Source organism: Carboxylicivirga longa (assembly GCF_050589825.1).
Taxonomy (GTDB): domain Bacteria; phylum Bacteroidota; class Bacteroidia; order Bacteroidales; family Marinilabiliaceae; genus Carboxylicivirga; species Carboxylicivirga longa.
Map to the genome: position 1 here is coordinate 115,343 of NZ_JBNGOZ010000002.1, position 115,343 is coordinate 230,685.

Annotated in this window: 92 protein-coding genes (1 of these 92 cut by a window edge); 34 read left to right on the forward strand and 58 right to left on the reverse strand. The window is 43.9% G+C overall.

Going from position 1 to position 115,343, the window contains the following annotated elements; all coding sequences use genetic code 11:
• On the forward strand, nt 1-215 hold the 3' end of the coding sequence (locus tag ACRD7A_RS02205; RefSeq protein WP_430809709.1) for a septation protein IspZ. It extends 358 nt beyond the left edge of the window; 215 of the gene's 573 nt are visible here — the last part of the coding sequence; the start codon falls outside the window, past its left edge; its stop codon occupies nt 213-215.
• Between the two features lie 109 nt (nt 216-324).
• Here ACRD7A_RS02205 and ACRD7A_RS02210 read toward each other — a convergent pair whose 3' ends face one another.
• Both ACRD7A_RS02210 and mazG read right to left on the reverse strand, forming a co-directional pair.
• Nucleotides 325-987 (reverse strand): Crp/Fnr family transcriptional regulator, encoded by a 663-nt coding sequence (locus ACRD7A_RS02210; protein ID WP_430809710.1) that lies wholly within the window; start codon nt 985-987, stop codon nt 325-327.
• 342 nt (nt 988-1,329) lie between these two features.
• Entirely contained in the window at nt 1,330-2,115 is a 786-nt protein-coding gene (mazG, locus tag ACRD7A_RS02215; protein WP_430809711.1) for a nucleoside triphosphate pyrophosphohydrolase, read from the reverse strand.
• A 147-nt stretch (nt 2,116-2,262) separates the two neighbouring features.
• Here mazG and ACRD7A_RS02220 point away from each other — a divergent pair, with 147 nt between their 5' ends.
• The 6 genes from ACRD7A_RS02220 to ACRD7A_RS02245 all read left to right on the forward strand — a co-directional run bounded on the left by ACRD7A_RS02220 (nt 2,263) and on the right by ACRD7A_RS02245 (nt 9,445).
• Nucleotides 2,263-3,195 (forward strand): PhoH family protein, encoded by a 933-nt coding sequence (locus tag ACRD7A_RS02220; RefSeq protein WP_430809712.1) that lies wholly within the window; start codon nt 2,263-2,265, stop codon nt 3,193-3,195.
• A gap of 161 nt (nt 3,196-3,356) precedes the next feature.
• A complete protein-coding gene (locus ACRD7A_RS02225) occupies nt 3,357-4,307 on the forward strand; it encodes a phosphoribosylaminoimidazolesuccinocarboxamide synthase (protein ID WP_430809713.1) in 951 nt (316 codons plus the stop codon).
• 899 nt (nt 4,308-5,206) lie between these two features.
• The gene (gene pflB, locus ACRD7A_RS02230; protein ID WP_430809714.1) at nt 5,207-7,438 is read left to right on the forward strand and encodes a formate C-acetyltransferase; all 2,232 of its coding nucleotides are present in this window, start codon (nt 5,207-5,209) and stop codon (nt 7,436-7,438) included.
• Between the two features lie 87 nt (nt 7,439-7,525).
• The gene (gene pflA, locus ACRD7A_RS02235; protein WP_430809715.1) at nt 7,526-8,251 is read left to right on the forward strand and encodes a pyruvate formate-lyase-activating protein; all 726 of its coding nucleotides are present in this window, start codon (nt 7,526-7,528) and stop codon (nt 8,249-8,251) included.
• A gap of 33 nt (nt 8,252-8,284) precedes the next feature.
• A complete protein-coding gene (locus tag ACRD7A_RS02240; protein WP_430809716.1) occupies nt 8,285-9,064 on the forward strand; it encodes a formate/nitrite transporter family protein in 780 nt (259 codons plus the stop codon).
• 111 nt (nt 9,065-9,175) lie between these two features.
• On the forward strand, nt 9,176-9,445 hold the full coding sequence (locus ACRD7A_RS02245) for a cysteine-rich small domain-containing protein (protein WP_430809717.1): 270 nt from the start codon (nt 9,176-9,178) through the stop codon (nt 9,443-9,445).
• Nucleotides 9,446-9,489: 44 nt separating this feature from the next.
• Here ACRD7A_RS02245 and mnmL read toward each other — a convergent pair whose 3' ends face one another.
• The 8 genes from mnmL to ACRD7A_RS02285 form a co-directional block, all read right to left on the reverse strand.
• Nucleotides 9,490-10,437 (reverse strand): tRNA modification radical SAM protein MnmL/YtqA, encoded by a 948-nt coding sequence (mnmL, locus tag ACRD7A_RS02250; RefSeq protein WP_430809718.1) that lies wholly within the window; start codon nt 10,435-10,437, stop codon nt 9,490-9,492.
• Nucleotides 10,438-10,504: 67 nt separating this feature from the next.
• Nucleotides 10,505-11,515: a hypothetical protein gene (locus tag ACRD7A_RS02255; protein WP_430809719.1), complete on the reverse strand. Its 1,011-nt coding sequence runs from the start codon at nt 11,513-11,515 to the stop codon at nt 10,505-10,507.
• A 93-nt stretch (nt 11,516-11,608) separates the two neighbouring features.
• Complete coding sequence (locus ACRD7A_RS02260; RefSeq protein ID WP_430809720.1) at nt 11,609-12,184, reverse strand: hypothetical protein; 576 nt, start codon at nt 12,182-12,184, stop codon at nt 11,609-11,611.
• Nucleotides 12,185-12,580: 396 nt separating this feature from the next.
• Complete coding sequence (locus ACRD7A_RS02265) at nt 12,581-12,910, reverse strand: nucleotidyltransferase domain-containing protein (RefSeq protein WP_430809722.1); 330 nt, start codon at nt 12,908-12,910, stop codon at nt 12,581-12,583.
• Complete coding sequence (locus ACRD7A_RS02270) at nt 12,910-13,401, reverse strand: nucleotidyltransferase substrate binding protein (protein WP_430809723.1); 492 nt, start codon at nt 13,399-13,401, stop codon at nt 12,910-12,912. Before ACRD7A_RS02270 ends, ACRD7A_RS02265 begins: the two co-directional genes overlap by 1 nt.
• Before the next feature lie 182 nt (nt 13,402-13,583).
• Nucleotides 13,584-14,708, reverse strand: a complete 1,125-nt coding sequence (locus ACRD7A_RS02275; RefSeq protein WP_430809724.1) for a redoxin domain-containing protein — start codon at nt 14,706-14,708, stop codon at nt 13,584-13,586.
• 155 nt (nt 14,709-14,863) lie between these two features.
• Nucleotides 14,864-15,943, reverse strand: a complete 1,080-nt coding sequence (locus ACRD7A_RS02280) for a lactonase family protein (protein WP_430809725.1) — start codon at nt 15,941-15,943, stop codon at nt 14,864-14,866.
• Between the two features lie 198 nt (nt 15,944-16,141).
• Nucleotides 16,142-17,284, reverse strand: a complete 1,143-nt coding sequence (locus ACRD7A_RS02285) for a hypothetical protein (protein WP_430809726.1) — start codon at nt 17,282-17,284, stop codon at nt 16,142-16,144.
• 169 nt (nt 17,285-17,453) lie between these two features.
• Here ACRD7A_RS02285 and ACRD7A_RS02290 point away from each other — a divergent pair, with 169 nt between their 5' ends.
• A complete protein-coding gene (locus ACRD7A_RS02290) occupies nt 17,454-19,067 on the forward strand; it encodes a dipeptidase (protein ID WP_430809727.1) in 1,614 nt (537 codons plus the stop codon).
• A 75-nt stretch (nt 19,068-19,142) separates the two neighbouring features.
• On the opposite strand, the gene ACRD7A_RS02295 is transcribed toward ACRD7A_RS02290, so the two are convergent.
• The 3 genes from ACRD7A_RS02295 to ACRD7A_RS02305 form a co-directional block, all read right to left on the reverse strand.
• Nucleotides 19,143-20,360, reverse strand: a complete 1,218-nt coding sequence (locus ACRD7A_RS02295; RefSeq protein ID WP_430809728.1) for a cation:proton antiporter — start codon at nt 20,358-20,360, stop codon at nt 19,143-19,145.
• A gap of 145 nt (nt 20,361-20,505) precedes the next feature.
• Entirely contained in the window at nt 20,506-21,063 is a 558-nt protein-coding gene (locus ACRD7A_RS02300) for a PhnA domain-containing protein (RefSeq protein ID WP_430809729.1), read from the reverse strand.
• A gap of 5 nt (nt 21,064-21,068) precedes the next feature.
• The gene (locus ACRD7A_RS02305) at nt 21,069-22,367 is read right to left on the reverse strand and encodes a cysteate synthase (protein ID WP_430809730.1); all 1,299 of its coding nucleotides are present in this window, start codon (nt 22,365-22,367) and stop codon (nt 21,069-21,071) included.
• A gap of 247 nt (nt 22,368-22,614) precedes the next feature.
• Here ACRD7A_RS02305 and ACRD7A_RS02310 point away from each other — a divergent pair, with 247 nt between their 5' ends.
• Complete coding sequence (locus tag ACRD7A_RS02310) at nt 22,615-24,108, forward strand: sulfatase family protein (RefSeq protein ID WP_430809731.1); 1,494 nt, start codon at nt 22,615-22,617, stop codon at nt 24,106-24,108.
• A 70-nt stretch (nt 24,109-24,178) separates the two neighbouring features.
• Here ACRD7A_RS02310 and ACRD7A_RS02315 read toward each other — a convergent pair whose 3' ends face one another.
• The 3 genes from ACRD7A_RS02315 to ACRD7A_RS02325 all read right to left on the reverse strand — a co-directional run bounded on the left by ACRD7A_RS02315 (nt 24,179) and on the right by ACRD7A_RS02325 (nt 27,952).
• Nucleotides 24,179-25,891 carry an acyl-CoA dehydrogenase family protein gene (locus tag ACRD7A_RS02315; RefSeq protein WP_430809732.1) on the reverse strand — a complete coding sequence of 571 codons (1,713 nt, stop codon included), beginning with the start codon at nt 25,889-25,891 and terminating at the stop codon, nt 24,179-24,181.
• Between the two features lie 93 nt (nt 25,892-25,984).
• Nucleotides 25,985-27,004, reverse strand: a complete 1,020-nt coding sequence (locus ACRD7A_RS02320; protein WP_430809733.1) for an electron transfer flavoprotein subunit alpha/FixB family protein — start codon at nt 27,002-27,004, stop codon at nt 25,985-25,987.
• Between the two features lie 75 nt (nt 27,005-27,079).
• The gene (locus ACRD7A_RS02325) at nt 27,080-27,952 is read right to left on the reverse strand and encodes an electron transfer flavoprotein subunit beta/FixA family protein (protein ID WP_430809734.1); all 873 of its coding nucleotides are present in this window, start codon (nt 27,950-27,952) and stop codon (nt 27,080-27,082) included.
• A gap of 299 nt (nt 27,953-28,251) precedes the next feature.
• On the opposite strand from ACRD7A_RS02325, the gene ACRD7A_RS02330 reads away from it, so the two are divergent.
• On the forward strand, nt 28,252-28,689 hold the full coding sequence (locus ACRD7A_RS02330; protein ID WP_430809735.1) for a methionine-R-sulfoxide reductase: 438 nt from the start codon (nt 28,252-28,254) through the stop codon (nt 28,687-28,689).
• Nucleotides 28,690-28,837: 148 nt separating this feature from the next.
• On the opposite strand, the gene ACRD7A_RS02335 is transcribed toward ACRD7A_RS02330, so the two are convergent.
• Nucleotides 28,838-29,299 (reverse strand): hypothetical protein, encoded by a 462-nt coding sequence (locus ACRD7A_RS02335; RefSeq protein ID WP_430809737.1) that lies wholly within the window; start codon nt 29,297-29,299, stop codon nt 28,838-28,840.
• Between the two features lie 146 nt (nt 29,300-29,445).
• Here ACRD7A_RS02335 and ACRD7A_RS02340 point away from each other — a divergent pair, with 146 nt between their 5' ends.
• Nucleotides 29,446-30,159, forward strand: a complete 714-nt coding sequence (locus ACRD7A_RS02340) for a (Fe-S)-binding protein (RefSeq protein WP_430809738.1) — start codon at nt 29,446-29,448, stop codon at nt 30,157-30,159.
• On the opposite strand, the gene ACRD7A_RS02345 is transcribed toward ACRD7A_RS02340, so the two are convergent.
• Nucleotides 30,152-30,913, reverse strand: a complete 762-nt coding sequence (locus tag ACRD7A_RS02345) for a Rossmann-like and DUF2520 domain-containing protein (protein WP_430809739.1) — start codon at nt 30,911-30,913, stop codon at nt 30,152-30,154. The two genes, ACRD7A_RS02340 and ACRD7A_RS02345, sit on opposite strands and share 8 nt — an antisense overlap.
• 62 nt (nt 30,914-30,975) lie before the next feature.
• Entirely contained in the window at nt 30,976-33,369 is a 2,394-nt protein-coding gene (locus ACRD7A_RS02350) for a TonB-dependent receptor (RefSeq protein WP_430809740.1), read from the reverse strand.
• 330 nt (nt 33,370-33,699) lie between these two features.
• Between ACRD7A_RS02350 and ACRD7A_RS02355 the strand changes: the two genes are divergently transcribed.
• A complete protein-coding gene (locus ACRD7A_RS02355) occupies nt 33,700-35,469 on the forward strand; it encodes a chloride channel protein (protein WP_430809741.1) in 1,770 nt (589 codons plus the stop codon).
• 34 nt (nt 35,470-35,503) lie between these two features.
• On the opposite strand, the gene ACRD7A_RS02360 is transcribed toward ACRD7A_RS02355, so the two are convergent.
• Nucleotides 35,504-36,553 (reverse strand): tRNA dihydrouridine synthase, encoded by a 1,050-nt coding sequence (locus ACRD7A_RS02360; RefSeq protein ID WP_430809742.1) that lies wholly within the window; start codon nt 36,551-36,553, stop codon nt 35,504-35,506.
• A gap of 374 nt (nt 36,554-36,927) precedes the next feature.
• Between ACRD7A_RS02360 and ACRD7A_RS02365 the strand changes: the two genes are divergently transcribed.
• From ACRD7A_RS02365 to glyA, 3 genes are all read left to right on the forward strand, one after another.
• Nucleotides 36,928-37,527, forward strand: coding sequence for an NUMOD4 domain-containing protein (locus ACRD7A_RS02365; RefSeq protein WP_430809743.1), 600 nt, complete (start codon nt 36,928-36,930; stop codon nt 37,525-37,527).
• A gap of 209 nt (nt 37,528-37,736) precedes the next feature.
• Nucleotides 37,737-39,437, forward strand: coding sequence for a chloride channel protein (locus ACRD7A_RS02370; RefSeq protein ID WP_430809744.1), 1,701 nt, complete (start codon nt 37,737-37,739; stop codon nt 39,435-39,437).
• Nucleotides 39,438-39,716: 279 nt separating this feature from the next.
• Entirely contained in the window at nt 39,717-40,997 is a 1,281-nt protein-coding gene (gene glyA, locus ACRD7A_RS02375; RefSeq protein WP_430809745.1) for a serine hydroxymethyltransferase, read from the forward strand.
• Between the two features lie 164 nt (nt 40,998-41,161).
• Here glyA and ACRD7A_RS02380 read toward each other — a convergent pair whose 3' ends face one another.
• The 5 genes from ACRD7A_RS02380 to ACRD7A_RS02400 form a co-directional block, all read right to left on the reverse strand.
• Nucleotides 41,162-42,139 (reverse strand): energy transducer TonB family protein, encoded by a 978-nt coding sequence (locus tag ACRD7A_RS02380; RefSeq protein WP_430809746.1) that lies wholly within the window; start codon nt 42,137-42,139, stop codon nt 41,162-41,164.
• Nucleotide 42,140: 1 nt separating this feature from the next.
• Nucleotides 42,141-42,536, reverse strand: a complete 396-nt coding sequence (locus ACRD7A_RS02385; protein WP_430809747.1) for an ExbD/TolR family protein — start codon at nt 42,534-42,536, stop codon at nt 42,141-42,143.
• Nucleotides 42,536-42,925: an ExbD/TolR family protein gene (locus tag ACRD7A_RS02390; protein WP_430809748.1), complete on the reverse strand. Its 390-nt coding sequence runs from the start codon at nt 42,923-42,925 to the stop codon at nt 42,536-42,538. Before ACRD7A_RS02390 ends, ACRD7A_RS02385 begins: the two co-directional genes overlap by 1 nt.
• Nucleotide 42,926: 1 nt before the next feature.
• Complete coding sequence (locus tag ACRD7A_RS02395; RefSeq protein WP_430809749.1) at nt 42,927-43,622, reverse strand: MotA/TolQ/ExbB proton channel family protein; 696 nt, start codon at nt 43,620-43,622, stop codon at nt 42,927-42,929.
• Nucleotides 43,623-43,727: 105 nt separating this feature from the next.
• On the reverse strand, nt 43,728-48,113 hold the full coding sequence (locus ACRD7A_RS02400; protein ID WP_489672202.1) for a translocation/assembly module TamB domain-containing protein: 4,386 nt from the start codon (nt 48,111-48,113) through the stop codon (nt 43,728-43,730).
• A 137-nt stretch (nt 48,114-48,250) separates the two neighbouring features.
• Between ACRD7A_RS02400 and tsaD the strand changes: the two genes are divergently transcribed.
• From tsaD to ACRD7A_RS02430, 6 genes are all read left to right on the forward strand, one after another.
• Entirely contained in the window at nt 48,251-49,270 is a 1,020-nt protein-coding gene (tsaD, locus tag ACRD7A_RS02405) for a tRNA (adenosine(37)-N6)-threonylcarbamoyltransferase complex transferase subunit TsaD (RefSeq protein WP_430809751.1), read from the forward strand.
• Between the two features lie 128 nt (nt 49,271-49,398).
• On the forward strand, nt 49,399-49,683 hold the full coding sequence (locus ACRD7A_RS02410; RefSeq protein WP_430809752.1) for a PqqD family protein: 285 nt from the start codon (nt 49,399-49,401) through the stop codon (nt 49,681-49,683).
• 20 nt (nt 49,684-49,703) lie between these two features.
• Nucleotides 49,704-49,937 (forward strand): hypothetical protein, encoded by a 234-nt coding sequence (locus tag ACRD7A_RS02415; RefSeq protein WP_430809753.1) that lies wholly within the window; start codon nt 49,704-49,706, stop codon nt 49,935-49,937.
• Between the two features lie 3 nt (nt 49,938-49,940).
• Nucleotides 49,941-50,843 (forward strand): hypothetical protein, encoded by a 903-nt coding sequence (locus ACRD7A_RS02420; protein ID WP_430809754.1) that lies wholly within the window; start codon nt 49,941-49,943, stop codon nt 50,841-50,843.
• Nucleotides 50,830-51,270, forward strand: coding sequence for a S24 family peptidase (locus tag ACRD7A_RS02425; protein WP_430809755.1), 441 nt, complete (start codon nt 50,830-50,832; stop codon nt 51,268-51,270). Before ACRD7A_RS02420 ends, ACRD7A_RS02425 begins: the two co-directional genes overlap by 14 nt.
• 80 nt (nt 51,271-51,350) lie before the next feature.
• Complete coding sequence (locus tag ACRD7A_RS02430) at nt 51,351-53,132, forward strand: ABC transporter ATP-binding protein (protein ID WP_430809756.1); 1,782 nt, start codon at nt 51,351-51,353, stop codon at nt 53,130-53,132.
• A gap of 25 nt (nt 53,133-53,157) precedes the next feature.
• Here ACRD7A_RS02430 and ACRD7A_RS02435 read toward each other — a convergent pair whose 3' ends face one another.
• From ACRD7A_RS02435 to ACRD7A_RS02450, 4 genes are all read right to left on the reverse strand, one after another.
• Nucleotides 53,158-54,501, reverse strand: a complete 1,344-nt coding sequence (locus ACRD7A_RS02435) for an outer membrane beta-barrel protein (RefSeq protein WP_430809757.1) — start codon at nt 54,499-54,501, stop codon at nt 53,158-53,160.
• Complete coding sequence (locus ACRD7A_RS02440; protein ID WP_430809758.1) at nt 54,495-55,046, reverse strand: RNA polymerase sigma factor; 552 nt, start codon at nt 55,044-55,046, stop codon at nt 54,495-54,497. Before ACRD7A_RS02440 ends, ACRD7A_RS02435 begins: the two co-directional genes overlap by 7 nt.
• A gap of 149 nt (nt 55,047-55,195) precedes the next feature.
• Complete coding sequence (gene smpB / locus ACRD7A_RS02445; protein ID WP_430809759.1) at nt 55,196-55,657, reverse strand: SsrA-binding protein SmpB; 462 nt, start codon at nt 55,655-55,657, stop codon at nt 55,196-55,198.
• The gene (locus ACRD7A_RS02450; RefSeq protein WP_430809760.1) at nt 55,654-56,247 is read right to left on the reverse strand and encodes a YIP1 family protein; all 594 of its coding nucleotides are present in this window, start codon (nt 56,245-56,247) and stop codon (nt 55,654-55,656) included. The genes smpB and ACRD7A_RS02450 overlap by 4 nt, the downstream gene beginning before the upstream one ends.
• 229 nt (nt 56,248-56,476) lie before the next feature.
• On the opposite strand from ACRD7A_RS02450, the gene ACRD7A_RS02455 reads away from it, so the two are divergent.
• The 6 genes from ACRD7A_RS02455 to ACRD7A_RS02480 all read left to right on the forward strand — a co-directional run bounded on the left by ACRD7A_RS02455 (nt 56,477) and on the right by ACRD7A_RS02480 (nt 63,248).
• Nucleotides 56,477-57,121 carry a DUF5063 domain-containing protein gene (locus ACRD7A_RS02455; RefSeq protein ID WP_430809761.1) on the forward strand — a complete coding sequence of 215 codons (645 nt, stop codon included), beginning with the start codon at nt 56,477-56,479 and terminating at the stop codon, nt 57,119-57,121.
• Nucleotides 57,122-57,136: 15 nt separating this feature from the next.
• A complete protein-coding gene (locus ACRD7A_RS02460; RefSeq protein ID WP_430809762.1) occupies nt 57,137-57,733 on the forward strand; it encodes a 3'-5' exonuclease in 597 nt (198 codons plus the stop codon).
• A 1-nt stretch (nt 57,734) separates the two neighbouring features.
• Nucleotides 57,735-58,937, forward strand: coding sequence for a class I SAM-dependent rRNA methyltransferase (locus tag ACRD7A_RS02465; protein WP_430809763.1), 1,203 nt, complete (start codon nt 57,735-57,737; stop codon nt 58,935-58,937).
• A 16-nt stretch (nt 58,938-58,953) separates the two neighbouring features.
• Nucleotides 58,954-60,204, forward strand: coding sequence for a DEAD/DEAH box helicase (locus ACRD7A_RS02470; RefSeq protein WP_430809764.1), 1,251 nt, complete (start codon nt 58,954-58,956; stop codon nt 60,202-60,204).
• A 100-nt stretch (nt 60,205-60,304) separates the two neighbouring features.
• A complete protein-coding gene (locus ACRD7A_RS02475; protein ID WP_430809765.1) occupies nt 60,305-62,428 on the forward strand; it encodes a Tex family protein in 2,124 nt (707 codons plus the stop codon).
• Nucleotides 62,429-62,603: 175 nt separating this feature from the next.
• A complete protein-coding gene (locus tag ACRD7A_RS02480) occupies nt 62,604-63,248 on the forward strand; it encodes a Crp/Fnr family transcriptional regulator (RefSeq protein WP_430809766.1) in 645 nt (214 codons plus the stop codon).
• A gap of 87 nt (nt 63,249-63,335) precedes the next feature.
• Here the strand turns inward: ACRD7A_RS02480 and ACRD7A_RS02485 are convergent, their stop codons facing one another.
• The 6 genes from ACRD7A_RS02485 to ACRD7A_RS02510 all read right to left on the reverse strand — a co-directional run bounded on the left by ACRD7A_RS02485 (nt 63,336) and on the right by ACRD7A_RS02510 (nt 69,529).
• Nucleotides 63,336-64,112 (reverse strand): SDR family NAD(P)-dependent oxidoreductase, encoded by a 777-nt coding sequence (locus ACRD7A_RS02485; protein WP_430809767.1) that lies wholly within the window; start codon nt 64,110-64,112, stop codon nt 63,336-63,338.
• Between the two features lie 90 nt (nt 64,113-64,202).
• Nucleotides 64,203-64,547, reverse strand: a complete 345-nt coding sequence (locus ACRD7A_RS02490; RefSeq protein ID WP_430809768.1) for a TM2 domain-containing protein — start codon at nt 64,545-64,547, stop codon at nt 64,203-64,205.
• A 7-nt stretch (nt 64,548-64,554) separates the two neighbouring features.
• Nucleotides 64,555-64,854, reverse strand: a complete 300-nt coding sequence (locus ACRD7A_RS02495) for a DUF2752 domain-containing protein (RefSeq protein ID WP_430809769.1) — start codon at nt 64,852-64,854, stop codon at nt 64,555-64,557.
• Between the two features lie 271 nt (nt 64,855-65,125).
• On the reverse strand, nt 65,126-66,484 hold the full coding sequence (locus tag ACRD7A_RS02500; RefSeq protein ID WP_430809770.1) for a peptidylprolyl isomerase: 1,359 nt from the start codon (nt 66,482-66,484) through the stop codon (nt 65,126-65,128).
• A gap of 228 nt (nt 66,485-66,712) precedes the next feature.
• Nucleotides 66,713-67,573 (reverse strand): hypothetical protein, encoded by an 861-nt coding sequence (locus ACRD7A_RS02505; RefSeq protein WP_430809771.1) that lies wholly within the window; start codon nt 67,571-67,573, stop codon nt 66,713-66,715.
• A gap of 45 nt (nt 67,574-67,618) precedes the next feature.
• Nucleotides 67,619-69,529, reverse strand: a complete 1,911-nt coding sequence (locus tag ACRD7A_RS02510; RefSeq protein ID WP_430809772.1) for a peptidylprolyl isomerase — start codon at nt 69,527-69,529, stop codon at nt 67,619-67,621.
• Between the two features lie 167 nt (nt 69,530-69,696).
• On the opposite strand from ACRD7A_RS02510, the gene ACRD7A_RS02515 reads away from it, so the two are divergent.
• The 3 genes from ACRD7A_RS02515 to ACRD7A_RS02525 all read left to right on the forward strand — a co-directional run bounded on the left by ACRD7A_RS02515 (nt 69,697) and on the right by ACRD7A_RS02525 (nt 74,047).
• Nucleotides 69,697-71,310, forward strand: a complete 1,614-nt coding sequence (locus tag ACRD7A_RS02515) for an ABC-F family ATP-binding cassette domain-containing protein (protein WP_430809773.1) — start codon at nt 69,697-69,699, stop codon at nt 71,308-71,310.
• Between the two features lie 109 nt (nt 71,311-71,419).
• On the forward strand, nt 71,420-72,151 hold the full coding sequence (locus ACRD7A_RS02520) for a lysophospholipid acyltransferase family protein (RefSeq protein ID WP_430809774.1): 732 nt from the start codon (nt 71,420-71,422) through the stop codon (nt 72,149-72,151).
• Nucleotides 72,152-72,274: 123 nt separating this feature from the next.
• Nucleotides 72,275-74,047: a hypothetical protein gene (locus ACRD7A_RS02525; RefSeq protein ID WP_430809775.1), complete on the forward strand. Its 1,773-nt coding sequence runs from the start codon at nt 72,275-72,277 to the stop codon at nt 74,045-74,047.
• An 84-nt stretch (nt 74,048-74,131) separates the two neighbouring features.
• On the opposite strand, the gene tilS is transcribed toward ACRD7A_RS02525, so the two are convergent.
• The 10 genes from tilS to ACRD7A_RS02575 form a co-directional block, all read right to left on the reverse strand.
• A complete protein-coding gene (gene tilS, locus ACRD7A_RS02530; protein WP_430809776.1) occupies nt 74,132-75,475 on the reverse strand; it encodes a tRNA lysidine(34) synthetase TilS in 1,344 nt (447 codons plus the stop codon).
• Between the two features lie 4 nt (nt 75,476-75,479).
• On the reverse strand, nt 75,480-76,781 hold the full coding sequence (locus ACRD7A_RS02535) for an anthranilate synthase component I family protein (protein ID WP_430809777.1): 1,302 nt from the start codon (nt 76,779-76,781) through the stop codon (nt 75,480-75,482).
• A gap of 205 nt (nt 76,782-76,986) precedes the next feature.
• Nucleotides 76,987-77,541, reverse strand: coding sequence for a 2-oxoacid:ferredoxin oxidoreductase subunit gamma family protein (locus ACRD7A_RS02540; RefSeq protein ID WP_430809778.1), 555 nt, complete (start codon nt 77,539-77,541; stop codon nt 76,987-76,989).
• 29 nt (nt 77,542-77,570) lie between these two features.
• Complete coding sequence (locus ACRD7A_RS02545; RefSeq protein WP_430809779.1) at nt 77,571-78,335, reverse strand: thiamine pyrophosphate-dependent enzyme; 765 nt, start codon at nt 78,333-78,335, stop codon at nt 77,571-77,573.
• Between the two features lie 3 nt (nt 78,336-78,338).
• Nucleotides 78,339-79,421 carry a 3-methyl-2-oxobutanoate dehydrogenase subunit VorB gene (locus ACRD7A_RS02550; RefSeq protein WP_430809780.1) on the reverse strand — a complete coding sequence of 361 codons (1,083 nt, stop codon included), beginning with the start codon at nt 79,419-79,421 and terminating at the stop codon, nt 78,339-78,341.
• A gap of 31 nt (nt 79,422-79,452) precedes the next feature.
• A complete protein-coding gene (locus tag ACRD7A_RS02555) occupies nt 79,453-79,689 on the reverse strand; it encodes a 4Fe-4S dicluster domain-containing protein (RefSeq protein WP_430809781.1) in 237 nt (78 codons plus the stop codon).
• 128 nt (nt 79,690-79,817) lie between these two features.
• The gene (locus ACRD7A_RS02560) at nt 79,818-81,137 is read right to left on the reverse strand and encodes an aminotransferase class I/II-fold pyridoxal phosphate-dependent enzyme (protein ID WP_430809782.1); all 1,320 of its coding nucleotides are present in this window, start codon (nt 81,135-81,137) and stop codon (nt 79,818-79,820) included.
• A gap of 92 nt (nt 81,138-81,229) precedes the next feature.
• Nucleotides 81,230-81,754: a flavodoxin gene (locus ACRD7A_RS02565; protein ID WP_430809783.1), complete on the reverse strand. Its 525-nt coding sequence runs from the start codon at nt 81,752-81,754 to the stop codon at nt 81,230-81,232.
• Between the two features lie 65 nt (nt 81,755-81,819).
• Nucleotides 81,820-82,530, reverse strand: coding sequence for a hypothetical protein (locus ACRD7A_RS02570; protein WP_430809784.1), 711 nt, complete (start codon nt 82,528-82,530; stop codon nt 81,820-81,822).
• Nucleotides 82,531-82,827: 297 nt separating this feature from the next.
• Nucleotides 82,828-84,885, reverse strand: coding sequence for an acetate--CoA ligase family protein (locus ACRD7A_RS02575; protein ID WP_430809785.1), 2,058 nt, complete (start codon nt 84,883-84,885; stop codon nt 82,828-82,830).
• Between the two features lie 248 nt (nt 84,886-85,133).
• Here ACRD7A_RS02575 and hydE point away from each other — a divergent pair, with 248 nt between their 5' ends.
• Nucleotides 85,134-86,228 (forward strand): [FeFe] hydrogenase H-cluster radical SAM maturase HydE, encoded by a 1,095-nt coding sequence (gene hydE / locus ACRD7A_RS02580; RefSeq protein ID WP_430809786.1) that lies wholly within the window; start codon nt 85,134-85,136, stop codon nt 86,226-86,228.
• 170 nt (nt 86,229-86,398) lie between these two features.
• Here hydE and ACRD7A_RS02585 read toward each other — a convergent pair whose 3' ends face one another.
• From ACRD7A_RS02585 to ACRD7A_RS02630, 10 genes are all read right to left on the reverse strand, one after another.
• Nucleotides 86,399-87,664, reverse strand: coding sequence for a DEAD/DEAH box helicase (locus ACRD7A_RS02585; protein ID WP_430809787.1), 1,266 nt, complete (start codon nt 87,662-87,664; stop codon nt 86,399-86,401).
• Between the two features lie 297 nt (nt 87,665-87,961).
• Nucleotides 87,962-89,083 carry an SGNH/GDSL hydrolase family protein gene (locus ACRD7A_RS02590; protein ID WP_430809788.1) on the reverse strand — a complete coding sequence of 374 codons (1,122 nt, stop codon included), beginning with the start codon at nt 89,081-89,083 and terminating at the stop codon, nt 87,962-87,964.
• A 194-nt stretch (nt 89,084-89,277) separates the two neighbouring features.
• Nucleotides 89,278-92,064 (reverse strand): glycoside hydrolase family 10-like protein, encoded by a 2,787-nt coding sequence (locus ACRD7A_RS02595; RefSeq protein ID WP_430809789.1) that lies wholly within the window; start codon nt 92,062-92,064, stop codon nt 89,278-89,280.
• A 223-nt stretch (nt 92,065-92,287) separates the two neighbouring features.
• Nucleotides 92,288-93,886: a PKD domain-containing protein gene (locus tag ACRD7A_RS02600; RefSeq protein ID WP_430809790.1), complete on the reverse strand. Its 1,599-nt coding sequence runs from the start codon at nt 93,884-93,886 to the stop codon at nt 92,288-92,290.
• 66 nt (nt 93,887-93,952) lie between these two features.
• Entirely contained in the window at nt 93,953-94,801 is an 849-nt protein-coding gene (locus ACRD7A_RS02605) for a hypothetical protein (RefSeq protein WP_430809791.1), read from the reverse strand.
• Nucleotides 94,802-94,836: 35 nt separating this feature from the next.
• Nucleotides 94,837-96,504 carry a SusD/RagB family nutrient-binding outer membrane lipoprotein gene (locus tag ACRD7A_RS02610; RefSeq protein ID WP_430809792.1) on the reverse strand — a complete coding sequence of 556 codons (1,668 nt, stop codon included), beginning with the start codon at nt 96,502-96,504 and terminating at the stop codon, nt 94,837-94,839.
• A gap of 10 nt (nt 96,505-96,514) precedes the next feature.
• Entirely contained in the window at nt 96,515-99,610 is a 3,096-nt protein-coding gene (locus ACRD7A_RS02615; protein WP_430809793.1) for a SusC/RagA family TonB-linked outer membrane protein, read from the reverse strand.
• Nucleotides 99,611-99,916: 306 nt separating this feature from the next.
• The gene (locus ACRD7A_RS02620; protein WP_430809794.1) at nt 99,917-101,767 is read right to left on the reverse strand and encodes an outer membrane protein assembly factor BamB family protein; all 1,851 of its coding nucleotides are present in this window, start codon (nt 101,765-101,767) and stop codon (nt 99,917-99,919) included.
• A 29-nt stretch (nt 101,768-101,796) separates the two neighbouring features.
• The gene (locus ACRD7A_RS02625; RefSeq protein WP_430809795.1) at nt 101,797-104,625 is read right to left on the reverse strand and encodes an FAD-binding and (Fe-S)-binding domain-containing protein; all 2,829 of its coding nucleotides are present in this window, start codon (nt 104,623-104,625) and stop codon (nt 101,797-101,799) included.
• A gap of 34 nt (nt 104,626-104,659) precedes the next feature.
• Nucleotides 104,660-106,360, reverse strand: coding sequence for a glycoside hydrolase family 10-like protein (locus tag ACRD7A_RS02630; protein ID WP_430809796.1), 1,701 nt, complete (start codon nt 106,358-106,360; stop codon nt 104,660-104,662).
• 456 nt (nt 106,361-106,816) lie between these two features.
• Here ACRD7A_RS02630 and ACRD7A_RS02635 point away from each other — a divergent pair, with 456 nt between their 5' ends.
• Nucleotides 106,817-108,049, forward strand: coding sequence for an exo-beta-N-acetylmuramidase NamZ family protein (locus ACRD7A_RS02635; protein WP_430809797.1), 1,233 nt, complete (start codon nt 106,817-106,819; stop codon nt 108,047-108,049).
• A 67-nt stretch (nt 108,050-108,116) separates the two neighbouring features.
• Here ACRD7A_RS02635 and pepT read toward each other — a convergent pair whose 3' ends face one another.
• The 3 genes from pepT to proS all read right to left on the reverse strand — a co-directional run bounded on the left by pepT (nt 108,117) and on the right by proS (nt 111,877).
• Nucleotides 108,117-109,343, reverse strand: coding sequence for a peptidase T (pepT, locus tag ACRD7A_RS02640; RefSeq protein ID WP_430809798.1), 1,227 nt, complete (start codon nt 109,341-109,343; stop codon nt 108,117-108,119).
• Nucleotides 109,344-109,559: 216 nt separating this feature from the next.
• Entirely contained in the window at nt 109,560-110,249 is a 690-nt protein-coding gene (locus ACRD7A_RS02645) for a hypothetical protein (RefSeq protein ID WP_430809799.1), read from the reverse strand.
• Nucleotides 110,250-110,404: 155 nt separating this feature from the next.
• Nucleotides 110,405-111,877: a proline--tRNA ligase gene (gene proS / locus ACRD7A_RS02650; protein WP_430809800.1), complete on the reverse strand. Its 1,473-nt coding sequence runs from the start codon at nt 111,875-111,877 to the stop codon at nt 110,405-110,407.
• A 239-nt stretch (nt 111,878-112,116) separates the two neighbouring features.
• Here proS and ACRD7A_RS02655 point away from each other — a divergent pair, with 239 nt between their 5' ends.
• On the forward strand, nt 112,117-113,589 hold the full coding sequence (locus ACRD7A_RS02655) for a hypothetical protein (protein ID WP_430809801.1): 1,473 nt from the start codon (nt 112,117-112,119) through the stop codon (nt 113,587-113,589).
• Between the two features lie 34 nt (nt 113,590-113,623).
• Nucleotides 113,624-115,231: an OmpP1/FadL family transporter gene (locus tag ACRD7A_RS02660; protein ID WP_430809802.1), complete on the forward strand. Its 1,608-nt coding sequence runs from the start codon at nt 113,624-113,626 to the stop codon at nt 115,229-115,231.
• Nucleotides 115,232-115,343 lie beyond the last annotated feature (112 nt).

A 115,343-nucleotide genomic window follows, 5' to 3' on the forward strand; every position in this document is an offset into this window, starting at 1 on the left:
TTCATCCCTTTCAAATAGAAATGATGCAACAAAGCATGAAGCGACTGTTTGGATTGCTCCTCGTTTATTCCCTGGCCACTATTGCAACGTCGTTCCTTAACGAGGACACCCTGTGGAAATTGCTCAACAGTGCGGGGCTGTTTGCTGTAATAGCTATTTTTATGGCAATGGAATGGGTCGTGAAGCACCGGCAAACATTAAGAACAAAACACTAAGGCTAAGGGAACCACAAAGGCAACAAACCTAATCAAAACCTCAGCAGCTGAAAAGCGGCTCATGTAATACGCCTTGGGTATTTAAATATCAGGGGCTTATTAAGCACACTTAGGACAGCATGATAATCCGCTCCAGCTTTTCTTTGTTCATAATGATCAATTCACGGCGGTCGAAACGAATAATTTCATCATTCTTAAATTCAGTAATTAAGCGACTCACCGACTCCTTGGAGGTGCCGATCCAACGCGCCATGTCCAGACGGGAGATTACCAGCGGTATAGGCTCATTGGCAGCGGTATGAAACAGGTCTTGCAGCTTGAGCAGCAAATTGGCAAGGCGTCCGCGTACTGTGCGTTGCGATAGTTCAACCAATGAGTTGTAGGAATGCTTCAGCTCATCACAGGTTTTCTTAATCAGTAAATCCGCCAGGTCCTTATTCATGCTGATGGACTTCTTAAAGGCCTCTCCTGGAATAAGACACACCTCACTATCGGTGAGGCTTTCACAGGCCGTTACCTCGGGCTCGTCTCCCAACAAAGAATGAAAACCAAATAAATCACCCGTTTTAATAAGACGCACAATCTGCTGTTCACCTCTAGATCCTACACGGTATATTTTTAATAGGCCTTTACTGACGAAATAAGCGTGCTTCATCTGTGTATCCTGCTCATAGACAACTTCTCCGCTTTTATAGAATGAACATTGACTGAGAGTGGCATCCCATAGCTGATCGTCTGCCTGAATCTGTTTAAGAATACTGCTTAGTGGCATAATTGTATTAATTATTTAAAACCCACGGCAACATACAAATTTCTTTTAAATAAGCACAGCACAAAGGGTAAAATTTAAGGGCTGAAACTTGCTATGAGGAAACGGAAGAGTTTAAGGCATAAAAAACCTCTGCAGAGTCTCCAGGGTTAGAGTTTGGCTGCAGAGGTAAAAGGATGTTGAATAGTGTTGGGTGTAAAAGAAACCGTCCGTTTCAGTTTCCTATTAAGTGCGCTTCTTAATTTCTGCACTCACTTTCGTTTACTACCCTACAGTACAATAAGTTATATTGCATTGATAAAATTACACTTTTTGGTGACGAACGAACGAATATATTCCATTAACTTACAGCTTCTTAGCTTCCTCCCATATCTCGTCCATCTCGGCAAGGCTCATAGCTTTCAAATCCTTACCTACTTTAATGGTCTTCTCTTCCAGGTAATTAAAGCGCTTAATAAACTTGCGATTGGTTCGTTCGAGCGCATTTTCCGGGTTCACACCATATAAACGTGCCGCGTTAATTACCGAGAACAGCAAATCGCCAAATTCGGCTTCCATCTTGTCCTCATCATGGGCATCAATCTCAGCCTTCAGCTCTTCCAGCTCCTCCTTCACCTTGTCCCATACTTGCTCTTTATGCTCCCAGTCGAAGCCTACACCCCGCACTTTATCCTGTATTCGATTGGCTTTTACCAATGCGGGCAAAGACATAGGCACACCATCCAGCACCGATTTATTACCATCTTTCTCTTTTAACTTCAGCTTCTCCCAGTTTTCCTCTACCGTGCGGGCATCATTGGCCTCCACATCGCTAAAAATATGCGGATGACGGTAAATCAACTTCTCATTCAAGGCTTTAATCACATCAGCCATTGTGAAACTACCCGTCTCAGTGCCAATCTTGGCATAAAAAACAATGTGTAGCAACAAATCACCCAGTTCCTTCTTTATCAATGCAGGATCATTCTTAATGATGGCATCGGCCAGCTCATAGGTCTCTTCAATGGTTAGGGTACGCAGGCTTTCGTTGGTTTGCTTTTTATCCCATGGACACTTAGTTCTTAATTCATCCATTATATTTAAAAGCTCCTTAAATACCTTAAGTGTCGATGCGTGTTGCTTCTCTTCCATATCTTGTGTTGCTTTAAAATTACCAAGGCATGCTAATTGCAAAACCTCTACCGTAAGAACCGCTAAGGAATACGGCTAATATAGATTTACAAATGCAAAAAATATTGTTACTTTGCAGCTTACAAATTTAAGCATTTATAGCACTCTATGATAGAAAAATTGATCTACCTCGAATCGGTTGATTTAGTGGAGTTTCTGGGCATTAAGAATGCCAAGCTGGAAGTGATCAAAAACCATTTTCCGAAATTAAACATTGTGGCCAGGGGTAATTGGCTGAAGGCCATGGGCGATGCCGAAGAGGTGGCCGATTTTGAAGAAAAAGTAAATCTCTTACTGGATCACTACAATAGATACAATGTACTGAGCGAAAAGTCATTAAATGAGTTACTATTGGGCGATCGACTTAGTGCAGCCAGCAGCGACAGCGATATTATCCTCTTTAGTACCAGTGGAAAACCGATCAAGGCGCGCAGCGAAAATCAGGAGAAACTGGTACAGGGCTTCAAAAAGAATGACCTGCTCTTTGCCGTAGGACCCGCCGGATCGGGTAAAACCTACGTGGCTATTGCGCTGGCAGTTGCTGCCCTTAAAAACCGACAGGTACGTCGCATTATCCTTAGCCGCCCTGCCGTGGAGGCCGGCGAGAAACTGGGTTTTCTGCCCGGTGATATGAAAGAAAAGATCGACCCCTACCTACAACCCCTCTACGATGCCTTGCAAGACATGATACCGGCTGTTAAGCTGAAGGAGTTTATGGAAAACGGCACCATACAAATTGCCCCCCTGGCCTTTATGCGGGGTCGCACACTCAATAACGCCTGCGTTATTTTAGATGAGGCACAAAACACTACCAATAACCAGATGAAAATGTTCCTGACGCGAATGGGTGAGTATGCCAAATTCATCATTACGGGCGACGTAACCCAGATCGATCTTCCCAACAAGCAGCAGTCGGGCCTGGTACAGGCCATGCGCATACTCAAGGGCATTGAGCGTATTCAGCGGGTGAACTTTACGGTAAAAGATATTGTTCGTCATAAGTTGGTGCAGGACATTGTGGAAGCCTACGACAAGGAGTAAAAAGACCAGTATTAAGTTTTGGAAGTTCTATATTAAATAACAAGTTAAGGAACGGTTCTTTAGAAACGCCTTATAATAGAGCACCGTTCCGTAAAACATCTTAAACGCTATTTTAGTTATAAATAAAACAAAGGGATAACTATTGATATAAACTAATTATTATGAGCAAAGCAATTGTAAAGACAGACTACAATTTTCCGGGACAGAAAAACGTGTACAAAGGAAAGGTACGCGACGTTTATAACATCAACGACGACTACCTTGTGATGGTAGTATCGGATCGTATCTCGGCCTTTGATGTAGTACTGCCCAAGGGCATACCTTATAAAGGGCAGGTACTTAACCAAATAGCAGCCAAATTCCTGGATGCCACAGCCGATATAGTTCCCAACTGGAAAATCGCCACCCCCGATCCCAACGTTACCGTAGGTCACCTGTGCGACCCTTATCCCGTTGAAATGATTGTGCGCGGATACCTTACCGGCAGCTCATGGCGTTTGTACAAAGATGGCGGACGCGATATCTGTGGTGTGGCCATCCCTGAGGGTATGCGCGAACACGAGGCCTTCCCTCAGCCCATCCTTACGCCCACCACTAAGGCCGAACAAGGCGCGCATGATGAAAACATTACCCGCGAGGAAATTATTAAACAAGGGCTTGTAAGCGAAGAAGAATATAAAGAGCTGGAGCGCATCTCATTGGCACTGTTCAAGCGGGGCAGCGAAATCGCCAAGGAGATGGGCTTAATCCTTGTGGATACAAAATATGAGTTTGGTAAAAAAGACGGTCAGATCTATCTGATTGATGAAATTCACACACCGGACTCATCACGCTACTTCTATGCCGATGGGTATCAGGAACGCTTTGAAAAAGGCGAAAACCAAAAGCAGTTATCGAAAGAATTTGTACGCGAATGGCTAATGGAAAATAATTTCCAGGGACGCGATGGTGATACTCTGCCCGACATGAACGATGACTTTGTGAATGAAGTATCTGAGCGCTACATTGAGCTCTACGAAAGCATTACAGGCGATAAATTTGTAAAGGCTGATGTATCAGAAGTAGTTGATCGCGTTGAGAAAAACGTAACAGACTACCTGAACTCCTTATAAAACCATCACAAGTGGTTAGCAAAAAGGTAAAACCACTTAAGCAATAAGAAAATAAATAAAACCCGTCAGATTCTTCAAACTGACGGGTTTCTTATTGATAAAGCATTTACGGAACGGTTCTTTATAAGCTCCTTGTGATAGAGAAATGTTCCCTAAGCCTATCGACACCTCTCCTTTTAAAGTAGGAGTGCCACGAAATAACGAGGAGTAAGAATAGTTGAGCACATTGGGTTTCGTATACCACTGTATTCATAAAGAAACCGCATGTTCAATCGTTGAAATTGCGTACTGATCACTCCTTCTCATTACTCATCGCTCACTACTTTTTATTATCTACCCCTCACCCCCTTCCAGCATCATCATAAAAGCCTTTTCAAGGGCGGCTTCACGATAGCGCTTAAAGCGGCCGGATGCACCACATGAAAGGCTATCTTATTAGTAGGCATGAATCTTATCATTGATTTTTATTGGGTTGATTTTGTAGGTTAAAGGCATTCAAATTAAAATAATTACGAATACTTAATTTACCATTCATTGCTAAAATTCGCAGAAGCCGGTCGGAAGTATCTGTCAAATATGTTAAAAAACTATAAAAGTGATACTCTCTTAAATGTGAAGTCAGCAATGCTATTTATGGCAGTGATGAAATACGGTTCGATTGTATTGTCGAATTTACACTCTTAAATGTCATTTGTAATCTGCACATTACACTTTTGCTTAGAATATTCAAAGTACAGATTCTAATATTCAAAGCTTAAAATCCTGCACAATTCAGACCCCTTACTCGTCTTTATCCCTAGTAATGAGGATTGCACAGCAAAATAAAAGCGCTTTACTTTGTACCATCAAATTGCATTAAGGTATAATTTTATAATACAATACAGGTTAACAGGCAAATTATGAGTAAAATTAATGAGACATTCGTAAAAGGCGCTTGGAACGAGCAGGTAAACGTAAGGGATTTTGTTCAGAAAAACATTACTCCTTATGATGGCGACAGCTCTTTTCTATGCGGTCCTACTGATCGAACTAAAAAGCTTTGGGACATCTGCTTAGAAGCTATCAAGGAGGAAACAGCTAATAACGGTGTTCGCTCCATAGACCCTGAAGTAGTATCATCAATCACCTCTCACGAAGCAGGTTACATCCAAAAAGACCTCGAATTAATTGTAGGTCTGCAAACGGATGAACTACTGAAGCGTGCCATGAAACCCTACGGAGGAATCGCCGTGGTGGAGAAAGCATGCCGCGAGCAAGGCCTGGAAGTATCTGACCGTGTAAAAGATATATTCCGTAATTACGCAAAAACCCACAACGATGGTGTTTTTGATGTTTACACCGAAGAAATTCGCAAATACCGTTCACTGGGTTTCCTAACCGGATTGCCTGATAACTATGCAAGGGGCCGTATTATTGGTGACTATCGTCGTTTAGCGCTATATGGTATCGATCGTTTGGTAGAAGCTAAAAAAGCAGACCTGGTAAACCTACTGGGCCCCATGAGCGACGATAAGATTCGTTTGCGCGAAGAAGTGGCTGAACAAATCAAAGCCCTGATTCAGATTAAAGAGCTGGGTAATAAATATGGTCTTGACCTGTCACGTCCAGCGGAGTCGGCACAAGAAGCCGTTCAGTGGGTTTACATGGCTTACCTGGCTGCCGTTAAGGAGCAGGATGGAGCTGCCATGTCGCTGGGTAACGTATCGTCTTTCCTTGACATCTACATGGAATATGACCTCGCGCAAGGCAACATTACCGAAGAGCTGGCACAGGAATTTATCGATCAGTTTGTAATGAAGCTACGCGTGGTGCGTCACTTACGCATGAACGCTTATAACGAGATTTTTGCCGGTGACCCAACCTGGGTAACCGAGGCTATTGGTGGTAAACTGATGGACGGTCGTCATAAGATTACCAAGACCTCATACCGCTTCCTGCAAACCTTATACAACCTGGGGCCATCACCCGAGCCCAACATGACTGTACTTTGGTCCAATTCATTGCCAGAGAACTTCAAAGCTTTCTGTGCCCAGGTATCCATCGACACATCATCTATTCAGTATGAGAATGATGACTTGATGACCCAAACACGCAACTCGGACGACTACGGTATTGCCTGCTGCGTTTCCTTCCAGGAAATTGGTAAGCACATCCAGTTCTTTGGTGCCCGTACCAACCTGGCCAAGGCCTTACTATTGGCTATCAACGGCGGACGCTGTGAGATGTCGGGTAAGCTAATTGTAGAAGGTATTCCTCCATTGAAAAGCGACAAGCTGGACTTTGACGAGGTAATGGCCAACTATAAGATTGCCATGAAAGAAGTAGCCCGCGTGTATAACGAGTCGATGAATATCATCCACTACATGCACGATAAATACTACTACGAGAAAGCTCAGATGGCTTTTGTGGATACGAACCCACGCGTTAACCTGGCCTATGGTATGGCGGGTCTTTCCATTGTAGCTGACTCACTATCGGCCATTAAACACGCCAATGTAACGGTAGTTCGCAACGAAGAAGGATTATCATCTGAATTCCTGATTGATGGCGAATTTCCTTGCTACGGTAACGATGATGACCGCGTGGATAACCTGGCAGTTGATGTTTCAACACATTTCAACCAACTGTTAAGCGGCCTTCAGGTATATAAAAACGCTGAGCCGACCATGTCGATTCTTACCATTACTTCTAACGTGGTGTATGGATTAAAAACAGGCGCTACACCGGACGGACGTGCCAAAGGAGTTCCTTTCGCTCCCGGTGCCAACCCCATGCACGGACGTGATAAAAACGGAGCTATCGCTTCACTGAACTCGGTAGCTAAGCTGGACTATAAAAATGCCCTGGATGGTATTTCCAACACTTTCAGCATTATCCCTAAATCATTAGGTGCCGATGCCGAAACACGCTCCGAGAATTTGGTGACCATGATGGATGCCTACTTCTCGAAAGATGCACACCACCTGAACGTGAACGTGCTAAACCGCGAGCTGCTGGAAGATGCCATGGAGAACCCCAATGAGTATCCACAGCTGACCATCCGTGTATCGGGTTATGCAGTTAACTTTGTTCGCCTAACACGTGAGCAGCAGTTAGAAGTTATCTCGCGTAGCTTCCATAGTAATATGTAATAATAGGCTTTTTAGTTATAAGGCAAAGGCAGAAGCTGGAAGGTTAATCTTCTGCTTCTGCCTACTTACTTTTTAAACCAAAAAAATATGCTAAGAGTACATTCCATTGAATCATTAGGCACCTACGACGGCCCCGGCATTCGTTTGGTCATCTTTTTACAGGGCTGTAACTTCAAATGCCTGTATTGTGCCAATGCCGACACCATTACGGCAAAGGGCGGCTCCGAAACAACGGTTGAAGAACTTGTTAGCATGGCCAACAACCAAAAAGCCTTCTTTGGGAAGAAAGGCGGCGTCACTTTTTCAGGCGGCGAGCCACTTCTGCAAGCCAAACAACTAGTGCCGGTAGTTAAAGCTTTAAAAGAGGCAGGTTTTCACATTTGCATCGACACTAATGGCAGCCTGCTGAACGACGATGTAAAAGCCGTACTTGAACATACCGATATTGTGCTGCTCGATGTAAAGCACATTAACAACGAGAAGCATCAACTTTTAACCGGCAAAAAAAATGACAACACCCTGGCCTTTATAGATTATCTTAGGTCCATTGACAAGCCGGTGTGGCTGCGCTATGTGCTTGTACCGGGCTACTCCGATGATCCTGAACACCTGCATCAACTGGGGCAGCACTTCCAAAATTTCCATAATATTGAAAAACTGGAGATACAACCCTACCACGAACTGGGTGCCCACAAATATGAACACATGGGCTGGGAATATAAACTGAAGCATGTAAAGGCCAACACACCCGAACAACTGGATGCGGCATATGCCATCCTGAAAAAATATTTTAAGGACGTGGTAATCAACTAATCCAACAAGCTACTCACCATTAAAATACTAACAATGAATTATTATTCAGCAAAAGAAATTGTTGAACAAGTAAATAAAGTGGCACAGGCCAAGGCCGACACAAATGCCAATAAAACCTTTGTACTGGCGCTGTTGGCCGGTGGATACATTGCCATGGGCGGACTCCTGGCCATCGTAGTGGGCGGCGGCCTGCCCGGTATCAGTGCTAGTAATCCGGGTATTCAGAAGCTGCTATTCGGTGCAGTCTTCCCCCTGGGTCTCATCCTCTGTGCCATTGCCGGTGCCGATCTGTTCACAGGCAATACAGCCTATTTTATACCGGGACTGCTGTCTGGCAAGCGCTCGGTGAAAACTATACTTAAAAACTGGGGCATCGTGTATGTTGGCAACTTTATTGGTTCTCTCATCGTGGCATTTCTATTCGCATACTACTGCGGACTTTTCAGCAAGGAGCCGTGGTTAAGCAGCACCATTAGCATTGGCGAGTACAAAACAGCATCACCCTTCTTAAAAACCATGGTAAAGGGCATTGCCTGTAACTGGATGGTAGCCCTGGCCATGTGGCTGGCTTATGCCGCCAAGGATGTGTCAGGTAAGATACTCGGCATCTGGTTTCCCATCACAGCCTTTGTGGCCATGGGATTTGAGCACAGTGTGGCCAATATGTTCTTTATCCCCACCGCCATTTTCTACGGTGCTGACGTAAGCTGGACTACCTTCCTGTTTAGCAACCTGCTGCCCGTTACGCTGGGTAATATCATTGGTGGGGCACTCTTTGTGGGAACGGCGTATTGGTTTGTTTACGAGAAGTAAATTAGATACTTTTGCACAAGTTTACAATAAACTCATCGTATGACCAAACTACTGATTATCAGTTTAGTCATACGATGAGTTGTATCTTTCAGACACACTAAAACAGGCCGCATGGAACTCAAAACAGAAAATTACAAGTTCATTCAGCACAATAAATGTGAGTTTTTTCCCTGTCACAAAGTAAAAAACGTGGCGGAGTTCAATTGCCTGTTCTGCTTCTGCCCTCTTTATATGCTTAAGGACAAATGCGGCGGGAATTTCACCTACCTCAATGAAGTAAAAGACTGCAGCGCATGCACCATACCCCATAGTAAAGGAGGCTACGACCACATTATGAGTAAAATGGCAGAGGTAATCAAAATAGGTAGCCAAAGAGATTAGAAAAGTGGCGCAAGAGTTACCTCTCCACCGCTCTATCTTCCTTTTTATTGATTCAGCGAGCTGTACAAACGGCCCTGCCAGGTATCTTTTTCTGCCAGGCGCTTCTCCACTTTTGTTACAAACTCAAAATTCTTAAGTCCCCAGCGTGGTGCAATGAGTAGGTTGTGCGGTGCCTGACTGATAAAACGCTCCATCACAATGCGAGGGTTCATCAGTTCGAGAAAATCAAGCACCAGATCCACAAACTCTTCTGCCTCATAAAGCTTAAAATAGTCCGGTTGATCATCATATAGCTTGGCAAAGGCACTGCCTTTAACGATTTGCAGCTGATGGAGTTTTAAGAAACTAATGGGTAACTGAGATACTTCACGGGCATGCTGCAGCAATTGCTGTCTGTCCTCCCCCGGTAAGCCCAGAATCAGATGAAGCCCCACAGGAATACCGGCCGCAGCGATACGCTTGGTAGCATCCACCGTTTCGGCATGACCATGGCCACGGTTAATCTGTCCAAGGGTATCATCATTGGTTGATTCCGCACCCAGCTCAATGGCGATATAATAATCTTTGCGCCACTCCTTCAAAACTGCCAACAGCTCATCGCTGATGCAGTCGGGTCGGGTACCCAAAACGATGCCCTTTACTTTAGGGTGACTCAATGCCTGTTGGTATTGGGCAATCAAATGCTCGGTTTCGCCATAGGTATTGCTGTAGGCCTGAAAATATGCCAGGTATTGTTGCGTTTGATACTTGGGTCGAAAAAATGAAATACCCTTGTCTATTTGCTCGGTAATCGTCAGCTCAGGACCACAATACGAAGGATTGAAAGTACTGTTATTACAAAAAGCACAGCCCCCGGTACCCTTTGAGCCATCGCGGTTAGGACAAGTAAAACCGGCATTGACCGATACCTTCTGTACCCGCTCGCCAAAAGTGCGTTTTATGTATGAACTATAATCGTTATATCGCTTCTCGTGCCCCCAGGGATATTGCATAACTGTTGTATTTTGGGCGGCAAAGGTATAAATTATACCGATCATTTAGTAGATTCGCTCATGCGAGCTATCCATTTAATTTATTTATCAATGCCACAAGCTCATGATTGGAAGCTCCATAGCTAACAATGTTAATTTTCAATGGCGTGTTTTTGAATTTTGATACAGACAGTTCAAGCGCATCCAGAATCCATTCTGCTTTGTTTCCAAAGGCATCACCGCCTACGAGTGTTAGAAATACTTTTGGACATCCTGTTCGTCCATGATTAATTAACGCTGCATAAAGGGTAGCTTCATAACTTGCCTCTAAAATTAGCCGCGCAAAACTTTCCCAATATACGAATGCAATATCTGAGTAGGCTACGGGCAAAGCCGAGCAGTAAGCCTGCGAAACCAAATGATTTGATTCTCCAATCGTGACCTCTGTATCCCACTGTATTCCAATTTTCAGCTTCTCTTTTAATTGTTCGCGTTGTGATTGGCATACATTATTGAGTTGGGCATTTATTTTGGCAATCCCTCCTCTGCTGGCTAAGGCATAACCATTACGCATACTCCACAATGCTTCCTTATCATTCCCCAATTCTTTTTCAATAAGCTCCAAGCAATTAATTTGATTGCTTGAAGACTGCCCTATTTGATTGTTTACAGAGGCAAAATAGTTCCTATAAATAGTACCGGCACCACAGGCAATGGCGCATGCCGGCCCCTGCGTATAATCATGCTCATAAATTCCAACTCCTCTTTCGGGTGAAATATGCGGCCCAACCATTTCCAATAAATTAAATTGGGAAGCCGCTTGAAAAAGGGCATTGCGATTGCTTGGCTTGCTGTGCAAATCCTGAACATCACTCACAATTTCATTGATACTCATAACTCCCTTGTTACCCACTTTTTGTGCTTGCTGTTTAAGCTCTTTCAAGGTAGGTATTTCAAGTCTTCCAAATTGGTATGACTCATTATTAACAAGTGAGAGGAGTTTATTTCCTATGATGGAAATTTTATTTCTTACATTATCCGGGCTTTGTTCTTCAAATCCCATTAAATCCTCAAACCACATCTCTATTTCAATTATCAATTAGCACTTGCTGCATCTTATAAACTGCAAATACAGTAATTGCAAATACCATAATATCCTGGATGTTTCATCTTCAATTACAACTTTACTGATTTAGTCTTCCATGATGCATCGCGCCATTTCTGCCGTCTTTATTACATTCCTCCTTTTAACTGAAAAAGCTTCATTTTTTCCTTCAAATTCTATTGCTAAAGCTGTAATTCCACCGATACTCGATATTTGCTGCATTTGTTCCCTTGAACAATCAAAGAAAATACTGTAAACGGAACTTACGTCAGTTGATTGGGCTCTTACTTTTTTAACCTCATCTCTTGTAGAATACAACTTTAACATCTCTCCAGAATTTAACCGCATTCCCAATTCTGTTCCCGCTGGGATTACATATTCATGCAATATTCCGTGAAAGTAAATGTATAGTTCAATTTGAAGTACCCCACCGATGTTGTGGAATTTCAAAATACCCAATGTAAATGGTAGATTATCACTAAGTACCTTAGGAGGCGGATTATTTATAGAAATAAGCTTTATTTCACTCATTTTAATCACCTCTCCTGTTACAGGATTGATTTTACGCTCCTTATATTTGCATTTTTTTTGTGCTTGTAAATTACTTGCAAAGCCCATTGAAAGGACAAGCAGAACCAGTGGCAAAAGCGACTTTCTCTTCATTGCTTTGATTTAAAGGGGTTGAACAAAGCTAACACTCAATATTTAACAGTATTCGTTATTAATACAAATATTTTGGCTTGCATTAATGAGTATAATTTTGAAAAAAAATCTGACCAAAACAAATATTATCCCCTAAAAATCAAATATTTATATCTCACTCGCGATTGTCAGTTTTTCAGCTAAATTCTGCTAGCCAATTTTAGGTAGCTTCAGACTTCAATAAACTCTATAAAGTATCGATTACCCTGATCTTAAATATACCCTGCAGGTTTATAGGGAGGGATGGCGCTAATAGTAAATTGTATGAGTAGTGACAGATTGCGTGGTTATTTCCTGTCAAACCGCTACAATGATTGAGCGTGCTACAGGCCTCTAAATTTACTACATCGCCTGCCATTACTTATACAATTGGCCACTGGGCTTTATTCCTTTCTCATATAATATGATCCCAACTCGTTTTATATGCTGTATTAACTCTTGATTATCAAGTTTATCAAATATTGAAATGTCTATATTATATGGTAATAACAAATCATCTAGTTCAGTCTCAATTCTCAGAAGCTTATTTAAATTTAATTTATCACCAACTAAGCTAATATCAATATCAGAACCTTCTCTATAATTACCTTTTGCTCTTGAACCGTAAAGAATAGCTTTGTAAATATCAGGATAATTAGCAAATACTGATATTATTTTATTTATATGTAATTCATTTAATCCGTACATTATTCCTTATCAAATAAACTTTGTTGTTCTCCAGTTCTTTTTCCTTCCATTACTTCTTGAAATTTCAGAAATGCAGAATGATATTCATTTATAATTTTTAAATATATTTCATTAGCTGTTTCTTCATTATAGGTATGTGATGTTTTAATTCGGCTTTTTATCATATCCATCCACATATCTCCATTTTCAATAAGTTTTGTAGAGAAAGCAAATCTTATAGCGTCTCTAGAACCTCCTATTTCAGAATTTCCTTGATAAAAAGCATAATCTTTCATTACGTTCCAAGCCATCTCATATGTATATTCAAAACGTTGAATTAATCCTTCCTTTATAATCTCTTCAAGAACACCTTCTGCATCTTCATTCTCAATTTCCAGTTCGTTCTTTTGGAGTTCCTTTTTTATATAATTTATAGCTTCAGATAACTTCTTTAATGCCTTGTTATAATTGGAAAATCTTTGTTCCCATCTTATATCTTTTTTGTCTGTCATGATGCTTCCTTTATTGCATTATAAAACTCTCTAAAGTTAAAAATTAATTATTAGTCATTGATGGGAGTACATACTAAGCAATTTCATTTCTTATTGGATTGTGCTTTTGCCTGTGGCCAACGGTCAGGCTATGAAGCCTAGCTTGTGTTGCGCCTGCGGCAAGCATGCTTTATGAGCCATTGTTACAAACCGTTATTGTTTTCGCTAAAAATTAGATCTAACTCATAATCCGCTGAACTTTCATTGCATAGCCTATACTTAATTATTTTACCATCTGGATTTATTAAATAATTCTGAGGTATAAACTTCACATCATAAATAAGAAATGCCTCATTTCTCCAACCTTTCAAATCTGATATATTTACCCATTCTATAGAGTCTTGTTTAATCGCATTTACCCACCTCCGTTTTTCAGTATCTCCGGATATGCCTATAATTTCGAAACCTTTTGAGTTGAATTTCTTGTATATCCGTCTTAACCACTTATGAGAGCCACGGCAAGGTGCACAACGTGAGTCCCAAAAATCGAGTAAAACATACTTTCCTCTATAATCAGAAAGACTGATTGTATCGCCCTTTGGAGTTACTTGCTGTATTTCAGGTGCAATGTCACCAACTTTCGGAGGATCTGGCAAATTAATATATTCTTTTATCTCAACACCTTGTTTTAATGATTTTAATTCTTCTGAAAGGTTTTGGTATATGTTTTTAATTTGTTTTTTATTCAAATGTCTATAAGCCATACAGCACTCTTCATACAAAGAAGTTAAAGTAACATATGAATTCGATTTATTTAGTAGAAAGCTAGTAATACTGTCGATTAAGTTTTCCTGTAACCATTCAATTTTTAGTGAATCCTTTTTTTTCTCTTCATTTGATTTGAAGTGAATTTGTTCTCTTAAAGTGTTGATTTGTTTATTAGCATTGTTTATGAGTAAAATATAGTCTTCGAATTCAGAATGCATTTCGGAACCTAAAACTTCTAAGTTCTTGAGGAATCTATAATCACCATTTATTGTAATTTCTGATGGTTCAAGCCAAATGATTTTTCGATCCCTAAATTCATATTTATTTCTTCTATTATGCAAATAAAATTTACGAGGGGTGCTTAATTGAACTTTGAAATCAATTTTCCCATTCAAAACCTTTATTGAATCAACTAACTTTTTGTTTTCGTAATTCGTCAAGAACAAGGTCGTTGAATCAGGTGCATTTTCTAATGTCCCTTTGAGTTGACAGTTTCTTTGTTGAGTATTACACGAAACAATGATGGCTAAGGTAATAATTAAGGTTAGTTGTGTTTTCATTTTTAATGGTTTGTAACTTCTCTATTGACTCACCTTTTCCTTCTATTGCCCTTTTAAGCAAATCAAAAGTTTGTAGTTATAATTTTCTTTTTTTCACTTAATATTATAATACTTTTAGGTCACTATTACCCCGCAGTATCATGTTGTAAGTAGGTCTAATGAAACAGCACACATGCAGGGCTATCTGCTTTTATTTCACTCATGTACTGTAATAAGCCACTTTGAGCATCACGCTGAAAGGCCGCAAGGTTGTGCGATCGTTGGTTGGCTACCACCAGCAAGGCGCCATCCGGAGTAAGCGCAAAGTTACGGGGCCAGTCGCCGCGCACAGGCTCATAAGCAATGGCTTGCAGCTCTTTTCCGGAATCAGATATGCTGAAGATGCCGATGGAGTTATGCCCGCGATTGGAAGCATAGAGAAAACGCGCATCGGGCGACAGATGGATATCTGCACAGTAACTCTTGCCTGTAAAATCATTGGGTAAGGTAGATAAGGTGGCCATCACCTGCCATCCTTGCCCTTCCCTGCTTACAACTGACACGGTGCTGTTGAGTTCATTGACCACATAAAGCAGCTTGCCATTGGGATGAATGGCTAAATGCCGTGGTCCGCTGCCACTAGCTAGCGATAAGCTATCCATCCGGTGCATAGCTTGATCTTTCAGTTCATAGAAAATAAGCTGATCAAGTCCTAGATCCAGTGCCACTACATTTTTAGCATCCAAAAACCAGGTCGAATGCGCATGGGAGCTAACATCTGAATCATCCGATCTATGTTGTGCCACATCCAGTAAGGGTGACAACTGCCCTGCGGCATCTACTGTAACATATCCTACATTGCCTCCGCTATAATTAGCCAGCAGCACATCACCAGCCGACCCAACCGCAATATGACAGGGATGCGCCCCGCCCGTGGCGGCCGTGTTAAGCACTTTTAGTCCATCATCTTGTCGTTGATAGGAGTGAATAATACCCGTTCCCTCATCGTCCACTTCACTAACGGCCAACAGCGTTTGACGCCCATTGGCCCAGGTCAGGTAAGAAGGATTAACCATGGAAGCTGCCAGGCGCAGGGTATCAAAGGTACCATCCGCACGCAGCGCACCTTGATAAATCCCTTCACTTTCGCCATCGGTGTAAGTGCCCAAATAGTATGTATAGCTTTTCCCATCAGGCTTATCACTACACGACCAGAGTAGGAATAGTATTGATATCAGCGAAAATAGGTTCTTCATGCGTTCTTCTTATTTTATTGTTCTTAGATCATCTGAACGCTAAAGATAGAAAAAGCCATTGACACATCCGCTCCAGTATGCTGCGCACGCAGGAAAAATGCTATTTAAGCGCAACATCAGCCCCGTCCATTAGGTTCCTCCCATCCTGTAGACTAGGAAAGGTGCCCATAGGCAGGGAGATCTACCAAAGATTACATTCTAAATTTCGTGATTCACCCCTTTACTTTTGGGCTTAAACCTTGCCTTCGCCAACAAATATCCCAGCGTGAAAGGCATACCAAAGAGCACAGCCACCAATACAATGACCACGAATACAATAAGCCATGATATACGTCGCACAAAACGAATAAGATTATCGGTGGTTTCCTCAATCAGCACCTTGCCCGAGACGGTCAAATCCTCTTTCAACAATACGCGCTGCTCATTTAGATACTTTTGCAAGGCATCGCGCTCATTGGATAGCTCATAGATACTAGATTCCATGCCCCGGTTGAAATCATGCACAAGAGGAGTCAGCTCCTCACGCAGCCGCACTGCGATGATGCCCATCATCTCGGGCGACTCCTGAGCCACTATGGCCAGGCGATTCAACATCTGCGACAAGGAATCGATGCGCGCCAGATAAGGCTCCACAAGCGTATCATTCTCAAAGGTTAGTAATAGCAGTTCCTTCTCCCAGGCCAACTGCGACTTAATCTGCTCGTTATACACACTAATGCGGTCGGTAAAATCATTCACCACCTCGGCACCGGTACCTATGGTAGTAGTATAAAGCGAATCGGGGATATTCAGGTGCTTTATTAGATGGGGACGCGTATCCGATTTTGTAAACTGCCAGCCTTGTATTGCTTTAGGCAGGGGATAGTTGTCCACAAAAGATGCCAACTGCTGATAGCGGCTACGATCATTGCTCCTTCGTGCCAAATCATCGATCTCAACATAAAGATCATGGGCACAGTCCTGCGCCAGATGAGTGTGCTCGCCAAAAACCTCAGCGCCCTCCCCATCAAAATAGTTCTTCATCTGACGAGCCAGCAACCAGGTATCAACCAGCGATATCTCGGGGTCGGTTTGAAAAGCCGTGCGCGTGCAAGCCGATGTGGCGGCACCTTTCCATTTAATGGCTTCGGCACGTATACTCAAATCGCTGCTGAGACCTGCTATGGAATCGGCTGTTTGCACCACCAAGCCACTAAAGGTTTTGTAATAGGAACGAACAGCCAATCGATTATTCAAATGCTGCGCAGGAAGGGGATCCGTGCCATACTGTGGTTCAAACTTAATTAAAGAACAGGCCGATAAACCCAAGGCAAAAGCCATTAAAATAATATATGCTCTCATGGCAATGAATATTGTATTATACTATAAGTGTAGGAAAAAATAAGGGCTAATTTCACCCAAATAACCTTATTATGATTGTTGTTAGGCCTTATAAAATTAGCTTTTATTAGTTTTAAGCGCAATAAAATATGTTTGAAAGCTACATACTCAAAATTAAAGATGCATAATCATGATTAAAAAAACATCGTGCCTGCTATTAATGGCCTTTCTGGGCAGCATTATCGCACAAGCACAAACCTTATCAGAACAAAAAAACAATCCCTTTTTTGGTGAGACCTGCACCAGTATAATGGTGGGCAAAGCCGCCACCACCGATGGCTCAGTCATTACCTCGCACACCTGCGATGGCCGTTACCGTACCTGGCTTACAATTGAAACAGGCCAAACCTTTGACAACGACACTACTACACCTATTTATAAAGGCAAGCTAAAAACTGAAACCCCTTGGGATATGCGCAAGATGCAGCAGGTAGGCACTATACCACAGGCAAAGGAAACTTACAGCTTTTTAAACACAGCCTATCCCTGTTTAAACGAAAAGCAGCTGGCCATTGGCGAAACGACTTTTGTGGGACCCGAAGAGTTGGTGAATGAAAAAGGCATGTTCCTGATTGAAGAGCTGCAGCGCATTGCGCTGGAACGCTGCTCGACTGCGCGCGATGCCATTCAACTAATTGGTGAACTGATTGAAGAATATGGTTACGGCGACTGGGGCGAATGTATTACCATAGCGGACAAAAAGGAAGTATGGCAGATGGAAATTGTGGGCGAAGGGCCAGATAAGATTGGTGGTATCTGGGCGGCGCAGCGCATTCCTGACGGGCATGTGGGCGTATCGGCCAACATATCGCGCATCGGCGAAATAGACCTTAAAGACAAAGACCATTATATGGCTTCGAAGAATGTGAAAACGGCCGCCAAGAAGCTGGGGCGCTGGGACGGAAAGAAACCCTTTAAATTCTGGAAAGCCTATGGCGATGTGGAGAAGCCTTTTAAAATTCGCGAATATTTCATTTTGAACGCATTGGCTCCTTCATTAAATCTTGATTTTAATGCTAATGAACTACCCTTTTCAGTAAAGCCCGATAAAAAAGTGTCGGTGCAGGATGTGATGGCACTCTACCGTGAGACCTACGAAGGTACAGCCTACGATATGACACAAAACCTGTTAGTGACCAAAAAGAAATACAACGACAAAAAAGAAGAGATTGGCGTTGACACCATTAAGTCACCCATTGCCAACCCATGGATGGGACGCAGTGAGCGTAACCTTTACAACCAACTAAATGAAGGAACGGTTGAATTCCAGCGTACCGTGGCTGTTGCGTGGTGCTCTTATTCAGAGATTATACAACTGCGCGACTGGTTACCGGACGAGATTGGTGGCATCGCATGGTTCAGCTTTGACAACCCCGGTCAGTCGCCTCGAATCCCTATTTACTCGGGCACGACCCAGCTACCTGAGAGCTTTAATTTTTGCGGTCAGAAGCGTTACCGCGAAGATGCAGCCATCTGGCAATACCGCAAGGCTAATAAGCTGGCTACGCTGGCATGGCAATCTACCAAAGACGACTTTTTGAAAGAAGTCGCTTATTTTGAAGAGAAAGGACTGACAGAAACAAAAGAATTAGAAGCACGCATAGCAAAACTCATTGAAGCGAATAAGCAGACAGAAGCCAAGGCGCTGCTCAACCGCTACACGAAAGACTTCACAGGTGCCACTATGCTGCGCTGGAAAGAGCTGGAAGAAAAATACTGGACCCGATTTGGATTGGGTTTCTAAGCCTAGAAAGCAGAAGGAAAATCGATAATAGAGGTTCGTATCTTTATTGGAATCGTATTAATAAAGATGCGAACCTTAATTCTTTGACAATAATCTTGGGCCAAACGCTTTGATACCAATCGCACCGAGGGGTGCTGTAGTAACAATACTTAGTACAGCCATGGCCAGAATTATCTGCCCTGTTTCGATGGGTACAGAACCTAGCTTACCGGCCTCAATTAAAGTAAGGGGCACAGCACCAATGGCGGCCTGCACCGTTGCTTTGGGCCAGTAGGCAATCACACAAAACAGCTTCTCCTTATTATTAAGTGCCGAGCTCAGCAAGACGATCCACACTCCTGCACTACGAGCAGCAAGCCCCAGCACCAGAAGCAACAATCCGGCACCCAACAACTCTGTATCCAACTGATTAATCTGCACTTCAGTACCAATGTACACAAACAGCAGTATCTCAGATAGTACCCATACTTTATTAAATTTGGCCGATAGACGTTTTGCCAACTTGCCATAGCGCTCCAATATGATAAAACCAATGGCCATGATGCCCAGAAGGCCTGCAACGGGGATCATGCTTTTTACAGCCTCATACTCGCACAGCTCATAAAACACCACAGCTACAATCATAAAGATGATGACTTTCTTGGTGTCGCGAATGTGGAAATGTTTAAAGAAGGCCACCAAAGCGATGCCCAGCAAACACCCCAGTAAAGCACCCATCACAATTCCGGCAGGCACCTGCCACAATAACTGTCCAACATGTATCTCGGCACCGGCCGCTAAGCCCACAAAAACACTGAAGATAGTAATAGCAAATACATCATCCACCGAGGCACCTGCCAACACCAGAGTAGGCACTTCTTTTTTCCTTCCCCAGCCTTTATCTTTCAGATCAAGCATGGTGGGTACTACCACGGCAGGCGATACAGCCGCTATGATAAAGCCCAGCATCCCTCCTTCTATCCAACTGAAATGGAAAATATAATGCGCCATGGCCATCACCGTTAGTCCTTCGAACACGCCGGGTATAAAACTCATATTAATGGCAGGACGGCCAACCTTATGCAGCGTCTCTCGATTAATACCAAGACCCGCCCGGATGAGAATAACAAGGAGTGCAGCTGTTTTCAACTCTTTGAGAAGCAACGACACCTCCGGATCCACCACATTGAGCACTCCGGGTCCCACCACAACACCGGCCACAATTAAACCCAGAATACCGGGCAGACGCACTAAAGAAAAAACGTAATAAAGTATTAGTGCCAGGGTGACGATTAAGGCTATGTTGAGGAGCATATTGGAGAAGGTGAAAAGGTTGAAGAATTGGTGACTGGTGAATTGGGAAACTGATGAATTGGTGAATTGGTGAATCGTTAAATTGCTTCTCTGCTAAAATATAAACTCAGTTATTCAGTTTAACAATTCACCAATTTTTCATTAACTAGTTCTTCTTCACATATTTCGTAAGAATGAAGATGGTTTGACCATTAACCTTACCAACAATATGCTCCGGGTCATCCGCCGCGAGCCCGATATTTCGAACGGGAGTACCTCGCTTAGCAGTAAAACCACCACCTTTAACATTCAAGTCTTTAATCAATACCACAGAGTCGCCTGCCTTTAACTCTACCCCATTACTATCGATATACTTCAATTCTTCCTCTTCCGCTTTGGCCCATTTCAGTGTGTCATCATCCAGGTACAGCATGTCCAGCAAATCCTGAGTCCAGTCGGCCTCAAGCTTGTTCAGCAAGCGATAGGCCATCACCTGCACAGCAGGCTCAGTGCTCCACATACTGTCATTCAAACAGCGCCAGTGATTGGCATCCATCGTATCAGGTTGCTCAATCTGCGAACGGCATATTTCACAGCACAAAATGCAATTGGCAACATCCTCACCCTCTACGGGTGGTACCTTATACACGCCAAGGCCTTCCTTGCTTCCACATAGTTCACATTTGCTTTCGCTTCGCGCCATCAGCGCCTTTTCAATACTCATTTTATCTATTTTTTAAACAATTGTTTCAATACCTTCTCCACATCGGCCTGCTTAGGCGTGATGTCAAAAACATGCGCGGGCTTCAGGTAAATAACCTCTTTCTCAGCCTTAAAACGCTCTTCACCACCACCGGTAATATTCAGCATGATGCAATCATCTTTCTTCACCGTACCCTCTTTCACTGCTTTTATAAGGGTAGCTGTGGCCACGGCCGCTGCAGGGTGTATATCAATGCCCTCCTTATCACGGAAGAGAAGTCCTGCTTCAGCCGCCTCTTCATTGGTAGCCAACAGTACATCGCCCCCGGCCTCTTTCATAGCGTCATACAAACCTCCACTAATAGGATAAGGGGGCTTACGGTTCGACAGTACTTTAGCATCAATCGCTTCCACTTGCTTACGCGCCTCAGAATCATCGAGGGGTAGCATGGCACGCGAATCAGCTTTCCAGGCATTATGAATAGGTATAAAAGGTGTGTTTTGAGACACCATCAGCTTCATCAAATTATTACCAAATCGCCCATCTTCAATCAGGCGCTTATTAGCTTCCCAGGCAGCAATGGCTCCCGTACCGCTGCCCACAGCCTGAAAATAATATTGAGGAATGCGACCAATGGTAGTTACCGCCGATAAGGTTGTAGTGCCCATACCATCACGGCGAGCCACATTTTTAGCACCTCCTTCAGCAACAAAGTCATCCAGTTCACAAGCCATATTCGACAAATGAATGGCATCAAAATAGTCACTTCCTGACTTAGTCACCACCAGCTTTACGTTGTCATTTATCGGCTCATCGAACCACATTGCATTCAGGTTATCCTCGGGCACGCATAACAATAAGGGTATGTTATTATCGGAACAAACACGCGCAAAAGCACGGGCAGTATTACCCGCTGAGGCCACTACCAATACGGTGCCATCTTCAGTATGCAATCTTCCTCCTACCGAAAAAGCTTCGGTTTCCTTAAAGGAGCAGGTACGAAAATTAGCACCTTTCTCGGGCCAGTAACCACTAAAGGTGATGTGCAAATCAGATAGCCCAAGGTACTGCGCCAGCCCCTCACTCTTGTAGGTAACCGGTGCCGATGAGCCTTGCAGCATCTTATGCACAGGCAGCCAGTCGGCAAAACGAAATACGCCGTACGATGGGTCTTTCACCTCTATTTGTTTTTTCTCATAGATGGCTCTGATCAAACTGGGCTCTTTCTCATTGGGCGCATCCAGTGTCCAGCCTTTGTCTTCAAACTGTACACCGGTTTTAACCGACTCCAGCTTGTAAGGCGTTGCTTTGAATTCTTTAACCATAGTAACGTAGTGTTCTTTGAGCCACAAAAATAGAAGTTTTTAAGCGGCATGGTAAATAATCAACCATAAAAACATAGTGTTTTCATAGATTAGAAGCACAGCGAACTAGTTAACAAGCTATTACATAAAGTATCATGATCGATAGAACCATTGCTTTTAAACAATATTTAACCGATTCTTACACCAGCATGCCGTGCGCTAACGCTTCATTTAATAGCTTTGTTCTTGAATCCTATTATTTGACTTAATGAAACTACGCTTCTTAATATTGTTCATTGCTTTTATTGCGGTATTTATCATCGGATGCCAGGAGAAAACGGCCACAGTAGCACCTAATATCATTTATATTCTGGCCGATGACATGGGATATGGCGATGTAAAGGCTTTAAATGCCAATTCAAAGATTCCGACGCCAAACCTTGATCAACTGGCTAAAGAAGGCATCACATTTACCGATGCACACAGTAACTCGGCCGTATGTACACCCACCCGCTATGGCACGCTAACCGGACAATACAGCTTCCGAAGCCGTTTGAAAAGTGGCGTATTGGTTGGGCATGAACCCTCACTGATTGAAAGGCACACGCCAACTGTCGCTACGCTCCTAAAGGCAGCTGATTACCAAACAGCATGTGTGGGCAAATGGCACCTGGGACTCAACTGGGCCAAAAAAGACACAAGCCAGCCCCTGTTTCACGGTGGTAACCTGTGGGACATCTTCCACACCGAAAATGTTGACTATGCGGCTCGTGTAAGCGGCGGCCCATGTGATTTGGGCTTTGACTACTCATTCATCATTCCGGCCTCACTGGATATTGCCCCGTATGTCTACCTGGAAAATGATCGTCCAACGGCAGCTGTCACGCGTCAGGTTCCTTTTTTCAAGGATGAAAGTGCCCGTGGCATCTGGTACCGCAGAGGCGATGTAGCCGAAGATTTTGATCACACCAAGGTGTTGCAAACAATCACCCAAAAAGCGATTGATTTTATAACCAACAGCGAACGTTCTCAACCCTTCTTTTTGTACTTTCCACTAACATCGCCCCACACCCCATGGTTTCCCAGCGAGGAATTCAAAGGTCGATCAGACGCTGGCGTTTATGGCGATTTTGTAGCCATGACCGACGATGTGCTTGGCCAAATTATGACGACTCTGGAAAAAGCAGGCATAGCCGATAACACCTTACTGATTTTCACTTCCGATAATGGAGCTTCGTGGCTACCAGCTGAAATTGAAGAATTTGAGCATCGCGCCAACGGACCTTATAATGGCATGAAATCGGATGTATGGGAAGGCGGCCATCGTGTGCCGATGATTGCCCGCTGGCCCAAAGCCATTAAAGCGGGTCAAAAAAGTGATGTACTCATCTGCTCAACCGACTTAATGGCTACCTGCGCTGAACTAAGCGGCCAGGCAACACCAGAAACAGCTGTGGACAGTTACTCATTCCTCTCCGCTTTAAAAGGTAATCCTAGTAACAACAAAGAAAGAGTGGTGGTTCATCATTCTGTAAATGGAACCTTTGCCATCCGCAAAGGGGACTGGAAGCTGATTGACGCCAAAGGTTCCGGCGGCTGGAGTTTACCGGAAGATAAATGCCCGGAGGCTCCCCCTCAACAACTTTACAATCTGGAGACAGATAAGGCCGAAACCAACAATTTATATAGCGAATATTCGGAAATTGTAAAGGAGCTCAATGCTCTTCTACACCCCTATAAGGCCGGCAACGAGGCCAAATAGTTACAATTACAACCACCAAAAACGGCTGCTCCATCAGGAACAGCCGTTTTTATTTTATATCTAAACATTGTTAGGCTTTTGCCAAATCAGGTTTATAGAAACCTAAATCATCAATCGATGAATTGAAGATAAAACCGGCTTTAGCATGGTTATCGGCTTTTCCTCTCGAAATAAATATTTCGGCTGAAGTACGGAATTTATCATCACGTTGCGTATCGTGCAGCAGCAAATAACCAAAAATGATATTACCAGCCATCTCCACCATTCGGCGGGCGTGGTAATCGACATATTCGTTGTCCTTAACAGCCACAACTGCCTTCACCGCACGCTCATATTCATCTGTCATGCCAATTAAGGTACGACGCAGGGCGTGTAATTCAGGTTTTAGCTCCATCATCTCGAATTCACGGATTCTATCAAGGTAACCACCTGTAGTCACTCCTCGAATAGCGGCCACCACCTGCAACTGAGTTGTTCCTTCATATATCGACGTGATACGGGCATCACGGTAAATACGCTCCACCGGATAATCTTTCATAAACCCTGAACCACCGTGAATCTGCACCGCGTCGTAAGCCAACTGGTTACTGTACTCACTGGTCATTCCTTTCAACAACGGAGTAAAGATGTCCGCCAGTTTTTGGTAGCGTTTCATCTCCTTACGCTCTTCCGGCTCCAGCTTGCGCTCTTCCGAAATGTGCATATATGTTTTGTAGACATCCACATAACGCGATGTTTCGTATAGCATGGTACGTCCGGCATCGAGCTTGGCTTTCATGGTGGCCAGCATTTCATACACCGCCGGAAATTGAATAATAGGTTTACCAAACTGTTCGCGCTCCTTGGCATATTCCAAAGCTTCGCGGTAGGCGGCCTCACACACACCCACCGACTGTGCACCAATACCCAAACGCGCCCCATTCATTAAGGCCATCACGTATTTGATGAGTCCCATTTTACGCGTGCCAACCAGCTCGGCCGGGGCATCTTTAAACACCAGCTCACAGGTTGGCGAGCCCTTGATACCCATCTTATTCTCCAGGCGGCGAACGATCACTGATTGATGGTTGCGATCGTAGATAAACATCGACAAGCCACGTCCATCCTGCGTACCACCTTCAGAACGGGCCAAAACAAGTGCAATGTGTCCATCGCCATTGGTGATAAAGCGCTTCACACCGTTTAACACCCACTGACCATCTTTCATCTCGGCTTTCAGCTGAACGGCCTGCAAGTCTGAACCGGCATCCGGCTCTGTCAAATCCATAGCCATGGTTTCACCGGCTGAAACACGGGTCAGGAAGCGCTCTTTCTGATCCTCATCGGCAAACTCGTTAATGGTTTCGGCGCAGTCCTGTAAGCCCCAGATGTTAACAAAACCGGCATCGGCACGCGACACAATATCGGCGGCCATAATGTAGGGTACAATCGGGAAATTTAAGCCATCGTACTTACGTGGCAGGGTGATACCCATGAGACCGGCCTTCACCAAGGCATCCAGGTTTTCTTGTGTACCGCGGGCATACACTACCTCGTTATTCACGATTTTTGGCCCTTCCTGGTCCACGCTTTCGGCATTGGGCGCCACAATGTCACCACATATCTCCCCTACAATCTCCAATGTTTTCTCGTAGCTATCCATGGCATCTTCAAAATCCATGGGTGCGTAATCGAATTTATCTTTATCAGCAAAATTGCGCTCTTTTAAAGCCACAATCTTCTTCATCAACGGATGCTCCAAGTGGAATTTTAAATCCGGGTTATCTGTGAAAAAATTTGCCATTGTATTATTTTATTTTGAGTTCCTTGCGGAATTCTGATCCAACAATAATTTTAGTTAGCTGATAGCTATCGGCTGCCAGCCATTAGCTTTTTGCTACTTGGTGTTCTGCTTATAGAACTTAATTAATTTTGGCACCACCTCACCCACATCGCCAGTAATAGCATAGTCGGCCAGCTTATTAATTGGTGCATTCGGATCATTGTTAATGGCAATGATCATTGACGATTCTTCCATTCCGGCGGTATGCTGAATCTGACCGGAGATACCACAAGCGATATATAATTTTGGGCGCACGGTTACTCCGGTCTGCCCAATCTGGCGCTCGTGTGAAGCATAACCCGCATCCACGGCGGCACGCGAGGCCCCAACTTCACCTCCCAGCACCTCGGCCAATTCTTCCAGCTGGGCAAAGTTTTCTTTTGAGCCCACACCATATCCACCGGCCACAATGATAGATGAGTTTTTGATGTTTACCTTTGATTTTTCCATATGGCGCTCAATCACTTTCACCACCAAATCTTCAGGTTTCAGTATTTTATCAACCTCCAGATTATTGACTTTCCCTTTGTAAGTCGCATCATAAATTTCTTTTTTCATTACCCCTTCGCGAACCGTAGCCATCTGAGGGCGGCAGTCGGGGTTAATGATGGTGGCCACAATATTTCCACCAAAGGCGGGACGAATCTGATACAAGAGATTTTCGTAGGTTTTGCCGGCCTTTTTATCTTCGTGCGGCCCAATTTCCAATGAGGTACAGTCGGCCGTTAAGCCGCTTACTAAAGCGGATGACACGCGGGGACCTAAATCGCGACCAAAGGTAGATGCTCCTAAAAGGGCCACCTGCGGCTTCTCTTTTTCAAAAAGATTTACAATAATGCTTGTAAAAGGCAAGGTTGTATAAGGTTCCAGGCGCTCGTCATCACCAATATGGACCACATCAGCGCCGTAGGGATATAGCTCTTTTTCAATTCCTTTGAGATTGTGTCCCAACACCAAGGCCTCCAGTTTACAGTTTAATTGATTGGCGAGCGATCGTCCCTTGGTCATTAATTCTAACGACACATCGGCTACTTTTCCCTCCTCTATTTCGCAAATAACAAATACGTTGTTCATTTTTTCGATTTTTTACCGGAAATTCCGGTCGGTGAAACAAAAGCTATTAGCTAAAGGCTATTAGCCATCAGCTTTCTAGCCTATAGTGTGGTTAGCAATTAATTCTTTCATTAATTCATCAATCTCCTCATCGGCAGGCGTCAGGCGCTTGGCTTCTTTGGCCTGAAACACGACATTTTCGATTTTTTTCACCTTAGTAGGTGAGCCGGATAAGCCTAACCAATTGACATCTGTTTCAATATCATTCACGCTCCACTCTTCGATATTCAAATAGGGACGATCAGCTGTTAAATCAATGTAATCTTCCGATTCGCTCTGACGCTCGGTAATGGTTTTGGCATGCTTGAATTTCATCAAAAGCTTAGCATTACGGGGACGGCAATCAGGCGCACTGGCATTCACCGTAATAACGCCGGGCAAGGGCATTTCTACAGTTTCTACCCCGCGCTCAAGACGACGCTTGATGACAATCTTTTTCTTATCCGCCGAGAGCACCTCTTCGGCATAGGTTACCTGGGGTAAGCCCAGCTTTTCTGCCACCTGTGGACCTACCTGGGCGGTATCGCCATCAATGGCCTGACGACCGGCGATGATCAAGTCATATTTATCCATCTTGCGGATGGCACAGGATAAGGCGTAAGAGGTAGCCAGCGTATCGGAACCGGCAAAGGCACGATCAGTTAGAAGAAAACCATTATCTGCACCGCGGTAAAGTCCTTCGCGGATAACATCGGCAGCTCGTCCAGGTCCCATGGTTAATATGGACACCTCAGTGCCCGGGTAAGTATCTTTTAATCGTAAGGCCTGCTCCAGGGCATTCAAATCCTCAGGATTGAAGATTGCCGGCAAAGCAGCGCGATTCACGGTTCCATCCGCTTTCATGGCATCTTTGCCTACATTTCGGGTATCAGGTACTTGCTTGGCAAGAACTACAATTTTTAATCCCATTGCTTCATTTTTTGGTAAAGAATTATTATCGGTTGACAAATATATAAAATCAGCGCAATTAACAAAGTTTAACACAGAGCCCTGATCCACTGTATATTAGACAGAAACACACATACACAACGATAAAAGTAATATTATTACTAAATGTGAAAATATCGATTCGATATCCAACACAACCAATAGGTTAGACCTGCATTCACACCAACTAAAACTCAACAAAAGGAGGTGATTGGGCGTTTGAACAAAAAATCATTCGTTTTGCTCTATTTAAAATGAGTTTAAGTAAAAAAATTACGGAGATGTTAAAGGTTTTTGTAATATTATTTTTGGCTTGCTTCACCATCGACATTATGGCACAAGATTCGACGAAATACCAACTTAACCCGCTTACAAAAGAAGAGCAACGGGTGATTTTACACAAGGGAACCGAATACCCTTTTACGGGTGAATACAATAATCACAAAGAAAAGGGTCAATACTTGTGTAAACAATGCGATACACCCCTTTATAATTCAAGCGATAAGTTTGATTCGCAGTGCGGATGGCCCAGTTTTGATGATGAGATAGACGGTGCTGTTGAGCGCGTGCCCGACCCCGATGGCCGGCGCACTGAAATAATATGCGCCCGCTGCAAAGGCCACCTGGGGCATGTATTCATTGGCGAAGGTTTCACTTCGAAAAACACACGACATTGTGTCAATTCTATTTCTTTGAAGTTTGTACCTGCTAAGGAATAGCAACTCGATGATAGCTATTAGCGACAAACAGTCCGGCGTGTCTATTAAATTTGAATGACCTAACTCAATTAATTATGCACACATTACTTTAGTATATTAAACAGCTTTTTGAGGTTAGTTTTGAAGCGCAACTTTACTAGTATGCACTTTACGCCCTCTTTTTAATGGCACAACATACGCCATGGGTATTATGTTGCGAACACAGGTCGAACAGGGGACAATGATGCGAAAGGTAATCACACATTTCGATATCCACCATCTGATACTGAAGCGGATAAACAGGCTGCGCCAGATAGTAGCGAAGGTGCCCGTACTTAATACGAGCATTGACACATTGCTCAAAAAGCGGATTAAGTCCATAGGCTGTGTAAAGCGACTGCATTCGCTCAACGAGCATCTCAATCTCTTCGTCGTCAGCATAATCAATATCAGGGAAATAAAACTGTTCGATACCAATAAGGTCACACAGCTTAATTCCTTCCTCATCGTCGTCCTGCAAGGGCTGTTCCTCATTGCCTGCGGCTGCATCAAAAAACGAATATAAACGCTCGCTCGCCTTTGCCTGTGCGCTTTCCAAATCCTCTATCAACTGCTCAATATACCTCTTCATCCTTCATTTAATTTCCAAGCACATGACCTTCAACGCAGAAAAACCAATACAGTTACATCAAGACATGAGAAATACACACATTCTGTTGCCATTTTAGCTGGCTTTACAAGGGGAATTGTAACTTTGAAGCACAAAATACAAAACGCATGCAAGTCGATTTATTTGTTCCCTGTTTTATTGACCAGATGTTTCCCCACACGGCCTGGAGCACCGTTAAGCTGCTTGAGCAGGCCGGATGCGAGGTACACTACAACACAGAGCAAACCTGCTGTGGTCAGGCACTTTATAACGGAGGCGACACTTTGCATGCCACTAAACTGGCCAATAAATTCATCCGTGATTTTCCCCATACACGCCCCATTATTACGCCCTCGGCTTCGTGTGCTGCCTACATTCGCAACCATTATGCCGATATGATAGATACTGAAAGTGCTCAACGGCTTAAAAACTACACCTTTGAGCTGAGTGATTTTCTGGTTAACCAAGTCAAAAAACTGGATTTCAGCGCACATTTCCCGCATAAAGTATGCTATCACGATGCCTGCTCGGCGCTGCGGGAATATGGCTTGGGTGATGAACCAAGGCAGCTGCTTGCCGAGGTGGCCGGACTGAAGCTGATTAAAATGCCCCGCCGTGATGAATGTTGCGGCTTTGGCGGCACTTTTATGCTGAAGTATGCCCCCATATCAACGGCCATGACAGAGCAAAAGGTGCAAAACGCGCTCTCCACCGGTGCTGATTATATAGTATCCAGCGAAGCTTCCTGCCTGCTTAATATCCAAAGCTACATCAAGGCTCACAACATAGCACTCAAAACCATTCATCTGGCGGATATACTGGCCGGACAGCCCACTACTTAGACCGCCTGCTTATGCTATCAGTCAGCACCCGATAGAGGTTTTGTAACTCGGGCTGATGCGCCAGGGCATCAAGGTGCTTATTGATCACGTCCTGATCATTACGTGCTGCCGGGCCCGTTTGAGTCTGTGCCGGCGATAAGGCCATTATTTTCTGGGCTGTCTCGGCAATCAGCGGCTTTAGCAGATCGAAGGGCAGTGCGCTGGCTTCCAGTGTTTCTTCCGCAACCCGATACATCTGATTTACAAAATTACAAGCAAATACGGCCGCAATATGCAAGTCGCCCCGTTGCTTCGAAGAGGCTTCCAGTACTGTCTCGCTAAGCGAATGAGCCAGCTCCAGCAAGCTATGAACACTGGCCATATCCGATGCCTCCACCAGAATGGGTATCTGTTTAAAATCGGTAGCACGCTGCTTCGTAAAGGTCTGGAAAGGGTAGAAAACACCATGCTGCTTAAAACGACTCAACACGTCCATGGCAACACTGCCGGCAGTATGCACTACACGCCCCTCTACATCGGGCATCGCTGCTGCCACCGTTAACAAGGCATCATCCTTAACAGAAATGATATACAGATCGGCCTGCCGTGTAAGCAGGTCTAGATCACTCACTGCCGATGCAGCCACCTGATCGGCCAATTCCTTAGCATGAGTAAGTTGCCGGCTAAAAACCTGCATCACTGTGTGTCCGGAAGCATACAAAGCCTTGGCAAGGTGGGTAGCCACATTTCCCGATCCGATAAAAACAATATTCATAATATCGTGTTGTTTTCTCTTTGTTAACACCTCAAATATCGGCATTTTTCACAACATGGCGGTTAAAACTCAATCATAAGACCCAGGGTGGGCAGCACTGTACCCGATGTGGTACTAATCTCCTTTAAAAGGTAACGCTGCTGATCCAATGGCGCCCCGGGATTTATGATGATAGCCTGACCATTCTCATCCAGTGACTGCACCAGTTCAGGAGCCTGATCGGCCTTACGGTTATAAAGATTTTGAATGTCGATGTAAAAGCCAATACTCATCTTATTAAGATACCAGGTTTTATCCACCCTCACATCCAGCTGATGGAAACTATCGAGGCGGCGCGTATTAAACTGCGAATAGTCGAGATACTGCCTGTTTTGTGCATCCCAGGCCAGCACCAGCGACGATTTCTCAAAATCGTAAGGCGTGTAAGGCAAGCCTCCCACAAAACGCCATTTAAGCCCCAGATCCCAATTTTTACCCAGCGGACGATTTCCCGTGAAGGTAAAAATATGGCGACTATCCCACGAGGAAGGCACATAATTGTCCTTCCCATCGGTAAATTCGCTGCGCACGTAGGTGTAGGCCGCAATAATGTTAAGCCCCTTATTAGTTCGTGTACGCACCAGTAGCTCGGCACCATAGGCCTTACCCTTTGAAGTAGAGCTGACCGCTTCATCGCCAAAAACACCAAAATCGCCGCCCTTACTTGCCATGGAAATGGAGTCGCGCAGCGAGAAAGGATAATCATCGTAGCGCTTATAAAAACCCTCCAGCGTTATACGGGTCCGACTATTGGGACGATACTCGAGCCCACCCACCCAGTGATCGGCCTTGATATGGCTCAAACCGTTGGTCTTATTCACCAATTCGCCTTCGTTATTGCGGTAGCCCATGCTGGTGTAGGCCGGATGCTGATAATAGCGTCCCATATTCATATTCACATACACATCGGGCAATAACATATATGAAGCAGAAAGTCGTGGACTTAGTTGCTGCATTAAATTATTCATATCCGAAGAATAGCTGTTGGCATCCATCCGCAGTCCTGCGGATAAGGTAAGCCGCTCGTTAAAAAAAGGATGTGAAACAGAGGCAAAGAGCGACCACTTAAACAAATCGAGCGTAGAGGTATAGTCGATAACCTTGGGCACATCATCTTCAAATACCTTATTAAAAGTACGATTACGATACTGCACATATTCAGTACCTGCACCCACGTTAATGGTAAAGTCATTGGGTCGCGTTGTATATTCTATCCTGAATTTATTCTCTATCTCGTCCGATGAATAATCCGTTACCAGATTCTCGGGTATCTCAATATTATCACGATATTTGTAGGCCTCATTATTCAGATGGTTACGACTAAGGAACATGGAGATGTAGCTACGCTCAAAAAAATGTTTGTAGGCAGCTCCCAGGGTGTAGTTCCACTGATTGTTAATAGGCAGGTAGTCCAAAATATAATTATTCTCATCGCTAGGCTCAGCATCAAGGTTTAACTTAAACCGATCAATAGCGCCTACCCCAATAAAAGTAATCTCATTTTTCGCATCTATACGCGTTTGCGTTTTAAACTGAAAATCAGTGAAGGTTGGTAAAAAGGGTAGCTCCAGCGCATCAAACAGAAATTGCAGATAAGAGCGTCGCACGGAAGCAATCAGACCGGTCTTTTCGCTGAGGGGTGCCGTGGTAGTCAGTGACAAATCTGATGCGCCTATACTTCCTTTGAAACGCGGCTTATCCTCCCGCACATCAATCTGCTTAAATTCGAAAACCGAACTCAAGGCATTACCACGTGATGCAGGGAAAGCACTGGAATAAAAATCCACTTCCCGAATAAAATCCACATTCAGAATGCCCACAGGGCCACCCGAGGCACCTTGCGTAGTAAAATGATTAAGATTAGGTATTTCAATGCCATCGATAAAAAAGCGATTCTCGGAAGGGCCTCCACCGCGCACGAATAAATCGTTACGGAAAGTACTGGCACTTCCCACTCCGGGAAATGACTGCAACACCTTGGATATGTCACGATTGGCACCTGCACTCTTCTCAATCTGATCGATACCTATGCGGCGCAAGGACACCGGTGCCTTTGGATTAACAGCAAAGGGCGAGGCCGTTATTCGCACCTCCTCCAATGCTTCGCTACTACTCTCGAGCCGTAATTCAAGGTAGTTATTGCGGATCTGAGATACATTGATCTGCTCGGTGATAAGTGGTTTGTAGCCAATGGACGACAATTGAACACGAATAAAACCAGCCGGCACATTCTTCAATTCAAAGCGCCCCAGGGTGTCGGTTACCGTGCCCACGTTGGTTTCATACAACACCACATTTACAAAAGGAAGTGGCTCATTAGTATAAGCATCTTTAACAATACCCGATACAGATCCTTTCTGAGCCGATACAACACCATAAAACAGCACACAGGCCAGCGATACTAAAAGTTTCTTCATACGTTCATTTTTTCACCCACAAGTTTAAACAAGCACAATTATAAAAAGTTTTTCAATAAACCAGGCACAACTCACTACCGTCTCAGGGTAACCGCATTTAAAATTCAAGCACACGATGGCTTTTTATAGTTTTTGGAAATGATAGGTCTTGCATTTAATGCTGGGCATATTAATACGATAGCACTGTATCCTTACTCCTTACTGCTCATTTCTCACTCCTCAATGTTTACTCCTGACATTACTCATTTACGATGGCAACAGCATTGCTTAGTTTCGCACGGTTGCGTGTAAATATACTTTTTCACTACCTTGCTAACACAAACAAAACCCATGAATCGAAAATCGCTCTTCCGACAGTTTTTAGTTTGGCGCCTGCGCCATGTCAGCAACCGTCAGTTTATGATGATACTAAGTATTTTAGTAGGCATCGGCGCGGGCTTGGCGGCAGTTATCATCAAAAATTCGGTTCATTTCATCAGCGAGCTGGTTCATCAGTTTACCTTAAACAGTAAGGGTTATTTTTACCTAATTACCCCATCCATCGGCATTATGCTTTCCGTATTATTTATTAAATATGTGATTAAGCGACCGGTACGCCATGGTATTCCCAATGTACTTTACGCCATCTCCAAGAATCAGGGGCAGATGAACCCTCACAATATGTTCTCATCGATCATCACCAGTGCCCTGACGGTCGGTTTTGGTGGCAGTGTGGGTTTGGAGGGTCCTACGGTATCCACCGGAGCAGCCATCGGAAGTAATGTAGGGCAGTTATTCCGACTTAACTACCGGCAAATAAAGCTACTGCTGGGCTGTGCCTGCGCCGGTGCCATGGCAGCCATTTTTAAAGCTCCCATTGCTGCCATCGTATTTGCCCTGGAAGTCATTATGCTGGATCTGACGCTGGCCTCGCTGGTACCCATTCTCATGGCTTCCATATCGGCGGTTGTCACCTCCTACCTATTTATGGGGCAGGAAGTGGTATACCCTTTCGATGTGACCCAGACCTATGAGCTGCAGGATCTTACCTATTATGTATTACTGGGTATTATTGCGGGTTTTGTTGCCACGTATTTCACACGTGTATACATACTCATCGAACAATGGTTTGAGAAATTCACAAAGAGCCGGGTGAAGCTGCTGGTGGGCGGTCTGCTCCTGGGGATCATACTCTTCTTCTTCCCTTCCTTGTATGGCGAGGGATACGACTATATTAACCAGGCACTGGCAGGTAATGCAAGCCATGTTTTTGATGGATCATTATTGGCACCCTTAACCGATAACTATGTGGCCATGATATCCATCCTTAGCGTCATCATCTTGCTGAAGGTAGTAGCCGCCTCACTCACCTTTGGCAGCGGTGGTGTAGGCGGTATCTTTGCTCCCACACTCTTTATGGGTGCCAATACGGGCTTACTCTTTGCCTCCATCATCAATAAACTAGGTATCCATCAGCTACACACGCCTAACTTTGCTCTTATTGGCATGGCCGGACTTATTGCCGGAGTATTACAAGCACCCTTAACGGGTATTTTCCTCATTGCCGATCTGTCGGGAGGATATGAAATGTTTCTGCCCCTCATGATTACGGCCACAGCCTCTTTTGCCACTACCAAAACCTTCGAGAAACACTCGGTATACACCCATCAGCTGGCCAGGCGTCGCGAGTTGATAACCCACGATAAGGATCATGCTGTGCTAACAATGATGGAGGTAAAAAACCTGATAGAAACAGACTTTGCTATGATTAAGCCGGATGCCACCCTGGGGGATCTGGTGAAGGTCATTTCAGAGGCACACCGTAACCTCTTTCCGGTGGTGGATGGTGAGGGACAATTACATGGCATGATAAAGATGGATGACATTCGAAAAATCATCTTTAAGCCTGAGCTTTACAAAACTACCCTGGTAAAGGATCTGATGTATATGCCTGAATACTACATTAGTCCCGATGACACCATGGAAGATCTGGTGGAGATGTTCCGCAAATCGAGCCGTTTTAATATTGCGGTGATCGACAAGGGCAAATACCTCGGCTTTATTTCACGTGCCAATGCATTTACCGCTTATCGTAATCAGTTGAAGATGTTCTCAGCCTAAGCTAAACAAAAGAGAGAAGCCTATTAACACATGACTATTCGCCATCAGCCTCACTTGCCTGACGGCGGCGTTCCTGTTCCTTCAGAAAATCGTTGAGTATCTGCTCCACTTCATCAAAACCGTTGGTCTCCATTAGCTGAGCACGCAACTGTACCGCTCCAGGAAAACTATTGGTGTAGATTTTGAAGAAACGCTTGAGAATGGCCCAGGGCTTTTGTCCTTCCCATGTTTGCGCATAAAGACCGGCGTGCAGACGCAAGGCTGCGATGCGCTCTTCCATCTTTGGCATATAATCCGGATTATAAAACCAAGGATTATGAAAAATACCGCGACCCACCATCACACCATCCACTCCATAATCCTGCACTTTCTCCTCCGACTGAGCAATTGACATCACGTCGCCGTTACCCAGTAATTTTATGGACGGATTAATTTGATTACGTAGCTGAACGGCTTTACCAATCTCATTCCAATCGGCCTCTCCCTCCGACATCATCTTCTGGATACGACCATGCACAATCAACGCGTCGGCTTCGGAATGCAACAGCGTACTAATCCACGGCTCTGTCACCACTGACTTAAAACCTACACGTGTTTTCACACTCAGCGGTAAATCGCTGGCTTCATGCACCGCCGTAATAATTTCACGCGCCAGCTCAGGGGTATTTATCAAGGCCGAGCAGGCGCCCTTCTTAATAATGTTTTTCATGGGGCAGCCCATATTCACATCAATACCATCAAATTCGGTTTCTTCAGAAATGTATTTGGCAGTCTTATAAAATTTCTCAGGATCAGTACCCCAAATCTGGGCCACCAGTTTAACCCCTGTTTTGCGTGCCAGCGCTAACTCACTATCGTTAATATTAAAACGATGCACCACTTTATCTTTCCCCACCGGATGACAAAACCCATCGGTAGATAAGAACTCACTAAACAACAAATTTAAGTGTCCTGGTTGGGCCAGGCGCATCACCACCTCGCGGAAAACAGTATCGGTTACGTCTTCCATGGGTGCCAATGCCCAGAATGGCTTTTCTTGTGTTTTCCAGTAATTTTCTTTGTTGGTTATTACCTTATCCCCCATTGTTGTAATTCTTTATTCTATAAAAAAATAACTTACTTGCGTATACCTTCCGGCCTGATTACAAGATCATAAAACCGCAAAGATATTAAATTAGTGAACTCTGCCCGAAAGCAACGCCTTATCTATAGCAATATAAAAACGTAAGCTACAAACAAAACACCCGCACTTATACCCCTATTATACAAGCGAGTAAACACAAACAACTCCGTTCATGCAAACGACAGCCTACTGAGTTATTAACTTTTTTTAACAATATACAATTGCAGGTTCCTCTTGATATGCCTCCTTAAATTCTCTAATTTTGCTATTACCTATTAACAGTTAGTTAAACTCCCTAAGTAAGCTCAAATAACATCCATAACAGCATTTACGGCATGCGCTTACAATCGGATGGCATCAAACCCATGGTAATGGAAGCAAAAATAAAGGAACGCAAGCTACGAAAGATCGATGATGAACAGTGGAAAGAGCTAACATTCACCGATAAGAAATACGAAATAAGCAACTATGGTCGCATCAAAAGTTATTGCTACGATAAGGAGAATGGTCGTATCGTAAAGCTGGGTAATATTAAAGGATTCTTTAACGTGAGTCTGCGCGTTAACGGCCAGAAAAAATCTTTTTTAGTACACAAACTAACCGCTGAGTATTTTGTTGATAAAACCGCAGATGATCAGGATGTGGTTATTCACCTGGATTGGAACAAGCAAAACAACTACTACACCAACCTGCAGTGGGTAACCAAGGCCGAGAGCTACAAGCGCATGCACAAGGTATTGCAGGAGGCACGCCGAAAAGCCGGCAAAGTGGTTACCAGTTCCAAGCTGAACGCCAATGATGTGGCGGCCATTAAAGGGATGCTCGAAAAGGGAGTGAAACAAAACCTTATTGCCAAAATGTTTTGTGTGAGCGAGATGCAGATAAGCCGCATTGCCCGTAAGGAAAACTGGCCCGAAGTAGAGCCACGCTTATAAAAGGAGAGATTTTATTTTAATTAACATAGAAATAATCTTTATAGCACAAATCTCTTCCCTCGTCTTAAGATTCGTTAAAAACAAGTGCCTACCGGTAATCCTCCTTTATTTGTATTACTTTTGTTTTCGCTATGAACAATTTCAATCGGATAATCGGAAAACTTCTTATTTGGCGTGTAAAATATATTAGCCAAAAACATTTTATTCTTTTGCTTAGCCTCATGGTAGGTGTCTTCAGTGGTCTTGCGGCCGTCATTCTCAAGAATACCATTCACTTAACCCACCATTGGCTCACTGAAAACTTCTCGCTGGAAAATACCAATTATCTTTATCTGGCCTACCCCATGATTGGTATCCTGATAACCGTAGTAATCATACGCTTTTTCATTAAGGACAGTCTGGGTCATGGAGTGAGCAAAATATTATATGCCATCTCCAAACGGGGCGGTCATATTAAATCACATAATAATTATTCTTCGATACTTACCAGCACTTTCACCATAGGCTTTGGTGGCTCGGTAGGTGCTGAGGCTCCCATCGTGCTCACAGGTGCTTCCATCGGGTCATCATTAGGGCGCCTATTTCGCATGAATACCAAAATCATTATTTTACTGATGGGCTGTGGCGCGGCAGGTGCCATCGCCGGAATTTTTAAAGCACCCATCGCTGGCCTGGTATTCACACTGGAAGTATTGATGCTGGACCTTACCATGGCTTCGCTTATTCCACTGCTTATATCGGCCATCACAGCCTCCACCATTGCCTACTTTTTCCTGGGCAAGGGAGCTGAGTTTGCCTTCACCCTTGAAGCCCCCTTCCTACTCAATAATATTCCCTACTACCTTCTCCTGGGTATTATTGCCGGTTTTATTTCGCTTTACTTTACACGGGGCGTTATGAATATCGAAAATCAATTTGGAAAACTAAAAAATCCCTACGCTAAATGGATCGTTGGCGGCCTGTCGCTGAGTCTGCTCATCTTCCTGTTTCCACCCCTTTATGGCGAAGGTTATCAGACCATTATAGACCTGTTGAATGGCAATAGCCAGGCCGTAATGGGCGAGAGCTTCTTCTATGGCTGGCACGAGAATGCCTGGGCGCTCATCACTTTTTTGGTACTACTCATTGTGTTTAAAGTATTTGCCACGGCAGCCACAACCGGTAGCGGCGGTATTGGCGGCATTTTTGCTCCTACCCTGTTTATGGGCGGAGTAACAGGCTACGTCTTTGCCAAAATAATTAACACATTAGGCATTACCGATCTGCCCTCATCGCATTTTTCACTGGTGGGCATGGCCGGCATGATGGCCGGTGTGATGCATGCACCTCTCACCGCCATTTTCCTCATTGCAGAAATCACCAATGGCTACGGCCTGTTTATTCCACTGATGATTACGGCAACGATTGCCTATTTAACCATTAAATATTTCGAATCTCACTCGCTCTACACCAAGCGACTGGCCCAAAAGGGAGAACTGATTACCCACCACAAGGACAAGGCCGTGCTAACGCTTATGCGTCTTGAAAAAGTGCTTGAGACTGATTTTAAATGCATTTATCCGGAGATGACCCTAGGAGAACTGGTAAAAACAATATCCACCTCCAAGCGTAATATTTTTCCGGTTATCAATCATCGCAACGAATTGCGCGGCATTGTTTTACTGGATGATATCCGGGAAATCATGTTTAACCACGAGCTCTATCAGGAGACGCGTGTGGAGGAGCTGATGTCGATACCGCCGGCCATGATTGAGATCAATGAAAATATGGATCAGGTGATGCGTAAATTTGAGGAAACAAGCGCTTGGAACCTGCCGGTGGTTGAAGATGGCAAATACCTGGGTTTTGTGTCTAAATCAAAAATATTCTCCGTCTATCGCAGGGTATTGATTCACTATTCGGACGACTAAACAGAACATGAATAATATCAAATCTGCCTTATGTCATTTTTGCATCTCCTGAAAAGTTATAAACTGCATTGTTTTTTTTATCGGGCAGTTCACTTAAATTTGTGAACCCTGACAGAAAAACAAGCTATTGCATCGCTTGGTGCAACAAAGCCGGCAGACTCGTAACGGCGGGCATGCTTATTGAAAATGCATTTAATAAATATTCATAATTAGTCGGCGCCAGATATACCTGACTAACAAAAGACTCTGACGCCTCCGAACGAATCAAATATCTATAAAATGAAAAGAGATACAGTAATTTTCGACCTCATTGAGAAGGAATACGCTCGTCAGAAAGAGGGTATTGAGCTCATTGCTTCAGAAAACTTTGTTAGCGAGCAGGTAATGGAAGCCCAAGGCTCCTGCTTGACCAATAAATATGCCGAAGGGTATCCGGGCAAGCGCTACTACGGTGGTTGTCAGGTGGTAGACCAGACTGAGCAGCTGGCCATCGACCGTGCGTGCGAACTATTTGGTGCCAAGTATGCCAATGTACAGCCCCACTCAGGTGCTCAGGCCAACGCTGCCGTATTCTTCGCTGTTCTTAAGCCGGGCGATACTTTTATGGGGCTCGATCTGGCTCATGGTGGTCACTTAACACACGGTTCGCCGGTTAACTTCTCGGGTGTTACTTACAACCCGGTTTGTTATCATGTGAAAGAAGATACCGGCCTGGTAGATTACGACGAGATGGAAGCCATTGCCCGTGAGCACAAGCCTAAAATGATTATTGCCGGTGCATCGGCTTACTCGCGCGAGTGGGATTATGCCCGCATGCGCCGCCTGGCTGATGAGGTTGGTGCCTTGCTGCTTTGCGACATGGCTCACCCCGCCGGTTTAATTGCCAAAGGTCGCTTAAACAATCCAATTGAGCACTGCCACATCGTAACTACTACTACGCATAAAACATTGCGCGGACCCCGCGGTGGTATGATTCTGATGGGTAAAGATTACGAAAACCCATTTGGTTACAAAACACCAAAAGGTGAAACCAAGATGATGAGTGCCGTACTGGATTTTGCCGTATTCCCAGGCCAGCAAGGCGGACCACTGGAGCACGTAATTGCCGCTAAGGCTGTGGCTTTTGGCGAGGCCCTTTCGGATGATTTTGCCGTGTATGTTGACCAGGTACGTTCAAACGCTCAGGCCATGGCCGATGAGTTTGTGAAGCTGGGCTATAAAATCATCTCTGGCGGAACCGACAACCACTTAATGCTGATTGACCTGCGTACTAAATTCCCTGATATATCGGGTAAGAAAGTAGAAAACACCTTAGTGAAAGCCGATATTACCATTAACAAAAACATGGTGCCTTTTGATACCCGTTCGCCATTCTCAACCTCTGGTTTCCGTGTAGGTACGTCTGCAGTTACATCACGTGGTTTGAAGGAGGATGATATGCGCACCATCGTTGGTTTGATTGATGAAGTAATTTCGAACATCGACAACGAAACGGCCATTGCCGAAACACGCAAAAAAGTAAATGCACTGATGGCTGACAAGCCAATGTTTGCATGGTAAGTTAAAGCTACCAGCTGTTAGATCGCTTCGCTTTTAGCTGCCAGCGATTTACGTGACGCTTAAAATACAGAGCCGCCTCCCAAATAGAAGGCGGCTCTTTTATTTACAGGGATACGATCTTTATGTGCATCTGAACGAACATAAAGATCACATCCTTATTATCCCTAATCCAACTGAAAATGATAGGTGATGGTACCTTGCGCGTAGGCATTGGCCGATTTATCGGCATTAAACTTAGCCCGCATGGCGGCCGCCTTTGCATTATCCACCAATTCGCGATCCTGTGTGTTTGACCCTTTCATCTCAAAGCGGGCCGATGTAACATTACCATTGCTATCTACAGTAATCTTAATCACCACAATACCTTCTTTGTTAGAGTTATGCTGAGGTAAAGGCAAACTACCCACCAAGGAACGTCCCTTCAGATCGAAACCGTTGCCCGAATTACCCAAGCCTGAGCCGCTCCGATTTTTTGAGTTAGGATCGCCGGTTATATAGCCCTGATTACCGCTTCCGCCGGTATCGCCTTCCGAAGTACTCTCACCACTACCCTTTCCACTGAACGCGCCGGATACCCGGTTCCGCGCTTCGGCAGCCTGACGCGCTTGCTCCTCCTTACGCTTACGCTCCGCTTCTTCGCGAGCGCGCTGCTCGGCTAATTCCTTTTGGCGCTGAGCTTCCTTTTCGGCCTCTATCTGTCGCAGACGCTCTAATTCCTTTTGACGCTCCTGCTCCTTCTCCCGCTCGAGGCGTTCTTGTTCCTCACGTTTTTTGCGTTCTTCTTCCAGCCGCTCCTTTTCTTCTTTCTCCTTCTTTTTCTGCTCTGCTGATTTAATCTCCGGCGCCTCATCAAAATCCTGCGTCTTTAACTCCTCTTCCGGTTCCGGATCGGCAGTAGCCGGGGGTGGTAAAGTCTCCGCTTTGGGTGGTGGAGGCGGTGTTTTCTCCTGCTCCACTACCGGCGCCTGCGATTCTTTAGGCTCCACCTCGCCCTGGCCCAGCACCGTATCGCCAAAATTCACCAGGATGCCTTCCTCTTCCTGCGGTAACGTAGATAAGCCAAAGAAAATCAATATCAAAAGCATCCCTACATGAAAAACAGTAGTACCGATTATGCCGTATTTTTTATCCTTATCGTCCATATTATTTACCTTGGGTAGCCAGTATCAATTTATATTTGTTACGAATGGCAATGTCGCGTATTTTACCCACCACCGAAAAAGGCACTGACTCATCAACATGCAGCGCGATATAGGTATCGGGAGCAGCTTCGATAATAGCTTTTAAGCGTCGCTCAATCTTCCAGAAGGGCAATTGCTCTCCTTCCACAAAATAACGCAAATCAGCCGTTACCGATATGGTCGTATTGGGTTTGGCCGACACTTGATGATCGCTCTTGGGCAGTATCATATCGCGTACGGCCGGCGGCGTAACCAAGGTAGAGGTAATCATAAAAAATATAAGCAGCAGAAACACGATGTCTGTCATAGACGACATGCTGAAACCGGCCTCTACCTTATTTCGTTTTTTTAATCCCATTATCGGATATCTAAAATTACTTTAATTCCATTGCTTTCGGCAATATCTAGCACACGCGCCACATTGCCTGTTGAGGCATTACGATCGCTACGTAACTGTACAATGCTGTTATCATGCCGATTAAATGCCTGCAAGAGTCCCGACTCTACATCATCTACTCCATAGCGCTTACCATCCACATAAAAACGCCCTGACTGCGTTACCCTTACCTTCAGGTAATTCTCCACCAACACTTTTTTGGTGGTTTTCTTCGGGATGAGCAGCTTAATGGCGTTGGGGTGCACCATAGTTGATGTGATCATAAAAAATATCAACAACAGAAACACGATGTCCGTCATGGACGACATGCTGAAGGCGGCGCTTATTTTTGTTCGTCGCTTTAAAGCCATGTTAATGTGCAGGTTCGTTCAGTAAATCCATAAACTCCATGGTGCGTGCCTCCATCTTAAACACCACTTTCTCCACCTTGGCAACCAGTATATTGTAGGCAAAATAAGCAATAATCCCCACCACAAGACCGGTTACGGTGGTTACCATGGCCGTATAAATACCCGACGATAAAAGCTGCACATCGATGTTATTTCCGGCATTGGCCATATCAAAAAAGGCCTTTACCATGCCAATAACGGTACCCAGGAAACCAATCATGGGCGCTCCACCCGCCACTGTGGCCAGCGTAGGCAAGCTTTTCTCCAGGCGGCTAATCTCCAGGTTACCCACATTCTCAATGGCCGTATTCACATCGCTCAACGGACGACCAATACGGGTGATGCCCTTTTCAATCATGCGCGACACTGGAAAATCGTGTGACTGACATAGCGCCAGCGCCGACTCTATTTTACCGTCGTGAATATAATCCTTGATCTTATTCATAAAACCAGCATCTTCGTTACTGGCACGTCGAATGGCGAAATAACGCTCAAAAAAGATATAAACCGAAACCACTGATAATACTGCCAGCGGTATCATAATCCATCCGCCGGCCATGGCCATCTCGATATAATTCATGCTTTTTTCGGCTCCTTCGACCAGCTCTTCGGCTGGCAGGTTTTCGGCTGTTGCCTGTATGAACAATTGTAACTGCATATTTCTTTTTCTTTAATTCATTCCGTGTTTGTCAGCACACTTGTGCCATTGGTAATTCTGGCTTTAAAAATAGTAAAATAGCGCCTCAATTAAGAAAGAAATAATTTAATCTTTCACCTCCTCCTCATCTTCAGTTTCTTGGGCTTTCTTTGCACGACCTGACAGCTTCATCCAATATTTATGCATCAGCTCTTCCAGGGTGTCAAATTCCTCTTTAAAAGAAAACCCAACTCCCTGTGTGGTAGGCGATGTATTGGTAGAATAAAACAGATCGTTGTTGGTTTTTGTATAGGCCTTGGCACGCAGGCTACCCGATTTATTCAGCTTCACCTCTACATCAAAATCACCAATTAGGTTACTGGGGCGCGTCTGATCCTGCATATATCCCACATTACCGTTCACAATCACACGGTTATTAAATATCTGAGTAGAGAGCGCCACCTCCACCTCATCGTCCGTCATTTCGCTGGCCGGGCGGTAGCTCACACCAATATCCACATCACGACTGATCTGCGACAACCAGTGACTCAGCTGATTCGACAGCATCTCGGTGGTGGTAACGAGAGCCGCATTATTACCGGCCAGGTTACTACCCGACGAGCCGGCAGCTTGACTTTCCTGCGAATAAAAACGGTTCAGTACCAGTAAGGAAAGCACCTGTCGGTTTAACTCCTCTTCGGTATTGATAAAAGCATCAATGACATTTTGGTTATTGTCCTGCTCCGAGGGCGTGATGATTTCGAACTGCACATTAGGTCGTGTAAGCCGGTCGGTAAGCAATAGATTACAGTTCACCGGTATGCGCCGACTATACCCCTCTTCGGGCGTGGGCATCAGGTCATTTAAACTGGTTTTCAGGCGATAAGTAGCATTCAAATCAATGATGGCATCGTAAGGATTTCCATCCCAATGAATTGAAGAGCCGGGATTGATAACAAACTTCTTATTAAGTACATTTTGCAGGGTAAACATATAGTCTCCCTCGTCAAAACTAAAATCACCAAAAAAGTTAATACCTCCCTCCTTGTCCATCTTAATTTGCAAATTACCATTACCGGCACCTCGCAATATATCACCCACGGTAGAATCAAAGATAACCTGACAGCGGGCATCAGGAGTTATGTCCAGATCCATACTCACCGTCATCCCCTTGAGGTCTATTTCATAATCGCCCGATGTTGCAATATCCGGCACCTCATTTTCATCCCCTTTGATATCGTGCTTTACAAAACGAATAAAATTACTCTCCTCGGCACTCTCTTCGTCACTAAGCGGAATAAAGAATTGAGTATTCGGCTTTGTCTGCCCTGCAATGTCAATCACCAAGTCCTTGGTGGTTCCGCTAACCGACAAGTTGCCATCGGCATACACTTCTCCATAATACAACTGATTATCGCTATACTTCGTATCGAGCACCAACATATTATTGGCAATCAGCTTTAAGTCATAACGCATATCTCGAAAGGCATCATGGACAATGGTGCCACTAAAGCTTCCTTGCCGATTATTTCGATCGGCGATTTTAAGCTCCTTAAAACGGATCGTATTGGCTTCTAAAAACACAGAGTCGCTTATGGAATAGCTGGTCTGCAAAAGGCCCACGTCAAAAAAGGCTTTGTCGATATTAACCTTACCCAAAAGGGCAGGACGAGACAATGAACCGGCTACGGACACCTCTCCACTGGCAGTTCCAGACAGATTTTGCATCACCTTACTGAGGTACAGATTTAAAAAACCAATCTCCAACTTATCCAGATCGTAATTAAGATACAGCTGCTGATTAGCCAAATCGATGATTCCTCCTCCTTGTAAAGGGCTTGCCCCATCCTTGGTAACAGTGGTACCTATACGCACCTGATTATCCTGCGGCAAGTAATCGGCATTAATCACAAAGTCACCCAGCCTATCCTTGTTAAAGTGAAAGTCATCAATATGAATATTACCACTGATAATGGGGCTTGTGTATAATTTATGAATATCGAGGACACCGCTGAGAGCACCCGCTATCTCCACCTGTTTTAAACCCTGATATCCTACGATCTCCGCCAGGTTGATATTCTGTAGATGAATGCGCAGGCCATCTTTCACATGACGATGCACAAAACCATTGACACCAATTTCCTGATTGCCATGATGAACCCTGAAGTTCTTTGTTGAAAAACCATCGGGATGCATATGAAGACGGGTGGGCTGCATCTCCCACAGACTATCACGCACCATTATATATGACGGGTGCAGTTCTGTGGTGGCATAAAAACCATTATTGCGATCCTTTAAAGCAGTGGTTGTCATAATGGAGCCACTGTTGGTATACTCATCCCAGTTATTCCAAAACAGGTTCATTTGCAAGGTGTCGTGAGTTGCCGTATGATGAAGACTCAGGTTATGAAGCGCACCAAAGCTACCCAAATTCAATTCTTTCATGCGCGTAATCATCAACAGCTTCTCGTTATCATCAGCAACCAGGTGAACCTCAGGATTAACAAGACTGATTCCTTTATAATTAAGATACTCAACCCCTGCTTCCAGATCCATTTTTCCGGCTTGCGAATCGTAACTACCCAGTAATAATCCCTTGTCTGAGATATCCATCTCCGGCTCAAAAAGGGCGACTATATCAGCCATCTCCTTAAGGGTGCAGGAGAAAGTAAAATCATTTTCCTTAATCACCTTATCCTTAATATTGATATAGCGCTTAAGGGATGGGAGAAACTGCATCAGGTTTTGCTTCAAGCGATTGCCGATGTGGGTAAAGTTATAGTGCCCCACCAGATCACCCTCGGCAATGTCTGATTGCAGGACAAGCCGTTTACGCTCTTCTTCGCGAACAGAAACAAGCAGAAGAGAGTCCACGCTCACGTCGTGTCCTTCGGCCTGATAGTGAAACCCCTTCACATTAAGATAACCCACCAGGTCATCCATATCGGCACCTGAGATATCAGTTTTAATATCAGCAGTAAGAACGCTATTACGATGCTTGTTAAGCAAATTGAGACGATCAAGCCTCAGCTCAGTCAGCTTTGCGGCAAAACGAAAATTAGGGACGGCTCCCGACAGATCAATCTTACCATTAAAACCCAGTTGTCCATTGGGATCGTCTATTAAAAAGTCACCATCAAATTTTTTATTGGCAAACAAGCCATTAAGGCGGATATTCTTATAGTCGTAATTGTTAACACGCAAGGTATCTACTATACCGCTCAGGTAGGCGTTAAAATCATCTTTCGAACTGCGCCGTCCCTTTATGGAAACCGACATGGATGTCTTTCCAATATGTTTTTCGGCACCCGCTAGGCGTCCAATATCAAACTGCCTTGTAGATAACTGACCGGAGAACAAAAGGTTATCCTCTTCATCAATCTTAAGCCCCAAGTCGGTGCTGATATTACCCAAAGCCGTGGAGAATTCGCCATAAGCCACCAGGTCGGTCAGGAAGCCGGTAAAACTACCCCGGTAATTAATATCATCCAAGCTACCAATGGCGGCCGGCAGTTGAAGCGCTCGCCCCCGCACATGCGAAAAGATCATGCTTAGGTCATCAGGACTTGTTTTAAGCCTTTTCACACCAAGATATATAAAGGTCTCGTCAAGATGCGGCAGGCCGCTAATATCAAAATCAGCCAGCAAGTTCGAGTACTGACCAAAATCCAGACGCACATTGCGACCCTTTATATTATCAAGCCGCCCATATACCTCTCCCGACAAAGCCAAGTTAGTGGCGCGATTTAGCTCGGTAACCTGCACAATATCGCGGGCACTAAGGTGAGACTGATGCAACTTGACGTAGAAATCTCCCAGCTGATCCAAACCCTGCTGACCTGCTATAAAATTAACACTCAGCGAATCGATGTGGCAGGAGGAGTAAGCCGTGTGTGCCTTGGCATTAAGCAAGTGAAGGGCAGTGTTACTCAGTTGCACACGCCCACTCACACCCTTGGGCGATAAACCCTTGAGGCGATTATCAAAGTTAAAATCTTCTATATCGAAATGCCAAATACTATCGCGCGCAATGTTATGCAAGGCCACATTAATATCACTAAAAAAAACCTTAGGTGGAAGGCTGTCTTCCTTATAACTAAGATGTCCACCCAATAAATCCAAGTCAGTAAGACGAAACTGCCATGCCTGCACCGGCATAGTATCTTGTTTGATTTTGAGGGCATCAATCAGGAAATTATAGTTATAGGTGGAGTCATACTTCACCACGCCTATCTGAGGATCTTGCAAGCCAAGACTACTAATGTATAATCTTTTTTGCTTGAAAAACACCGAATCGATATTAGCAGCAAGTCGGCCGACCGATACCAGTGTGTCTTGCTGCTGGTCGAAGATAACCACCTCATCAAGCACAAGCTTTTTAAAAGGACGCAGATGCACGCGCCCAATAGAAATCTCTGTATTAAGGTCTTCGCTGAGCTCGCCCGTAATATAATTGACCACAGCAGTTTGAACAACAGGCAATAAAAGCACTGAATACAACAAAAGCGGCACAATTATGAGTCCCGCTAAAGCATACAATCCTATTTTGATATTTTTTTTTATACTTTTATCCCGTTTTTAACCCACCAAAATTAGCAAAAAGGTGGGAATAATAATTTGATTACGAAGAATTCTATCTGACAAAAATTATGAGTGTGATAATATTGGGAATCGAGTCGTCGTGCGACGATACTTCAGCCGCCGTTTTTAAAGATGATGTGATCCTTTCCAATCGCGTTGCCAATCAGGATGTTCATAAAGCCTACGGTGGTGTGGTGCCCGAGCTGGCCTCGCGCGCACATCAGCAAAATATCATTCCGGTAGTTGAGCAAGCCATCCATGATGCCGGCATACAGCGCAGCGACATCGATGCGGTGGCTTTCACCCGTGGTCCGGGTCTTATGGGCTCTCTGCTGGTAGGTACTTCCTTTGCCAAAGGCTTTGCCCTGGCCAACAAACTACCCCTTATCGAGGTGAATCACCTACATGCCCATGTGCTTGCTCATTTTATTAAGGAAGATGAGAATGATACTGACCAACCTCAGTTTCCCTTTCTTTGCCTTTTGGTATCGGGGGGTAACAGTCAAATTATTGTAGTACGCGATCACCTGGACATGGAAATCATTGGCCAGACCATTGATGATGCGGCTGGTGAAGCCTTCGATAAATGTGCCAAAATAATGGGACTCCCTTATCCGGGTGGTCCACTTATCGACAAGCTGGCCCGGGAAGGTAATCCTGAAGCTTTTCGCTTTAGTAAACCCCGAATTAAGGATTACGACTATAGCTTCAGCGGACTGAAAACATCGGTACTATATTTTCTTCGAGATGAATTAAAGAAAAACCCTGATTTTATTGAGGAGAACAAAGCCGACATCTGTGCATCCCTCCAAAAAACCATTGTCGACATATTAATGGATAAGCTTATTAAAGCGGCAGAAGACACCGGCATTACTCAGGTGGCACTGGCCGGTGGCGTATCGGCCAATTCAGGTTTGCGCGACCGACTGGGCGCCCTGGCTACCGAGAAAAAATGGGAAACCTTTATTCCCAAGTTTGCGTACACCACCGATAATGCCGCCATGATTGCCATTAACGGCTATTATAAATATTTAAAAAGTGAATTTATAGGACAAGATGCGGCACCCTTTGCCCGAACTACCTTTTAATTCAAAACAGAGTTAGACATCAGGCAAATAAACGGAACCTTTTATCAAATTATTCGGTTCTTTTCTCACAAAAGAGTGCCTAAATGTTGTTTTTTACTATTTTTGCGCACATTATTATAAGGATTGTTGTGGGAACGAAACAATACATAAAAAAGAACGGCTTTGTGGAAAAACACATCGGGGACGAAACCGTTGTGGTACCGCTGGTAGGCAGCGTGGCACAAATGGAAAAGGTGTTTTCACTCAATGAAGTAGGTTCGTTAATATACAGTAATTTAAGTGCTGCAAAAACCAACGATGAACTGTTGACATTAGTACTCAATACTTTTGACGTAAGCCCACAAACAGCCGCAGCAGACCTTAAACATTTTTTACAGGAAGCGGTTAATAAAGGGATTATTACAGTACTTTAAAAACGGGGAAGCCAATAAGAATGAGGATTAAGAAAAAATATATAAAACCGGCAATTGAGGAGCATTTTTTAGATATGGCAATCAATTTAGGAATTCAATCAGAACAACCACCGACACCTCCTGTAGAGGTTGGACCAGGATCACAATCAGTCCAATTCGAGCAACCCTACCTGAAATCAGCCCCCAATTACTCCAACCCGGCACAACAGCCCAATCCCTTTGGTGGTGATTCGCCTGATTACTCAAACATGTAGTGGATGAGCAATACACAACCAAACAAAAAATATACAATAGGGGGCATAAGATTTAACACAAACATCTTATGCCCCCTTTTTGAGTTGGATACAAAGGCCAGCAGCTACCCCTTTGCCGTAAGCAATAGCACAGAAGCCGGAGATTGGAACATGAGCATAGATGCAGCCTCGGTGATTGAGCGGCAGCACCATACAAATTGCTTTTCCGGCGTAGAAGAATTTGACAATGAGCTGCCCTATAAATGGTCAGTCGTAAAGCAGGGAAGCCACGAAGGAATTTTGGTGGAGTTTGAACAGGACGAAGGCATCCGCGAGGCCCTGGCCATCATCAATACAGCGGAACGGCAAGTTACCATTCAGCTTTGCCTGCACAAGCAACAAGCCCTGCTCATCGATCCTTTTATGCACCCCATCGGCATCCTCATACTACAATACATCGTACACTACTACGGCGGCTTTGTTATTCATGCATCCACGGTTAGCTATCATGGCAAAGGCTATCTGTTTACGGCCGTGTCGGGCACCGGCAAATCCACCATGGCAGGTTTATGGCAGGCATATGGCGCCACCATCATTAATGATGACCGCCTGATTGTGCTACCCGAAGGCAATGGGTTCTGTGCTTATAACACGCCTATGCCCTATTACCAGGATGTAAGCAAAAAAGTGCCCCTGCACAAGGCTTTTCTCATTGATCAATCGCCCACTAACTTTCTGGACAAGCAAACTGTTTTAAAGGGTACCCTGGGGCTTTTAGGCAATTGCATGCAGTTTCAGTACAACGAGGCACAGGTGCAGCAACGCCTCAACACCCTGCATAAACTAACGGAGCAAATTGGCGTATACCGCTGTGGCTTTAAACCCGATGAGGAGATTGTGAAACTAATACTCCGTGAACTTGGTTAAGCAGCAACTACAAAGCGCCCTGATGCAACTCCTGAAAGAAGGACAGCGCGTGGCCGTACCCGCCCATGGAATGAGTATGTACCCCTTGTTGCGCCCGGGCGATACACTGCTGGTTGAACCCCGGCCTCCACTGATCGGCGACATTGGGGTATTTTACCACAATGGCCTCCTGGTGGCGCATCGCTTGCTTCATCAAAAAGGCAACATCTACTATTTTAAGGGCGATGGCCTGATAATGCCTGATGCTCCCGTTGAGTCCGGCAAAGTATTGGGCACTGTAACACAATGCACACGCAAAAACAGGGCAATCAGCTGTAATACATTTTCCTTTCGCCTTTTTAAGCGATTTATTCCCTATACACACGCCTTCAGCGGACGCTTGTTTTTCTATCTGGGCAGAATCAGTCTACGGCTTCAAAATAAATAAACCGGGCATTGCTAATGAGCCCTTGCATATGCAAGGCAACATTTTTATTACTTTAGTGCCATAATCACACGTTTCCTCGAATGAACATCATCAATAAACTATCACTGAGCCATCTCCTCGAGTCCCTGCGCATTGTTTATCACAGTTCGAAAAAGTGGACACTCATCAATGCTGCCGTCACCGTGGTGCGGGGTATCGTGCCGCTGCTACTGCTCTATGTGGTAAAGCAACTGATCGATGTGGTCAGCCATCAGCTTACGGGAACTAATATTGATGCTCAGCAAATATATACCGCCATTGGATTAACAGCCGCCTTCTTTTTGCTCAATGCTATCAGCGGATCGGTGGCTGCCCTGGTGCGTGAACGACAGAGTCATTTTGTCAACGACTATGTGCAAAACATCATCCACAAAAAAACCATACACCTGGCCTACCAATACTTTGAAGATGCTAATTTTCAGGATACCTTTTACCGGGCCTTGAACGATGCAAGCTACCGGCCGGCGCGCGTATTTTACAACTTGCTACAAACCCTACAAAGCAGTCTCACCCTCATTTTGGTGGTACTGGTACTTACCAACATACACTGGGGCATGGTACCCTTGTTGGTCATTTCCGGTGCTCCTATTTTTTACTACCGCATTAGCTACACGCGCAAGCTCTACCGCTACCGACGAGAACATACGGAGGATGAGCGGCGCGTGCACTACTTCAACCGCCTGTTAACGGCTAAAGATTTTGCCAAGGAACTTCGTGTTTTTAATCTCGGTGAAACCTTTAAAAATGAGTATGAAACCTTTAAAAACGAGCTGCGTGAGAAGCAATGGTCGCTCTCCAAAACCAAAACACTGAGTGAGATATTCGTACAGCTCTTTGCCACCCTCATTCTGCTCTTCATCATTGGTTTTGTGGTGATGCAGGCCGTTAAGGGGGAAATCAGCAGCGGCTCCATGGCCATGTATTTCCTGGCACTGCAAAGGGCCTATGCCGTGCTGCAGGGACTCCTGAGTGGACTGAGTTCTCTTTATGAAGATAACCTCTTCCTCAAGAATTTCTTCGCCTTCAGAACCATGGCCCGCAGTGAAGAAAAACTTCAGGCACCCTTCCCCACACCATTGTGCGATGGCATTAGTTTCGACAAGGTGAGCTTTAAGTATCCCAACACCGAAAAGTGGGTGTTAAAAGATATCAGTCTGCACATACCAAAGGGAAAAACAATTGCTCTGGTGGGGCGTAACGGATGCGGGAAAACCACCCTGGTGAAATTGCTGTGCGGACTATATCAACCCAACGAAGGTCAAATAAAAGCAGATCAACAAGATTGGTCAAGCATTTCGCGGGAGGCACTGGCCAGGCATATTTCCGTGATTTTTCAGGATTTTATGCTGTACAATGTCAGCGCGCAGGACAATGTACGCTACGGCAATACACGCCGCAATAAAGAAGAGCGCTTTATCACCGAGGCAGCCGATAAAGCCGGTATCCACCACCTGTTTTCTGATCTGCCCCAAGGCTACAACACCCCTTTGGGCACGCTTTTTAAGGGCAGTCAGATGCTTAGCCGGGGCGAATGGCAGCGCACAGCCCTTGCTCGTTCCTTTTACAATACCGATGCCCAGCTGATCATTCTGGATGAACCCACCAGCTCACTGGACGCCTTCACCGAGGCACGGCTGATTGAGCACTTTAAAGACATTACAAAAGACAAAACCGCCATTATAGTGAGCCATCGTCTATCCACCATCAAGCTAGCTGATATTGTAGTGGTAATGCAGGATGCAGGTATTGCAGAAATAGGCACACCCGATGCACTCATGGCTCAAAAAGGCATGTACTATAATATGATTGAGTCACTGAAGTAATAAGCTGACCTTAAAGATCAGACTATTAGCGAAGTACAAAACTAACACCGCCATACACGCCCACCGAATAGGGCTGAAAACTATAATCACTATTCGCGCTCACCGAATTTAAAAAATACTTGATGCGCGGTTCAATATTGAAACGAATGCGCTTACTCAGCGGCACATCCATGCCAATGCCCAAAGAACTACTCATTACAAAAGGGCGAATGTCCCGCGTATGACCAACGGCCTCTTTATCTCCACCAGCCTCGGCATAAGCCGTGTTTCCCACCAAAATATTAGAGCTAACACCACCGGATAAAGAGAGATATGGAAAACTCTTCAGCAAGGTATAACGCGCCATTAATGGCACCTCCACATATTCCAGGGTCTGCTTAATATTACCCAGTGTTGACACAGTACCCTTCGTTGAACTGGTCACAAAACCCACATTATCTAAATTATTACCAACAGCACCCGGCATCTTACTGAGCGCTACCGAACCCATAGAATTAGTGATGTGTAAATTGGTAACCTGAGCACCCTCCGCCGTGTGAATGGGCGAGCTACTGTAGGCTTGATACATCTGCGTATTTTCCACCGACTGCCCAACACGTGCATATAACACACCGGTTTCAAAGCTCCAACGTGAAGCCGTTTTCAGACGCAGCTGCAAACCACCACCCAAAGATGTGATACCCTGCTCATTGGGTTGATTAGTGCCGGTGGAAAAAGTTTGAACCCCATCGCCCCCTGAATATTTAGAACTATAGGCAGGTGTTACTACTCCGCCAAGGATAAGGCTCGGCTTATTCCTCGTCGCGGAGACCTGTGTCGAAGCTGCATAGAGCGGGTAATACACTTTTTCCTTCTCTGCATAACGCAACTGACTACTAACAGTATATTTATCGACCAGCACCACAGCACGCTCCCCTTCCAAGGCCTGACATACGCTTACTCTGTCATTACTTATTACATTAAGTACAGGCTCCGCTGCTTCTTCCTGCACCGGTAAAATAACTGCTCCTGAGTGCTCGCTAGCATCCGCCAGGCTTGGATTCGCCACCTCCTGCATTACCGTGCTAACCACACCCTGATCATTCGCTAACAGCGGCGTACGCTCCTGATGCACAGAAGCCAAAGGCAGGGACATAACAGCATCGTTACGGAGCGCGCCCCGATCCTTGAGTAAGGCCAGCGACACGAGTACTACCGCGGCCAAACAGGCAGCTGCCAATGTACGCCACACAAGCAAGACTGAGCGCTGCTTGCGTTGCTCACCAAGACCTTTTTCAAGACCTTCCCACACATAAGCTGCCGGTGCCTCCTGATAATCAGACAGGCCTTCCTGAAACAGCGCATCGATATCTTTACCACCCTTTAACATACGGCTTGTTTTTTCTCTAACATACGATTTTCAACATTGCGCTTAAGCCATTGACGTGCCCGCGCCAGATTGGACTTAGAGGTACCCACCGACACGCCGGTTACCTCGGAAATTTCGGCATGTGTTAAACCGTCCAGCACATAGAGATTAAATACCAATTTATATTTGGGCGGCAAGTCTCCTATCATGCTCATTAGCTCCTCATGACTAAAAGCACAGTCGTAGGTATTTCTATCCTCGGGCTCAGCCAGCATGGGAAATTCATCCACCAGCACCTCGGGCTGCTTCTTGCGATACATCTCAATGACAGTATTGACCATGATGCGCCGCACCCAGCCCTCAAAAGATCCTTTAAATTGATATTGATGAATATTATTAAACACCTTAATAAAACCCTCTTGCAAACAATCTTCAGCTTCCGTCCTGTCTTTGCAATATCGCAGACACACCACGTACATCTTAGGTGCAAAAGTTTGATAGAGTTCCTTTTGCGCCTTAGCTTTTCGGTTCTGACATCCTTTTATTATAGCCTTTAGATCATTCACTGCAATCCTTTGTCATTTATTTGAGAAACGTTTTTGTATCCAATAATTGAACCAAAGATTGCCCTGTGTGCTTAAATAAATCCATCTCATACTTTCAGGTTTCGCAGGTTAGATGGAAAAGTAAACGCAGGGTTGCGTACCACAGAGAATTAGTACTTTTTTCGCACACGATCCATTTCACGCCCGGCATCTTTCATCTTGAGAGTCTCACGTTTGTCGTGTTGTTTCTTACCCTTCGCCAGGGCAATCTCAATTTTCACAAAACCACGCTCGTTAAAGAACAAACGAATCGGCACAATTGTAAGACCCGACTCTTTGGTCTTACGCTCCAGCTTTTGCAGCTCTTTCTTATTCAGCAGAAGCTTACGTTCACGCTCTGGTTGATGGTTATTAAAAGTGCCATAAAAATACTCCGACACACGCATCCCCTTGAGCCATAGCTCTCCTTTCACAAAATAACAGTAGGAGTCTACTAAGCTCGCCTTGCCCAGGCGAATGGATTTTATCTCAGTGCCAGCCAGCTGAATACCAGCCTTAAAACGCTCGATTAACTCATAGTCAAAAGTAGCTCTCTTATTTCTTATATTGATGCGTGATGATGGTAAACTCATACAGTTAAGTTACTAACAAACATAAACAATCGACTTATCAGGGAAGGCATAAGCAACACCACAAGACCAATAACAATACTTAGCCAAATGCGGTTTTCACTCGCTATTTGTTTCAGCACATGCAAGGCCTGCCAGATAAGGTAAACAACATACAAATTAATAATACCGGCAATAACAATGGTCTCCGGCACTATGGCCACAAGGCTACCTGTAATGTATAGTACTCCGGATGAATAAGCCACCAATTGAAACACCTTAATCTTATCCAGGGCGTGCCCCATCATAGCCAATGCCTTAAGCAATAAAAAATAGCTCACATATAGGCCAAAAAAACATGATGAAAAGGTAAACACCGCTTCCCGCAAAGCCAGTTGAAAATCCAGCTGCTGAAGTCCCATCAGGTAACCAATAAATACCGTAATAGTATAAATGCCAATTAGTGGAAGACTATAGTTTGTAAGAACATCATTCAGCGTTTTTCCTTCTGATAAGATAGCACTCCACTCCTTTTGAGGACTCACAGCCAAACCCTTAACTCTAACTATCAAATTTTTATACAAGCCACCTATGCTAATTGAATCTTTATCCATGCGAACGATTTTTGTTGCACCATATACTGCAAAAGTAGCAAATTTCTCCAATAGTTATAAGATACTGAGCTGAACCAACGCAAACCAAAGTCAATTAAAGACCTGTAGACACATGCTAGGCTTATGGCATAAAATGAATTGCAGCTTACTAAAGTAATAATCGCTAATTTTTCTTACTTTTGCCCATTAATATTATAATAATACAGCCTCTTGTAAAAGGTGAACATTAATGCGTATGGAAGAAACTTATGAGCACATCGTCTATTCAAAAAATGTTATTGAATTTGTTACGGTTGCTAAGGAATACTGCTCATTTCTAGAGTCTGCTGATAATTTTGACCGTAAAGAATTTGTTACTATTGCCACGCGCATAATTCCTCTGCTTTATATAAAAGCGGCCGTACTTCCCAAGCTAGAATTCGAATTAGAGGAAGAAATCGAAAAAACTGTTGATGCCTTAAGCTATGCTCAAATACAAGAGAGCATAAGTGCCAAACTTGGACGATTTAACGATTACCTGGAAGTGTTCACCCCCGACATGGAGCGCAGCGATTCACCCATCATAGCGTTTATCGGCGAAGACATGGCCGATATCTATCAGGACATCAAAGATTTTATTTCGGCCTACCGATTGGGCGTTACCGAGGTAATGAACGATGCAGTGGCAGCGGTGATCACTAATTTTGAATTATATTGGGGGCAGCGACTTGTAAACACCCTCCGTGCTTTGCATGCCATACTATACAGTGGCGACAGCCTGGACGAAGAAGAGGGCGAAGAAGCCTACCGCGACAACCAGCAGAAAGAAAACTGGTACAATCGTATGCAGCAAGACTGGCAAGATGAGCAGGACGATGAAACCCCGGTATTTTAAAAGTGAAGGAGATACATGGAGAAAACCATAACGAAAGAAGCACTTAGCCAATTACCTTTAAAACATTTTGAGGGCGCTGTGGATGTGGTGGAAGACGCCGCTGCCATAGACGCCTGCGTGAAGGAACTGGAACAACACACCTGCATCGGATTTGACACCGAAACCAAACCCTCCTTTCAAAAGGGCAAGATGAATCAGGTAGCCTTACTTCAGTTGGCCACACGCACCAAAGCCTACTTATTCCGACTTAATAAAACCGGTTTCCACCCGGCACTTATCCGCCTCTTGGCCAACCCCGCAGTCAAGAAGATTGGAGTGGGCATACGCGACGATATTAAAGGACTGAATCGCTTGACTACTTTTAAGGCTGGCGGTTTCGTAGAGATGCAGGAACAAGTAAAAAAGGTAGGCATTGAAGATACAAGCCTTAAAAAACTGGCCGGTCTGGTACTTAATATCCGCGTGAGCAAACGACAGCGTCTGTCTAACTGGGAGGCGCATCACCTAACCGAAGGACAAGTAATCTATGCTGCCACCGATGCTTGGGTAGCGCTGGAACTGGCCCATCAACTATCAGAGAAGTTTCCCGCTTTTAAAGCACAAACAATATAACATGACAGAAGTGATTGAAGAACGCCCGCAACTGGTGCTTAAGCAAGGAAAAGAACAAAGTCTCAACCGTTATCACCCCTGGGTGTTTTCTGGTGCCGTTAAAGGCGTAAAAGGACCCGAGCTACAAGAAGGTGATATAGTGGAAGTGCGCGACAGTATGGATAATTTTCTAGCGCTGGGACATTATATCATCGGCTCCATCGCCGTGCGAATACTCAGCTTTGAGCAACTGCCTATCAACTATTCATTCTGGAAAAGCAGAATACAGAAAGCTTATGAACTGCGCAAAGCGGTAGGCCTTATCGATAATAAAAATACCAACGCCTTTCGCCTGGTACATGGCGAGGGAGATTATCTGCCAGGCTTAATCATTGATTACTACAATGGCACTGCCGTAGTGCAGATGCATACCGTAGGTATGTATCTCGAAAAAGATAACATTGCCAAAGCATTGCAGGAAGTACTGGGTGATCGTTTACAATCCATCTTCAACAAATCCGAAGGCACCATGCCCTACAAGGCAGATATAGAAGCTGTCAATGGCTATATTTACGGCAAAAGCTCAGAAAAAATTGCTCTGGAGAACGGCCTTCAATTTAAAGTGGACTGGGAACGTGGACAAAAAACAGGCTTCTTCGTTGATCAGCGCGAGAATCGCTCACTAATAGAACACTATAGCAAAGACCGTGAGGTACTCAACATGTTTTGCTACACGGGAGGCTTCTCCTTTTATGCAATGCGAGGAGGTGCCAAATCAGTACATTCTGTCGATAGCTCGGAGCGAGCCATACAGATCACCAAAGAAAATGTGGATCTCAATTTCCCCGATGACACACGCCATGAGGCCTTTGCCGTGGATGCTTTTAAGTACCTGAATAAGATCAAAAATAAGTACGACCTGATTATTCTCGACCCACCGGCATTCGCCAAGCACGTAAACGTGGTGAAAAACGCCTTGCAGGGCTATCGCCGCCTAAATGCCAAGGCACTGGAGCAGATACGTCCCGGCGGCATACTGTTCACCTTCTCATGCTCTCAGGTAATTAGTAAAGAGCAATTCAGGACCATGGTATTTTCCGCTGCTGCACGGGCCGATCGTAAGGTTAGAATACTGCAGCAACTCACGCAACCGGCCGATCATCCGGTTGATATTTACCACCCGGAAGGAGAGTACCTCAAGGGCTTGGTTGTTTATGTTGAATAAGACTAAATGTAACGTTTTGGAATTTAAAGAATTTGGATTTTCAGATGAATTGATGGATGGCCTTGATGCTATGCGTTTTGAGAAAGCCACACCTGTTCAGGAAAAAACAATCCCCATCATAAAAGAAGGCAAAGACTTAATTGCCTGCGCACAAACCGGTACCGGTAAAACGGCGGCTTACCTTTTGCCCGTACTGGATAAACTGGTTAAGTATGGCCACAACGACATCAACGCCTTAATCCTTGTTCCAACACGTGAGCTGGCCATTCAGATTGATCAGCAGATGGAAGGTTTTGGCTATTTTCTTGATGTGTCATCAACCGCCATCTACGGTGGTAATGATTCCGGTGAATGGAACCGACAGAAAACCGCGCTAACTACCGGTGCCGATATCGTTATCGCCACGCCGGGACGCCTTATTCAGCACCTTACCATGGGCTATGTTGACATGGGCACCCTGCAGCACCTTATCCTCGATGAGGCCGACCGCATGCTTGATATGGGATTCTTCGACGACATCATGCAAGTGGTGAAACATCTGCCGGCAAAACGTCAGACACTCATGTTCTCGGCTACCATGCCCCCAAAGATCAGGGAGCTGGCCAAGAACATACTGAACGAACCCGACGAAGTGAATATCTCTATCAGTAAACCGGCCGAAGGCATTCTGCAAGCCGCCTATATGGTGTATGATACACAGAAAATACCCTTGCTGAACACTTTACTGAAGGACAAGGATCTACCGAGCATTATTATTTTTTCATCCACCAAACAGAAGGTGAAGGAAATAGCCCGTTCACTGAGTAAAAATGGATTTAACAGTGCTGCCATTAGCTCTGACCTGGAACAGGCTGAACGCGAAAATGTGCTGCGCGACTTTAAGAACCGGAATATACAAATACTGGTGGCCACCGATATTATTGCACGAGGCATCGACATTGAAAAGATTGACTTGGTAATTAACTTTGATGTACCCCGCGATGCCGAGGATTATGTGCACCGGGTGGGTCGTACTGCACGTGCGCAAACACAGGGCGTAGCCATCACCCTCATCAACGACAAGGAGGTACTGGAGTTCCATAAGATTGAACGCCTGATTGAAAAGGATGTTTATAAAATACCTTTAAACCCCGAGCTGGGGGAAGCGCCTGAATACAACCCTGAGGCACTCCTCAAGAGACGCCGAGGAAAAGGTGGCGGAGGAAAAGGCAGAGGTGGCAATAACAAGCGCAAGCCACAAAAGAAAAGAGCACCACGTAAAAACTAATATCTACCTACACCTTACCCAGAAAAAAATTCCTTACCGGCTTACTTATAAATGGAGCCGGTAGGCGATGCTTTGCTTATACCCCATAACGAACCACTCAATGATGCAATTACCTCAACTGATAGCGCAGGAGCTGAAGCTAAACCTGCAAAGTGTAGAAAATACAGTAACGCTTCTTAACGAAGGCGCTACTATCCCTTTTATCAGCCGCTACCGCAAGGAAATGACTGGCAGCCTCGACGAAGTGCAGGTAGGTGCCATCAAAGAGCGATACGATAAGCTACTGGAGATTGAGAAACGCAAGGAAACCATTCTCAAATCGATCGATGAGCAAGACAAACTGACACCTGAACTGGAAGCTGCCATCAAAGGCACTTTTAATGCCACCGAACTGGAGGATATATATTTACCCTACAAGCCCAAGCGCAAAACAAGAGCCGTTAAAGCCCGTGAAAAAGGCCTGGAGCCACTGGCTAAAATCATGATGAAACAGTACGAGCGGGACATCCAAAGTCGCGCTTCAGCCTTTATTAACGACGAGGTACAGAACAGTGAGGAAGCCTTACAGGGCGCCCGCGACATTGTTGCCGAGTGGGTGAATGAACACCAGGTAGGACGCGAGATTGTTCGTTCAGTATTTGAAAAGGAAGCCGTCATCACTTCAAAAGTTGCCAAGGGAAAAGAGGAAGAAGGCATCAAATACAAGGACTATTACGATTGGAGTGAACCCTTACGCCGCTGTCCATCCCATCGTTTCATGGCGATGCGCAGGGGCGAAAAAGAAGGCTACTTAAAACTATCCATATCGCCCGATGCTGAGAATGGGATACAGCGACTGGAGCGATTTTTTGTAAAGGGCAACAACAGCGCCTCGGAGCAGGTAGCTTTGGCCGTAAGCGATGCTTACAAGCGTTTGCTGGCACCCTCCATCGAAACCGAATTTACTAATCTATTCACGGGAAAGTCTGATGAGGAGGCCATTCGTGTATTTGCCGAGAATCTGCGTCAACTGCTGCTGGCATCTCCCTTGGGACAAAAGCGCGTGTTGGCTCTCGACCCGGGCTACCGCACCGGCTGTAAAGTGGTATGCCTCGATGCGCAGGGTAACCTACTGGAGAATACCACAATTTATCCGCATCCCCCACAAAACGACCATGAGAAAGCTGCACAGCGTGTGAAGAAACTCGTGGAAAAATACCAAATAGAAGCCATCGCCATTGGTAACGGTACAGCATCGCGCGAGACCGAAGCCTTTGCTAAAAAGCTACCTCTAAGTAATAATCCACAGATTTTTGTAGTGAGTGAAGACGGTGCATCGGTCTATTCAGCCGGCAAAGTGGCGCGTGAAGAATTTCCCGATCATGATGTGACCGTTCGCGGTGCTGTTTCCATCGGTCGTCGCCTGATGGATCCTTTGGCTGAACTGGTAAAAATCGACCCCAAATCCATTGGCGTGGGGCAGTATCAGCACGATGTGGATCAGACAGCCCTCAAAAAATCACTGGATACAGTGGTGGAATCCTGCGTTAATGCCGTTGGTGTTAACCTGAATACTGCCAGCAAGCATTTGCTCACCTACGTGTCGGGGCTCGGACCTCAGCTGGCACAAAACATCGTTAACTACCGCGCCGAAAATGGTCCTTTTGAAACGCGCGATAAACTAAAAAAAGTACCCCGCCTGGGCGCCAAGGCCTTTGAACAGGCTGCCGGTTTCCTACGCATACATAAGGCAAAAAACCCGCTTGACAATACGGCAGTTCACCCGGAGGCCTACAAAGTAGTTAAGCAAATGGCAGCCGATATGGGCTGTAAAGTCGATGATTTGATTGCCGACAAGCAACTGCGCGAAAAAATTAACCTGAAGGATTATGTGAGCGATACCATAGGTCTGCCCACCCTTAACGATATTATGAAGGAATTGGATAAGCCAGGACTGGATCCGCGCAGCGAAATCAAAACTTTCGCCTTTGCCGAAGGAATTTACAGCATCGACGACTTGCATGAAGGGATGGTATTGCCGGGGCTGGTAAGTAACATCACCAATTTTGGAGCGTTTGTGAATATAGGTGTTAAGCAAGACGGCCTGGTGCATATCTCTCAACTAGCCGATCGTTATGTGAGTGATCCTAACGATGTAGTGAAACTGCAACAACAGGTACAAGTAAAAGTACTGCAAATAGATCGCAGCAGAAACCGTATTCAACTGAGCATGCGGGATATTTAAGCAATATTTTTCAGGAAACTTAAATCACACTCTCTGTTTTTCAACCAATACTTTCCCGCTTGTCACCCTTTTTTAGCTTATGGGTGTCTGTTATCATAGACGAAGAAGAGCGTTTTTTTGAAGGTTGGCGTAAACCTTAACTTCTTCGCTACATAACCTATATAAATGCAAAAAAATGGAAGGAACCAGGGAAAGCAGAGAGCATTTATTCTCTTCATTTAACAAATGTGCCATGTACGAAAGTGGCGAGGTTGTTTACAATGCTAATAGCAAAGCACAAACGGCCTACCTTGTTAAAAAAGGCATGGTTAAACTATACAGTATTGGCGCTAAAGGCAATAAGCAAATAGTGCGCATGGTGCCTGAAGGCGAAATCATTGGGTATTATTCGCAGTTTACCAATGAGCCGGAAATTACCGGATGCGAGTGCCTGGTGAATACGGTATTGTGCGAGCTATCGGAACACAGCCTGCAGGAGGCCTTTAAAACTGATAGCAGTCTGGCACTTTCCATGCTTCGCAAAGCCTGCACAGAGATTAAAGAAACCTGTGCTTCCATTATGGATCTGAGTCAGAAAACCGTGCGCGGACGTGCGGCCAACATTTTGGTAAAACAAATGGAGCTATTCAATGTAGAAGAGGGTCACAACTTCCCTATACGCATCACCCGATCAGACATGGCCAGCTGGATTGGCACCTCTAAAGAATCGGTAAGCCGATCACTCAACGATTTTGTGCGCGAAGGACTCATTCAAATGGATCGCGACACTATCAAAATCACTAATCTAAAAGGACTTAAGCGAGTTAGTATAGTCAGCTAGCAGCAAGATTGTTCAATCACACACAGCTCATCGGATGACTACTTGTAAAAACAATCAGCCATCCGATGAGTGAGGCATGCTTGAAAATTAAACCTCCTGCATTTTACGCACCTGGCGCAAAATAATTTTTATAGGTAAAAAAGGCAGCAACTTCATTAATATCTGCTGGATAAAGGTAAGCCCGGCAGTATGGTTAATTTTTCCTTTCATCATTGCAATATAGCCCGCTTCTGCCACGCGCTGTGCCTTGGCTGTTCTCTTAAAAACAGGAGTTTTATCCATGCCCGATCGCGCGCCGAATTCGCTTTCTGTTGCACCCGGCATCAGGTTAGTAACGGTAACACCACTGCCCCGCAATTCCTCGTGCAAAGCGTTACTAAACGAAGTAACATAGGCTTTGGAAGCGAAATACACCGCCTGATAAGGTCCCGGCATACGACTCACCGTAGAAGATACATTCAGTATCCTACCGCTTCTGCGCTGCTTAAATTGCGGAAGAAACAAACGAGTGAGCAGGGTCAGTGCGGCAATATTGAGTTGAATCATCTGTAAATGAAAGGATGCATCACGACCATCGAAAGCCCCCAATCCACCAAAGCCGGCATTATTGATCAGGTAATCAACCACAATGTTTTCCTGCTGCACTTCATCGTACAAAGAGCGAACAGCCGCCATATCGCTTAGATCCTTTTCGATAACCTTAACACAGATTCCATACTCAGTCTCCAGCCTGTTTTTAAGCTCAACTAACTTATCTACACGCCGTGCCACCACAATCATATCACCACCGTGCCGGGCATGCACACAAGCCAGCTCCTTTCCTATACCTGAGGAGGCACCAGTTATCAGAGCCACACGTTTCATATTACATTTAATTTATTATCATAACATTACCTTAAGCCACTGAAGCTTCGCCTTACCATAGCCAGCACATCACCGTTAGAACGAAGCGTTCTACTTAATAAGTATTTTTACTTCGCGTGCCACTTGCTGATTGTACTCAAAGGCAAGGTTTTTATGGTTTACTAAATCCACAATGGTACCAATAAAGCACAATCCCGCTGTAAAAAAATACAATATGCCCATGCCAATATGATTCACAAAAAAGCGGTGTATACCAGCAAAGCCAAAGAAGCCCAACAAGGCCGTTAGTAAAATGGTTTGCGGGTCTTTGCGACGCCCACGATAGATTACCAAAAAGTTTTGTATCTGCTCCTCACTCATGTCTTTAATCAGTGAGTCTAAAAAAATGGCTTCTTCACCTTCCACCTCAGGTAACAGTGTGTAGATCTTACTCATAGTACAGTTAATTAATAATAGTTATATCTTTTTTTAGAATTGAATAACAACGATGTATTAGCACTAAAACCGCCAGAATAGCCAGGGGATGCATTTGCCACGAAGCCATCAATTGTCCGTGCAATAGATAGATAATAGCACGTCCTAATCCACAACCCGGGCAGAAATCAAAGCCCAGATGATTGAAAATACACAGGCTAAAATGCGTTTCTTCGCCCGGTGAAGATACGGCTAATGAAACAAGGGCAATTAACCAAAAATAAGCTTCTAAATGGGAGTTTTTATACTTGTAGGTTACTCGTTTCACACCTTATCAGTTGAATATCATCAAAAATAAGCAATTTTATAGGATGGCAATGCCCCTCAGCTACTTTTTTCACTTCCTTCCTGCGTCTGTAACTATTGGCCTATTTTGCTCATATACATTTTCTCCACGGAACGATTCTCTATAAGCACCTTACCATAGAGAACCGTTCCCAAAATACTTATTGAACGATCGACTACCGGACATATTTATTCCATAAAAAAACTCCGGAACAAAAGCTGCTCCGGAGTTTTAAGTCGCGCCATTAAGGCTGCTATTCCTTTATCCAGTTATCGTATTCAAAATCGCAGTTCACCCAATTTTTATCAATGGTGATATAGGTCTCCTGCTGCTTGGTCTTAATCCACTTATCCAGCGTTTCCTGCCGTTTATTGCCTTCCAGCATCGTTTGCAAGAGCTGATAATCTTCTTTTAGGTTGGCCCTATGCGGATCCGACTTACGTTTGAGCTTAACCAAACGAACTGTTTCTTTTCCCTTGCGCTCGTCCAACATAAAGAATGTTGGAGACATATCGCCTTCCTTCATGGTCTGCAACTGCTTATTTATATCAACAGGGATCTGCGCCAGCTCAAACTTGGAGGTTCCTGTTTGCGGATTTACCATCTGACCACCACTGGTACGAGAATCTTTATCCATTGAGAAACGCAGTGCCGCCTCTTCAAAGCTCATGGTCTCATCACTTATCAGACCACGGATTGTATCCAAACTAGTCTTTGCCTGCTCTTTCGCCTTGGCAGTCACCTTGGGCTTTAGCAAAATATGGCGACAATTAATCCGCTCGCCCTTACGATCGATCAGCTGAATAATATGATAACCAAACTCTGTTTCCACTATTTTCGATACTTTCTTTTTGTCCTGCATATTAAAGGCAACGCTGGCAAATTCCGGTACCAGACCAGAGCGCGGCATCCAGCCCAGCTCACCACCGCGGGTAGCTGTACCCTGATCCTCTGAGTAAAGCACTGCCAGGGTTGCAAAATCACGCCCTTCATTCACCTGCTTCTGAAAATCACGCAACCGCGCTTTCACACGATCAATCTCCTTTTGCTCCACCTTGGGATACAGTACAATCTGCTGAAGCTCATATTGCGTAGGAACCATGGGAAGGCTGTCCTTATCAAGATTACGGTAATAGCCTCGTATCTCAGCTGGTGTCACCTTAATATCCTTGGTAATCTCCTGCTGCATACGCTGAGTCAGCATCTGGGTGCGCACCATCTCCATTTGGTCGCGCTTAATCTGCAAGAGTGACTTATTAAAATACTCCTCCAGCTTATCTTTATCACCAATCTGCTGTATGAAAAAGTTAATGCGCTGATCCACCTGGTTCACCACTTCATTTTCACCCACCTCAACACTATCCAACTTGGCCTGATTCAAAAGCAATTTACTGATCAAAGCCTGCTCAAATAAATGACACTTCAGATCACCTGCATAGTTAGCCCCTTCGACCAGGGCTTGCTCATACTGATGTTCAATATCCGATTTAAGAATGGCATTATCGCCCACCACAGCAATTACCTCATCAATTACGTTGGTTTGGGCATTCAAACTTGTTAAAGAAAGGGAGGCTGTGACTATCAGCACACTCAACCTGATGAATCTCTTCATATTCATTTATTTGTAAATCTATTCTTTATACTTTTTATGGCGTAAGTCTACTTATATTTAGACCCAAAACCCGGCCTTAAACCATAGGCAAATGCAAACCTACATAATTTTTTGCTGCTATTATCAATAGTTTATAAGTTTTTAGCCTATCTACCCATGCCATTCTCACCCAGGGATAATGAAGGCAATTGAGAACAAATCAAGCAACAAAAAGACAGATACACACCTCTAATAAAAGGAGATGGACTTATTTTTTAATGCCTCTTCGTATAAATCTGTTTCCAACTGCTTGATGAACTTAAGCCGTTTTTTATTTAATAAGATAGCCTTAATCTTACCCTCAACAAAATCCAGCGGAGCCAGCTCATTACTTAACTTATATTCTTTAATAGATAAAAAATAATGGTATAAGGAGTCAGCCGTCTCATGATGATTGTTATAACGGATAAAGCGCTCGGGACGGTTGATGGGCTCTGGGAGTCGTTTATTGATGTTATCCATAGTCAACCAATGATCAAGAAACACCTCATAACGATGCGCATTTTGAAAACAGTAGGCTTCCAATCGCACCAGATCCTCGGCCTCATCCGACCTGTATAACTCCTTTAATTTGTCAATATTGGGAGCCGATTGGGGCACAATAACAAAAACACCTTTAATAATGGGCTCCGATAGCATAAAATTATCCTCCATCTCGGTATAATATTTTTGGATTTCGGAACCTGTAATTAACGGGCTATATTTCTGCTGCAACAGCTTTTGCTGATACTGATGAATTAACAGTGATCGACGGTATTCTTCCAGCAGCGCAGCCACATCCTTCTCCTCCGGAGTTAGATTAAGCTCGGCTTTCTTAAGCAAAAGCTCAGAGCGGATCCAGCGGTTTATATAATCCTGCGTAAAGATAATACTGTCTTCTTTTGTTAAGTTATTAGGTATGGCCTGATAAACCATTCCTTTGGTAAGTATGGTTTCTCCTATTTTCACCAGCGGTTCTTCATTAATGGAATCACCGGATTGATTACACGCTGACAGCAGTATTGACACAATCATTATTACTGTACCAGAGAGTCTTAACGCTACATTCATTTATGTTGGATATTTATAAATTCTCTGGCTAAAGTACTGCATTGTCTATTGAAAAACAAAAGTGTTCACCTGCGGCTTGTACTTATTGCGTAGCCGCTCTACCCACTGCTTTTCCAGTGCCTCCTGATAGTCAGATATTACGCGTCCGCGCACTACATCCAGCGGCTGAATATGCGAAGGTACTATTTCACCATCGGGCACAGCGTAGGGATAATCAGCGTCAATAACCTTTCCTTTGCTCTTCCAAACCAAAGCATCCAATTTGGGCTCCTCTCCTTTTAAGAAAGGACCTTTCTTTTCCAATATCCCCTCACGCATTTCCTGGTCGAGTGAGTCAAGCGACAGACCCGTATTTTTACGCAGCATCTTTTTTAATTTCTTATACACCGTCTTGGACTTACAGTAGAGTAAACGGCCCTTGAAATACTCATCCGCACGGTATTGCTCTTTATGGTTCTCATAATAGGCTGCAAGTCCAACACTATCCTCTGAAGCCTTGGTCCATATCTCTTTTTGGCTAATTTCAAAAATCAGAAGTCCGTCATGATATTCCTGCATCAAGAAACGAAAGTCAGGATAACGCTCCTCCAGCCTGCTTTTCTCATAATTAATCAAGACATCATCAGCATATGAATTCCATAATTGAGTAATCCTACCCGTTTTCGTTTCCTCAGGGCGCCCACCACTATGCATGGTGGCATAATGCATGAAATCATTAGCATTAACAACCTGATCATCAAAGCTTGCAAGTTTAAGATTAGACACACCATTCGCCTTAAACGAAGCATCGTCATAATCTAAACCATACTTACCTAAAAACATCTCAACTTTTTTCAATGCCTCTTCATTTACACGGTAATCATACTCGTTCTTCAAGCGCTCCAGCGTTGCCTTTTTCCCGGCAAAAGCCCTTTCATCCCGTTTTATCTTTTGTAATATCTCTTCACGAGCCTCTTCCAAGGGCTTTACCGGACGTACATCAAGGCGTTTAATAATATGCCATCCAAAACGCGTCATAACAGGCTTAGACATCTGCCCATTGGTCTTCAAAGCAAAGGCAGCATCGCTAAAAGCAGGCACCATCCGACCTGTACCAAACCAAGGTAATTCTCCCTTTGCATCCAGCGTTTGCCGATCGTCAGAATATTTTACTACCATATCCTCAAAAGAGGCACCGGCCTGCAGCTGTCGATAAACAGAATCGATCATAACTTTGGCCTGCTGCCGAACCGCTTCATCGGCCTGATAAGGGAAGGACCTCATGATGTGTGCCACCTTTATCTCTCCCTTATTCTTGCGTTTATTATGAACTTTAATAAGGTGATACCCAAAGCTGGTACGTGTAATATCGGAAACACTGCCAACAGGCGTGTTATAAGCTGCCTTTTCAAAAGGATACACCATCATAAAAGCCCCAAAATATCCCAGATGACCATCACTCTGCTGTGCCGACGGACACTGAGAATATTTTTTGGCCATCGACACAAAATCAGCTCCTTCGTTTAACTGTTTTTTAATAGATGCAATCGTTGTATAGGCTTTTAAGGTATCCTCCGGCGTAGGGGATGCCGGAAATTTAATTAATATATGAGAGGCTTCCACTTCGTAAAGGCTATGCTCATATGCCTCACGCACTACTTCATCAATGGCTTTTTTATCATTCAAATAAGGTTTAGCCAGCTCATTGCGATAGTAATTTAACTCATCTTTAAAAGATGTTAGCGTATCGAAGCCCTGCTGCATAGCTTCCACCACCTTTAGCTTATAATTCACAAATAATTCAAGATACTGCTGCCGACTCATCGGCTCCTGGGTAAGGGTGTTATTTTTCTCATAGATATAGTTAAACTCATCCAGGCTATAATGATTATCTCCAATGGTAAGCACTGTTTTCTCCTGAGCCGCCATGTAAAAGCAAAATGGCAACAGAAGCATAAAACTAAGGATACGATTCATTCTCTTTTTAATTTAGTAAACATATTTCAGAACGCTTGTACAAATAATTTATTGTAACTAAAATAAGCACACTGTTTCAGGCCTTGTCAAAACCTTTTTTAACACTCACTTAAAGCTTTATTAATTAAATCTTTCTAATTTTGCGCCCTGAAAAATCGAGTTGCAACATGATTACAGTTTCTGATTTAGCCATTCAATTTGGCAAAAAACCCTTATTCTCTGACGTTAACCTTAAGTTTACGCCGGGTAATTGTTATGGTCTAATTGGTGCCAACGGTGCCGGTAAATCCACTTTCCTGCGCATTATGTCCGGCGAACTGGACTCCACACGCGGTAAGGTAAAAATGGAACCGGGCGAACGCCTGTCGGTACTAAAACAGGACCATTATGCCTACGATGAATTTACCGTTTTAAACACGGTGATGATGGGCCATAAAGAGATGTGGGAGCTAATGCAGGAAAAAGATGCCCTGTATATGAAACCCGACTTCAATGAAGAAGACGGCATGAAGGCTGCCAAGCTGGAAGATGACTTTGCCGCCATGGGAGGCTGGAACGCTGAAAGCGATGCCGCTGAATTATTAAGCGGACTGGGCATTAAAGAAAATCTGCACCATCAGGAAATGAAAAACCTGACGGGTAAAGAAAAGGTGCGCGTACTTTTAGCACAGGCTTTATTTGGGAATCCTGACAACCTGCTGCTGGATGAGCCCACCAACGACCTTGACCTGGAAACCGTACTGTGGCTCGAAAACTACCTGGCCAATTTTGAAAATACAGTGATTGTTGTATCGCACGACCGTCACTTCCTCGATAATGTATGTACCGATATTGTTGATATCGACTACGGAAAAATACGCATGTTCTCGGGTAACTACTCCTTCTGGTACGAATCAAGTCAGCTGGCAGCACGTCAGCAGGCGGCGCAAAACAAGAAGGCGGAAGAGAAGAAGAAAGAACTACAGGAGTTTATCTCGCGCTTTAGTGCCAACGTGGCCAAGAGTAAGCAGACCACTAGCCGTAAAAAAATGCTTGATAAACTTAATATCACTGAAATTCAGCCATCAAACCGACGCTATCCCGGAATTATCTTCCAACCTTCGCGTCCGGCAGGCGATCAGATATTAAAAGTAGAAAACCTGAGCTATTCGATTGATGGAGAAGTAATGTTTAAAGACATCAACTTCAACATTGAGAAAGATGAAAAGGTAGTTTTTATTTCGCGTGACAACCGGGCCGTAACTGCTTTCTTTCAGATTATTAACGGCGAGAAAAAGGCAGATACAGGTAACTTTGAATGGGGACAGACGATTACAAGCGCCTATTTGCCCATGGACAACACCGAGTATTTTCAAAAGGAAGTGAAGTTATACGACTGGCTGGCTCAGTTTGCCAAGGATACCTCAGAAGATTACATGCGCAGCTTTCTGGGAAAAATGCTGTTCTCTAATGACGACATTGAGAAGAAGGCAACCGTACTGTCGGGAGGTGAGAAAATGCGTTGCATGATTGCACGTATGATGATGGAAGAGCCCAACGTGCTCATTCTGGATCACCCCACCAACCACCTTGATCTGGAATCGATTCAGGCTTTTAATAATAATATGAAAACTTTCCCAGGACAGATTCTCATGGCCTCTCACGACCACGAGTTTATTCGTACCACCTGTGGACGCGTTATTGAACTAACGCCCAATGGTACTGTCGATAAACTCATGGATTTTGAGGAGTACCTGGCCGATGAGAGCATCAAAGCTGTACGGGACAGTAAATACGCTTAGGCACACAACAAACCAATATACTACAATTTGGAGAAAAGGGGGTAAAAGTAGCTATTTACCCCTTTTTTTTGTTTTTTTGCGCCCTGAATAAAACCATAATAGTATTACCATGAAAACCATTCTTGGCTACCTCCTCACCCCAATCTTCCATCTTTATTTCGGACTGGTACTGGTCATCTTTCATTTGCCCCAGGTGCTCGCTCATAAATTATTGGGCGACCACGCACGACGCAAGGTAGTTGATGCACTCAATTTCTGCCTGGTGAAGGGGCTTCACCTAATGGGCTGCCAGATTAAATTCTCAGGCCTCGACAATTTACCCGAAGATCGTCCACTCATTATCGTATCGAACCACCAAAGCCTATACGATATACCAGCGGTGGTGCATGGTTTCAGAAAACATTATCCGAAGTTTATTTCAAAAATTGAACTGGGTAAAAACCTACCCAGCATTTCCTATAACCTAAAACATGGTAAATCGGCCCTTATTGATCGAAATAACGGTTCCCAGTCGGTGAAAGAAATATTTAAACTGGGTCGCTTAATCCAGGCCAATAACTATGCAGCCTGCATTTTCCCGGAGGGTACCAGAAGCAAAACCGGTCGTGTTAAAAAATTTATGAGTGCCGGCATCAATACCCTATTGCGTGCCGCACCCAATGCACTGATCGTTCCTTTTGTTATCGATGGGCACAGCCGTATGATGTATAAAGGAATGTTCCCCTTAAAATTTGGTGAAAAAATAAACTACACTGCCCTGTCGCCCATAGACCCCAAAGGTAAGGATGTGGAAGAATTAGTTACTGATATTCAGAAGTTAATAGAAGACAAGCTAAAGTAGTAAATTAGAACAAAGGATACTAATGTTCTAAACATCTGATATTAAAGAAGAAACGACCCTCGGGTCGTTTTTTTTATCCCTTTTATTCCCCTAACTTCGCTGCTTGAAATAATCATAAAGCCAATGAATTTATTAAAACAACATTCATTTCACATTCCGGTATTGGGCTTGGGATATACCCTCGATACACCCATCAACGTGGCACCCTACGGTATCTCGTCGGTAATATCGCTTGTGGATGATAAACTGATGGAGCAGATGCGCGAGTTTTATTGCAATAAATTTGACTTGCCATTCAAAGCCATCTCAGACAAGGTAGAGGATTTCAGAGCCAAACGCATCACACTGTACCTGAATATGGTAGATGATCTGGTGAGTGCGAAAGTTGCGGAGCTTAAAAAATCAGCTTTTGAAAAGGGCAGCGAGCTTGAAAAATATTTTAATATGCTGCCAGACTTCTCAGCCGTCAAAGAAAAGTTTAACCTGGGTGAAAAAAGTCGCCAACTTAAGAGTGAGCTTAGCACCTGGATACAAGAGCACCTGCCGGTGGGAGACATTGATGTGAACATCATGACCAAACTGGACAAGGTAAATTATAAGGATGGTGAGCAGTTGCCCATCGAATTCAATGATGCCCATGCTGCCGTTCGAGGCTTTGCCCAAAGCAAGCTTAGCTCATCGTTGGTGCTGTCGGCAGGAATGAGTCCACGGCTCTTTAGCTACCTGGAAAGATTCAAAGATTTTTTTCCGGATGCTGATGGAACGCTGAAAAAGAAAATCATCCTGAAGGTCAGTGATTTTCGTTCTGCACTGGTACAAGGAAAAATGCTGGCTGCCAAAGGACTGTGGGTATCGGAATACCGCATCGAAAGCGGTGTTAACTGCGGCGGTCATGCCTTCCCCACCAATGGCGTTCTGTTTGGTCCCATCTTAGACGAGTTCAGGAACAACCGCGACAAGCTAATAGAAACCTGTAAAAGCGCCTATGAGGCCGCATTGGGTAAAAAAAATCTTCCGGTGCCTGCCGAAACACCTGTCATGAAAGTGACGGCACAAGGTGGCGTAGGTACTAACGAGGAACATCGCCTTCTAATGGATCACTATCGCATGGACGGCGTTGGCTGGGGCACTCCCTTCCTGTTGGTACCTGAAGCCATCAGTATCGATCAGAAAACCCTTGACCTGCTAAAAAAAGCCAAGGAGAAAGACCTTTACTTCAGTGGCCTGTCACCCCTGGGTGTTCCCTTTAACAGCGTTAAATGGGCTTCCATGAGCGAACAACGCTTGGCAAATGCCGCAAAAGGACAACACGGCATGCCTTGCACTAAGCAATATTTAAAATACAACACCGAGTACACCGATAAACCAATCTGCACGGCCTCTAAGCAATACCAGAGCAAGAAACTGGCTGAACTGGAGGCTCAAAACCTACCGGAAGCAGATTATAAGCGTGCTTACGATGCTATTATCGAGAAAGAGTGCTTGTGTGTGGGATTGGGAGTTTCACTGCTTGAGTCAAAAGGGATACAGATTGGAACCAGCGATAAGGTAACAGTTTGCCCGGGACCCAACCTGGCCTATTTCTCCAACGAAATGAGTCTTAAGGACATGGTGGATCATATCTATGGTCGTAAGAATGTACTGGATGACCGCCCGCGCCCACACATGTTTATCAAGGAGCTGGGTATGTATTTGGATATTTTTAAGAATCGCTTGGAAAACTATCTGCGACAGCCGGATGATGCCAAAGAGCAAAAGCAGCTTAAAGCGTTTCAGAAAAATATTATGGACGGTGTGGCCTACTACACAAGTCTGTTTAAGGACAAAAAACAAGATGTACTAGCACAACTGGAAGAGCTACTGAATAGCTATCCGGTTATTAAGCACGATATGTAAAGAAAAGATGGGGATGTCCGGTAATTAAGCTTGACACGAGCGCTATATATTGCCGGACACCCTCTTTATATTTTAGCCCTTAGCCTATAAAGAATCTGCCAATTTTAAGGCTATTTCCACGATGCGACGGGTACGATTGCTCACCTTGTAACGCTCATCAATACGCTTACCTAGCACCCACACAATATCCTCGCCACTCAGCAGCAACCAGGCATCTTCTTTATCTTTCAAACTGTATTTTTCATCGATGAAGAAATCGCTTAGTTTCTTAAAGCCCTTCATGCCCAGCGGCACAAAGGCATCGCCCTGCTTCCATTTACGCACTAAAAGAGGAAAATCTAGTAAATCGGCATCCAAATGAATAAGGGTTGACTGACGTGAAAAGCGAAAATCATCCGGTTTCTCATACACCTTCACCTCCATCGTCAAGGCAGCCTTGGTAGTTCCTTCTTCCAACCAAAAATGCTGCACACCGATGTCTTCAATTGGCAACACCAACAGGTTATGCCGGTCTTTAATCAACCGATGGGTGCTACTAAAAAACTGTTTTCCTGATCGACCATGCAGCTGTTTTACCACTTCACCCACCACGGCTGAATTAAAACCATAAGGCCTTAAAACCTCAAACAGCAAGGAGGCGCAATGCGGATAATCATCCAGCCTTGAAATAGGAATCATCACCTTATTATCCTCTACTACTACATCCGTATCGATAAAACGCGACACCTCGCTCTCCAACAATAAAGCCGCATCGTTCAGGTGCCTCAGATTGGCCTGCATGGTCTCAAAAAAAGTTGGATTCATTTGCTCAAATACAGGAATAAGCTCGTGGCGAATTTTATTGCGCATAAACTTAGTATCATCGTTAGAGGCATCGTGCCGGTAAGCAATTTGCTGCTCGGAACAATAACGCTCAAGAACCAAACGCTTGCAGCTGAGTAAAGGACGCAACACCTTACCGTGACGATAGCGGATACCGCTTAATCCTCGTACACCTGTACCCCGAACCAGATTCAGAAAGAAGGTTTCGATGGCATCATTACCATGATGGCCGGTCACCACAGCATCAAGGCCATGCTCTGCCATCAAGGCATCAAACCAGCTATAACGCAAGTCGCGAGCTGCCATCTCAATGGACACCTTATACCGTGAAGCATAGCCCGTGGTGTCAAAACGGCGGGTGTGCAAGGGAATGGCGCGGGCTTGACAAAAACTAGTGACCAGTTGCTCATCAGCATCAGACTCCTGACCACGAAGCTGAAAGTTGCAGTGTGCTGCCACCACAGAATAACCAGCATCGGCAAGCACATTGAGCAAAGCCATTGAGTCGGCACCGCCGCTGGTGGCCACCAGTAACTTATCGTGTGACGATGCTCCACAGCGTGCCGTCATCACTTTTCTAATTGCTTCTGTATCGAGGATTTGCATTGTATCAGGGTTTAATATTAAACACTTTCATAATGGCCGATGCTTTTAGCAGGCATTCGTCATATTCTTTCTGTGCATCGGATTGATTCGTAATAGCTCCCCCCACCATAAAGGAAGCACACTGCTTCTTGCGATTATATAGAACACTGCGAATCACTACATTAAAATCAAAATCACCGTTGGGTGAGACATAGCCCACAGCTCCGCTATAGAGTCCCCGCCGGCTTTTCTCATATTTTTCAATCAGCTGCATGGCACTAATTTTTGGCGCCCCAGTCATGGATCCCATGGGAAAAGAGGCTTTGATGGCATCTAGCCATGTTTTTCCCTCATCCAACTCTGCCGATATGGTAGATATCATCTGATGAACCTGGCGAAAGGAGTAAATGCCGCACAGCTCGTCCACCTTAACCGTCCCTCGAGCCGCTACCTGCGACAGATCGTTACGTACCAGGTCGCAGATCATAATATTTTCTGCCCTTTCCTTCTCTGACTGCAAGAGATATTCCTTATTGCCTTTATCGATTAAAGGATTGGAATGACGGGGCGAAGTGCCTTTTATGGGTTGCGAAACAAGGCGGCAGCCCTCCTTCTTCAAGTAACGCTCGGGCGAAGCTCCCATTAAAAATTTATCGTGGCACTTGACAAAAGCGGAAAATGGCGTGGGCGATATTTCCCTTAGGCGCTGATACACCCAATGGGGCTCAGTATCAAGGTGCTGAATAAAGAACTCCATACAATAATTCAGCTCATAAATATCTCCCCGCTGAATGTGCCATAATATTTGCTCAATAGCCTCAAGGTATTCAGCATGCGAAACCTGCTGATTTAATTTCAGATTGACCGGCAGCTCACCAGCGGGACGATAAGGCATCAAGGAATCGATGTAAGCTAATACCGATGCTTCATCATCTTCAGGTTCTGAATAACTCACCTGCCACTTATCGCCATCGTACAAGAAGAGATAGCGCGGACGAAAGAAGTTAAGCACCGGCATCCCGATACGATCAGGTAACTGGGAGCTGAGATCCTCCAACTCATTTTTTAAGTCGTAGGACAGGAATCCCAACAGCCAATCATTGTGCTGATGATGGAAGGAATGAAGCTGATGAAAATCCTGACAAGGAGGCTCAAGTGCCTGTAGGCCGGCAATAAAATCATAATGCCGCTTACCCTGCTGATGGCCCCTTGCTTTAAAACCATTGCTATCCAACACTACAGCGTGCCCTTCACCGATAGAAGCCTGACACAACTGCTGCTTGAATAATTCACCATCTTCGGGATGAATATCGAGGTATTTACGCATTTTGCAAAAGTAGGAAAAAATGAGTTAAGTATTTTCCAACAGTGCAGCTCCCAGGGAGCACACTTAGCTATCACAAAATCTCTTAATTCCGCCAATTAAGCTAACACCTCAAAGATGATTCCGGAGGGACTTCATATGCATAACACTCTACCAAAAAGAGCACACCAGGGATGATGTGCTCTTTCTTGGATATGAACAAGTTGGATTACTCCACCAACGATACTTCTTTAATAATCTGGGCTCCCTGATCAATGGCCTTCTCATTCATCGGAATAAGATGGTGGTGACGCTCTGGCAGGGATTTCTTCAGGCCGGCTATTACATTCTCCATTTTCACCAACGGCTTCACCTTCAGGTAGGCACCCAACACAATCATGTTAAAGGTTTTAACAGCGTGCATACGAGCCGCCTCTTCGGTGGCATCCACGCGGAAAATATTGATATCGGTGCGTTCGGGATGACGTGTGATACCATTACCATCGTAAATTAGGGTACCCCCCGGCTTCACATCCTTCTCAAATTTATCCATCGACTGCTGATTAAGAATGATGGCCGTATCGTATTCGTGCAGGATGGGTGAGCTGATACGCTCGTCGCTTAAGATAACCGTTACATTGGCTGTACCTCCGCGCATCTCTGGGCCGTAAGCGGGCATCCATGACACTTCCATATCTTGCATCACACCCGAGTAAGCCAGTATTTTACCCATTGAGAGCACACCCTGACCACCAAATCCGGCTATAATTATTTCTTCTTTCATTTCTTAAAATTTTAAAAAATTAAACCGAACTACTCGTTTTTCATATCACCCAAGGGGTAATAGGGAAACATATTTTCTTCCATCCACTCGTTGGCTTTAGTAGGTGTCATCTTCCAACCTGAGCTACAGGTTGATACCACCTCTACCAGCGAAGTACCCTTGTTGGCCGCCTGATTCTCAAAGGCCTTCCGCAAAGCTTTTTTGGTTTTGCGTACGTTGGCAGCCGTGTGCACCGACTGACGTGTAACGTAACAGGTACCGGGCAGCTGAGCCAGCAGTTCTGAAATCTTAATAGGCGCTCCATCGTGGCTTACATCCCGTCCGGCAGGACAGGTAGAAGCCGGCATACCGGGCAGCGTAGTAGGGGCCATCTGGCCACCTGTCATACCATAGATACCGTTATTGATAAACACCATCACAATGTTTTCGCCACGGTTACAAGCGTGAATGGTTTCGGCGGTACCAATGGCAGCCAAGTCACCATCTCCCTGATAGGAGAAAACATATTTTTCGGGCATCAAACGCTTAACAGCAGTTGCGAGGGCAGGCGCACGACCGTGAGCGGCTTCCTGCCAATCGATTTCCAGGTAATTGTAGGCCAGTACAGAACATCCAACAGGTGCAATACCAATTGTCGTTTCCTGTATTCCCATTTCTTCAATTACCTCAGCAATTAATTTATGCACTGTACCATGGCTACATCCGGGGCAGTAGTGCATCACATTATCGGTAAGAACATCAGTCTTTTTGTAGATGATGTTTTCAGGTTTTATAATTGTGTTTATATCTGACATTGCTTATCCTCCAATTAATTTTTGCTCCAAGGCTTCCACCACTTCACCGGGTGAATGCACGGCACCACCAAAACGACCAAAATGCTCGACGGGCACAGCTCCGTTAACAGCTAGTTTTACATCTTCAACCATTTGACCGGCGCTCATCTCCACCGATAGCATACCTTTTACCTGCTTAGCATATTTCTGCAATTGCTCTACCGGGAATGGATATAAAGTAATGGGACGTAACATCCCCACCTTAATGCCCTTCTCGCGGGCCAGCTCAACGGATTTTTGACAAATACGTGCACTTGAGCCATAGGCAATAATCAGATATTCGGCATCCTCGCACAGTACCTCTTCAAACAGCACCTCGCTGGCTTCGACCTGCTGATATTTATTTTGCAACTTATGGTTAAAGGCCTCCTGTACCGAAGATTCGAGTTGCACAGAGGTAATGATATTACGGCCACGATCCTTTTTCTTACCGGTGGTAGCCCAAGGATGGTTTTCCTCGATATACTCACTGGTCCATCGTGGTTTAAACTCTTTTAACTCTACTTTCTCCATCATCTGGCCAATTACACCATCTGACAGAATCATAACAGGATTACGATATTTAAAGGCCAAGTCAAAGGCTGTCTCTACAAAATCGGCCATTTCCTGCACGGAAGCCGGGGCTAAGGTGATTAACTTATAATCGCCATGTCCGCCCCCTTTCACCGACTGGAAATAATCGGACTGAGCCGGCTGTATCGTACCCAGTCCAGGGCCTCCACGCACCACATTAACCACCACGCAGGGCAACTCGGCACCAGCCAGATAAGTTAAGCCTTCCTGCATCAAACTCACACCCGGACTTGATGAAGAAGTCATTACGCGCTTGCCGCAACCGGCACCGCCATATACCATATTAATTGATGCTATTTCACTTTCGGCCTGCAGTACAACCATCCCGGTCGTCTCCCAGGGCTTCTCGGCCATCAGCGTTTCCATCACCTCCGATTGCGGAGTAATGGGGTAACCGAAGTAACCATCCACACCAGCACGGATAGCGGCTTCAGCAATCGCCTCATTGCCTTTCATTAATTTCAGTTCTCTCATCTGTAACTAAATTTCCTTTATGAGTTTTACATTAAGCAGTTGCACCTGCCTTAGCGCGATAAACAGTGATACAAGTGTCGGGACAAACAATCCCGCAATTAGCACAACCAATGCAGTTGTCAGGATGCGCCATGTAGGCATAATGATATCCTTTGCCATTAACTTCGGCAGCTAATTCTATTACTTTTGTGGGACAAGCAGTTACACAAACGCCACAGCCTTTGCATTTTACCTCGTCAACCACAATTGCACCTTTTGCTTTTGCCATATTATTGAGTCTTTATTAGTTGTTACAAATTTATACTTATCCTTCGATTTTCTATATGACGACCATCAGTATTCACTTGTTTATAAAGGATATAAACAAGCTTACAACTTATCACCAATTACCTGAAACTATGGATTATCCGCATGAAAAGCTTCCAGTCGTTTACGAAGATCATCGAAGCGCTCAGGGCCTGTTTGAGACACACAAGCACGCAAGCCATCCTGCTGACTACCAGTCTTTCCCAGGGTAATAGCACTAATGCCATAATAAAGCAGCTTTTCAAGCAATTGACCGCCTTTTAAATTTTTATACGATACCGTAAAGTAAAAACCATCAGCAAGGGGCTGATCAATATCCTTATCGTAGGTAAGATGAAAGCCATTCTCCAAAAATAAACTTTTCATCACCCTACCCCGCTCCTGATACGCTTTTACATCAGCCAGAAAGTTAAACTGCCCGTCGTTGGCCGCCTTAAGCAAGGCTGCCAATGCATATTGCGCCGAATGACAAGTACCTGACGACAATGCATAGAGCACACGGGTCACCAGCACCTGACCATAGGCTGCCACACCAAAGCGCTCCTTCAGATGATCGTAACGCCGCTTATACAATGCATTTGACATACACGTAATGCTAATGCGCTGCCCGGCGTAACTAAAAGCCTTGGAACTGGAGATTAGTAAGACGTAATTATCGGTATAGTTCCCTACGGACACCTGATAGGGCGCCTCAAAAGGCTTGGACAAATCCTGCCTGAAATCCATGGCGAAATAGGCCAGGTCTTCAATCACCACCACATCGTATTGGGTGGCCAGCTCACCGATTATCTTTAATTCGAGCTCGGTAAAACACACCCAACTGGGGTTATTGGGATTGGAGTATATTACCGCAGCAATTTTTCCGCTTTTGAAATACGCTTCCAGTTTATCGCGCAAGGCCTCTCCCCGGTAGTTATATACATCAAAGGAGTCGTATTGATACCCCAGCACATCGAGCTGCTGCTTCTGCACCGGAAAACCCGGATCGATAAAAAGCAACGTATCCCGCTCTTTATGAAGCTGACCGCACACCAGGAAATTGGCATAGGAGCCCTGCATGGAACCCACTGTAGGCACGCAACATTCGGGTGCGATATCCAGATTCAGAAAGGCTTTGACAAAACGACTGGCCTCTTCCTTCAGTGGCTTAATACCATCCAGCATCGGATACTTTGATGCCACTCCTTTTTTGAGGGCCTCAATTTCGGCATTGGTGGCAATATGGGACGGCTCAAGGCCGGGAACGCCCATTTCCATACGAATAAATTGCTCACCACTCTCCTCTTCAATATCGTTCACTATGGAAACAACCTCGCGGATTGTGGCCTGGTTCAAATCCTCAATTTGATATTTGCTTAACACCCGATCAACAATGCCTGCGTCGATGGGCGTGTTTCTATTTGCTTGCATGGGACTTTTCTTTAAACAGTTGTAAACTCAGCCGCAAGGCCTAAAATTGAAAAGGGCAATACGCAAGTATCACCCTTTCCTGATGTTTATCTTTAAAAGCCAAACTCTTTAACAAGTCCTTCGATCCACTTATCGAGACGCTCACCCGTCTTATCGGCTTCGTTATCTTCATCCAGCGGAAGACCGAGGAACTGACCCTCTTTAATACCCTCCGACTCCTCGTATGTATAGCCTTCCGTAGCACAAAAGCCCAATACCTCAGCACCGGTATTTTCCAAGCGCTCATACATCCAGCCCAAGGCATCAACAAAATGCTGCGGATACTGAACGTGATCACCCAAACCATACATGGCCACCTTTTTACCCTGCCATTTCACCTTATCAAAATGGGTGACAAACACATCCCAATCGGTGTCTTTATGCTCGGAGTTCCAATTGATCTTACCAATGGTAGACATCCCAAAAATTAATTTATCGAAGCGCTCAAGAGCAGCCTCATCGGTTTTCTTAACCGGTATCAGCTCCACCTTATCGGCACCCAGTTTATCTTGGATCAGGCGTGCCACTTTTTCCACACTGCCCAATTCTGGACCATAAAAAACACCAATTTTTGACATAGTAAATCTTTTAACAATAGGTTTATGTAAGTTCAAATATGCTTTTTTTACCCGATATATGCAAGCTACTGCTTGCCTGTACCGCCCTTATTCCCTGCGATGGCAAGCAACACACCCAATACAATACCCAACAAGGCAGCAAATAGCACACGATATTCTGCAGGCATTAAAAAAGTAAAGGTGTGAGCGGGAATCCAAAAGAAGGGAATCGTTTTTTTAAATACAAAATGCCATTGCTTGTGCCAATCCATATCCTTGAGAATAGCACCAAAAGCAATGGGTTTTACTAGGCATTGTAAACGGCCTCCATGTTGAATAATATGAGTGTCGGTAATGCGATGCAAAGTCATCATAAGGGGTGCGTAAATTAGATTCATAGCTACACTAATACTCAATGCCACATATAATTTAGTCATGGTAAAGGGCTGAGACATCACCTCACGGGCACTTTCCAGACCCATTTTATAAAGAAAAACAGGGACACCGGCAGCAAAGACCACAAAGGCCAGCTTAATAGTGACACCCAACAAGCCCCATATTACCGCCCTTGACAACAGGCCAAACCCCTTTACTGAGTAGCTACCTGAAGCGATGCGTAAACCGATAACCTCACCCAGGGTGGCCAGCACGGCAAACTTTATAAAACTCATAATCAGCGGGTGGTGAAGATTGAATCGCGTGTAGGCATCAAACACGGATGCATTGATAAAGAACGGCAGGAAGAAGATGATCAGCGCTCCGCTAAACAAGATATCGTTTGATAATTGACGATTCATTTTTAAGGATTTTCGACACAGCAAGGCTGTTGTTCTACAATCTGTTATTACCATCCCCAAATTCCATCCTACAAAAACAACAGTATCCCTTATTGAACAATAGTTTCAAGTCACTATCAATCCATAAGTCATTACAAAAATAATAGCTTTTAGAAAGAATATATGATCGTGTATTATGATTTACGTCAAGTTTGACAAAATAGCCATACTACCATCGCAGCCAAGGCATACGTGAACAAAAAAAGCCGACCTTCCTTTGAAGCGCCGACTCTTTCATCATTATCAATACACAAACAGTTAGTTCTGAATCCGCACACGGGCATCCACAGCAATCACCTGATCACCTTCACCCAGGAGCGGATTTATATCCATTTCTTTAATTTCAGGCGCATGAACCAAAAGTGCCGAGAGACGCGCAATCACGTCGGCATATTTATCCTCATTAATACCTTTTTGTCCGCGCACACCTTCTATCATCTTATAACTCTTCAGGTTTTTTATCATTTGCAGTGCCTCGTTATGATTGATGGGTGCCAGCGCCGCACTCACATCTCTGAGCACTTCAATAAAAATGCCTCCCATACCACAAAGCACCATGTGCCCAAATCCTGGCTCATAGGTAGCCCCCACAAACAGCTCCTTACCACTAATCATCGGCTGAATCATAACTCCCGTTGCATCCTTCAAATTCATCATACGCTCAAATTCGGCCTGCAGCTGCGCATCAGAATCAACATTCAGCACTACACCACCCACATCGGATTTGTGCACTGGGCCTACGACCTTCATCACCACCGGATACTGCACCTCGCGCATGGTAGCCAGCAAATCTTCAACACGATCACTTACAAATTCCTTTACCCTTGCCACACCGGCCATATCCAGGAGCTGCTGCACAATCCCCGGGCTTGCATACCCATCAGGCTGTGCTGTTATCAGCTGTCGCAATGCTGCAACATCAATATCATCGGTAACGGGCAGTTCTGAAGGATCAGGGGTCTTATACACTTTGCATAGCGCCTTCCCAAACAAGACCTCATCGGGAAAATTAACATTACCCATACCGATAAAATCCTCAATATCCTCCTTTACATTTACCACAGAAGGCAAGATGGGATAAATAGGCTTCTTACAGCTTCTCATCTTACCATGAAGCACCTTGTACACCTCACCATTATTAAACAAACCGGGGCTACCAAAAATAACCGCCATGGCATCAATACCCTCAAAGTCGTGCTCGCAGGCATCGATGATGTGCCCCAGCTGCTCCGCTGTTCCGGTAGCCAGGAAATCAATGGGATTGGCCACACTCGATCCCGGATACAACTTCTCAAGCAAAGCCTCGGCCTTAGGCCCTTCAATGGCGGGCACGTGAAGCCCTCCGTTGGATAAAGCATCGGTAAGCATTACCGCCGGACCACCTGCATGAGTAATCACCGCAATATTTTTCCCTTTAAGGGGCGACAGCATAAAAACAGCAGCCACATTGGCCAGCTCCTCACGCCCGTGACAACGCACAATACCCGCCTTCTGAAACAAGGCATCCACGGCCAGATCACTGCTTGCCAAGGCGCCCGTATGGCTTGAGGCGGCACGACTACCGGCCTCAGAGTTCCCGGCCTTAACGGCGGCTATGCGGCATCCTTTGCGTATTAGCGAAGCAGCATGCTTCAATAATTTCTGCGGCTTATTTACGCTCTCCAGGTAAAGTAGCTTTATCTTTGAACTCTTTCCTTCTTCATAACTCTCGTCGAGATACTCAAGTACTTCTTCAACCCCCGTCTGAGCACTATTGCCTACCGAGTAAACACTATTAAACTTAAGACCCTTGGCCACACCCGCTTCAATAATAAATACAGCCGTTGCACCGGAGCCAGAGATAAAATCTGCGCCCTGAGGCTCGAGTGCCGGAATGGGCGTCGTAAATACACTACTATGATTGGTATTGAGCATCCCCACACAGTTAGGGCCTATCAGGCAGCCACCCACAGCATTAACCGTTTCCACTACCTGACACTCCAGGGCTGCTCCTTCTTCATTTTCCTCACTAAATCCGGCTGATATAATAATAAATGCCTTGGTACCTTTTTCTTTGGCCAACACCTCTACCGTCTGCGGACAAAACCTGGCCGCAATGGCCAAAACAGCCAAATCAATCTGATCCGGCAAATCAGCCACATCGCGATAAGACGGTAAGCCCTGCACTTCGTCACTCTTTAGATTGGTAACATAGAGCTTGCCCTTATAATTACCATCCACTATGTTTTTGAGAATTTTACCTCCAGGCTTGGTCACATCTTCAGATGCCCCCACCACCACAATACTTTTTGGATTAAGCAGTTGTTCGTTTATCATTAGTATGTCTGTTTTAAATGCCGGCACCTAATTTGTATTTTGGTTATGAAAGAAAATCACACTTTTACATGATGAAAATCATAAGCTCCTAAAACCCACTACTGCACAAGAACATCAACACACCTCATAAACAAGCTACACAAAAAAGGTAACAATTTGTAACTAGCACAAATTTACACGAATGATTAAACTTTCAAACTCCGGGCTTATCTTTTTTTCTTATTTTTAAGCAATCTAAAGAGCCCACAATGAAACATCACGAAACAGATAGCATAATTGATAATCAAATCTTTACAAGAGATAAACTCAGCTACCTACTAGGACTTAGTAATGAGGAGCGGGATTATTTTCTGAGAGCTGTAGGCAAACGATACACGGCACTACTGGGCACTAAGGTTTTTTTCAGAGGTCTTGTTGAGTTTTCTAATTTCTGCACCAAAGACTGCTATTATTGCGGCATACGAAAAAGCAACACACATACAGATCGCTACGACATTGATGATAAAGCCATTGTTGAAGCCGCTGTGTTTGCTCATGAAAACAAATACGGATCGCTGGTATTACAGGCAGGAGAGCGGAGTGATAAGGCTTTTACAGAACGCATAAGTAAACTATTGCAGACCATAAAACAAGCCACTAATGGTGAACTGGGCATCACCCTATCGCTGGGTGAGCAAAGCGCCGAAACCTATCAGGAATGGTTTAATGCCGGCGCCCATCGCTACCTACTACGAATAGAAAGCTCCAAGCCCGAACTGTACTACAAAATACATCCCCGGGATGAAAAACATGATTTCGACCGACGCCTTAACTGCCTGCACACTTTGCAAGACACAGGATATCAGACCGGCACCGGGGTGATGATCGGACTCCCCTTTCAGACCTACGAGGACCTGGCCGATGACCTGCTGTTTTTCAAAGACATGAATATCGACATGGTGGGCATGGGACCCTATATTGAACACAGCGACACACCGCTTTACCAATATCGACATCAGCTATGGCCGCTACAGCGACGATTTGAGGTGGCCTTAAACATGATCGCAACATTGCGCCTACTTATGCCCGATATTAACATAGCCGCGGCCACAGCCCTGCAAGCCATCGATCCCATGGGACGGGAAAAGGCGCTGCGCTATGGTGCCAATGTGATTATGCCCAACATTACTCCCACCCTCCACCGGAAAGACTACAGCCTGTACCAAAATAAACCCTGCACCGATGAGGGTGCCGAGGACTGCGCCAACTGCCTGAGCATGCGTGTGGAGATGGCTGGTCGCCAAGTGGGTTTTGATGAGTGGGGCGATTCGCAGCATTATTTCAAACGCATAAAAAAAGGGTAACAGCCCCAATGCCGTTACCCTAATTTTTTTGCCCACAAATTAATTCTTTACAGAACGATGCTTAACAAGCCTCAACACTGAAAGTGAGTTCTGAAAATTTCATTTTAAAAAGATTTCTTCGAAACGACTCTTTATAAGAACCTTGCAATAGAAAGCCATCCTTAGTAGTACTAACGCTTGCCACGTCGATAATTAGGATTTTGCGCCCCTCGCTTCTTATTACGATTGGCAAAAAACTCCTGCTTCTTACGCTGTTTTTCCTTTTCAAACTCCTTCTTCTCCTCCTTATTCATGGGCTTATCAGTCTGCGGATAAGGATTGTCGCGCACCACCTCAATCTTCTTATTGATCAGCTTCTCAATATCGCGCACATAAGCATTCTCCTCCGGCTCACACAAAGCGATGGCTACCCCTTCTTCGCCGGCTCTTCCACAGCGACCGATGCGATGCACATAAGTCTCCGACTCATTGGGGATATCATAGTTAATGACGTACCGCAACTTATCGATGTCAATACCCCGCGCCGCAATATCAGTAGCTACCAACACCCTGATATTTCCTTCTTTAAAAGCCTTCAAGGCCTTCTGACGCTGATTCTGACTTTTCTCGCCATGAATGGCTGCGCTCTCTATCTTTTTTTGCTTCAGGTTACGCACAATACGGTCGGCACCGTGCTTAGTGCGCGAAAACAAAAGTACCTGATCCATGCTTTCATCCTTAAGGATATGCAATAACAGATTCTTCTTCGTATCCTTATTGGTGGTATAAAGCTTCTGCGTAATGGTTTCGGCCGTTGACGAAACAGGATTGACCGTTACCTTTTTAGGCTTTCGCAATATCTGCTGCGAGAGGGTCAGTATTTTGGGTGGCATGGTCGCCGAGAAGAATAACGACTGACGCTCAGCCGGTAGTTTCGCCAGCAGCTTTTTAATATCATGAATAAATCCCATATCAAGCATGCGATCCGCCTCATCCAACACAAAGTACTGAATATCGCGCAGACTAATTATGCCCTGATCCATCAGGTCGAGCAGACGGCCGGGTGTTGCTACCAACACATCCACCCCTTTGCGCAGGTTACGCACCTGCGAGGTTTGCGGCACACCCCCGAAAATTACAGTATTTCTCACCTGCGTGTATTTACCATACACTGTAAAACTCTCTCCAATCTGAATGGCTAGCTCACGCGTTGGCGTTACCACAAGAGCACGTATCTTGTGCTTGCCCACCGGCGGCTTTTCATAGATCAAATGCTGAATAATGGGAATGGCAAAGGCAGCTGTTTTGCCGGTGCCGGTCTGTGCGCTACCCAACACATCTTCACGGTCGAGCACCAGTGGAATGGCTGCTGCCTGTATGGAGGTGGCTGCAGTATATTTTTCATCCTTTAAGGCCTTGAGAATAGCCGGATGCAACTTCAAATCTTCAAATTTCATACTTTATTTTTCCATTTATAATAACCTAAGCGCAATGGAAACATTGGAAGGATAGGCATCATAACCGCCTGGTGGGCAAAGTGTTTTAAGTAGTTATCATGAACTTTAATACCCGAATGTTCTATATCGCCAAGTGTTGTGCCCCAACGGAACACACCGCAAAAGTACTCAAAAAAAATTAGAGTGCGGAAGACGGCCGACTAAGTTACTTACAAAGAAGATTATGAAATCATCTGATGAATACGTGAAATAGCCCGACATGCACGTAGCCGGGCCTTATGCTACAACTACACGGTATCAATATTTTAATTCCTTAAACTCAACATCATCGTAGTCCCACTGCATCACATTGGCAATAGTTGGAATAACATGCTTTGCCATTTTTAGCTGTCCCCGGTAAGAAGGATGATAATCGGAACCCAGATCGCTTGACTTATTCAACAAGACAGTAGGGATACCGATAAAGAAGATGGCCTTATCGCCTCCAACGAGGCGGCAGTTTTCAACCACCTCTTTTACACTCGAATAAGCAGGTTCATCGAGCATGGGTCCGTTGAGGCAAAAAATAGGAATACTGCCATAGTTTTTTCGTATCCGGCGAATAAATTTCATGTAAGTATCTACAAACACGGCCTTATCGGGACGTAAACCTGTTGAGTAATCATTGGTTCCCAGATTTATCACTACCGCATCGGGTTGCCACTCAGAAAAATCCCACCCTGTGCTTGCATCCATATCCAAAACCTGATGATAACGCTGTGGCATGGTGGCCAAAGTAGTAGATACTTTCTTTTTATCACCATAGTTGCGCACAACACCCAAACCCGAGTGCGCAGTTACATAACACTCCGCATCAAAGGCTCTGCTCACAATAAAGGCATAGGACTTGTTTACATTCTCTGTTTTGGGCAAAAAATCCTCTTCCGGACGCTCTCCTTCGGTGCCATACCCACAGGTAATGGAGTTACCAATAAATTCGATTCGACGCGCACCAAAGGGATTATATACATCCATGCGCTCCTTCCCGCCGATGCGCACTCCTTTGAAAATCGCGGTTCCCATCTCTCCTTCCGTACGCTTTTGAAGGCGACAGGTATGCCAACCATTGCCTTTAATGTTAGCAATGCCATATATAGTATCGTTAGGTGCATGCACAACTTCGTGCAGCTTATCATCGATAAAAACATTAAAGTAATTGCGCGCTCCGCCTTCTATCACAAACGACAGCTGCTTACCTGTAAATTGAAAATATATAGACGTACCAGGCCAATCATATCGTACCGCCTTGGGATTTGTAAAATCGAAGCGCCCCGAATAAACAAAGGCCTTATTATCGGCGTCTACTTGCTTTTGCCCCTGCACACTCATGGCCGAACCAATTAAAATCATTCCAACTATTAAACTTATTAGTACTCGCATAACATTATTTTTTTAAAAAAAGGACCTACCAGCAAGGGGCAAGTCCTAAGATTTAGTAATTATTTAAAACCATGGTATACCCCATTTCGCTGTTAAAATTTTCATCAAAATGCTCATTTACGAGTAGTAACATCGCTTTTCTTCCATTTTCGACTTCAATCTGTTTGCAATTGAGGTTACTTATGACATTCTATTTAATATTTTACTAGCTTAAGGGTTTTGATACCCAATTGCGTTTGCAACATTAATATATATATCCCTCGTGTTAGTTTTGAAGCAGGTATAAAGTACTCGTAATCGCCCGCTGCACGCTGTGAATTATCCAAAACCATTAATTCTACACCATTCAAACCATACACAACCAAACGCACAGATGTTAAACCCGGAACACTAACTTCTACTCTTTCTAAATGATTACTTAATTGAGTTGAACAACTCAACTTCAAAAGATCCTCTATATTATCACCAATGTTTGTGGCACCAATACTAAACGTCCTTATTTCAGACCAGGTTGTATATAAGTTAGCCCCATAGTTAGCTCGAGCACGAAGGTAATACGTCTTAGAACCTAAATCTTCGAATACTCCTTTATATGTAAAAGCTTCAAGGCTTAGCACTTTCAGTCCAATCTCAGGAAAATGAAGCTCCTCACTCAACTCAAGAGTATAAGACGATGCCAGATTACTCCCTTCTATCAAAACCTCTACCGAATTATCTTCGAACACTTCCTTCTCCATCGGCGAAATAATTCGTGGCACATCAGGCACTCCTTCGATCGTTGAAAAGGCAATTACTTCACTCCACCCTGACATCACATCAGAAAAATCACCTTTAACCCTAAGGTAATAAGTTGAGTATGGTAACAACACCTTTTCGGGCATGACTAATGATGCCGCCATTAACCCATTTTTTTCAAATAGAATAGATGTAAAATCACTAGTCTCAGCAATCTGAACGGTATATATACCTCCCATAGTCGCATTATTCCAATTAATAGTTGGTGTTAGTGATACTTCTGTGGCGTTATTAACCGGCGAGCTGATTATAGTCGGTGAGGCATTTGCCATTGTAAACGAGCGAACTTCAGACAACTCATCACCAGCCCCCAACACGCGTGATTTTATGCGCCAATAATATATTTCGCCTACCTTTGGAGCAATCGTTGAAATATCAAATTGCGTTTCCAACAACTCTCGCTTATATAAAATATCTGTAAAAGCCTCATCCTTTGCCACCTCAAGCACATAGCTTATCACTTCTGCACTATTTTGCCATCGAAACAACTTAGCCAATTGCACTTCTTCCTTGTTAACAGGCTCTATTAATTGCGATGGCTGATTACTCCCAATTGTACCATCTAGCAATACTGGTGGATACTCATTACCAAAGCGATCGAGCACCGCAACCGCAAAAACATGTGTCTCTAATAACTCTGTATAAGATGAAAGATCAAAACTTTTTTGATAACTTACACCTAATAAATTTTGCGCACACACTAAATTAGTAACTGTTGATAATTCAGTTTTTGGCAAAGCATAAACAGTATACCTAACATTCGTTTCTGTAGATTCCCACATCAGTTTACCCTCCTCTATACGAAGATTACTTGACAAACTTCTGTCAGCAGCCGACTTCCAATTAATAGCTGGCACCAAAGCCTCGTACTTAAACTCATTTGCTTTAAGGTAATCGACAAAGCCAGCTTTACTAAAATTATCGGTTCGATAAAATACACTACCTGGCGCACCCATTTTATCGGCCTGTCTGTTTACCTGTATCTGCATTCCATATTCAGAAGCCGTATTTTTAAGCTGAGGATTGCTTTTCATTGCCAAATATTCCAACATTGACATACCGTTTAACTCTACAGCAATATCTCTGTTACTTCCCGACTTCAAAACAGTCGAAAATGATTCGGTCTTTAAATTACTTAAACTGTGGCTAACGTATAGATGACGATAAAAAGCATTACACACATCAGACCACCAAGGACTTAACTTATCGTAATCCTGACCTGTACTTGTTGTAGGCCAGTAAATTTGAGGAGATATATAATCGACAGTTCCCGCCTTTAACCACGCCAACGGATCGCAATAAATATCTTTGTATGCATCTAAACCAACTATTCCATCAGGCAGTTTGAAACCGTACTGGGCTGCCACTTTATTATCCGTCGTATAGATGCCAAATGGCGACAATCCGAAAGTAACCCAAGGCTTAACATCCTGAATAGCCCCATACACATCGCTAACCATTTCGTTAATATTAGCTCGTCTCCAATCATGCAAATCCAAGCCTTCAGGTTTGTGTAACCCCTGCGAGTAAGCATCCAAATTATCTGGTGTTCCACCATAAGCATAGAAGTAATCGTCAAATGCAACACCATCCACATCGTAATTGTTTACAACTTCTTTTACGATGTCCACAATACGCTTACGAACCTCAGGGTTTCCTGGATCAAGAATAGCGACATTTTTTTTACCATCTTCTTTATCGGGGTATTCTAACACCCATTTAGGCTCAGTTTTTCTATAATCACCAGCAGCACCTTGATATTTCCCTGCCGATGATTCGAATCGATAGGGGTTGATCCAGGCGTGCAATTCCATTCCTCGCTTATGCGCTTCCTCAATTGCAAAAGCAAGTGGGTCATAACCAGGATCGAGACCTCTTGTTGTAACTAAGTGAGCCGACCATGGCTCATATGACGATTTATACATGGCGTCACACTCCGAGCGCACCTGAAAAAATATCGAATTTATATTCGCTTCTTTCATGTTGTCAAGCAAAGCAATAAGCTCATTCTTTTGCGCAGTAATCTCGCTTTGATTCCCCGTAGAAGACACCTTTGTAGATGGCCAATCTAAGCCCCAAACTGTCGTTAGCCAAGTAGAACGCATCTCCCTTTTGGGCGCCTCAGCATTAGCCTTTGCCAACTGAGAAACTAGTAATACCATTAATATATGTAGAAGTTTATTCATACTTACAACTTTTTATAATTGTTTAATAACCTTTCGATATACGATAGAAAATTCATTACACTATTTGGACAAAACAACCAATGTAAATAAATAACAGAAGGGTGTTGACTAATCATTGTCAACACCCTTTATTTTCGCAGCATCCTACTTAAGTAAGATACAATTTACGGTAATTAAGGTAATATACGTATTGGATTCTTTCATACCCTTAATTAGCCACTGACTATCTCTTAGTATTGTCTATTGCAATACCGTATGCTTCAACTCCTTCAACAAAATACTCAACCTTTGCAGTCGCATCAGTTAAGCTGATACGCTTAATACCTGATTTATGCAGTGGATTTTGATTATAATACTCCTCTGGGTTAACTCCGGCAGGAACTTCCGGTCCGCGGTAAGCCCAATATACATAGCCGTTACCTTGTTCGTCTACATCAACTGCAATACCTGTGATATACAACTTCTCAGTACCAGCCCCTTCACCGTCGCCAGGCGATGCATCAACCACCACTTCATCAGTACCATCTAAATTACTCTTGAACAATTTATAGTCGCCCTCTTTAGCATTTGAGTAGTATATTTTACCATTTACTTTATCAATAGCCATACCTCTAATACTTGAACTTATTGCAATAGCACCTAAACCATCAGCATTAGGATCGCTTCCCGGCATACCCGGAGCACCAATATGCTCTTCTCTAAATCGGAAAATACCTGACCCATTTGAGTTTTTACCATAATAGAAAACATCATCAGCCTTTAAGAAAGGTCCATTTACACGCCCCCAACCGATTCCGTTTCCATAGTACCATAACCATGAGTGGTGAAAATAATGCGAATATTGCTCTGTAGAGAACTTCATATTACGTGTTGATGCAGAAACTTTGTAAACACCAGCATTTCTATCGGTCCAGTAGATAGACTCTCCTTCAACACATCCATAATAGAAATCATTATAAGTATGACCTCCAAAGTTATCAATGACCGTTTCGCGGCGTGAACCATCATGGGTGATGGCAAATATTTCGCCATCACCGGCAGTACCTGCCCCGGCAGTATAACTAGTGTAGGTACCCGCATCAAACACATACAAGTAATCGCCATTAAATTGTAGCGTTAACGGGTGCTTTCCTGAACGGTAACTAAAGTCAAAAGGCTTATTTACCGAAGGATCGACACCTTCAATAATCTTATTAGCGAGAATATTACCTTCTTTAACCGCATAGTACAATGTTTTAACAGGCTTATTGTAGTTCACCTGAACATTTACAGTAACCGGGTCCAGCACCTTCTCACCTACTTGAACAGTAAGGTTAACCACCTGGCTTCCTAATGTTCCAAATACAGCCTTAGGATCTTTAGCTGTTGACATTAATGCATCATCAATCTTATCACCAGTTGTTCCTTCTGGGAATCGCCATTTATAGCTAACGTCGAGTCCCTCCGGATTCATTACAAATACATCAAACAACACCTCTGATTGATTAAAAACAATACTTGCATCATCTGATTTGAAAGATACAATTGGCACGATATCACTAATCATAATCGCTTTAACCAGTTCGTATTTACCTCCATCAACAATCAGCTTCACATTATACGTACCAGGTACTGTGTACTTATGAACAGGATTATCCTCTTGAGACTTACTTCCATCGCCGAAGTGCCATTCGTAGGTTGAACCGACTTGTGATTCGTTTACGAAAGTAATTTCTTCACCAATCACATAATGCAATGACTCTGAATGATAACTAAACTCAACATCTTTAGGCGGAAACGCTTCCACATCAATATCTTGCTCACATGCTGATAGGCAAAGCAACGATGTTACAGCCAGTAAGCTAATACATTTCTTAAAATTTTTCATAATTCAACTTGGATTATAATTTTATAAAACTGTAACCACTTTTTCTTCTGAGAAATTCTCAACACCTAGGCCATTAACCACTCTGAACTTAGACTTTAATTGGTAAGATTTACTATAACCAACAAAGTATTCCATTTTATGAGGGTTATAAATCAACTCTTCAAGAGGTATATCTTTAACCAACTGAGTTAAAACAGGTACAGCCACCTCTTTCATCACCTTAACCTCAATAGTACTTCCTTCATTATCTGGATCAGGAACCTCTTTAACATCGAAATAGGTCTCATACTCTTCGGCAGTTACACTCTGCTGCTTATCAACCAAAAGACCTTTAAGTAAATCATAATCCATCGACTCAAAAAAGCCTACATAGAAGCTTTCAATTACAGAAGCCGGGAAAAAGCGATCGATCTGCTTTTGATCGTATTCCAACATATTATTGATCTGCGAAGATGATAGTGTGTAACTAATCGGAAATGCGTCCTCAATTACATACGAGAAGGTTTCTTTTCTGTAGTTATCAGCACTGTGCTCATAAGCCTCAATCTTTTGAAATTCGCGTGCTAACTCTGCTGAATCAAGCGCAAACACGTAGCCGTTATAATTAGCTGTTAAGCTATATTTCATAGCAGCATGAATAGAATACCAAAGCTCTAAGCTTTCGTACTGATCATCTTCAGACCAGTATTCTGTATAAAACCCAGCTTCAGCACCTGCACTCACATTAGCTACAGGAATCTCCATGTAAACATTAGCTGCTTTCTCACCTGTTTGAACCAAGTCATTGATTGGGTCGTTGATTTCGCAAGACGACAATGACCAAACGGCTGCCAGGCTAAAACCTATATATTTTAATATACTTCTTTTCATTTGAAAATAACATTTTGAAAAACATTGATATTAGCTTATTTGCTACTTCTTCCCCAAATCATTGGCTTCTTTAACCATTCAGGATTACGAAAAGCACCTAATCGCTCTAATTCTCCACGGTTATATTTCTCCTCTGTTTCAGGGTCGTAATTAATACGCTGAATCCAATCATTATCTTCAGCCCAATACGCTTCATAAAGATTATATGGTCGACGCAATCCTGGATAGACAGTCTCTGGTTCACCAAGCGGACTATACACCACACCATTATCACTATTACTATAGCCATAACGACGTAAGTCGTTCCATAACTCTGGCTGCAAGTACATTGCCTTGTACTTTTCACGCATTATGTCAGTAAGTGTAATATTAGAGCTCCCTGGTACTAATTCAGCATTAGTGACGTAAGCATTAATACTTTCAGCCGGAACACCTAAGCGGTTCATATGATATTGAATCCCTTCGATAAGATGACTATGTGCTTTTGCTTTATTACCGGCCCAATAAGCGGCCTCTGCAATAATAAAATGCAACTCAGCCTCTGTTAGCAAGCAAATAGCAGATTGGTCTGTGGTTAAAACAGACTCATGAAGATCCGGATAAAACTCAACATTATGAGTAGCCGGCATTCCATAGTTAGCCTCTAAGTAGCGATATACTGCTTTTCCACTCTTATCAGCTCTTTTTTTCATCATGTAAGGTAGGCGAGGATCCGGACATGTGTCGTTAGCAATGTCGTAGCCCATAACATCTTCTATGAAGTATGCGGTTGGCATCGCTTGAATCAAATTATTATTCCAGCTCTCCCAACCATTTACACCTTTGTTGGTACGCCCCCACATGCAGTTCTGCTCTACACTTGAACCTCCATCAAATTGATACATTGGGTCAGACCATCCGTTTAAAGCTTCTTCTGCCGCTGCAATAATAGCATTACAGGTTGCTTCATCAGTGTTCATATTGGGCAAATTGCGGAGCAGCAAGCGTGCTTTTACACCATATAAAACCTGTCTCCACTTTGCCATATCTCCCGCGAAAACGCGATCAACACGCGAGTTCATTGCTCTATTATCTGGTTTATTAATATCCTCACCATCAAATAGTGTACTTAACCTATCTACTTCTTGATGCATCCACTTATAAATATCCTCCTGGCTATCATACTTTGGAGCTCCAGTTGTTCCATATGCTTCTGATAACGGTATGTCACCAAATGCATCTGTTGTTTTCTGGTTAGACATCAAACGGAGTAAACCTCCCAAAGCCTGATAATTTACAGAATTTTCTTCTTCTGCCTTCTCCAATAGAACGTTCAAGTTTGTACCAACATCAAAGAAGTGACGACGCCACTGTGGGTGGCGAGTCATACCAAGAAATTCCCATCCACTTCGATGCGCATAAGATCCAGTTTGACTGCGACCTCCTGTTGTTAAGCACTGACCTAAATAAGCACCATACTCTGCATGGTCATAATCCTGTACAACAGAATAAAAAAGAGCCGTTGGCATTACAAGATCAATTGTTACATCTTCGGACTTATCTGGGTTGACATTATCTCCTAAAAAATCTTCGCAACCTGCTAACCCAGCACTACAAGCAATTAGTAAGCCCGAAAGAATAACTGCATTCACCTTCGACTTAACCAACACCGTGCGCTTTATGTTGCCAAATATGTTATTTATATTTACTAATTTTAGTTTCATGATTCATTCATTAAAATGTGGCACTAATATTAAATAATACTGAACGTGTCATAGGAATTCCATTATAATCGATCCCCATTGTTCCCGCTCCATTTGAAGAACCAGTATAGTTCACTAGTGGGTCACTTCCTGAATAATTCGTTAATAACAGCAAATTATTTCCTGTTAGAGATACCCTTAATCCCTCAATCCCACTACTCTTCACAAATTTTGAAATATCATAACCAACAGTTACGTTTTGAAGGCGAACAAAAGAAGCATCTTCAACAAAATTAGAACCAACGTTAGAGTAATAATTATTTGCAAACAATTGATCGTAAATTACTGGCGTTGTATTAGCCGCATAACTACCATCAGCCTGCTCAACTACACCCTCAATCACCACTTCTCTATTACGATACTCACTTAAACGACCATCCATTCCGTTCGATACGAGTGTGCGACGTGTTCCATTTACCACATCACCACCTACTGACACATTGATTAAAGCAGAAAAGCTCCAGTTTCTATAATTAAATCGATTATCAATACCAAGTTTAAAATCAGCCTCCCTGTTTCCTAACAGCAGAGAAGGCGTTGCATCAATGACAGGATATCCTTCTTCATTTACGATTACCTCACCACTTTCTGTTCGCATATAGTCTTTACCGCTAATAGCGAACACAGGTCCGTTAGCATATGAAGTTGGGCGAATATCTCCTACCTGACCAGCATAATGATAAACTTCCTGAACACCTTCTGGCATATCCCCTAAACGACCTTTGTTGGTTCCGAAGTTAACAGCCATATTCCATCGAAAGTTAGCTCTTTGTAACATCTGCTGATCCCAAACAAATTCAAAACCCTTGTTTGTAATTTCGCCTTCATTTCGTACTTGTAAGATACTACCAGTTGACGGTGACACCCTTACTGTTACAATCTGATCGCTTACGTTTGTATTATAATAAGCTATGTCTAAACGAGTTTTATTATTAAACAAACGTAGGTCAGCACCAATCTCCCACGACTCTGCAGTTTCGTTCTTTAAATATGGGTTACTTGTTACAGTAGGATCTACCCCATAACCACTGTCTGGGTGGCTAAACATTTTGAACACTCGTGCATTACGGTATGGTGATGTATCTTTACCTACTTGTGCCCAGTTGGCACGAATTTTACCAAAACTAATCAGGGGCGAATCAATGTTTAACAACTCAGTAAAAACAAGACCTCCCGTTACTGAAGGATAGAAATATGAGTTTTGATCTTTAGCTAATGTACTTGACTTATCATTGCGCGCTGTAAAACTAATATGTGCAATACCATCGTAGTCAAGCTTAACTTCTCCAAACACACCATATTTGGCATATTCGCTACGATACATCTCTTGATCTTCCTTATTTTTAACACCAAGATTGTTCATACTATAGAAGCCAGGTATTATAAAATGATATCCTCCGGCATTAGAACTTCTTCCACGTCGTTTTAAGAAATCAGCTCCAACCAAGGCATCCAACTTAAGTGAGCTATTAATATCATATGAATAACTAGCAATAGCGTTAACGTTAGTCAACTCTGAACGACCATCAGAATACCACATTTGTCCAAGGTATGGAAGCGACTCCGATGTCGCTGTTTCATTGGGGCCTAATGGCCATCTTTCAGTAATCACACTTTGGCTTTCGCTATTAGTTATATCATAACTTGCACGTCCTGTAAGGTTAAGGTTATTAATAGGCTCCCAAGTAATACTTGCCTGCGTTAAAGATCTTAAGCTTTTACTTTCAGCCTGATCCTCATGGCGTCCCCACAATGGATTTACTGGTGACTTATATTTATTATTAGTATTCTCATACAACCAACGAATGCTTCCATCAGGATTCTTGTAGTTAGAAATATCATCATCTATTGGCCATGTATACACACTAGCCATATTACCACCCCCTCTAGACGTTTTATCTGTTAGGTTTACCATAAGAGAAACCTTTAAGTTGTCCCGAATTTGATAATCATTTTTTAACATCACACCTAAACGCTCCAAATTGTCATTTGGCACAATACCTTCATGATCGGTATACGTTACAGATGCATATGATTGAAACTTTTCAGTACCACCAGAAATAGCAACATCATGCTTATGGAAGATTCCCGTTTGTAAATAACTATCCACGTTATCATACGTTTGTATTCCTTCTGGTTTAAGCGGTCCCCAACCACCTTTTGATTGCTCACGGTAAACACCTAATCCACCGCGAAGGTAAGAGTCTTGAATCTCTGGTGTACGGTAAGCTTCTTCTACTCTAAAAGAACTATTCCAATTAACAGATACTTTGCCTTCTTCACCTTGCTTAGTAGTAATTACAATAGCACCGTTAGCCGCATCAGCTCCATAAAGGGCGGCGGCGGCAGCTCCTTTTAACACAGTTACACTTTCGATATCCAATGGGTTAATTTCAGCCGCCTTGGAAGCTCCACCGGCAACATACATACCGTTCAAGATAAAAATAGGCTCGTTATTTGCTCCCGTATCGAAAGAAGTAATTCCTCGAATGTACATCTGTGAAGATGCGTTTGGAGAACCTCCCTGTCCAGCCAAAGTAACACCAGCAATACGACCATCAAGAGCCTGAACAAAGTTCGGCTGCTTATCCCGGTTGATTGCCTCCGCTTTTACATCTTGAACTGCAAAGTTTAGGTTCTTCTTTTCTGTTGAAACCCCCATTGCAGTCACTACAACCTCATCAATACCCAGTGAATCATCTTCTAAGGTAATGTTAATTGTGGTATTCGCTCCAACCAAAACCTCCTGCGACTTGAAGCCAATAAATGAATATGTTAGCGTTGACCCAACTGGAGCTTCAATTTTATACTCTCCATCCATGTTGGTTATTACCCCCGTTGTAGTTCCTTTCACTACAATGTTTACACCAGGCAAACCAAACCCTGTTCCGTCAACTACCTTTCCACGTATTACTAGGTTCTGCTGAGAAACACTAGCATTAACTGTGGACAAATTACTTTCAGCTGAAGCAACCTGGTTAGTCAGCCAAAATAAACTTAGACACAAGCAAGCTTTAGCTACATTGCTAAGGCCTCTTCCTGCCCGATCTTTCCATCTACTTTTCATTAATTATTGATTTAGATTCGACTTATTTAGCTAGTTTAAAACTGTAATTAAATGACTTTAGATATACATCATACATCATTCAATTATTTTACAATTTTAAACAATTTAATGCATTATTCAAATTTATTTTAATTTTTGTCAATAAATAATATATCGCTGATTAATTGATAGATAAGGAATATATGGCGATAATTACTGTTTTATAACATGTCATACAAGTGATTTTTTTGCAGAAAAACACTTGTCATTTATATGCTATATAGAAACACCTATCATTGTTAAGTCACTTAATATCTGAAAGAAATTCTATTGGACTTTCATCTTAGCAATCTTGCCATCCATTGTATTAAACCACAAACCATCGTTCCAAAACAACTTATTTACGGAAGAGTTAGAGATCTTATGGCGCCATAATGTAGTCTGTGTTTTCGCATCTACTGCAAAAACTTCACCTGAGCGTGTACCTCCATAAACGACACCATTTACTTCAACTAACGGGCACGGATTATGCTCATAACCAAAGCCAACATTAGCGGTCCACAAACTTTGATGCGTCTTACCATGCGTTGGGAAAGCAACAATAGAATCATTCATCAGCTTAGCGTAAATATGCTTTTTATCGCCAGAAATACACATTGATTCACGTACTTGATGAGACTTAGTACGATAAATCTCCGACCCATCATTTAGGTCTAATACTGTAAAGTACCTGTCTGGTGCTACTATAAACACCTTATTATTCGCTACGGCAGGCACAACATTTCCGGGTGAGTACAATATAGCTCCGTGACCATTGGTCCATTTCCAGTTTAGACTGCCGGTTGCCTTATCAAGACAGTATAAGTATTTATCCCAAGCACCAAAAATTAATTCTTTGTCTGTAATACAAGGCTTTGCCTGAACAAAGCCTCCAATATTATTATAGGTCCAGATAACCCTCCCATTTTGTGGGTCTATTTTTGTGAATCCTCCTTTACCACAAGCAATGTAAAGCGAACCATTATCAATGACCCCTTCTGCAAAAACTGGATAACCAACATTCGTCTCCCACTTCATCGTACCTGAAGTCAAATCAAAAGCCTTTAAATCCCCTAGTGATGTACCAACAATAACACTATTTTTATATATCGTTGGAGTTGCATACTGAGGCGTCGATAGGAACTCCTGCCATAGGACGGTGTTTGTTTCTGCATCAAAAGCTTTAAGATAACCATCTGACGACAACCAGCTAATAATAGTGCCATCCATCGCAAATCCGCCCATTACAGACGCATCATCATTAACAATAATTTGCGCTGCTACATTCGGGTATTTCTCATTAATCTGCATTGAGGGCATTACAGACACAGGTAATGTATCAATTTGACTTACTCCACATAAGTTCCAATCACGGTATAACTGAGCTGCTTGCCCACATTTCTTCTCTTCAACAAACACTTGGTCACCATTCAGGGTTACAATCGTATATCCAACATCCTCTTTGTTCTTACCAATAAGCGCCCGCCCCATTAAGCCTGTAATGCCATTAAAGTTCATTAGTCTCAATCGATGACCGTGTCCACACAAAGCCAATGATACCCCTTTGGCTTTCAACACTTCACTCACTTCTGGCCAATTATCCAGACCGTCTGCTATTGGATAATGAGCCATTGAAATAAGCTTGATATCTTTAGCTTCAGGCAACTCGCTTTGAAGCCATTTCAGATCTTCACTTTTTACATGACCGTCGCCCATTTTCATATAAGGCCCCGCATTAAAACCCACGAATCCATAGCCATTATGCTCAAAGTAAAATCGATCCGCTCCAAATAGCTTCTTATAGGTAGCACCACCTGTTTCAGACCAGTTCGTTTCATGATTACCAGGTAAAATATAATAAGGTATTGTCAGGCCATCGACGCCATCCTTAACTGCATGCAGTTCCTCATCTGATCCCATATTGGTCAAATCGCCAGTGATGACTACAAAATCAAAATCACCCTTATTAATCTCTTCCACCACCAAATCAAGCACATGCTCATTGTCATTACCAGGAACAACATGTAAATCAGTTAAAAATGCAAAACGTACACTTCCTTCTTGTTTGCACGATACAAAGCCACTTACTAACACCACAGTCAGTAACAGCACTATTGTTTGACGAAATTTTAAAAACATGGATTTAATTATGATAAGGTTAAACTATACTACTTAGAAACGATTGCTGACGTGGCCTGATCTACCAAATACAGAATAGATTGATAAGTCACTCCACTATGAAGTGAAAGTCCTATTTCGCAGGTTCGACTGGTGCTGTACCCAGCAATGGCTCTTTCCGGTACTTCATCCTTGAGGTAACGCAGTGCGCTTTTATTAAGATCCGGCATGCTAAATCCTTTATCGCCAGCCCAACCACAGCAACCTGTTTTCTGCGGCCTTATAACTTCTTTGGCACACATCCGCGCTAATTCCTCCAGCTGCTCATCCATTCCCATTTTTGTACTACTGCAAGTTGCGTGCACCATTACGGTTTCGTTTTGAGGCTGAAAATTTAAACGGCTTTTTAGGTATTTTAGCGTAAACTCAACCGGCTCATACAAGCTCAGTCGCTTATCCATTAGCTCCTTCATGCGCAATAAGCAGGGACTCATATCACACAAAACCGGATAACGCCCATTATCAGACGCTTTTAGTAGTTGCTTTTCCAACTCTTTGAGTTTCATCATCCCTTGCTTTGGAAACCCCTTACTGTCGAAAGCCATTCCACAGCAAAGATTTGTCAGGTTCTCGGGATAGATGACGTTATAATTAGCCCTGTTGAGCAACTTTTTTGTTACCGCCGTTAAAGCTTCCTTATCACGTGTAGCCGCATCATTTCCCATCATTCGGTTGATACAAGCCGGGAAATAAACCACCTTATCAGCACCAGCATTACCTGCCGAAACATCGACTTTAGGAGCACCAAGAGGCATACTTCTATTCCAAAGCGGGATGGTTCGACGCGAACCTTTATGCACCAGTAGTGTTCCGCTCTCCATCACCACATCGGGCAAAACTTTTGCAATAATCCCTACAGCATTTAGCGCGATTCGGGCAGCACCATTAACTCTTCCGTAGTGTTTCGCTACAAATGAAGCGCTTGCATCTGCCAGATTACTCTTGGACTCGAAACGCAACTCCTTAATCAATTTACCCGTATTTATTCCTACCGGACAATTTACCGCACACAAACCATCTGTTGCGCAACTCTCCTCCCCTTTCAACCGAAAAGCTTTAGCAACTGATTGGTATTCTTTTTTAGAACCAATTGCTTCGCTCGTATTCAGCGCTCTGTAAACCGTGATGCGCTGACGCGGTGTCAAGGTCAGGTCGCGCGAAGGACAACTGCTTTCGCAAAAGCCACATTCAATACAAGTATCAATTAACGGATGCACCTGCGGTAAAGCTTTAATGTTCTTGGTGTATATTTCTGCATCCTCATTAATCAATACTCCCGGGTTTAAGATACCAGTTGGATCGATTCCCTTTTTAAGGCGTTTCATTAAGCCATACACCTCTTTGCCCCATTCAAACTCTAAAAATGGCGCCATATTTCGTCCGGTACCATGCTCGGCCTTTAAACTGCCATTGAATTGATTAACCACCAAGTCTGCCAATTCATGCATAAATAACTTGTAATTATCCATTTGCCAGTCCTGATCAAAATCGGGCATCACCAAAAAATGAATATTTCCATCCAGTAAATGGCCCCACATCACCGAATCTTTGTAATGGTATTTGTTTAAAAGCAGTTGCAAAGCCGGCAAAGCCTCATCAAGCACTTCACCGGGAAATGCCACATCTTCAATAATACAAGTAGTACCGATTGGCCGGGTAGCTGCTGCAGATGTAAATAACCCTTTGCGTACCTTCCAGTAAGTTGCGTAATCTTTGTTATTATCTGTAAAGCTGATTGGGTAAATAGTTTGGATCGCTGCAAGTTTTTCCTCAATCTCCTTTTGTTGCTTCTCCAGTTCTGCGGCTGTCTCTGCGGCCGTCTCCACCAATAAAGCTGCCGCTCCATCAGGTAATTCTTTCAAAAAAGCAGGCAAGCCATCCACATCTTCTACTGCTTTAAGCGCATTCCTATCCATCAGCTCTGCCGCACTCACCGAACACTCTCTCAATGGAATAATGCACCTTGCTGCTTCTCTAATATCGGGCAAAAATATAAGTGAACACGTTTTATGGGGATGCTCCTTGACGGTTCGAAACGTAACTTCTGATATAAAGCCAAGAGTTCCTTCGGAACCAACCATCAAGTGCATGAGTATATCAATGGGGTCCTCAAAATCAACCAAAGAGTTCATGCCATAACCGGTTGTGTTCTTCAGTGCATATTTTGATCTGATCCTATCATGAATGGCTCCATGAGTCAGAATTTGTTGCCTGATAGCCGCCAGCTCCAGCAACAAAGCATGGTGCGATTGTCGAAATTGAGCCCGACTGCTTTCATCGTTGGTAACCAGTAAGGTTCCATCGGCCATTACAATGCGCATGGCTTCAACGGTGTTGTAACTATTGGTTACAATTCCATAACTGGCTCCGCTGGCGTTATTGGCTACAATCCCCCCAATTTTGGCGGCATTGATTGAGGCCGGGCTTGGTCCTATTTTATAGCCCCATTTCGCGAGTAAAGCATTGGCAAATCCACCTCTGACACCGGGTTGTAACTTTATTCTTTTCCCCTCATCGAGAATTTCACACTTAGTAAAGTCGGAGCCAATTTCAATCAATACTGAATCTGTAATGGTCTGACCCGAAAGACTTGTACCCCCTGCTTTGAAGGTTATTGGCACATTATACCGATAGGCGGATCTGACAACCGACTGCAATTCCTGCTCACTATTAACTACAACGACCAACTGAGGAACGAGTCGATAAAAGCCGGCGTCAGTGCCTTTGGCAAAACGATCGATATGCTTTTTATATAACCGATTGTGAGGCAGTGATTGCTCGAGATTAGCGATAAAAGCTTTTGATATATCCTGATTCATTGTTTTAAATTTAAATCAACTTCACTTTCTCAACTTATTCAGGCAACACTTCAAGCACATCCTCATTAGTTGGCCGCTCGCAATTGGCCTGCTCCAAGGCTGCTACCTTCTTATTTTCCTCTCCTATCAATAATTTAAGCTCATCTAATGAGGGTAATAAACACTTACTCATACTTTCCGCATTAAATGAAAACGGCTTGCTAACATGTCCGAATACATTCACCGATTGAATAGTAATGACATTCAACATCTCTACTAAATCCTGCATATCCGAACTTTCTGATAACTCTTCCGGCGTAAGGTCTTTACAACGGTAAGGATCGAACATGTAGGAGCGCTCGTATCTTCCCACTATTTCATAATCCCACTTATCGCCATATTGAAAGCCAATCACATAAGATGCCATTTGCTGCTTATGGGAATCTTCCCAACTTACCTTGATCCTAGTATCATGCTCCTCAATCTGGCACACAGGCACTTCAGGCACTTTCTTTCCAAGCCATGGTGACGCAGGCACCAAAGCAGCCTGCCTAAAAGGACCGCTTTTTAGAGTAGTAGTTAATTCTTCAGATTTAAGCATAGCATTCATATTCCAATAAACAATTCCGGGGCTCTCACTCAACATCCCACGGGCTATCATTATTTGGTTAAACGCCTCATCAGCCTCGCTTGATCCTTGCTTAGCTTTGGGACTTATACCGGGCCAAAAATGGCGATCTTTAACATTTTGTTCATCCCACCAGTTAACCAAAACAGGAAAACTTTGTGGCATTTGGTTAATCGGCCAATATAATTGTGGGGTCCAGTAATCAATCCATCCCTTATTCAGCCATAGCTTGGCATCTGCATACAATACATCATACTGGTCAAGACCCTTTATGGATGCGGGATGATTAGGCCGCCAAACACCAAAAGGACTGAGTCCGAACTTAACATGGGGTTTTTCTGTCTTAATACCTTTGTATACACGCTTCATAAATCGATTAACAGCATCGCGTCGCCAATCAGCTCTCGACAACCGTCCTCCTTTATCAAGATACTTGTTCCAGCTATTATCATCCGGAAAATCTTTCCCGCCATGATAAGACGGATAGGGATAGAAATAATCATCAAAATGAATGCCGTCAATATTATAACGCTTTACAACATCCATCACCACATTAAACGAATAATCTTGCGTCCCTTGCTCGGTGGGTATCATCCAATAAAAGCCATTATCTAGTTCAGTAATTAGTTCAGGATGCGTTTTAACGATTGAATTGTCACTCATCTCTCCACCACTCGTATGATGAGCTCTATAAGGATTAAACCAAGCATGAAACTCCATTGCACGCTTGTGAGTTTCCTCAATCCAGAATTCGAGCGGATCATAATAGGGATCAGGCGCCTGTCCTTGTTTACCAGTTAAATAGTAAGACCATGGTTCCAACGAAGAATCATAAAGTGCATCACACTGCGGTCTTACCTGAAAAATAATCGCATTAAAATTGTTCTCTTTTAAAAAATCTAATAAATGAACGGCTTCTTTCTTTTGCTCATCCACTGAAAGACCTGGCTTACTGGGCCAGTTAATATTGGCCACGGTTGCAATCCAGGCAGCTCTGAATTCACGATTCACATCGGGCGTTGCGGAATACTGTTCGCCGGTCATTTTATCATTAGCAAAACGAGATATACTGCACTGAGAAAAAACTAATACAAAAATTAAAAAACCTAAACTTAATCGCTTATTCATCCTATATAATACTTTTGAGTTTTTGAACCCTTCTTTTATCCAACCATACATGCACTAGTTAATCAATGCTTTTTTGAAGTATGTTGTATTACATCTTACACATAGCAAAGATAGTGCTTTTTAAATATTTTCAAATATTCATAACACTTTTTCATATCAACCACTAAGTAAAAAAAGTAAATAACAACTCAATAAAGCCATTAACCACTGTATTTCATATACATGGCCTTAAGAACACCAACAACCATCAACCCTAAACATCATTTACAAGACCAAATAAAGTCGCTTAAAACCCAAAAATTATTTGGTTAAAAGTGCCAAATAAACAATAACCACCTTTCAGGCTTATACCCTCATTCAGCGTTAATATCAATATTTATAGGGAATTTTAAATTATAGATAGTATATTTGTATTACATCTTATAAGCTTGTGTAAACTAAAATTGTGTTAATTTTATGAAGAAAATTGTTTTTTTAGCCTTACAGTTATTAATCTGTGGCCTTCTATCTGCCCAAAAGGTAAAGACCGGTATTGAGGTTCTTCAGCAGCAAAACTTCGATCCCCTAAAACATCAACGCATCGGCCTCATTACCAACCCAACAGGTATTAATAGTACCTTTGAGTCGACCATAGACATCCTGCACAAGGCGCCGCACGTAGAACTGGTAGCAATGTACAGTCCTGAACACGGTGTACGTGGCGATTACTCGGCCGGCGATCAGGTGGGCTTTTTTAAGGATCCCAAAACCAATGTGCCTGTTTACAGTCTTCACGGCAAACACAAAAAACCCACAGCCGAAATGCTCAAGGGCATCGATGTGTTGGTTTATGACATTCAGGATATTGGCTCCCGCTCCTACACTTATATCAGCACCTTAGGCTTGGCTATGGAGGCAGCCGCTGAAAACAATATTAAATTAGTGGTGCTGGATCGGCCTAATCCGCTTGGAGGAGAAAAGATGGAAGGAATGATTACAGAGCCTGAATTCACCTCCTTTGTCAGCCAATTTCCTATCCCTTATGTACATGGACTTACAGTAGGCGAGCTGGCTATTTTTCTTAATGAAGAGGGATTACTGAAGGATGGCCTGAAGTGCGACCTGGAAGTCATCAGCATGCAGGGCTGGAAACGAAAAATGTCATTTGAGGAAACCAAACTACCCTGGGTTCCTTCATCACCACACATACCCCATGCTCACTCGTCTTATTTTTACCCGGTGAGCGGCATATTAGGTGAGCTATATGTTTATAATATCGGGGTCGGCTACACCCTTCCCTTTCAGGTTTTTGCAGCCCCTTGGATCGATGCCGACAGCCTGACAAATAAGCTGAATGCACTCGATCTGCCTGGCATCACATTCCGCCCGGTTCATTTTAAACCTTACTATAGCGTATCAAAAGGTACCCTTGTGCATGGTGTACAAGTTCACTTCACCAACTACAAAGAGGCTCCCCTATCGCTCATTCAATTCTATGTGCTGCAAGAAGCCCATCAACTATGGCCACAGCACGATGTATTTAAAATGTGTGACCCTTCGCGACTAAGCATGTTTGATAAGGTAAGTGGTAGCGACAAGGTGCGAAAGACTTTTACGAAGCACTGGCGCGTGGATGACATAAAAGACATGTGGTACAGTGATATTGATGACTTTAGAAAAAAAGCGCAACAATACTTCTTATATGAGTAAATTTGGATGTGTGATCAGTGAGATAATAAACTATCTCACTGACACACAACTACATTTTATTAGTGCCTTACTTTTTTGCTACCCGCTCAGCGATCTTTAAAATAACCTCCACAGCTTTTTGCATACTTTGTACCGGCACAAACTCAAAGCGCCCGTGGAAATTATGTCCACCCGCAAAAATATTAGGGCAGGGTAAGCCCATGTATGAAAGGCGTGAACCATCCGTACCACCGCGTATGGGTTTTACAATAGGCGTTACACCCACTTCCTCCATGGCCTGCTTAGCGTAATCCACAACATGCATCACAGGCTCTACCTTCTCGCGCATGTTGTAATACTGATCTTTTATTTCTACAGTCGCCGTTCCTTCTCCATATTCGGCATTAATCTTATTAATCAGATGCTGCATCTCGCGCTTTCGGTCTTCAAAACGATCACGCTTAAAGTCACGGATAATATACATCATTTCGGTTTTCTCCACATCGCCATTGAAAGACATTAAATGGTAAAAACCTTCGTACCCCTCGGTATGTTCTGGGGTTTCATGACGCGGCAGCATTGTCATTATCTGATTGGCTATGCGCATGGAGTTACGCATCTTGTTTTTAGCATAGCCCGGATGAACCATTCGCCCCTGCACAGTAATCTTCGCTCCGGCAGCATTGAAATTCTCAAATTCCAACTCGCCGATCTGCGATCCATCGAGTGTATAAGCAAAGTCAGCACCAAATTTTTTAACATCGAAGTGATCAGCACCTGCACCTATTTCTTCATCTGGCGTAAAGCCGATGCGTATCTTACCATGCTTAATTTCAGGGTGATCGATCAAATAAGCGGCGGCAGTAACAATCTCAGCTACCCCGGCTTTATCATCGGCACCCAATAAGGTAGTGCCATCGGTTACCACCAAATCCTGCCCAACATACTGCTCTACCTCAGGAAAATCAGACACTTTCAGCACAATATTTTTCTCCTCATTCAGCACCAAATCACCACCAGCATAATTATTAATAACCCGGGGCTTTACATGCTTGCCTGAAAAATCAGGACTGGTATCCATGTGAGCGACAAATCCTACCACAGGCAATTCCTCATCGCTGGTAGCCGGCACTGTAGCCATCACATATCCGTTTTCATCGAGGCTTACCTCACTCAATCCCAAAGCCTTTAACTCTTCTGCCAGGGACTCGGCAAAAATCATCTGTCCGGGTGTTGATGGAGTCAGGTCGGTATCCACATCCGACTGGGTATCAACCACTACATATTTCAAAAATCGTTCAAGTACTTGTTCCATATTATAAAAGCTGATAGCTAATAGCACGTAGCTGCTAGCTTATAATTACTAAAATTTATCTATTTATACTTATACGCGAAGCCTTCCGGCTTTATTCACCTAAGTCCTGTTATTGACTTTTTCAAGTCCTTATTAATTAATAGTTTACACAATGGTTCTTAATAAGCACCTAGTGATAGAGAACAATTCCATAAAACATCTTGAACGCTCTACTCATCACTGCTGCACATCATCGGCCTTATACACAAAACCCATTCGCTTACCCGTCTGCATGCGTGAGCTTAATATCTCCCCATTCATCTGCATCATCGAAATTATCTTAACATCGTCGTAAGGAGGCACCAGGAGATCGAACTCGAGAGAATATAACATGGCGGTTTCCACTATACTCTGCCAACTGTCTTGATTGATAACAGAAGTGCCAAAGTGGTTAATTCCCGTACCCTTTTGTCGTTTCCCCTCCACAAAATAATGACCTTCCTTATTAATGAAAATACGTGCCACAAGATAACCCGCATCCTGCTCTCGATTATAACGAAATGAATCGTGAAGGAAATTATAAATATTGACCACGCCACAATATGAATTGTATTCGTCCTTCTTCACATATTCGCACTTCCACACTTCATGATCGCGATCGAACTCAAAAGTGTTAGTATGCATGTGAAAAACCAGCACATCGCCTGCCACCTTAAGCTGCATTACAAACTCACCTTTATCCTCAAACAAAAGATGGATTCGACGGTCGTGATGACCCAGCTGCTGATTGTATTCTTTTTCCACTTTTTGAAGCACCTCCTTCAAAAGCTCAAAATTCGCTTTGGTAGAATCAAACACATCCTGTTTCACCAAGGCATTGCTCTGCAATACATTGATAATCTCCTTTTTGATGGCATCTTTACTCATACGATATGTTTTTAGAATTCGCTTATCGTGTTTCGCTAGGCTAAATGTAAGTTTTTTTAAATAAAAATAGGGAAACCTTTATCATGGTCTCCCTATTTTTTAACGGTGTAATTTACAATTCAGCCGAAAAGAAGATTCTTCCAGCATATCATATTTTAGTAGGCACGAGCAAAAACTACTCGCTTCTTCGAGGGTTTGCCCGAATATATGCAAACGCCTTCCTCATCAGGCTGATCCAAAGCAATACAACGAATGGTAGCCTTGGTCTCCTCTTTTATCTTCTGCTCCGTTTCGGGCGTTCCGTCCCAGTGCGCCATAATAAAACCACCTTCTTCCAAACGCTCTTTAAATTCATCGTAGGTATCTACCGACACGGTCTTCTCCGCTCTGAAATCAATGGCTTTTTGGTAAATATTGGTTTGAATATCATCGAGCAAGTTCACAATGTGCTCATCAACGCCTTCCAGGTTCACCACCTCTTTACTCAAAGTATCCCGGCGTGCCACCTCAACGGTTCCATTCTCCAAATCGCGTGGTCCCATGGCCAAACGTACCGGCACACCTTTCAGCTCATATTCGGCAAACTTCCAACCCGGTTTTTTATTATCGTTATCATCAAACTTCACATCAACGCCCTTATCACGCAGCTTGGCAATCAGTCCACTCGCTGCTTCCTTAATCTTCTCCAATTCTTCGGGCTTGCGGAAAATAGGCACAATCACCACCTGAATAGGAGCCAATTTAGGAGGCAATACCAGACCATTATCATCGGAGTGAGCCATGATAAGCGCCCCCATCAATCGGGTTGATACACCCCATGAGGTGGCCCAAACATAGTCTTCCTTACCTTCTTTATTGGCAAATTTCACATCAAAAGCTTTGGCAAAATTTTGTCCCAGAAAGTGCGAAGTACCAGCCTGCAAAGCCTTACCATCTTGCATCAACGCTTCAATACACAAGGTTTCGAGAGCACCTGCAAAACGCTCATTAGCTGTTTTGTATCCTTTAATAACCGGCACTGCCATAAATTGCTCGGCAAAATCACCATACACATTTATCATGGTCTCCGTCTCTTCCAGCGCTTCTTGTTTAGTGGCATGCGCAGTGTGTCCTTCCTGCCACAAAAACTCCGCAGTTCGCAAAAACAGGCGCGTACGCATCTCCCAGCGCACCACATTGGCCCATTGATTACATTTAATAGGCAGGTCACGGTATGACTGTATCCAGTTCTTATAGGTGTTCCAGATAATGGTTTCAGAAGTTGGGCGAACAATCAACTCCTCTTCCAGCTTGGCTTCAGGATCAACAACAACACCCTTACCTTCCGGATCGTTCATCAAACGATAATGTGTAACTACAGCACATTCTTTGGCAAAGCCCTCAACATGGTCGGCCTCCTTGCTAAAGAACGATTTGGGAATAAAAATCGGGAAATATGCGTTTTCATGCCCTGTATCCTTAAACATTTGGTCTAGCACACGCTGCATTTTTTCCCATATAGCATAACCGTAAGGCTTAATTACCATACATCCACGTACCGCGGAATTCTCAGCTAAATCTGCTTTCAGCACAAGGTCGTTGTACCACTGTGAATAACTTTCACTCCTCGGCGTTAATACTTTTGCCATGTTCTTTTTCTTAATTTGTATGCATTTCAATAACAAGAGGCACAAAAATAAGAAAATTTAAAGCAAAATATTAGGTCAGTCACTGTGATTTTTAAACATTGCCCTTTTATGGTCAAGGGTCAAAAACCACGAGTAGGAAGTATTTCTTTTTCGAAACAATTTTACATTTTTTAATATCGCGGCACGTTTTTTGCCTTTTGATTATTAGTTTTACAAACCCAAAAAGCGGAGGATTCGCCATGAGAACCTATACAATAATCGGCTTATTTATTCTTCTTTTAGCAAATGCATGTAGCTCATCACAATGGATGAACAGCAGCTATTACGAAGACGACTTGTATTACAAACCCAACAGCACCCCTGCAACGGTTGCAGATAAGTATGCACCTATTCAGCAGAATCAGGAATTGCAGAAGGAAGATCAAAAAGAGCTTAAGCAGCTCCAAAGCAATTACGAACAGTCAGATTTGGCTCAGCAAGATAATCGCAACTTCTCGCAGATTCAAAGTGATTATTTGAGCTTGCTGGCTGCTGACAGCGTGGAAACACTGGACACCTTAGTTTACTTTAACGAAGAAACAGGCTATTGGGTAGATGGATTTGATGGATCCTCAATGGATCAGGATTATGCCGAGCGCCTCATTAAGTTTCATGGCCCATTTAATGGCATTCCCTATTGGTCGCCACTATATAACGACATGGTTTACTTCAACAACTGGGACTGGAATGTTTATGTAGATGGCAACTACGCCTACGCCTTCCCCACCTGGAGCAATCCCTGGTATAACGACTACCGATATAACTATGGATTTGGCAGCCGCTGGAGTTTCTCCATGAACTGGGGCTATCCTTATTACGGATACGGATATTACGACCCTTGGTACTCATCGTGGTACAACCCATGGTGCGGCCCTTATTATAGTCATCACTACCATTGCTATCCTCATTATGGAGGAGGGTATTATCCACCGGTATACGGCCCTGTTGATGACACTTATGCTCAACGAAGAATTAACGCGCCTCGCGGTGGTGCGTCCACCAGTTCGGGCAGTATTCGCGGACAAAATGGGAGTTCTTCACGCTCATCCTTATCGCGAAGCAGCGGTGGCGACACCAAATCATCAAGCGGCAGTTATCAAAGCAGAGATATTCAAACGACTACCCGCACACGTAGCGTAACCAGTCGAAGCAGTGGACGCACTTACAACTACACTAACAGTCAGACACCACAAAAAAAGGCCACCGTAAATAATAACAATAATAGCGGAAATAATTCATCAGGTAATACGATCCGCACTACCCGTAGAAGCTATAGCCCAAGCTATTCAAATAGCCGAAGCAGTGGCAGTCGTCCGGCGTATAACCGTTCGGCAAACACTAGCCGTTCTTCAGCAACACGTACACGTAGCGTCAGCACTAAAAGCTCCTATCGGAACAACGCCAGCAGAAGCTACTCTGGAAGCGCAGGTAGAAGCTCCGGAAGCAGCTACAGAAGTAGTTCTTCGGGCAGCAGCAACCGCAGCTCATACACGCCAAGTCGCTCATCAAGTGGTTCAAGCCGTAGCTCCTACTCATCGGGTCGCTCATCAAGCTCAGGAAGCTCTTCCTCTTACCGAAGCAGTGGTAGCTCATCGCGCAGCAGCTCCGGTAGTTCATCACGCAGTAGTAGCGGAAGCAGTGGAAGTAGCCGTAGCTCAAGCACACGACGATAAAAGGAACTAATTAACCCTTGTTAAACCATTTACCATGAAAAAAATATCTCTCATCATATTCGTCTGCATCACTAGTATTGGTTTACTCCAGAGTCAGACCATCGATGATGCCCTGCGCTTTAATAAACGCGAGTTAACAGGTACATCACGATCATTAGGTATGGCCAATGCTTTTGGTGCCTTGGGTGGCGATTTAAGTGCCCTAAGCATTAACCCGGCCGGTATTGCGGTATATCGCAACTCTGATTTTGCCTTTACCCCTTCCGTGTCGCTGAATCAAACTAAATCCAGTTTCTTGGGGATGAACAGTAAGGACGATAAGTATGCCTTCCCATTTAATCAAATAGGGGGTGTAACAACCATACGTTCCTTGCGTGATAAGGATAAAGGCTTAATAAGCACTCACTTTGGCTTTACCTACAACCGCACTGCTGATTTTAATCAAAACATAAGCATGCTGCTGGGACAGAAAATAACGGACAACCATGAAATGGGGCAAATCAACACCCTACTTACCAATATTATGCTGGATGCCAATGGCTATGCCCCCTATGAATTGGAAGACATTGAGAACGGTGCCAGTCAATTCGATCCGCTACATAGCTCCTATTGGGCTTACGAGACCTACCTTACCAGCCTGGTGGATGGAGAAGAAGATATCTATCTGAGTCAGTACCATTATACTGACAGCGACCGGCCGGGTGAAATACCCTATCGAAATTTCAATGGCATTGATCAATACAATATCATTGAACGCGACGGATATGGGGGTGAATACGCCTTTACTTTTGGTGCCAACATCAGCCATGTATTGCTATTGGGAGCCTCATTAAACTTTCAGACTTACCGGTTCGAGGAGAAAGAGAGTTTTCGAGAAGTCAACGCCTATGGTTTCGATCCTGCCTATAACGAAGACCTTGATTACTACGATTTATACACCAATCTATCACAGAAAGGCTTTGGCGTGAATGGTAAATTCGGCCTCATCCTTAATCTCCACCCCATCAGATTGGGGGCTGCTTTTCACACTCCTACTTTTTACGACATCGATGAGAAATTCGATTACGGAATGGAATCCTTCTTCAAAGATCGTTTCACGCAGCGCTGGTTGTCGAGCTACCGCTTCGATTACAGCTATAATTACCGCACTCCCTATCGCGCAAGTGGTAGCTTAGCTATGGTACTGGGTAAAATAGCCCTACTATCGCTTGACTATGAAATGACGGATCATACCGCATCGAAGTTCTCACCTAAGAACGGGTTTGCCACCTATTTCGATCAGCTAAACAGAATGGTGGATGAGCAAATGAAGGTAACGCATGACTTCAGAGCCGGTGTGGAGCTAAAGCCCATTCCTTTTTTCGCCATCAGAGCGGGAGCTGCCTATTTCGACTCCCCTTTGAAAAAAGAATATACCGACAAAGAACTTACGAAGTGGATGGCTACAGCAGGACTGGGGATTCGTAACAAAAATTTCTATTTCGATGTGGCCTATGCACTAATGATAAGCGATCAAAATTATAACATCAATGCCAATGAAAATAGCCTGAGTCATCCTCACCTCGACCCCTTGTATTTCACAGGTATTGAACTGAACAATAGGCAACACCAGGCCAGCTTTACCTTTGGTTGGAAGTTTTAAACCTCATAACACAATGTTATTAGCATTGTGTTACCTCCCTTCTTCAACAACACCATTAAACATACAAAAGCCGCTTTTCGATGCAGAAAAGCGGCTTTTTAGTTCATTATAT

Coding starts and splice junctions, on each gene's coding strand:
- ACRD7A_RS02220 (WP_430809712.1), top strand. CDS start 2,263: ATGATAGAAAAATTGATCTACCTCGAATCGGTTGATTTAGTGGAGTTT.
- ACRD7A_RS02475 (WP_430809765.1), top strand. CDS start 60,305: ATGATGCAATTACCTCAACTGATAGCGCAGGAGCTGAAGCTAAACCTG.
- ACRD7A_RS02385 (WP_430809747.1), bottom strand. CDS start 42,536: ATGGGATTAAAAAAACGAAATAAGGTAGAGGCCGGTTTCAGCATGTCG.
- ACRD7A_RS02420 (WP_430809754.1), top strand. CDS start 49,941: ATGAGCAATACACAACCAAACAAAAAATATACAATAGGGGGCATAAGA.
- ACRD7A_RS02245 (WP_430809717.1), top strand. CDS start 9,176: ATGGAACTCAAAACAGAAAATTACAAGTTCATTCAGCACAATAAATGT.
- ACRD7A_RS02480 (WP_430809766.1), top strand. CDS start 62,604: ATGGAAGGAACCAGGGAAAGCAGAGAGCATTTATTCTCTTCATTTAAC.
- ACRD7A_RS02585 (WP_430809787.1), bottom strand. CDS start 87,664: ATGAAATTTGAAGATTTGAAGTTGCATCCGGCTATTCTCAAGGCCTTA.
- ACRD7A_RS02500 (WP_430809770.1), bottom strand. CDS start 66,484: ATGAAGAGATTCATCAGGTTGAGTGTGCTGATAGTCACAGCCTCCCTT.
- ACRD7A_RS02655 (WP_430809801.1), top strand. CDS start 112,117: ATGAGAACCTATACAATAATCGGCTTATTTATTCTTCTTTTAGCAAAT.
- ACRD7A_RS02435 (WP_430809757.1), bottom strand. CDS start 54,501: ATGTTAAAGGGTGGTAAAGATATCGATGCGCTGTTTCAGGAAGGCCTG.
- ACRD7A_RS02225 (WP_430809713.1), top strand. CDS start 3,357: ATGAGCAAAGCAATTGTAAAGACAGACTACAATTTTCCGGGACAGAAA.
- ACRD7A_RS02625 (WP_430809795.1), bottom strand. CDS start 104,625: ATGAATCAGGATATATCAAAAGCTTTTATCGCTAATCTCGAGCAATCA.
- ACRD7A_RS02560 (WP_430809782.1), bottom strand. CDS start 81,137: ATGCAAGCAAATAGAAACACGCCCATCGACGCAGGCATTGTTGATCGG.
- ACRD7A_RS02310 (WP_430809731.1), top strand. CDS start 22,615: ATGAAACTACGCTTCTTAATATTGTTCATTGCTTTTATTGCGGTATTT.
- ACRD7A_RS02315 (WP_430809732.1), bottom strand. CDS start 25,891: ATGGCAAATTTTTTCACAGATAACCCGGATTTAAAATTCCACTTGGAG.
- ACRD7A_RS02455 (WP_430809761.1), top strand. CDS start 56,477: ATGCGTATGGAAGAAACTTATGAGCACATCGTCTATTCAAAAAATGTT.
- ACRD7A_RS02260 (WP_430809720.1), bottom strand. CDS start 12,184: ATGAAGAGAAAGTCGCTTTTGCCACTGGTTCTGCTTGTCCTTTCAATG.
- ACRD7A_RS02540 (WP_430809778.1), bottom strand. CDS start 77,541: ATGAAAGAAGAAATAATTATAGCCGGATTTGGTGGTCAGGGTGTGCTC.
- ACRD7A_RS02210 (WP_430809710.1), bottom strand. CDS start 987: ATGCCACTAAGCAGTATTCTTAAACAGATTCAGGCAGACGATCAGCTA.
- ACRD7A_RS02460 (WP_430809762.1), top strand. CDS start 57,137: ATGGAGAAAACCATAACGAAAGAAGCACTTAGCCAATTACCTTTAAAA.
- ACRD7A_RS02630 (WP_430809796.1), bottom strand. CDS start 106,360: ATGAATAAGCGATTAAGTTTAGGTTTTTTAATTTTTGTATTAGTTTTT.
- pepT (WP_430809798.1), bottom strand. CDS start 109,343: ATGGAACAAGTACTTGAACGATTTTTGAAATATGTAGTGGTTGATACC.
- ACRD7A_RS02535 (WP_430809777.1), bottom strand. CDS start 76,781: ATGCGTAAATACCTCGATATTCATCCCGAAGATGGTGAATTATTCAAG.
- ACRD7A_RS02320 (WP_430809733.1), bottom strand. CDS start 27,004: ATGAACAACGTATTTGTTATTTGCGAAATAGAGGAGGGAAAAGTAGCC.
- ACRD7A_RS02415 (WP_430809753.1), top strand. CDS start 49,704: ATGAGGATTAAGAAAAAATATATAAAACCGGCAATTGAGGAGCATTTT.
- ACRD7A_RS02645 (WP_430809799.1), bottom strand. CDS start 110,249: ATGAGTAAAGATGCCATCAAAAAGGAGATTATCAATGTATTGCAGAGC.
- ACRD7A_RS02550 (WP_430809780.1), bottom strand. CDS start 79,421: ATGAGAGAACTGAAATTAATGAAAGGCAATGAGGCGATTGCTGAAGCC.
- ACRD7A_RS02360 (WP_430809742.1), bottom strand. CDS start 36,553: ATGGGGGATAAGGTAATAACCAACAAAGAAAATTACTGGAAAACACAA.
- ACRD7A_RS02240 (WP_430809716.1), top strand. CDS start 8,285: ATGAATTATTATTCAGCAAAAGAAATTGTTGAACAAGTAAATAAAGTG.
- ACRD7A_RS02605 (WP_430809791.1), bottom strand. CDS start 94,801: ATGAAAAGAAGTATATTAAAATATATAGGTTTTAGCCTGGCAGCCGTT.
- ACRD7A_RS02590 (WP_430809788.1), bottom strand. CDS start 89,083: ATGCGAGTACTAATAAGTTTAATAGTTGGAATGATTTTAATTGGTTCG.
- ACRD7A_RS02285 (WP_430809726.1), bottom strand. CDS start 17,284: ATGAGAGCATATATTATTTTAATGGCTTTTGCCTTGGGTTTATCGGCC.
- ACRD7A_RS02290 (WP_430809727.1), top strand. CDS start 17,454: ATGATTAAAAAAACATCGTGCCTGCTATTAATGGCCTTTCTGGGCAGC.
- ACRD7A_RS02275 (WP_430809724.1), bottom strand. CDS start 14,708: ATGAAAACACAACTAACCTTAATTATTACCTTAGCCATCATTGTTTCG.
- ACRD7A_RS02300 (WP_430809729.1), bottom strand. CDS start 21,063: ATGAGTATTGAAAAGGCGCTGATGGCGCGAAGCGAAAGCAAATGTGAA.
- ACRD7A_RS02345 (WP_430809739.1), bottom strand. CDS start 30,913: ATGAATATTGTTTTTATCGGATCGGGAAATGTGGCTACCCACCTTGCC.
- ACRD7A_RS02350 (WP_430809740.1), bottom strand. CDS start 33,369: ATGAAGAAACTTTTAGTATCGCTGGCCTGTGTGCTGTTTTATGGTGTT.
- ACRD7A_RS02295 (WP_430809728.1), bottom strand. CDS start 20,360: ATGCTCCTCAACATAGCCTTAATCGTCACCCTGGCACTAATACTTTAT.
- ACRD7A_RS02390 (WP_430809748.1), bottom strand. CDS start 42,925: ATGGCTTTAAAGCGACGAACAAAAATAAGCGCCGCCTTCAGCATGTCG.
- proS (WP_430809800.1), bottom strand. CDS start 111,877: ATGGCAAAAGTATTAACGCCGAGGAGTGAAAGTTATTCACAGTGGTAC.
- ACRD7A_RS02505 (WP_430809771.1), bottom strand. CDS start 67,573: ATGAATGTAGCGTTAAGACTCTCTGGTACAGTAATAATGATTGTGTCA.
- ACRD7A_RS02325 (WP_430809734.1), bottom strand. CDS start 27,952: ATGGGATTAAAAATTGTAGTTCTTGCCAAGCAAGTACCTGATACCCGA.
- ACRD7A_RS02490 (WP_430809768.1), bottom strand. CDS start 64,547: ATGAGTAAGATCTACACACTGTTACCTGAGGTGGAAGGTGAAGAAGCC.
- ACRD7A_RS02380 (WP_430809746.1), bottom strand. CDS start 42,139: ATGGACGATAAGGATAAAAAATACGGCATAATCGGTACTACTGTTTTT.
- mazG (WP_430809711.1), bottom strand. CDS start 2,115: ATGGAAGAGAAGCAACACGCATCGACACTTAAGGTATTTAAGGAGCTT.
- ACRD7A_RS02340 (WP_430809738.1), top strand. CDS start 29,446: ATGCAAGTCGATTTATTTGTTCCCTGTTTTATTGACCAGATGTTTCCC.
- ACRD7A_RS02575 (WP_430809785.1), bottom strand. CDS start 84,885: ATGATAAACGAACAACTGCTTAATCCAAAAAGTATTGTGGTGGTGGGG.
- pflA (WP_430809715.1), top strand. CDS start 7,526: ATGCTAAGAGTACATTCCATTGAATCATTAGGCACCTACGACGGCCCC.
- ACRD7A_RS02635 (WP_430809797.1), top strand. CDS start 106,817: ATGAAGAAAATTGTTTTTTTAGCCTTACAGTTATTAATCTGTGGCCTT.
- ACRD7A_RS02265 (WP_430809722.1), bottom strand. CDS start 12,910: ATGTACGGATTAAATGAATTACATATAAATAAAATAATATCAGTATTT.
- ACRD7A_RS02525 (WP_430809775.1), top strand. CDS start 72,275: ATGAATTTATTAAAACAACATTCATTTCACATTCCGGTATTGGGCTTG.
- ACRD7A_RS02620 (WP_430809794.1), bottom strand. CDS start 101,767: ATGTTTTTAAAATTTCGTCAAACAATAGTGCTGTTACTGACTGTGGTG.
- ACRD7A_RS02450 (WP_430809760.1), bottom strand. CDS start 56,247: ATGGATAAAGATTCAATTAGCATAGGTGGCTTGTATAAAAATTTGATA.
- ACRD7A_RS02615 (WP_430809793.1), bottom strand. CDS start 99,610: ATGAAAAGTAGATGGAAAGATCGGGCAGGAAGAGGCCTTAGCAATGTA.
- ACRD7A_RS02570 (WP_430809784.1), bottom strand. CDS start 82,530: ATGAATCGTCAATTATCAAACGATATCTTGTTTAGCGGAGCGCTGATC.
- pflB (WP_430809714.1), top strand. CDS start 5,207: ATGAGTAAAATTAATGAGACATTCGTAAAAGGCGCTTGGAACGAGCAG.
- ACRD7A_RS02365 (WP_430809743.1), top strand. CDS start 36,928: ATGCGCTTACAATCGGATGGCATCAAACCCATGGTAATGGAAGCAAAA.
- ACRD7A_RS02565 (WP_430809783.1), bottom strand. CDS start 81,754: ATGTCAAAAATTGGTGTTTTTTATGGTCCAGAATTGGGCAGTGTGGAA.
- mnmL (WP_430809718.1), bottom strand. CDS start 10,437: ATGCAATATCCCTGGGGGCACGAGAAGCGATATAACGATTATAGTTCA.
- ACRD7A_RS02555 (WP_430809781.1), bottom strand. CDS start 79,689: ATGGCAAAAGCAAAAGGTGCAATTGTGGTTGACGAGGTAAAATGCAAA.
- hydE (WP_430809786.1), top strand. CDS start 85,134: ATGAAACATCACGAAACAGATAGCATAATTGATAATCAAATCTTTACA.
- smpB (WP_430809759.1), bottom strand. CDS start 55,657: ATGAGTTTACCATCATCACGCATCAATATAAGAAATAAGAGAGCTACT.
- ACRD7A_RS02330 (WP_430809735.1), top strand. CDS start 28,252: ATGTTAAAGGTTTTTGTAATATTATTTTTGGCTTGCTTCACCATCGAC.
- ACRD7A_RS02515 (WP_430809773.1), top strand. CDS start 69,697: ATGATTACAGTTTCTGATTTAGCCATTCAATTTGGCAAAAAACCCTTA.
- ACRD7A_RS02595 (WP_430809789.1), bottom strand. CDS start 92,064: ATGAATAAACTTCTACATATATTAATGGTATTACTAGTTTCTCAGTTG.
- ACRD7A_RS02465 (WP_430809763.1), top strand. CDS start 57,735: ATGACAGAAGTGATTGAAGAACGCCCGCAACTGGTGCTTAAGCAAGGA.
- ACRD7A_RS02395 (WP_430809749.1), bottom strand. CDS start 43,622: ATGCAGTTACAATTGTTCATACAGGCAACAGCCGAAAACCTGCCAGCC.
- ACRD7A_RS02510 (WP_430809772.1), bottom strand. CDS start 69,529: ATGAATCGTATCCTTAGTTTTATGCTTCTGTTGCCATTTTGCTTTTAC.
- glyA (WP_430809745.1), top strand. CDS start 39,717: ATGAAAAGAGATACAGTAATTTTCGACCTCATTGAGAAGGAATACGCT.
- ACRD7A_RS02280 (WP_430809725.1), bottom strand. CDS start 15,943: ATGAAGAACCTATTTTCGCTGATATCAATACTATTCCTACTCTGGTCG.
- ACRD7A_RS02610 (WP_430809792.1), bottom strand. CDS start 96,504: ATGAAACTAAAATTAGTAAATATAAATAACATATTTGGCAACATAAAG.
- ACRD7A_RS02430 (WP_430809756.1), top strand. CDS start 51,351: ATGAACATCATCAATAAACTATCACTGAGCCATCTCCTCGAGTCCCTG.
- tsaD (WP_430809751.1), top strand. CDS start 48,251: ATGAGTGTGATAATATTGGGAATCGAGTCGTCGTGCGACGATACTTCA.
- ACRD7A_RS02520 (WP_430809774.1), top strand. CDS start 71,420: ATGAAAACCATTCTTGGCTACCTCCTCACCCCAATCTTCCATCTTTAT.
- tilS (WP_430809776.1), bottom strand. CDS start 75,475: ATGCAAATCCTCGATACAGAAGCAATTAGAAAAGTGATGACGGCACGC.
- ACRD7A_RS02335 (WP_430809737.1), bottom strand. CDS start 29,299: ATGAAGAGGTATATTGAGCAGTTGATAGAGGATTTGGAAAGCGCACAG.
- ACRD7A_RS02545 (WP_430809779.1), bottom strand. CDS start 78,335: ATGTCAGATATAAACACAATTATAAAACCTGAAAACATCATCTACAAA.
- ACRD7A_RS02660 (WP_430809802.1), top strand. CDS start 113,624: ATGAAAAAAATATCTCTCATCATATTCGTCTGCATCACTAGTATTGGT.
- ACRD7A_RS02305 (WP_430809730.1), bottom strand. CDS start 22,367: ATGGTTAAAGAATTCAAAGCAACGCCTTACAAGCTGGAGTCGGTTAAA.
- ACRD7A_RS02270 (WP_430809723.1), bottom strand. CDS start 13,401: ATGACAGACAAAAAAGATATAAGATGGGAACAAAGATTTTCCAATTAT.
- ACRD7A_RS02485 (WP_430809767.1), bottom strand. CDS start 64,112: ATGAAACGTGTGGCTCTGATAACTGGTGCCTCCTCAGGTATAGGAAAG.
- ACRD7A_RS02355 (WP_430809741.1), top strand. CDS start 33,700: ATGAATCGAAAATCGCTCTTCCGACAGTTTTTAGTTTGGCGCCTGCGC.